This window comes from Haloplanus sp. GDY1, assembly GCF_023703775.1.
Lineage (GTDB): Archaea > Halobacteriota > Halobacteria > Halobacteriales > Haloferacaceae > Haloplanus > Haloplanus halophilus.
This window is the reverse complement of the sequence record NZ_CP098514.1, coordinates 1,758,698-1,867,226: the sequence shown is the minus strand read 5'-3', so window position 1 is coordinate 1,867,226 and position 108,529 is coordinate 1,758,698. Positions and strand designations below refer to the sequence as shown.

Annotated in this window: 120 protein-coding genes, 3 tRNA genes and 1 pseudogene (2 of these 124 cut by a window edge); 68 read left to right on the top strand and 56 right to left on the bottom strand. The window is 70.6% G+C overall.

The genetic code is table 11. The annotated features are described in order from the left end of the window. A protein-coding gene (locus NBT67_RS09980; protein WP_251341573.1) for a DUF8056 family protein crosses the window boundary here: on the top strand, positions 1-234 show its end. The gene continues 273 nt to the left of window position 1, outside the view; 234 of the gene's 507 nt are visible here — the last part of the coding sequence; the start codon falls outside the window, past its left edge; the stop codon is at positions 232-234. Here NBT67_RS09980 and NBT67_RS09975 read toward each other — a convergent pair. The 4 genes from NBT67_RS09975 to NBT67_RS09960 all read right to left on the bottom strand — a co-directional run bounded on the left by NBT67_RS09975 (position 231) and on the right by NBT67_RS09960 (position 2,947). Continuing rightward, complete coding sequence (locus NBT67_RS09975) at positions 231-881, bottom strand: TVP38/TMEM64 family protein (protein WP_343218033.1); 651 nt, start codon at positions 879-881, stop codon at positions 231-233. The genes NBT67_RS09980 and NBT67_RS09975 overlap by 4 nt on opposite strands. 26 nt (positions 882-907) lie before the next feature. Continuing rightward, on the bottom strand, positions 908-1,579 hold the full coding sequence (locus tag NBT67_RS09970) for a CehA/McbA family metallohydrolase (protein WP_251341571.1): 672 nt from the start codon (positions 1,577-1,579) through the stop codon (positions 908-910). Further along, complete coding sequence (locus tag NBT67_RS09965; protein ID WP_251341570.1) at positions 1,576-2,274, bottom strand: CDP-alcohol phosphatidyltransferase family protein; 699 nt, start codon at positions 2,272-2,274, stop codon at positions 1,576-1,578. The genes NBT67_RS09970 and NBT67_RS09965 overlap by 4 nt, the downstream gene beginning before the upstream one ends. Positions 2,275-2,374: 100 nt before the next feature. Next, positions 2,375-2,947, bottom strand: coding sequence for a GNAT family N-acetyltransferase (locus tag NBT67_RS09960; protein WP_251341569.1), 573 nt, complete (start codon positions 2,945-2,947; stop codon positions 2,375-2,377). Positions 2,948-3,028: 81 nt separating this feature from the next. Between NBT67_RS09960 and NBT67_RS09955 the strand changes: the two genes are divergently transcribed. Continuing rightward, the gene (locus tag NBT67_RS09955; protein WP_251341568.1) at positions 3,029-3,499 is read left to right on the top strand and encodes a DUF5812 family protein; all 471 of its coding nucleotides are present in this window, start codon (positions 3,029-3,031) and stop codon (positions 3,497-3,499) included. On the opposite strand, the gene NBT67_RS09950 is transcribed toward NBT67_RS09955, so the two are convergent. After that, positions 3,496-4,293 (bottom strand): alpha/beta fold hydrolase, encoded by a 798-nt coding sequence (locus NBT67_RS09950; protein ID WP_251341567.1) that lies wholly within the window; start codon positions 4,291-4,293, stop codon positions 3,496-3,498. The two genes, NBT67_RS09955 and NBT67_RS09950, sit on opposite strands and share 4 nt — an antisense overlap. Positions 4,294-4,335: 42 nt before the next feature. Beyond that, positions 4,336-5,037 (bottom strand): helix-turn-helix domain-containing protein, encoded by a 702-nt coding sequence (locus NBT67_RS09945; protein WP_251341566.1) that lies wholly within the window; start codon positions 5,035-5,037, stop codon positions 4,336-4,338. A gap of 114 nt (positions 5,038-5,151) precedes the next feature. Between NBT67_RS09945 and secF the strand changes: the two genes are divergently transcribed. Together secF and NBT67_RS09935 are read left to right on the top strand one after the other, a co-directional pair. Beyond that, the gene (gene secF, locus NBT67_RS09940; protein ID WP_251341565.1) at positions 5,152-6,027 is read left to right on the top strand and encodes a protein translocase subunit SecF; all 876 of its coding nucleotides are present in this window, start codon (positions 5,152-5,154) and stop codon (positions 6,025-6,027) included. Then, on the top strand, positions 6,027-7,589 hold the full coding sequence (locus tag NBT67_RS09935; RefSeq protein ID WP_251341564.1) for a preprotein translocase subunit SecD: 1,563 nt from the start codon (positions 6,027-6,029) through the stop codon (positions 7,587-7,589). The genes secF and NBT67_RS09935 overlap by 1 nt, the downstream gene beginning before the upstream one ends. A 17-nt stretch (positions 7,590-7,606) precedes the next feature. On the opposite strand, the gene rnhB is transcribed toward NBT67_RS09935, so the two are convergent. Next, positions 7,607-8,245, bottom strand: a complete 639-nt coding sequence (rnhB, locus tag NBT67_RS09930; RefSeq protein WP_251341563.1) for a ribonuclease HII — start codon at positions 8,243-8,245, stop codon at positions 7,607-7,609. 363 nt (positions 8,246-8,608) lie between these two features. Between rnhB and NBT67_RS09925 the strand changes: the two genes are divergently transcribed. Beyond that, positions 8,609-10,300, top strand: coding sequence for a Na+/H+ antiporter NhaC family protein (locus NBT67_RS09925; protein WP_343218032.1), 1,692 nt, complete (start codon positions 8,609-8,611; stop codon positions 10,298-10,300). 278 nt (positions 10,301-10,578) lie between these two features. Here NBT67_RS09925 and msrA read toward each other — a convergent pair whose 3' ends face one another. The 3 genes from msrA to NBT67_RS09910 are packed head-to-tail and all read right to left on the bottom strand — an operon-like array spanning position 10,579 to position 12,994. Further along, positions 10,579-11,115: a peptide-methionine (S)-S-oxide reductase MsrA gene (msrA, locus tag NBT67_RS09920; RefSeq protein ID WP_251341561.1), complete on the bottom strand. Its 537-nt coding sequence runs from the start codon at positions 11,113-11,115 to the stop codon at positions 10,579-10,581. Between the two features lie 38 nt (positions 11,116-11,153). After that, positions 11,154-12,434: a tRNA pseudouridine(54/55) synthase Pus10 gene (locus NBT67_RS09915; protein ID WP_251341560.1), complete on the bottom strand. Its 1,281-nt coding sequence runs from the start codon at positions 12,432-12,434 to the stop codon at positions 11,154-11,156. A gap of 38 nt (positions 12,435-12,472) precedes the next feature. Beyond that, complete coding sequence (locus NBT67_RS09910) at positions 12,473-12,994, bottom strand: DUF4112 domain-containing protein (protein ID WP_251341559.1); 522 nt, start codon at positions 12,992-12,994, stop codon at positions 12,473-12,475. An 83-nt stretch (positions 12,995-13,077) separates the two neighbouring features. Between NBT67_RS09910 and NBT67_RS09905 the strand changes: the two genes are divergently transcribed. The 3 genes from NBT67_RS09905 to purQ are packed head-to-tail and all read left to right on the top strand — an operon-like array spanning position 13,078 to position 15,086. Beyond that, positions 13,078-14,091 (top strand): phosphoribosylaminoimidazolesuccinocarboxamide synthase, encoded by a 1,014-nt coding sequence (locus tag NBT67_RS09905; RefSeq protein ID WP_251341558.1) that lies wholly within the window; start codon positions 13,078-13,080, stop codon positions 14,089-14,091. 54 nt (positions 14,092-14,145) lie between these two features. After that, complete coding sequence (purS, locus tag NBT67_RS09900) at positions 14,146-14,397, top strand: phosphoribosylformylglycinamidine synthase subunit PurS (RefSeq protein ID WP_251341557.1); 252 nt, start codon at positions 14,146-14,148, stop codon at positions 14,395-14,397. Continuing rightward, a complete protein-coding gene (purQ, locus tag NBT67_RS09895; protein ID WP_251341556.1) occupies positions 14,394-15,086 on the top strand; it encodes a phosphoribosylformylglycinamidine synthase I in 693 nt (230 codons plus the stop codon). The genes purS and purQ overlap by 4 nt, the downstream gene beginning before the upstream one ends. Before the next feature lie 6 nt (positions 15,087-15,092). On the opposite strand, the gene NBT67_RS09890 is transcribed toward purQ, so the two are convergent. After that, positions 15,093-15,239 (bottom strand): hypothetical protein, encoded by a 147-nt coding sequence (locus tag NBT67_RS09890; protein ID WP_251341555.1) that lies wholly within the window; start codon positions 15,237-15,239, stop codon positions 15,093-15,095. A 197-nt stretch (positions 15,240-15,436) separates the two neighbouring features. Here NBT67_RS09890 and NBT67_RS09885 point away from each other — a divergent pair, with 197 nt between their 5' ends. From NBT67_RS09885 to NBT67_RS09860, 6 genes are read left to right on the top strand one after another with little or no spacing between them, the layout of a single operon-like run. Beyond that, entirely contained in the window at positions 15,437-15,823 is a 387-nt protein-coding gene (locus NBT67_RS09885) for a DUF7971 family protein (protein WP_251341554.1), read from the top strand. A 58-nt stretch (positions 15,824-15,881) separates the two neighbouring features. After that, the gene (locus NBT67_RS09880) at positions 15,882-16,166 is read left to right on the top strand and encodes a ubiquitin-like small modifier protein 1 (protein ID WP_251341553.1); all 285 of its coding nucleotides are present in this window, start codon (positions 15,882-15,884) and stop codon (positions 16,164-16,166) included. Then, the gene (locus NBT67_RS09875) at positions 16,163-16,432 is read left to right on the top strand and encodes a MoaD-like domain-containing protein (RefSeq protein WP_251341552.1); all 270 of its coding nucleotides are present in this window, start codon (positions 16,163-16,165) and stop codon (positions 16,430-16,432) included. The genes NBT67_RS09880 and NBT67_RS09875 overlap by 4 nt, the downstream gene beginning before the upstream one ends. Next, on the top strand, positions 16,425-16,799 hold the full coding sequence (locus tag NBT67_RS09870) for a DUF8048 family protein (RefSeq protein ID WP_343218014.1): 375 nt from the start codon (positions 16,425-16,427) through the stop codon (positions 16,797-16,799). Before NBT67_RS09875 ends, NBT67_RS09870 begins: the two co-directional genes overlap by 8 nt. Positions 16,800-16,849: 50 nt before the next feature. Beyond that, positions 16,850-17,578, top strand: coding sequence for an AzlC family ABC transporter permease (locus NBT67_RS09865; RefSeq protein WP_251341551.1), 729 nt, complete (start codon positions 16,850-16,852; stop codon positions 17,576-17,578). Beyond that, positions 17,575-17,916, top strand: coding sequence for an AzlD domain-containing protein (locus tag NBT67_RS09860; protein ID WP_251341550.1), 342 nt, complete (start codon positions 17,575-17,577; stop codon positions 17,914-17,916). Before NBT67_RS09865 ends, NBT67_RS09860 begins: the two co-directional genes overlap by 4 nt. Positions 17,917-17,934: 18 nt before the next feature. Here NBT67_RS09860 and aceA read toward each other — a convergent pair whose 3' ends face one another. Both aceA and NBT67_RS09850 read right to left on the bottom strand, forming a co-directional pair. Beyond that, on the bottom strand, positions 17,935-19,002 hold the full coding sequence (gene aceA / locus NBT67_RS09855; RefSeq protein WP_251341549.1) for an isocitrate lyase: 1,068 nt from the start codon (positions 19,000-19,002) through the stop codon (positions 17,935-17,937). After that, the gene (locus NBT67_RS09850) at positions 18,999-19,232 is read right to left on the bottom strand and encodes a hypothetical protein (RefSeq protein WP_251341548.1); all 234 of its coding nucleotides are present in this window, start codon (positions 19,230-19,232) and stop codon (positions 18,999-19,001) included. Before NBT67_RS09850 ends, aceA begins: the two co-directional genes overlap by 4 nt. Positions 19,233-19,456: 224 nt before the next feature. On the opposite strand from NBT67_RS09850, the gene NBT67_RS09845 reads away from it, so the two are divergent. The 16 genes and pseudogenes from NBT67_RS09845 to NBT67_RS09770 all read left to right on the top strand — a co-directional run bounded on the left by NBT67_RS09845 (position 19,457) and on the right by NBT67_RS09770 (position 32,109). Further along, a complete protein-coding gene (locus NBT67_RS09845) occupies positions 19,457-20,407 on the top strand; it encodes an ABC transporter ATP-binding protein (RefSeq protein WP_251341547.1) in 951 nt (316 codons plus the stop codon). Beyond that, the gene (locus NBT67_RS09840) at positions 20,404-21,165 is read left to right on the top strand and encodes an ABC transporter permease (RefSeq protein ID WP_251341546.1); all 762 of its coding nucleotides are present in this window, start codon (positions 20,404-20,406) and stop codon (positions 21,163-21,165) included. The genes NBT67_RS09845 and NBT67_RS09840 overlap by 4 nt, the downstream gene beginning before the upstream one ends. Before the next feature lie 73 nt (positions 21,166-21,238). Further along, positions 21,239-22,138, top strand: coding sequence for a S49 family peptidase (locus NBT67_RS09835; protein ID WP_251341545.1), 900 nt, complete (start codon positions 21,239-21,241; stop codon positions 22,136-22,138). Then, a complete protein-coding gene (locus tag NBT67_RS09830) occupies positions 22,125-23,156 on the top strand; it encodes a DUF4350 domain-containing protein (RefSeq protein ID WP_251341544.1) in 1,032 nt (343 codons plus the stop codon). The genes NBT67_RS09835 and NBT67_RS09830 overlap by 14 nt, the downstream gene beginning before the upstream one ends. A 120-nt stretch (positions 23,157-23,276) precedes the next feature. Continuing rightward, on the top strand, positions 23,277-24,902 hold the full coding sequence (locus NBT67_RS09825; protein WP_251341543.1) for an ABC transporter substrate-binding protein: 1,626 nt from the start codon (positions 23,277-23,279) through the stop codon (positions 24,900-24,902). A gap of 11 nt (positions 24,903-24,913) precedes the next feature. Next, positions 24,914-25,861, top strand: coding sequence for an ABC transporter permease (locus NBT67_RS09820; RefSeq protein ID WP_251341542.1), 948 nt, complete (start codon positions 24,914-24,916; stop codon positions 25,859-25,861). Between the two features lie 97 nt (positions 25,862-25,958). Further along, complete coding sequence (locus tag NBT67_RS09815; RefSeq protein ID WP_251341541.1) at positions 25,959-26,966, top strand: ABC transporter permease; 1,008 nt, start codon at positions 25,959-25,961, stop codon at positions 26,964-26,966. Next, the gene (locus NBT67_RS09810) at positions 26,966-28,003 is read left to right on the top strand and encodes an ABC transporter ATP-binding protein (RefSeq protein ID WP_251341540.1); all 1,038 of its coding nucleotides are present in this window, start codon (positions 26,966-26,968) and stop codon (positions 28,001-28,003) included. The genes NBT67_RS09815 and NBT67_RS09810 overlap by 1 nt, the downstream gene beginning before the upstream one ends. After that, a pseudogene (locus tag NBT67_RS09805) lies at positions 27,994-28,917 on the top strand (ABC transporter ATP-binding protein); the annotation flags it as partial. The gene NBT67_RS09810 and the pseudogene NBT67_RS09805, both read left to right, overlap by 10 nt. A 77-nt stretch (positions 28,918-28,994) precedes the next feature. Continuing rightward, complete coding sequence (locus tag NBT67_RS09800) at positions 28,995-29,513, top strand: DUF7974 family protein (protein ID WP_251341538.1); 519 nt, start codon at positions 28,995-28,997, stop codon at positions 29,511-29,513. A gap of 34 nt (positions 29,514-29,547) precedes the next feature. Further along, complete coding sequence (gene trmY / locus NBT67_RS09795; RefSeq protein ID WP_251341537.1) at positions 29,548-30,141, top strand: tRNA (pseudouridine(54)-N(1))-methyltransferase TrmY; 594 nt, start codon at positions 29,548-29,550, stop codon at positions 30,139-30,141. Between the two features lie 52 nt (positions 30,142-30,193). Beyond that, a tRNA-Pro gene (locus NBT67_RS09790) sits at positions 30,194-30,266 on the top strand. Between the two features lie 64 nt (positions 30,267-30,330). After that, entirely contained in the window at positions 30,331-30,672 is a 342-nt protein-coding gene (locus tag NBT67_RS09785) for a hypothetical protein (RefSeq protein ID WP_251341536.1), read from the top strand. Continuing rightward, positions 30,669-31,211 carry a hypothetical protein gene (locus NBT67_RS09780; protein ID WP_251341535.1) on the top strand — a complete coding sequence of 181 codons (543 nt, stop codon included), beginning with the start codon at positions 30,669-30,671 and terminating at the stop codon, positions 31,209-31,211. The genes NBT67_RS09785 and NBT67_RS09780 overlap by 4 nt, the downstream gene beginning before the upstream one ends. Positions 31,212-31,465: 254 nt before the next feature. Further along, positions 31,466-31,708: a hypothetical protein gene (locus tag NBT67_RS09775; RefSeq protein ID WP_251341534.1), complete on the top strand. Its 243-nt coding sequence runs from the start codon at positions 31,466-31,468 to the stop codon at positions 31,706-31,708. Then, positions 31,705-32,109, top strand: a complete 405-nt coding sequence (locus NBT67_RS09770) for a PIN domain-containing protein (protein WP_251341533.1) — start codon at positions 31,705-31,707, stop codon at positions 32,107-32,109. Before NBT67_RS09775 ends, NBT67_RS09770 begins: the two co-directional genes overlap by 4 nt. Before the next feature lie 6 nt (positions 32,110-32,115). On the opposite strand, the gene NBT67_RS09765 is transcribed toward NBT67_RS09770, so the two are convergent. Continuing rightward, positions 32,116-32,733 (bottom strand): tyrosine-type recombinase/integrase, encoded by a 618-nt coding sequence (locus NBT67_RS09765; RefSeq protein WP_251341532.1) that lies wholly within the window; start codon positions 32,731-32,733, stop codon positions 32,116-32,118. 271 nt (positions 32,734-33,004) lie between these two features. On the opposite strand from NBT67_RS09765, the gene fer reads away from it, so the two are divergent. Then, positions 33,005-33,646, top strand: a complete 642-nt coding sequence (gene fer, locus NBT67_RS09760) for a ferredoxin Fer (protein ID WP_251341531.1) — start codon at positions 33,005-33,007, stop codon at positions 33,644-33,646. A gap of 78 nt (positions 33,647-33,724) precedes the next feature. Here the strand turns inward: fer and NBT67_RS09755 are convergent, their stop codons facing one another. Further along, the gene (locus NBT67_RS09755) at positions 33,725-34,603 is read right to left on the bottom strand and encodes a PGF-CTERM sorting domain-containing protein (protein ID WP_251341530.1); all 879 of its coding nucleotides are present in this window, start codon (positions 34,601-34,603) and stop codon (positions 33,725-33,727) included. 113 nt (positions 34,604-34,716) lie between these two features. Between NBT67_RS09755 and NBT67_RS09750 the strand changes: the two genes are divergently transcribed. Continuing rightward, positions 34,717-35,280 carry a zinc ribbon domain-containing protein gene (locus tag NBT67_RS09750; RefSeq protein ID WP_251341529.1) on the top strand — a complete coding sequence of 188 codons (564 nt, stop codon included), beginning with the start codon at positions 34,717-34,719 and terminating at the stop codon, positions 35,278-35,280. Here NBT67_RS09750 and NBT67_RS09745 read toward each other — a convergent pair. Next, the gene (locus tag NBT67_RS09745) at positions 35,256-36,290 is read right to left on the bottom strand and encodes a disk-shape morphogenesis protein volactin (protein ID WP_251341528.1); all 1,035 of its coding nucleotides are present in this window, start codon (positions 36,288-36,290) and stop codon (positions 35,256-35,258) included. The genes NBT67_RS09750 and NBT67_RS09745 overlap by 25 nt on opposite strands. Positions 36,291-36,406: 116 nt before the next feature. Next, a complete protein-coding gene (locus tag NBT67_RS09740) occupies positions 36,407-37,348 on the bottom strand; it encodes a cell division protein CdpA domain-containing protein (protein ID WP_251341527.1) in 942 nt (313 codons plus the stop codon). Between the two features lie 105 nt (positions 37,349-37,453). On the opposite strand from NBT67_RS09740, the gene NBT67_RS09735 reads away from it, so the two are divergent. Both NBT67_RS09735 and NBT67_RS09730 read left to right on the top strand, forming a co-directional pair. Further along, a complete protein-coding gene (locus NBT67_RS09735) occupies positions 37,454-38,719 on the top strand; it encodes an arylsulfotransferase family protein (RefSeq protein ID WP_251341526.1) in 1,266 nt (421 codons plus the stop codon). 42 nt (positions 38,720-38,761) lie between these two features. After that, positions 38,762-39,319 carry an NUDIX hydrolase gene (locus tag NBT67_RS09730; RefSeq protein WP_251341525.1) on the top strand — a complete coding sequence of 186 codons (558 nt, stop codon included), beginning with the start codon at positions 38,762-38,764 and terminating at the stop codon, positions 39,317-39,319. A gap of 48 nt (positions 39,320-39,367) precedes the next feature. Here the strand turns inward: NBT67_RS09730 and NBT67_RS09725 are convergent, their stop codons facing one another. Then, positions 39,368-41,302 carry an aldehyde ferredoxin oxidoreductase family protein gene (locus NBT67_RS09725; RefSeq protein WP_251341524.1) on the bottom strand — a complete coding sequence of 645 codons (1,935 nt, stop codon included), beginning with the start codon at positions 41,300-41,302 and terminating at the stop codon, positions 39,368-39,370. Between the two features lie 108 nt (positions 41,303-41,410). On the opposite strand from NBT67_RS09725, the gene NBT67_RS09720 reads away from it, so the two are divergent. The 3 genes from NBT67_RS09720 to NBT67_RS09710 all read left to right on the top strand — a co-directional run bounded on the left by NBT67_RS09720 (position 41,411) and on the right by NBT67_RS09710 (position 45,180). After that, a complete protein-coding gene (locus tag NBT67_RS09720; protein WP_251341523.1) occupies positions 41,411-41,770 on the top strand; it encodes a VanZ family protein in 360 nt (119 codons plus the stop codon). Positions 41,771-41,825: 55 nt separating this feature from the next. Then, a complete protein-coding gene (locus tag NBT67_RS09715; RefSeq protein WP_251341522.1) occupies positions 41,826-42,896 on the top strand; it encodes an archaeosine biosynthesis radical SAM protein RaSEA in 1,071 nt (356 codons plus the stop codon). 103 nt (positions 42,897-42,999) lie between these two features. Next, complete coding sequence (locus NBT67_RS09710; protein ID WP_251341521.1) at positions 43,000-45,180, top strand: hypothetical protein; 2,181 nt, start codon at positions 43,000-43,002, stop codon at positions 45,178-45,180. A 4-nt stretch (positions 45,181-45,184) separates the two neighbouring features. On the opposite strand, the gene NBT67_RS09705 is transcribed toward NBT67_RS09710, so the two are convergent. Genes NBT67_RS09705 through NBT67_RS09690 form a run of 4 tightly spaced genes read right to left on the bottom strand, consistent with a single transcriptional unit; the run spans position 45,185 to position 49,242 of the window. Next, positions 45,185-45,349 (bottom strand): hypothetical protein, encoded by a 165-nt coding sequence (locus NBT67_RS09705; protein ID WP_251341520.1) that lies wholly within the window; start codon positions 45,347-45,349, stop codon positions 45,185-45,187. Then, positions 45,346-47,178, bottom strand: a complete 1,833-nt coding sequence (locus NBT67_RS09700) for an aldehyde ferredoxin oxidoreductase family protein (RefSeq protein ID WP_251341519.1) — start codon at positions 47,176-47,178, stop codon at positions 45,346-45,348. The genes NBT67_RS09705 and NBT67_RS09700 overlap by 4 nt, the downstream gene beginning before the upstream one ends. A 25-nt stretch (positions 47,179-47,203) precedes the next feature. Continuing rightward, complete coding sequence (gene arcS / locus NBT67_RS09695; RefSeq protein WP_251341518.1) at positions 47,204-48,955, bottom strand: archaeosine synthase subunit alpha; 1,752 nt, start codon at positions 48,953-48,955, stop codon at positions 47,204-47,206. Positions 48,956-48,999: 44 nt separating this feature from the next. Then, positions 49,000-49,242, bottom strand: coding sequence for a hypothetical protein (locus tag NBT67_RS09690; RefSeq protein ID WP_251341517.1), 243 nt, complete (start codon positions 49,240-49,242; stop codon positions 49,000-49,002). A gap of 83 nt (positions 49,243-49,325) precedes the next feature. Between NBT67_RS09690 and NBT67_RS09685 the strand changes: the two genes are divergently transcribed. Then, positions 49,326-49,790: a pyridoxamine 5'-phosphate oxidase family protein gene (locus NBT67_RS09685; protein ID WP_251341516.1), complete on the top strand. Its 465-nt coding sequence runs from the start codon at positions 49,326-49,328 to the stop codon at positions 49,788-49,790. Next, positions 49,787-50,029 carry a hypothetical protein gene (locus tag NBT67_RS09680; protein WP_425498837.1) on the top strand — a complete coding sequence of 81 codons (243 nt, stop codon included), beginning with the start codon at positions 49,787-49,789 and terminating at the stop codon, positions 50,027-50,029. Before NBT67_RS09685 ends, NBT67_RS09680 begins: the two co-directional genes overlap by 4 nt. A 14-nt stretch (positions 50,030-50,043) precedes the next feature. Here NBT67_RS09680 and tgtA read toward each other — a convergent pair whose 3' ends face one another. The 3 genes from tgtA to NBT67_RS09665 all read right to left on the bottom strand — a co-directional run bounded on the left by tgtA (position 50,044) and on the right by NBT67_RS09665 (position 53,751). After that, positions 50,044-51,543: a tRNA guanosine(15) transglycosylase TgtA gene (tgtA, locus tag NBT67_RS09675; protein WP_251341515.1), complete on the bottom strand. Its 1,500-nt coding sequence runs from the start codon at positions 51,541-51,543 to the stop codon at positions 50,044-50,046. A gap of 54 nt (positions 51,544-51,597) precedes the next feature. Further along, complete coding sequence (locus tag NBT67_RS09670) at positions 51,598-52,410, bottom strand: CPBP family intramembrane glutamic endopeptidase (protein WP_251341514.1); 813 nt, start codon at positions 52,408-52,410, stop codon at positions 51,598-51,600. Positions 52,411-52,515: 105 nt separating this feature from the next. Then, positions 52,516-53,751, bottom strand: a complete 1,236-nt coding sequence (locus NBT67_RS09665) for a mandelate racemase/muconate lactonizing enzyme family protein (protein ID WP_251341513.1) — start codon at positions 53,749-53,751, stop codon at positions 52,516-52,518. An 87-nt stretch (positions 53,752-53,838) separates the two neighbouring features. Here NBT67_RS09665 and pepF point away from each other — a divergent pair, with 87 nt between their 5' ends. From pepF to NBT67_RS09640, 5 genes are all read left to right on the top strand, one after another. Then, positions 53,839-55,629 (top strand): oligoendopeptidase F, encoded by a 1,791-nt coding sequence (pepF, locus tag NBT67_RS09660; RefSeq protein ID WP_251341512.1) that lies wholly within the window; start codon positions 53,839-53,841, stop codon positions 55,627-55,629. A 105-nt stretch (positions 55,630-55,734) separates the two neighbouring features. Then, positions 55,735-55,941: a DUF1328 domain-containing protein gene (locus NBT67_RS09655; protein ID WP_251341511.1), complete on the top strand. Its 207-nt coding sequence runs from the start codon at positions 55,735-55,737 to the stop codon at positions 55,939-55,941. A 73-nt stretch (positions 55,942-56,014) separates the two neighbouring features. After that, positions 56,015-56,827, top strand: coding sequence for a YihY/virulence factor BrkB family protein (locus NBT67_RS09650; RefSeq protein ID WP_251341510.1), 813 nt, complete (start codon positions 56,015-56,017; stop codon positions 56,825-56,827). Between the two features lie 88 nt (positions 56,828-56,915). Further along, the gene (pan2, locus tag NBT67_RS09645; RefSeq protein ID WP_251341509.1) at positions 56,916-58,145 is read left to right on the top strand and encodes a proteasome-activating nucleotidase Pan2; all 1,230 of its coding nucleotides are present in this window, start codon (positions 56,916-56,918) and stop codon (positions 58,143-58,145) included. Between the two features lie 102 nt (positions 58,146-58,247). Next, positions 58,248-58,631 carry a DUF5811 family protein gene (locus tag NBT67_RS09640; protein WP_251341508.1) on the top strand — a complete coding sequence of 128 codons (384 nt, stop codon included), beginning with the start codon at positions 58,248-58,250 and terminating at the stop codon, positions 58,629-58,631. Here NBT67_RS09640 and NBT67_RS09635 read toward each other — a convergent pair. From NBT67_RS09635 to infB, 3 genes are all read right to left on the bottom strand, one after another. Next, entirely contained in the window at positions 58,612-58,848 is a 237-nt protein-coding gene (locus NBT67_RS09635; RefSeq protein WP_251341507.1) for a DUF8015 family protein, read from the bottom strand. The genes NBT67_RS09640 and NBT67_RS09635 overlap by 20 nt on opposite strands. Positions 58,849-58,973: 125 nt before the next feature. Then, complete coding sequence (locus tag NBT67_RS09630; protein WP_251341506.1) at positions 58,974-60,503, bottom strand: S1C family serine protease; 1,530 nt, start codon at positions 60,501-60,503, stop codon at positions 58,974-58,976. Between the two features lie 76 nt (positions 60,504-60,579). Further along, entirely contained in the window at positions 60,580-62,382 is a 1,803-nt protein-coding gene (infB, locus tag NBT67_RS09625) for a translation initiation factor IF-2 (RefSeq protein WP_251341505.1), read from the bottom strand. A gap of 144 nt (positions 62,383-62,526) precedes the next feature. Between infB and NBT67_RS09620 the strand changes: the two genes are divergently transcribed. Together NBT67_RS09620 and NBT67_RS09615 are read left to right on the top strand one after the other, a co-directional pair. Continuing rightward, complete coding sequence (locus NBT67_RS09620; RefSeq protein ID WP_251341504.1) at positions 62,527-62,772, top strand: PRC-barrel domain-containing protein; 246 nt, start codon at positions 62,527-62,529, stop codon at positions 62,770-62,772. After that, on the top strand, positions 62,773-63,231 hold the full coding sequence (locus NBT67_RS09615) for an NOB1 family endonuclease (protein ID WP_251341503.1): 459 nt from the start codon (positions 62,773-62,775) through the stop codon (positions 63,229-63,231). Here the strand turns inward: NBT67_RS09615 and NBT67_RS09610 are convergent. After that, entirely contained in the window at positions 63,228-64,199 is a 972-nt protein-coding gene (locus NBT67_RS09610; protein WP_251341502.1) for an LLM class flavin-dependent oxidoreductase, read from the bottom strand. The genes NBT67_RS09615 and NBT67_RS09610 overlap by 4 nt on opposite strands. A 79-nt stretch (positions 64,200-64,278) precedes the next feature. Between NBT67_RS09610 and NBT67_RS09605 the strand changes: the two genes are divergently transcribed. Continuing rightward, positions 64,279-66,012 (top strand): Rieske (2Fe-2S) protein, encoded by a 1,734-nt coding sequence (locus NBT67_RS09605; RefSeq protein WP_251341501.1) that lies wholly within the window; start codon positions 64,279-64,281, stop codon positions 66,010-66,012. 12 nt (positions 66,013-66,024) lie between these two features. Here NBT67_RS09605 and NBT67_RS09600 read toward each other — a convergent pair whose 3' ends face one another. Continuing rightward, complete coding sequence (locus NBT67_RS09600; protein ID WP_251341500.1) at positions 66,025-67,866, bottom strand: phosphatase PAP2 family protein; 1,842 nt, start codon at positions 67,864-67,866, stop codon at positions 66,025-66,027. Then, a complete protein-coding gene (locus NBT67_RS09595; RefSeq protein ID WP_251341499.1) occupies positions 67,863-68,624 on the bottom strand; it encodes a hypothetical protein in 762 nt (253 codons plus the stop codon). The genes NBT67_RS09600 and NBT67_RS09595 overlap by 4 nt, the downstream gene beginning before the upstream one ends. Before the next feature lie 144 nt (positions 68,625-68,768). On the opposite strand from NBT67_RS09595, the gene NBT67_RS09590 reads away from it, so the two are divergent. Continuing rightward, the gene (locus tag NBT67_RS09590; protein ID WP_251341498.1) at positions 68,769-69,293 is read left to right on the top strand and encodes an OsmC family protein; all 525 of its coding nucleotides are present in this window, start codon (positions 68,769-68,771) and stop codon (positions 69,291-69,293) included. Here the strand turns inward: NBT67_RS09590 and NBT67_RS09585 are convergent. Beyond that, positions 69,275-69,359: transfer RNA gene (locus tag NBT67_RS09585), tRNA-Ser, on the bottom strand. The genes NBT67_RS09590 and NBT67_RS09585 overlap by 19 nt on opposite strands. 151 nt (positions 69,360-69,510) lie before the next feature. Between NBT67_RS09585 and NBT67_RS09580 the strand changes: the two genes are divergently transcribed. Next, complete coding sequence (locus NBT67_RS09580; protein ID WP_251341497.1) at positions 69,511-69,954, top strand: CopD family protein; 444 nt, start codon at positions 69,511-69,513, stop codon at positions 69,952-69,954. Positions 69,955-70,478: 524 nt separating this feature from the next. On the opposite strand, the gene NBT67_RS09575 is transcribed toward NBT67_RS09580, so the two are convergent. After that, positions 70,479-70,769, bottom strand: coding sequence for a hypothetical protein (locus NBT67_RS09575; protein WP_251341496.1), 291 nt, complete (start codon positions 70,767-70,769; stop codon positions 70,479-70,481). 95 nt (positions 70,770-70,864) lie between these two features. Between NBT67_RS09575 and NBT67_RS09570 the strand changes: the two genes are divergently transcribed. The 9 genes from NBT67_RS09570 (at position 70,865) to NBT67_RS09530 (ending at position 80,753) form a co-directional block, all read left to right on the top strand. After that, positions 70,865-71,032, top strand: coding sequence for a hypothetical protein (locus NBT67_RS09570; RefSeq protein ID WP_251341495.1), 168 nt, complete (start codon positions 70,865-70,867; stop codon positions 71,030-71,032). Between the two features lie 187 nt (positions 71,033-71,219). After that, on the top strand, positions 71,220-74,474 hold the full coding sequence (locus tag NBT67_RS09565) for a molybdopterin-containing oxidoreductase family protein (RefSeq protein WP_251341494.1): 3,255 nt from the start codon (positions 71,220-71,222) through the stop codon (positions 74,472-74,474). Then, positions 74,474-75,655 carry a 4Fe-4S dicluster domain-containing protein gene (locus NBT67_RS09560; protein WP_251341493.1) on the top strand — a complete coding sequence of 394 codons (1,182 nt, stop codon included), beginning with the start codon at positions 74,474-74,476 and terminating at the stop codon, positions 75,653-75,655. The genes NBT67_RS09565 and NBT67_RS09560 overlap by 1 nt, the downstream gene beginning before the upstream one ends. An 8-nt stretch (positions 75,656-75,663) precedes the next feature. After that, a complete protein-coding gene (locus NBT67_RS09555) occupies positions 75,664-76,515 on the top strand; it encodes a TorD/DmsD family molecular chaperone (protein ID WP_251341492.1) in 852 nt (283 codons plus the stop codon). After that, positions 76,512-77,555, top strand: a complete 1,044-nt coding sequence (locus NBT67_RS09550) for an ethylbenzene dehydrogenase-related protein (protein ID WP_251341491.1) — start codon at positions 76,512-76,514, stop codon at positions 77,553-77,555. Before NBT67_RS09555 ends, NBT67_RS09550 begins: the two co-directional genes overlap by 4 nt. After that, a complete protein-coding gene (locus tag NBT67_RS09545; protein ID WP_251341490.1) occupies positions 77,552-78,406 on the top strand; it encodes a HEAT repeat domain-containing protein in 855 nt (284 codons plus the stop codon). The genes NBT67_RS09550 and NBT67_RS09545 overlap by 4 nt, the downstream gene beginning before the upstream one ends. Beyond that, positions 78,403-79,008 carry a hypothetical protein gene (locus NBT67_RS09540; protein ID WP_251341489.1) on the top strand — a complete coding sequence of 202 codons (606 nt, stop codon included), beginning with the start codon at positions 78,403-78,405 and terminating at the stop codon, positions 79,006-79,008. Before NBT67_RS09545 ends, NBT67_RS09540 begins: the two co-directional genes overlap by 4 nt. Before the next feature lies 1 nt (position 79,009). After that, positions 79,010-80,329 carry a P-loop NTPase gene (locus NBT67_RS09535; RefSeq protein ID WP_251341488.1) on the top strand — a complete coding sequence of 440 codons (1,320 nt, stop codon included), beginning with the start codon at positions 79,010-79,012 and terminating at the stop codon, positions 80,327-80,329. Continuing rightward, positions 80,316-80,753, top strand: a complete 438-nt coding sequence (locus NBT67_RS09530) for a molybdopterin-dependent oxidoreductase (RefSeq protein ID WP_251341487.1) — start codon at positions 80,316-80,318, stop codon at positions 80,751-80,753. The genes NBT67_RS09535 and NBT67_RS09530 overlap by 14 nt, the downstream gene beginning before the upstream one ends. Here the strand turns inward: NBT67_RS09530 and NBT67_RS09525 are convergent. Genes NBT67_RS09525 through NBT67_RS09510 form a run of 4 tightly spaced genes read right to left on the bottom strand, consistent with a single transcriptional unit; the run spans position 80,750 to position 83,065 of the window. After that, complete coding sequence (locus NBT67_RS09525; protein WP_251341486.1) at positions 80,750-80,941, bottom strand: DUF7987 family protein; 192 nt, start codon at positions 80,939-80,941, stop codon at positions 80,750-80,752. The two genes, NBT67_RS09530 and NBT67_RS09525, sit on opposite strands and share 4 nt — an antisense overlap. Before the next feature lie 30 nt (positions 80,942-80,971). Then, a complete protein-coding gene (locus tag NBT67_RS09520; RefSeq protein WP_251341485.1) occupies positions 80,972-81,271 on the bottom strand; it encodes a DUF8036 family membrane protein in 300 nt (99 codons plus the stop codon). 1 nt (position 81,272) lies between these two features. Continuing rightward, positions 81,273-81,545, bottom strand: coding sequence for an ArsR/SmtB family transcription factor (locus tag NBT67_RS09515; protein WP_251341484.1), 273 nt, complete (start codon positions 81,543-81,545; stop codon positions 81,273-81,275). 50 nt (positions 81,546-81,595) lie between these two features. Next, the gene (locus NBT67_RS09510; RefSeq protein WP_251341483.1) at positions 81,596-83,065 is read right to left on the bottom strand and encodes a molybdopterin-dependent oxidoreductase; all 1,470 of its coding nucleotides are present in this window, start codon (positions 83,063-83,065) and stop codon (positions 81,596-81,598) included. A gap of 189 nt (positions 83,066-83,254) precedes the next feature. Between NBT67_RS09510 and NBT67_RS09505 the strand changes: the two genes are divergently transcribed. Further along, complete coding sequence (locus NBT67_RS09505) at positions 83,255-84,436, top strand: MFS transporter (protein ID WP_251341482.1); 1,182 nt, start codon at positions 83,255-83,257, stop codon at positions 84,434-84,436. Here NBT67_RS09505 and NBT67_RS09500 read toward each other — a convergent pair. Then, positions 84,386-85,462 (bottom strand): NAD(P)/FAD-dependent oxidoreductase, encoded by a 1,077-nt coding sequence (locus tag NBT67_RS09500; RefSeq protein ID WP_251341481.1) that lies wholly within the window; start codon positions 85,460-85,462, stop codon positions 84,386-84,388. The genes NBT67_RS09505 and NBT67_RS09500 overlap by 51 nt on opposite strands. 72 nt (positions 85,463-85,534) lie before the next feature. Between NBT67_RS09500 and NBT67_RS09495 the strand changes: the two genes are divergently transcribed. Then, on the top strand, positions 85,535-86,212 hold the full coding sequence (locus NBT67_RS09495; protein ID WP_251341480.1) for a TenA family protein: 678 nt from the start codon (positions 85,535-85,537) through the stop codon (positions 86,210-86,212). Here NBT67_RS09495 and NBT67_RS09490 read toward each other — a convergent pair. Further along, entirely contained in the window at positions 86,209-87,630 is a 1,422-nt protein-coding gene (locus NBT67_RS09490) for an MATE family efflux transporter (protein ID WP_251341479.1), read from the bottom strand. The two genes, NBT67_RS09495 and NBT67_RS09490, sit on opposite strands and share 4 nt — an antisense overlap. Positions 87,631-87,712: 82 nt before the next feature. On the opposite strand from NBT67_RS09490, the gene NBT67_RS09485 reads away from it, so the two are divergent. Beyond that, entirely contained in the window at positions 87,713-87,856 is a 144-nt protein-coding gene (locus NBT67_RS09485) for a hypothetical protein (protein WP_251341478.1), read from the top strand. Between the two features lie 27 nt (positions 87,857-87,883). Here NBT67_RS09485 and ddh read toward each other — a convergent pair whose 3' ends face one another. Beyond that, positions 87,884-88,822: a D-2-hydroxyacid dehydrogenase gene (gene ddh / locus NBT67_RS09480; protein WP_251341477.1), complete on the bottom strand. Its 939-nt coding sequence runs from the start codon at positions 88,820-88,822 to the stop codon at positions 87,884-87,886. 167 nt (positions 88,823-88,989) lie between these two features. Between ddh and NBT67_RS09475 the strand changes: the two genes are divergently transcribed. From NBT67_RS09475 to NBT67_RS09465, 3 genes are all read left to right on the top strand, one after another. Next, positions 88,990-90,603 (top strand): thiamine pyrophosphate-requiring protein, encoded by a 1,614-nt coding sequence (locus NBT67_RS09475; RefSeq protein ID WP_251341476.1) that lies wholly within the window; start codon positions 88,990-88,992, stop codon positions 90,601-90,603. A 106-nt stretch (positions 90,604-90,709) separates the two neighbouring features. Continuing rightward, complete coding sequence (locus NBT67_RS09470) at positions 90,710-90,943, top strand: DUF2061 domain-containing protein (protein WP_251341475.1); 234 nt, start codon at positions 90,710-90,712, stop codon at positions 90,941-90,943. 43 nt (positions 90,944-90,986) lie between these two features. After that, positions 90,987-91,247 (top strand): hypothetical protein, encoded by a 261-nt coding sequence (locus NBT67_RS09465; RefSeq protein WP_251341474.1) that lies wholly within the window; start codon positions 90,987-90,989, stop codon positions 91,245-91,247. Between the two features lie 39 nt (positions 91,248-91,286). Here the strand turns inward: NBT67_RS09465 and NBT67_RS09460 are convergent, their stop codons facing one another. From NBT67_RS09460 to NBT67_RS09405, 12 genes are all read right to left on the bottom strand, one after another. Then, positions 91,287-92,129 carry an aldo/keto reductase gene (locus tag NBT67_RS09460; RefSeq protein WP_251341473.1) on the bottom strand — a complete coding sequence of 281 codons (843 nt, stop codon included), beginning with the start codon at positions 92,127-92,129 and terminating at the stop codon, positions 91,287-91,289. Positions 92,130-92,179: 50 nt separating this feature from the next. After that, on the bottom strand, positions 92,180-94,141 hold the full coding sequence (locus NBT67_RS09455) for an aconitate hydratase (protein ID WP_251341472.1): 1,962 nt from the start codon (positions 94,139-94,141) through the stop codon (positions 92,180-92,182). 86 nt (positions 94,142-94,227) lie between these two features. Continuing rightward, positions 94,228-95,358 (bottom strand): ABC transporter permease, encoded by a 1,131-nt coding sequence (locus tag NBT67_RS09450; RefSeq protein ID WP_251341471.1) that lies wholly within the window; start codon positions 95,356-95,358, stop codon positions 94,228-94,230. Next, complete coding sequence (locus NBT67_RS09445; RefSeq protein WP_251341470.1) at positions 95,355-96,056, bottom strand: ABC transporter ATP-binding protein; 702 nt, start codon at positions 96,054-96,056, stop codon at positions 95,355-95,357. The genes NBT67_RS09450 and NBT67_RS09445 overlap by 4 nt, the downstream gene beginning before the upstream one ends. Next, positions 96,053-97,576, bottom strand: a complete 1,524-nt coding sequence (locus tag NBT67_RS09440) for a COG1361 family protein (protein WP_251341469.1) — start codon at positions 97,574-97,576, stop codon at positions 96,053-96,055. The genes NBT67_RS09445 and NBT67_RS09440 overlap by 4 nt, the downstream gene beginning before the upstream one ends. Positions 97,577-97,728: 152 nt before the next feature. Continuing rightward, positions 97,729-98,589 carry a DUF502 domain-containing protein gene (locus NBT67_RS09435; protein ID WP_251341468.1) on the bottom strand — a complete coding sequence of 287 codons (861 nt, stop codon included), beginning with the start codon at positions 98,587-98,589 and terminating at the stop codon, positions 97,729-97,731. A 74-nt stretch (positions 98,590-98,663) separates the two neighbouring features. Continuing rightward, entirely contained in the window at positions 98,664-99,197 is a 534-nt protein-coding gene (locus NBT67_RS09430) for an NUDIX hydrolase (RefSeq protein ID WP_251341467.1), read from the bottom strand. Next, complete coding sequence (locus tag NBT67_RS09425; protein WP_251341466.1) at positions 99,194-99,571, bottom strand: hypothetical protein; 378 nt, start codon at positions 99,569-99,571, stop codon at positions 99,194-99,196. Before NBT67_RS09425 ends, NBT67_RS09430 begins: the two co-directional genes overlap by 4 nt. 46 nt (positions 99,572-99,617) lie before the next feature. Further along, entirely contained in the window at positions 99,618-100,031 is a 414-nt protein-coding gene (locus NBT67_RS09420) for a DUF5809 family protein (protein WP_251341465.1), read from the bottom strand. Positions 100,032-100,056: 25 nt separating this feature from the next. After that, positions 100,057-100,464: a DUF5810 domain-containing protein gene (locus tag NBT67_RS09415; protein WP_251341464.1), complete on the bottom strand. Its 408-nt coding sequence runs from the start codon at positions 100,462-100,464 to the stop codon at positions 100,057-100,059. Between the two features lie 38 nt (positions 100,465-100,502). Continuing rightward, a complete protein-coding gene (gene rimI / locus NBT67_RS09410) occupies positions 100,503-101,018 on the bottom strand; it encodes a ribosomal protein S18-alanine N-acetyltransferase (protein ID WP_251341463.1) in 516 nt (171 codons plus the stop codon). Between the two features lie 41 nt (positions 101,019-101,059). Beyond that, positions 101,060-102,220, bottom strand: a complete 1,161-nt coding sequence (locus NBT67_RS09405; RefSeq protein WP_251341462.1) for a sensor histidine kinase — start codon at positions 102,218-102,220, stop codon at positions 101,060-101,062. A gap of 127 nt (positions 102,221-102,347) precedes the next feature. Between NBT67_RS09405 and NBT67_RS09400 the strand changes: the two genes are divergently transcribed. Further along, entirely contained in the window at positions 102,348-102,947 is a 600-nt protein-coding gene (locus NBT67_RS09400) for a hypothetical protein (RefSeq protein ID WP_251341461.1), read from the top strand. Here NBT67_RS09400 and NBT67_RS09395 read toward each other — a convergent pair. Further along, positions 102,944-104,920, bottom strand: a complete 1,977-nt coding sequence (locus NBT67_RS09395) for an aconitate hydratase (protein WP_251341460.1) — start codon at positions 104,918-104,920, stop codon at positions 102,944-102,946. The genes NBT67_RS09400 and NBT67_RS09395 overlap by 4 nt on opposite strands. A 207-nt stretch (positions 104,921-105,127) precedes the next feature. On the opposite strand from NBT67_RS09395, the gene NBT67_RS09390 reads away from it, so the two are divergent. From NBT67_RS09390 to NBT67_RS09380, 3 genes are all read left to right on the top strand, one after another. Continuing rightward, positions 105,128-105,595 carry a deoxyuridine 5'-triphosphate nucleotidohydrolase gene (locus NBT67_RS09390; RefSeq protein WP_251341459.1) on the top strand — a complete coding sequence of 156 codons (468 nt, stop codon included), beginning with the start codon at positions 105,128-105,130 and terminating at the stop codon, positions 105,593-105,595. An 88-nt stretch (positions 105,596-105,683) separates the two neighbouring features. Next, positions 105,684-106,274: a hypothetical protein gene (locus NBT67_RS09385; RefSeq protein WP_251341458.1), complete on the top strand. Its 591-nt coding sequence runs from the start codon at positions 105,684-105,686 to the stop codon at positions 106,272-106,274. A gap of 132 nt (positions 106,275-106,406) precedes the next feature. Then, positions 106,407-106,802, top strand: a complete 396-nt coding sequence (locus tag NBT67_RS09380) for a hypothetical protein (protein WP_251341457.1) — start codon at positions 106,407-106,409, stop codon at positions 106,800-106,802. A 156-nt stretch (positions 106,803-106,958) separates the two neighbouring features. Here the strand turns inward: NBT67_RS09380 and NBT67_RS09375 are convergent. From NBT67_RS09375 to NBT67_RS09365, 3 genes are all read right to left on the bottom strand, one after another. Then, positions 106,959-107,032, bottom strand: a tRNA-Lys gene (locus NBT67_RS09375). A gap of 85 nt (positions 107,033-107,117) precedes the next feature. Continuing rightward, entirely contained in the window at positions 107,118-107,807 is a 690-nt protein-coding gene (locus tag NBT67_RS09370) for a DUF7119 family protein (protein ID WP_251341456.1), read from the bottom strand. 55 nt (positions 107,808-107,862) lie between these two features. Beyond that, positions 107,863-108,529, bottom strand: partial view of a DUF8155 domain-containing protein gene (locus NBT67_RS09365; RefSeq protein WP_251341455.1) — the 3' portion only. The gene runs 152 nt beyond the window's last position; only the last 667 of its 819 coding nucleotides appear in the window; the start codon falls outside the window, past its right edge; the stop codon is at positions 107,863-107,865.

Genomic DNA, 108,529 nt, shown 5'->3' with positions numbered 1-108,529 from the left:
GAAGGGGGCAGCGAGGGTCCCTACGACGCCGCCCTCGCGGCGACCGGCTACGTGTTCGTCCTGTCGCTGTACGTCGGCCTCGTCGCCTCGGTTCCCCCCGACCAGCAGACGACGCCGACCGGCGCGCTGGCGCCCCTGATCGCCGCGCTGTACGCCCTCCCGCAGGTCGCGGGCGTCGTCCCGCCGCTGGTCGCGGCGCTGTTCGTGCCGGTCTGCCACCGGCTGTTTCGCTAGGCGCTGGCGGTGCGGTAGGCACGGACGGCGTAGACGGCGGCGGTCAGCAGGGCGACGCCGCCGAGGGCCGTGAGGGCCGCGAGCGGTTCGGCGGCCGCGGCGCTGTCGCCCGCGTACGCGACGAGCGCGAAGGAGGGCGCCCGCCCCACCACGACGAGCGCGAGGAGCGTCCGGAGGCGCATCGTGGAGACGCCCGCGAGCGCACAGAGCAGGTCGTCGGGGAAGGTGGGGAGGAGAAAGAGCGCGAAGAGGGCGACCGGTCCGACGTCGTCGGCGACGGCGTCGAACCGGTCGACCGCGTCGGCGTCGAAGGTCCGCTCGACGAAGGGGCGGCCGTACCGCTCCGCGAGGACGAACGCGACGGCGCTTCCGACGGTGACGCCGACCATGCTGTAGACGAAACCGGGCCAGGTGCCGAACAGGTAGCCGCCGACGCCGCCGAGCGCCTGTCCCGGGATGGGCGCGGCGACGACCTGGAGCGCCTGCAGGCAGACGAACGCCAGGGGAGCGAGGGGGCCGAAGCGCTCGACGGTCCCGCGGATCCACGCCGGATCGGCGAGAAAGGGGGCGAACCGGCCGATCAGGACGGCACCGACGGCGAGCGCCGCGACGACGAGGAGTGCACGTCGGATCGCCCGCCGGCGCATCGCCGGGGACGCGAAGGGGTCGTCGATCACACCAGCAGGCTCGCGTTGACGAGGTACTTCCGGAGGAACTGTCCGGCCGTCGTCCGGCGTCCGCGGGCGGTGGTGCGCCCGGCGCGGACGGCGTCGAGGACGGCTCCGGCGGTGAGTGGGTCGGCGTCGTCGACGGTCAGTTCGGTGTACCCGCGACCGACCAGCGGCGCCTCGTGGGCGTCGCTCGCCCCGATGCCGGGGACGCCGTGTCGGCGGGCGAACGCGCGGGCCTGCCCGTTGCGGACGCCGAGGAGCGTGTGGGCGTTGTGCACCTCGACGGCGTCGGGGTCGGCGTCCTCGATGGCCGAGGCCGGGGCGCCGTGGCGCGAGCGCTGGAAGGGATGAGGGACGACGCTCACCCCGCCCAGCGAGCGGACGGCGTCGACGGTGACGGGGAGCGACCGGCCGGGGTCGGGCCGACTCTCGACGCCGAGGGCGAGGAGGTGGCCGTCGGCGGTCGACACCTCGACGCCGGGTACCGCCACGAGGCCGTAGTCGGGGGCGCGCTCGACCGCCCGGAGCGACGCCTCGATGGCGTCGTGGTCGGTGACGGCGAGGGCGTCCAGTCCGACGCTCGCCGCGCGGTCGAGCAGGCGGTCGACCGTCGCGTCGGCGTCGTAGGAGGCCGTCGAGTGGACGTGCGGGTCGAACCTGACCGCGTCGGTCATATCGCGCCGAACTCGATGGCGAGACAGAGGGCGACGGCGACGGCGCCGAACCCGGCCACCAGCCAGTGTCCCACGTCGGTCTTGTACGCGTGATACTGGGAGGTCATCAGCGGGCAGACGAGGAGGATCGAGAGGCCGGCGAGCCAGCCGTTCCACGGATCGACGAGCCTGATCAGGAAGTAGTTCGCCAGGACGACCACGTTGGTGTGGACGACGGTGGTGCCGACGTAGTAGCTCGTATCGTCCTCGGAGCCGAACCCCTCGGCCGTGTGGCGAACCAGCCGCAGGCCGCCGAACATCAGGAGGACGAAGCCGACGACCACGCTCGCGACCGGGTGTGGCGCCATCGTGTAGTGATAGAGCAACGCGCCGGAGACGAGGTAGACGAACACGTCGATGAAGGAGTCGATTCCCCGGCCGAACCGGGAGCTTTCGCCGGTCCACCGCGCGTAGAACCCGTCGAGTTTGTCGAAGCCGAACCCCGCGAGCGTCGCCAGGATCGCCCAGTTCGGCTCGCCGCGCAGGAACAGGACGCCGCCGACCCAGGCACAGAACAGCGCCCCGAGACTCAGCCAGTCGGCGCCGCCGAGCCGCGCGACCATGTTGCCGTCGCGCGAGGATTCGATCATCCGGGTCGCCCGCCCGTCGAGTCCGTCGATCACACCCCGTATCGTGGAGAGCCCCTTGTCCGTCATTGCGCCTCTACCCCCACGGTGTAGCGGCTACGGATTAAATTTTAGGGAACAAATGTATAATATAAAGTCAAATATATACTCACCTCCCGGTATATATCTCTCAGTTGCCGTCGGGAAGCGGGCGTCGTCGTCGCCGTTCTAGGCCCCACAGGCGGTCGTAGGCGTGGCGGGCCACCCGCCTGAAGCCCTGGGCCTCGAAGGTCCACTGCGAGGGGCGATTGTCGACGGCGACGAGCGCGGCGGCGTCGTCCGCCCCCCGGTCGGCGGCGTGGGCCTTCGCGGCGTCGACGAGGCCCGTGGCGATGCCACGGCGGCGGTGGTCCGGGTCGACGTAGAGCCGCCGGACGTAGCCGCCGTCGAACGCCAGTTCGGTTCCGAGTTCCGGCACCGGTACCGTCGCGTCGACGCTCACGAACAGGTAGCCGACGACGCCACCGTCGGCGGCGACGAGGGCCGTCTCGCCGTCGACGAGTTCGTCGGTCGGCACGGACTCGGGGACTGCGGCGGGGTCGGCCGGCCGTATCGAGGCGCCGTCGGGCGACGACGCCTCGTAGCCCGCGGGGACGGGCGCCCGGTACTCGTCGAGGCGACTCACCGTGACGCCCGCGTCGTCGAGGCGAGCGTGGAGCCGTTTGCCGAAGCGGTTGCGCGTCACCCGCCAGAGCGGAAGCATCGCGTCGCAGTCGACCCGCGACCGACATAGACCTCCCGCCGTGACGAAACGCCGAAACCCGTCGACCGCCTACCCCCGCACATGACCGACGAGAAGACGGGGACCTTCCTCGTGACGGCCGCCGACGGCGACGCGGCCGTCCTGACCGACGTCGACGACGGGCAGGTCCACACGCTGGCGACGAACCCGGACGTGACGGTCGGCGAGGCCATCGAGGGAACGGTCGTCCCGGAACCGCCGCTGGAGGTGGCGTGGCGGCTGGATGAGGTGACGGAGCGCTGGACGATCAGCGTCGAGGAGAGCGCGGAGGCGCCGACGACGCTCGCCCGCGAAATCGCCGGCGAGCAGGCGGTCGGCGAACTCACCCGACGCGAGCGCGCGGGGACGGGCGAACTCCACGTCCTCACGGTGTCCGAGGGGGAGACGGACGCCGCCGTCGCGGACGTCCTCGACGACGAGGAGGGCCTCCGGTCGCGTGCGGCCCGCCTCGGCGTCGCCCGGGTGGTCGTGCGGTCGGAACCGGGCGTGGTCTCTGTGCGCTATCTCCCCTAACCCGTCCGCGGCGGCGCCACCTCGGCCAGGAAGCGCCGCACGGTGGCGGCGACGCGCTCGGGGGATTCCGCCGGCCCGCCGTGACCGATGCCCTCGAACTCGACGAGACGGCCGCTCGGGAGGGCCTCGTTGACCGCACGGACGCTCTCACGGAGGTGTTCGGGTCCCTCGCTCCCGGTCAGGAGGAGCGTCGGCGCGCCGACGTCGAGCGAGTCGGGGAGCGGTTGCTCCTCGATGGCGCGGTTCATCCGAAGCGTGTTCTCGACGTGTTCCACCGGGGCGGGCCAGGGCGGCCACCCGTCGAGCCACGCGTCCAGGTCGTCGATCTCCCCGCCGTGGATCACCTCGCGGACGTGGAGTCGTGCCGCCTCGCGGGGCTCGCCGGCGTCGAGTCGCGCCGCCATCCGGGCCGCCAGGTCGGCCTCCTTCCGGTACTCGTCGACGAGGTAGGCGGGCTCGTAGGCCACGACCCCCGCCACGGGTTCGACGCGGGCGGCCTCGACGGCCATGCGGCCGCCGAAGGAGTGCCCGAACAGCACCGGCTCACCCTCGACCGCGTCGATCAGCGCCCGGACGTCCGCCACCTCGCGATCGATGCCGTACGCCTCGCGGTCGCCGCTCTCCCCGCGGCCGCGGCGGTCCGGCGTGAAGACCGCGTAGTCGTCCGCGAACTCGGGGACGACCGGGTCCCAGTACCGCCGAGTCAGCCCACCGTGGAGGAGGAGCAGCGGCCGTCCGTCGCCGTGTCGTTCGTACGCGATGCGCGTGCCGTCGGCCGACGTTACGGTTCGCATGACCGGCCGGAGGTGGGTGACCGCCCCCGGAAAGTCCCACTCTCAGTCGTGGCGTCCTTTATCCGGAAGGGGTGGCCACGTCGGCGCGACGGTCGTCTCGACGAGGTGAGTCTGGGCGCGCCGCAGCCGTTCCGAGAGCGCCGAGGCGGTGATCCCGAGTTCCGCCGCCACGTCGTCGAGCGAGGCGTCGCGCGGAATCTCGAAGTAGCCCATCCCGTAGGCGGCCCGGAGCGCCTCGCGCTGCGGGTCGGTCAACCCGTCGCCCGGCGCCTCGGGGTCGCCGTCACGCGTGAGCCGGCGCAGGCGGAACCCGTCGTTTCTGGTCCAGAAGCGCCGGAACTCGTCGAAAGCCGCCCGGTCGGCGAACCAGGTCGACTGGGTCCACCCCGTCGGCGTGACGCGGATGCGCTCGACGATGGCGTCCGCCCTCGCCAGCGCCCGGAGGTCGTCCAGGTCGTCGAGGTGGGCCCCGAGTTGTGCCTCCATCCCGACGGCCGGCCTGACCTTGTACCGGCACGTCTCGCCCGCCCGGCCGACGCGGACGTACCGGTCCACGAACGGCGAGGAGGCGAGGGCGCGCTCCACCGCGGACGGCGACTCGTGCGTCGCGTGGACGAGAAACGGGGGTCGGTCGCCGTGGTTGAACTGGATCTCCACCTCGAGCGTCGCGTTCGGGACGGCCGCGGCGACGTCGACGAGTGGCAACCCCTCGCAAGGGAGTTCGTATTCGGCGACGAGGCCCATGGGATGCCGGTCGACGGGGCCGATAATGGGCGTGTCGGTGCGGCGGCCCCGCGGAGCGAGCGCCCCCCGACGGACATAAGAAGGCTTAGTAGGCGTCGGGCTGGACCGGCGGGCATGGTAGCGTTCGAAGTACCGGAGGTGGACTACACCCGGTACACGAATCGCCAGCTCGCCGCCGTACCCCTCGCGATACTCGCCGTCGCCCTCCTGATCATCTCGGGGTGGTACGTCGCGACCGGCGCGCCTGTCGATCCAGGCCTCGATTTCACCGGCGGCGCGGAGATACGCGTCGCGGTCGACGCACCGGACGGCCAGGCACGCGAACGCATCCAGCAGGCGTTCGATCCGGATCCCGAATCGATCCGGAGCGTGCCCACCGACGACACGTACATCCTGACCTTCCAGACCGACGAGGCGGGGGTGTCGACGCTCGAGGAGCAGGCGCGGGCGGCGGGATTCGACGTGGAGTCGAGCTACACGGTCTCCGCGAACTTCGGGTCGCGCACCCAGCAGCTCGCGCTCGGCGGCGTCGCCTTCGCCTTCTTCGGGATGAGCGCCCTGGTCTTCCTGATGTTCCGGACGTTCGTCCCCTCCATCGCCGTGGTCGTCTCCGCCTTCTCCGACATCGTGATCCCGGTGGCGCTGATGAACGTCCTCGGCATCGAACTCACGCTCGGCACCGTCGCCGCCCTCCTGATGATCATCGGGTACAGCGTCGACTCCGACATCCTGCTCAACAACCACATCCTCAGACGGTCGGGCGGGTTCTACGAGTCGACCCACCGCGCCATGCGGACCGGCGTGACCATGACGCTCACGTCGCTTGCCGCGATGGCCGTCATGACCGTCGTGGCGACGCTGTTCGGAATCCAGCTGCTCGCCGCCATCGGGACGGTCCTCGTCTTCGGTCTCGCGACCGACCTGATGAACACCTACATGCTCAACCTCAGCCTGCTGCGCTGGTACAAGTACGAGGGGGTGGGTAACTGATGGGGGCGATCCGTGACAACTGGCGGGTCATCCTGCTCGTGGTCGTCCTCTGTGCGAGCCTCTTCGCGCTGTTCTCGCCGACGATGGCGGCGGACGACGGCACCGACGCGCCGGGGCTGGCGAGTAGCGGCGTGACCAACCTCCAGTACGGCCTCCAGCTCTCGGGTGGGACCCGCATCCGCGCTCCGCTGGTCGGCGTCACCGCCGAGGAGGTCGAGTTCGACGGCACCGACCCGCCCGAGGTCGAACGCAACGTGGCGACGCAACTGGAGAACGTGACCGTCGCCGACGTGACCGTTCGGCGGCAGACCCAGACCGCCGGGACGGTCGAGGTGACCGCCAGCGGCGTCACGTCCCAGGAACTCGGGAACGCCCTCGACGCCGCGGGCTACGCCTACGGGACGACCCGCGAGGGCGTCACCGAGGCGACGCGACAACAGACCATCGACATCCTCTCGAACAAGATCAACGAGGCGGGGCTCTCCGGCGGAACGGTCCAGCAGATCACCACCCCGACGGGCGAGTACTACATCCTCATCGAGGTGCCCGACGAGAGCCGCCAGGAGGTCGTGGACCTGGTGAACCAGCGCGGGAACGTCCGCGTCGACACCTACTACCCGACGGACAACGGCACCTACCAGCAGACGACCGTACTGGAACGGAACGACTTCCAGAGCATCGGGAACGCCCAGCAGGGCGGCGAGGGCCAGTTGCCCAACGTCCCGGTCGTGGTTCGGGAGAGCGTGGCCCCGCAGTTCCAGGAGCGGATGATCCAGACGGGACTCGCCCAGCGGGGCGGCACGCGGTGTAGCTACGCCACCTCGCCGAACGGCACCGACGCGTGCCTGCTCCTGATCGTCGACGGACAGGTCGTCAACTCCTTCGGCATGAGTCCGGGGCTGGCGAGCGACATGCGGTCCGGCGACTGGGCACAGGACCCCCGGTTCGTCCTCCAGACGCGGAACTTCAGCGAGGCCCGAGAGGTCGCGATCAACCTGCGCGCCGGCGCGCTCCCCGCTTCCCTCGACATCGGCCCGGACGGCGAGGGCACCTCGTCGTACATCGCGCCGAGTCAGGGGGCGGAGTTCCGCACGGACTCGCTGCTGACGGGGATCATCGCCGTCTTCGCCGTCGCGGGCGTCGTCTTCCTGCGCTACGGCGCCGCCGAGGTGGCGGTGCCGATGATCGTCACCGCGCTCTCTGAGGTGGTGATCCTGCTCGGCTTCGCGGCCGGCATCGGCTACCCGCTCGACCTCTCGGTGATCGCCGGGTTCATCGCCGTCATCGGGACGGGGGTGGACGACCTCATCATCATCGCCGACGAGGTGATGGCCGAGGGCGACGTGAACAGTCGCCGCGTCTTCCAGTCCCGGTTCAGGAAGGCGTTCTGGGTCATCGGCGCGGCCGCTGCGACGACCATCATCGCCATGAGTCCGCTCGCGGTGCTCTCGCTCGGCGACCTGCAGGGCTTCGCCATCTTCACCATCCTCGGCGTCGTCGTGGGCGTCCTCCTCACCCGGCCGGCCTACGGTGACATCCTGCGGGCGCTGCTGACGCGGTAGGCCGACCCGCCCTCCTCTCAGAAGTCCGCCAGCGACGACTGCTCGGCCGCCGCGAGCACGTCGTCGCACGTCGCCCACGACGCGCGGGCACACGCCGGCAGGTGGCCGTGTTCGTCGACGTAGTCGGCCAGAAACCGCCGCGTGCGGTCGTCGCTCGGGTAGCCGCTGCCGACGTCGCCGTACGCGTCGGTCAGCGCCTCGATCCGGGCGTCCCGCTCCACCTTGGCGACGACGCTCGCCGCCGCGACGTGGGCGTGGCGCTCGTCCGCGCGGTGTTCGGCGCGCATCCCCACGTCGGCGTCGAGGGCGTCCCGGACGCGCCGGCCGAAGCGGTCGGCGTCGACGTCGCCCGCGTCGACGACGACGGCGTCGTCGTCTCCGGCCACCGCCCCGACCGCCTCGGCCTGGGCGGCGACGGTCAGGCCGTTCATGTCCGTCTCGGGGTCGTCGATGCGGGCGGGCGTCACGACGCCGACGCCCACGGCCACGGCGTCGTCGGCACGGAGGGCGGCCGCCAGGTCGGCCCGCCGGTCGGCCGTCAGTCGCTTCGAGTCGTCCACCCCCGGTGGAATCGCGTCGGCCGGCGCCCGGACCGCCGCCGCGACCATCGGCCCGAGCACCGGTCCCTTCCCCGCCTCGTCGGCACCGATCACCATACCGGGGGGTGGACGGACGGCGTCAAAGCCGTTTGGGTCGGTCAGTCGTCCGCCGGCGGCGTCAGCGTCGGCGTCGCGGCCGCGTCCGCCTCGTCCTCGTCGGCCTCGCTCGTCCGGCGCTCCGCGAGCAGTTCGATCGGCGTGTGGTGGTGGCACATGCTGAATCCCCACGAATCGAACGGACCCGAACGGATAAGCGTTGGGCCGCGACCCGCTCGTCCCGGCGCGCTCGCCGGCCGTCGTCTCGACACGTGAGAACACACCCCAAACTTTATTTCAGAAACTGGACTATCTCGACGGCGCATGGCTACCACGTACGGAGCACTCGCGCTCGCGCCGCCGTTGCTGGCGATCGTGCTCGCGATGACCACGCGACAGGTGCTCGTGTCGCTGTTCGCCGGCGTGTGGGTCGGGGCACTGATCGTCGCCGGCTGGAACCCCATCGCGGCCACGGCGCTCACGATGGATTGGCTCGTGGAGGTGGTCCGGTCGCCGTTCGACACGAAGTTCATCCTCCTGATCATGTTCATGGGGGCGGGGGCCGCCTTCATCTACCGCTCGGGCGGGATCCTGGCGCTGGAGCGCTGGATCGGCGACCGGGTGGACAGCGCCCGCGAATCACAGATCCTCACCTGGCTCATCGGCGTGTTCATCTTCTTCGACTCCTACACCAGCACCGTCGTCACGGGGAACGCGACGCGGGAGCTCTCCCAGGAGAACCGCTCCTCGCGGGAGATGCACGCCTACGTCCTCGACTCGACGACGTCGCCGGTGACGACGTTCGGCCCCGTCTCGAACTGGATCGGCTACCAGGTGTCGATGGTGATCGCCGGCTTCGGTGCTCTCGATGTCACCCTCTCGGAACTCGGCACGACCGCCTTCGGCCTGTTCCTGCAGAGCATCCCGTGGAACATCTACTGCTTCATGGCCTTCTTCATGGTCGGGTTCATCGCGATCACCCAGCGGTTCTTCGGCCCGATGCTCGACGCGGAGTGGCGCGCCCGGAAGACGGGACGGACCATCCGCGAGGACGCGACGCCGCTCTCGGACGTGTCCCAGGACGTCGGCGAACCGAGCGAGAAGAACCCCACGCTCGTGAACTTCTTCGTGCCCATCCTCGTCCTGCTCGTCGTGGGCCTCGTCTCGATGTGGTGGCTCGGCGGCGGCTACCAGCCCGACGTCGATATCGCCACCGCGTTCCAGGAGACCGACGTGGCGCTCGGCCTGCTGTACGGGGCCTTCGCGTTCATGCTGACCGGCTTCGTCGGCGCGCTCGGGTTCCGGACGATGGACCTCGAAACGGCGAGCGAGACGATCATCGACGGCTTCAAGACGATGAACATCGCCATCGCGATCATCGTCCTCGCGTGGTCCATCGGCCTCGCGGCCGAGCGGGTGGGGACGGCGCAGTTCATCGTCGACACGATGGTCGGGAGCGGTCTCCCCGGGAGCTTCCTGCCGCTCATCGTCTTCGTCGCCGCCATGCTGATCGCGTTCACGACGGGTACCTCCTGGGGGACGATGGCCATTCTGACGCCGCTGGCCATCCCGCTGGGCTACGAACTGGTCGGCCCCTCCATCCTCCCGGTGCTGATCGGCGTGCTGTTCGGCGGCGCCATCTGGGGGGATCACAGTTCGCCGATCAGCGACACCACGGTCATGTCCTCCATCTTCGCCGGCTCGGACCACATCGACCACGTCAACACGCAGGTCCCGTTCGCGGGGACGGCCGCCGGGGTCACCGTCGTCGTCCTCCTCCTCTACGGGGTCGGCCTGCAGTCGCCCTACGTCGCCCTGCCCCTCGCCTTCGTCCTCACCGCCGTCGCGGTGGTCGTGCTCAACAAGGTGGACGCGAGACGCAAGGGCCTCCCGGAGGTGATGCCCTCGGCGGCGGCCATCGAGTCCGGAACCGTCGACGTCGAGGCGGTGGAGTCGGGAGAGGTCGACGGCAACAACGGCAGCCACGACTTCCTCTCGACCGTTCCGGTGGCGGCGGTGGTCGTCGTCGTCGGCTACCTCGCGCTCGTGTTCGCGTTCGCGACGCTCGGCGGCTGAACCGTCAGAGCCAACACGCCGTTCGGTACGGCCACGACGGCCGGCACCGCTCGCCGTCCCGACGCTGCGGGCTCACGAACCGAGCGACGGTAGCACGGGCGACCGGAAGCGGTGGCGGCGCAGGAGAGACCGCCACCACCGCCGGCGTCGTGAGGGGACGCTTGCGGGAGTCGATCCCGTCGTGTCAGAGGCACCTATCCCCCCGTTCCGACCGTGGCGCCATATAGTCAATAAATTAACGTTTTTGACGGGGATCACACCTCCACGCGGTCGGCGACCTACTCCGCCACGCGGTCGGCGAACCGCTCGCGGACCGTCCGGAGTTTGGGGCGGATCTGCACCTGGCAGTACGCCCGCTGGGGGTTGTTCGCGTAGTAGTCCTGGTGGTAGTCCTCGGCCGGGTAGAACGTCTCCAGGGGCTCGACTTCGGTGACGATGGGGTCGTCGTAGTCGTCGGCCAGGCGCTCGATGGTCGCCTCGGCGGTCGCTCGCTGCTCCTCGTCGTGGTAGAAGACGGCCGAGCGGTACTGCGAGCCGACGTCCGGCCCCTGGCGGTCCGTCGTCGTCGGGTCGTGGAGGGCGAAAAACACCTCCAGCAGGTCCGCGTAGCTCACCACGTCGGGGTCGTACTCGACCTGCACCGCCTCGGCGTGGCCGGTCGTCCCCGAACACACCTCCTCGTAGGTGGGGTCCGGGACGTCGCCGCCGCAGTAGCCGGAGGTGACGGCGTGGACGCCGGCGAGTTCCTCGAACGGCGCTTCGAGACACCAGAAACAGCCGCCCGCGAGCGTCGCGGTGGCGCGGTCGTCGGTCATGCCCTCCCGTAGGTGCCCGACGCCTATGTACGCAGCGCCTACAGGAAGTAGTCCTCGTCCTCGAAGGGTTCGGCCTCGCCCTCGACGGCCAGCACGTCGAGGTCGGTGACGCGGGCGCCGACACCCAGCAGTCCGGCCAGACTCGGCTCCGTCCGGTCGCCGTCGCCGGAGACGAGTTCCTTGATGTAGAGCCCGCCGGCGCCGTGAATCTCGACGGTGGCGTGCCGGGGGTCGTCGAGTTCGCCGGTCGCTTCGTACACCTCGCGGGTCCGGGTCAGGTTCGCCCGCCGGTGGTCGACCCGCTGGGGGGTGTACTGCTCGACCGTCGCCCCGTCGAGTTCGTCGAGGGCCGCGGCGAGGGCGTCGGCGTCGACCGGGCCGTCGAACTCGACGGCCGCGCGGTAGGTCTTGCTCGCGTCGAGTTCCTTCACCCGCTCGACCATCCCGTAGGTGGCCAGTCGGAGGCCGGTCACCTCGACGGCGCCGTCGGCGAAGGCGTTGACGTCCGCCTCCAGACGGTCGACGTCGACCCGGCGGCGACGCGGCTCCTTCACCTCGACGACGAAGGGTCGCCCGGTCCCGAGCATCCGGGCGTCGACGTCCTCGCGACCGGCGCCGTGAAACAGGGCGTCGACCCCGTCCATCACGTCCTCGACGACGGGGGCGATCAGCCCCTCGACGCTCCGGTCGTAGAGGTAGCCCGTCCCGTCGCAGTGCTCGCAGGGCTCGCGTCCCTGCCGGCCGCTCCCGTCGCACTCGCGGCAGGGCCACTCCGTCTGGGGGATGTCGCGTTCGAGTTTGCGGTACCGGCCGTAGACGAACGCGGAGTTGATCGTGGTCTCGACGCGGTCGCCCGCCACGTCGAGGACGAACTGCACGTGCGGTCGCTCGAAGTCCACCTCGGCGTCGGTGAGGCGGCCGATCCGCTTACCCACCTCGCGGTTGAACTCCATCTTGAACGGCTCGCCCGCCTCGGGGTCGGCCCCGACCTCCTCGCGGAGCAGGCGCTCGTTCTCTTCGATCAGCGGCGGCGTCCGGGTGCCGACCTGGTAGGTGTCGAACTCGACGGACTCGACGGCGTCGGCGGCGCGTTCCGCCCAGTCGTCGAACTCGTCACACCGGCCCTCGCACACCCAGCAGTCCGCCGTCTCGACGGGGTCGAAGTCGTCGTCGTCGTCGAGGGCGACGGCGACGCGCAGGGAGCGGCCGCGTTCGGCGTTGGTCAGCCCGAAGCTCCGGTCGGCGAAGACGCGCCCCAGACACGCGTCACACACCGGACCGGTCGACGCGAGTCGGCGCGCGTCGTCCAGGAGCGTCATATCCACGAAGGGAGCGGCGGGCGTAATTAAGTTACCATTCACACGGCGCCGACGAGCCACCAGCCCAGGGCGACGAGACCGCCGAGGGTCGCGGCGCCGAGCGCGGCGACCGCGACGCCGGTCCACCACAGGTACCGCCGGTCGGCCGCCGCCGAGGACGGATCCGCGATCCGGGCGTCGAGCAACCGCACGCTCCGCCTGTTGGCCTTCCAGTACGCGTCGAAGAGGTCGCCCAGAACCGGCACGGCGCCGACCGTCGCGTCGATCCAGAGGACGAGGGCGATCCGCGCCAGCGTCGCCCGGGGGACGCCGGTGCGGACGGCGACGCTCAGGACGTACGCCGAGAGGGCGGCGCCGACGGCGTCGCCGACGACGGGCAGGAGGCCGATCAGGGGTTCGACGCCGATCCGCCGGGTCGTCCCCGGGATCCGGATGGAGTCGTCGAGGAGGTGACTCAGGTCCCGGAGGCGCCGGAGGTCGGCCGCCACTCCGGGGTCGAGGTCGATGGGCTCCGCGTCCGACTCCTCGGGGACGGGCGCGGGCGACGGGGCGGTCGGCACGGCCGTCCGGAGGGCCGCGAGACCCAAAGCCTCCCGGGTCGGAACCGGAAAGGTTCTTGCCGGCGGCGCGCGCGACCCTCACCATGACGAGCGTCAAGGAGTTCCGCGTCGAGCGCGAGCCCACGGCGACGGCGACGGGTCGCGGGCGCTTCGCCTTCACCGACGACTACTCCGTCTTCGACTGGGGGCCGATGCCCGACACCATCCCGGAGAAGGGGCGGAGCCTCTGTACGATGGGCGCGTTCAACTTCGAACTGCTGGAGGAGGCTGGCGTCCCGACCCACTACCGCGGCGTCGGGCCGGACGCGTCCCCGCTGGCCGACGCCGACGAGGCGCCGCGCGAACTCGCCATCGAACTCGTGCAGGTGCCCGACCTGCCCTTCGCGGACGGCGCCTACGACTACGACGCCTTCCACGGGGCGGCGGGGGGGAACTACCTGATCCCGCTGGAGGTCGTCTTCCGGAACACGGTGCCCGTCGGGTCGAGCCTCCGGTCGCGGGGGGCGCCGCGCGACTACGGCCTCGACGCCGACGAGTGGCCCGACGACCCGGTCGACCTGCCCGACCCGGTCGTCGAGTTCTCGACGAAGTACGAGGAGCAGGATCGCTACCTCGACCGGGCGGAGGCCGAGCGGATCGCGGGCGCCGCCGACCTCGACGCGCTGGACGACCTGGCGCGGGCGGTGAACCGCGTCGTCACCGAGCGGGCGGCCGAGGCGGGGTTCGTCCACGAGGACGGCAAGATCGAGTGTTGCTACGTCGACGGCGAGATCCGGGTGGCGGACGTGGTCGGCACGTTCGACGAGAACCGCTTCGCCTACCGGGGCCAGGAGGTGTCCAAGGAGGTGGTGCGCCAGTACTACAAGCGCGCCCACCCGGAGTGGGTCGAGGCGGTGAGCGAGGCGAAGGCCGCGGCGGACCGACGGGGGGTCGCCGACTGGCGGACGCTCTGTGACGTGGATCCGGACCCGCTCCCGGCCGACGTGATCGCGGCGGTCGCCGACCTGTACGCGGCGGGCGCCAACGCCTACACCGGGACGGCGTGGTTCGACGCGCCGGACGTCGACGCGGCGGTCGACGCGGTTCGCGACCTGTAGCCCGCGGCGACGACTCCAAAACGGCTTTTGCGCCCGGCCACCGACGGTCGAGCGATGACGGCATACACCGCGACGGTCACGGTGCGACTCAAGCGGGGCGTCCTCGATCCCGAGGCCGAGACGACCCAGCGCGCGCTCGAACGACTCGGGTTCGAACTCGACGACCTCCGGTCTGCCGACCGGTTCGAGATCGACCTCGACGCGGCGTCGGCGGAGGAGGCCGCCGACCGCGCCGACGAGATGGCCGAGCGCCTGCTGGCGAACCCGACCATCCACGACTACGAGGTCGAGGTCGCGGACCGATGACGGTCGCGGTGATCCAGTTCGGCGGGAGCAACTGCGACCGCGACTCGGTGCGCGCGCTCTCCCACCTCGGCATCGACGCCGAGCGCGTCTGGTACGAGGACGGCCTGCCCGACGACGCCACGGGCGTGATGCTCCCCGGCGGCTTCTCGTACGGCGACTACCTCCGCGCGGGCGTCATGGCCGCGCGAACCCCCGTCGTGGCGGCGGTGCGGGAGGCGGCGAGCGAGGGGGTGCCCGTCCTCGGCGTCTGCAACGGCGCCCAGATCGGGTGCGAGGCCGGCCTCACGCCCGGTGCGTTCACGGTCAACCGGAGCGCCCGCTTCCAGTGTGAGCGCGTCCACGTCCGCGTCGAGAACGCCGACACCCCGTGGACCCGCGCGTACGACGAGGGCGACGTGCTGGAACTGCCCATCGCCCACGGCGAGGGCCGCTTCGAGGCCGACGACGAGACGTACGACCGCCTCGTCGACGAGGACCGGATCCTCCTGCGGTACTGCGACGCCGACGGGACCGTCACCGACGACGCCAACCCCAACGGCTCGCGGGGGTCGGTGGCCGGCGTCCTCGGCGACCGGGAGACGGTGGCGGTGATGATGCCCCACCCCGAGCGGGCGACGCTCCCCGACCTCGACGGGACCGACGGCGCGGGGCTGTTGCGCGGCTTCGAAGCGGCGCTGGCGGCGGTGTAGCGGCGCCTACCGTTCGACGTCCACCGGCCGGTCGGTGCAGAGCCAGCCCTCGTCGCTGTCGATTTCGCGGATCAGGAACCACCCGTTCGGGTGGCGGAACGCCTCGCAGTCGACGCCGGTGTCGTCGTCGGGCCGTGGATCGGTGTGTGTCATGGGAACCCTCGGGGGGCGCCGCCACCTACGTCAGGACGAACCATGGGTACACGTCCCGTACCGACCGGCTAACGGGAGCGTAGCCGGCGACAGGGTCGGCCTGTCGGGCGTGGCGGCGGGACCGTTCGTCTCGGGCGGTATCGCCCTCACCGGCCCGCTCCCGGGAGCCTTTTACACCTCGCGGGCCACCCGACGGTATGGACGAATTCGACCTTGGCGTTCCCCGGCAGATTCTCGACTCGCTCCCCGAGGACGACGACGCGGCCCGACAGGACATGCAGCGGGCGGTCGCGGGGCTCGAAGCCCGGCTCAACGAGGCCGTCGACTCCGCGGACGACGAGCGCGAGGCCGCACAGGGCGTCGTCAGCGCCCTCGAACGCCTGGAGGACCAGCTCGAACAGTACGACGACTTCGTCCCCGAACTCCGCGCGTGGGGGCAGTCGCCCATCTACGCCATCGCGTGGCGGAACCTCCAGGCCGACCTCATCATGCAGATTCAGGAGGTCGGCTGGGTGGCCGAGCGCATCGACCGCGAGCGCAACTACCGGACCGTCGAGGACGGCATCCGCCTGCGCGACCGGTAGGGCGACGGCGACGCACCGTGTCACGTGACTTTTTAGGCGCGCGCTCCCAACGCCTGACATGGATCTGGAACTGCGGTTTTTCGCAACGTTCCGCGAGGCGGTCGGCCAGAAGACCCTCGAACGCGAGTTCGAGGACGGCGCGACCGTCGGCGAAGTGCTCCTGACGCTGGAATCGGCGTACGACGGCCTCGAAGGCAAGCTGATCGACGACGAGGGCGACCTGCAGCCGAACCTCAACATTCTGAAAAACGGCCGGGAGGTGCTCCACATGGAGGGCACCGAGACGACCCTGGAGGACGGCGACACTCTGTCGGTGTTCCCGCCGGTCGCCGGGGGCGCATGACCGACGACTGGGTGCGCCGGGAGCGCTCCTTCCGCGGCATCTCCAAGCGACTGGCGATCCAGTACCTCGAAACCCTCGGCGGGGAGCAGGTGGCCGACGACCGGGTCGAGGGCGACGACTGGGCGGCCGACCTCTCCGAACAGACCGTCGGCGTCGGGCCGTCGGTGTCGTTGACGCAGATCGACTTCGTGTTCGAGGGCGATCCGGAGACGCTCGATCCGCTCATCGAGAAGTTCGCACAGAAGGCGATGCGCGCGGGTGGCTGACGTGTCCGGCGCGTCGAACTCCCCCATCGACGGGCAGGTGTTCATGCTCGCGTCCGCGAAGGCGAGCGTCGGCCCCGGCCGGCTCTCCGATCTGCTGGAGACCGTCCAGGCCGACCTCCGCGGGCGGCTGGACACCTACCGCCGCGAGTTCGAGCGGGTGGCCGACGGCGACGGCCGCGAGGTGTTTCTCGTCCCGACGGACCACTGGGAGGACGTCGGCGACCGGCTCGGCCTCGACCGCCGGGGGATCGACGCGGTGGCGCGGACCCACGCCGAACAGCTCCGGCGGATCGGCTCCGACACCGGCCGCCGCGAGGAGTTCGAGACGGCACTGGAGATCCGCGAGGCCGTCGTCATCGGTCGGTGACGCCGCCGGGAACCGAAAGGTCGTTGCGGGTGCCCGATCCACGGGGTGGTATGTTCGACGTTCCCGACGACCTCCGCGCCGGCGTCCGGGCGGCGGCGCCCCTCCTCCTCGGCGTGACGCCCTTCGGCCTCGTCGCCGGCGTCGCCGCCGTCGAGGCCGGCCTCTCGCCCGCCCAGGCCGTCGGCCTGTCCGTCGTCGTGTTCGCCGGCGCCTCGCAACTCGCCGCCATCGACCTCCTCGCCCGCGACGCCTCCCTCGCCGTGGTCGTCCTCACCGCGGTCGTCATCAACCTGCGGATGAGCATGTACTCGGCCTCCATCGCCCCCTACTTCGAGTCCTTCCGGCGGCGGTGGGAGATGGTGTGTGCCTACCTGCTGACTGACCTGTCCTACGCGCTGGCCATCGCGAAGTTCACGGAGGGCGAGGAGCGCGGGTCCTCGGAAGCCGGCGAGGGGCCGGGGGTCGACGGCGTGACCGACCGTCGGTGGTACTACCTCGGCGCCGCTGGGGCCATCTGGGCCGTCTGGCAGGCCGCGACCCTCGCCGGGGTCGTCCTCGGCGCGGGGGTCCCCGAGAGCTGGGGTGTCTCCTTCGCGGTGCCGCTGGTCTTTCTCTCCATGCTCGTCTCCGAACTGTCGGATCGGCCCCGTGCCGTCGCGGCGCTCGTCGGGGGGAGCGTCGCGGTCGTCGGATCGGGGTGGCCGCTGAACCTCGGACTGCTCGGCGGCGCGCTCGCGGGCGTCGTCGCGGGCGTCGCCGCCGACGGGAGGGTCGCATGACGACGACGTCCTACGGCCCGCTCTCGATCTGGGCGGTCGTCATCGTCGTCGGCCTCCTCACCTTCGTCATCCGGTACTCGTTCATCTACCTGCTCGGGTGGGTCGACGGGATGCCGCCGCGACTGGAGCGGGCGCTCCGGTTCGTGCCGGCGGCGGTGCTCGCGGCGCTGGTCGCGCCGTCGCTCGTCGATCCCGGACCCTCGGTGACCGCGACGCTCCTCGATCCCCGCCTCCTCGCGGGCGTCGTCGCCGGCGTCGTGGCGTGGACCACCGAGAACATGTTCGCGACGCTCGCCGCCGGGATGGTCACGTTCTGGGCGATCACCTTCCTGCTGTGAAGGCCGGGGGCGGTCCGCTCAGTCGTCGTTGGCGGGCGTCTCGGGCGTCTCCTCCCCCTCGTCGCTGGAGATGGGGTCGCTCTCGTCCTCGCTGAACCCCTCCGAGGCCTCCATCCGCTGGCGGGCCTCGGGGTCGAACTGAGCTTCGATGTCCTGGTACTTGCTCACGAACGAGAGTTCGTGGTGGCTCTCGGTGGGGTGTCCCAGGTAGCGCTCCTCGAGGTCGAACTGCGCCTCCTCGTCGTCCTGCGCGAGGCGCTGGAAGTCCTCGTAGACGGCGTGGGCGCCCGAGTGCAGGCCGAAGAGGGTGATGAAGATGTACTTGTACCCGAGGTCGCCGAGTTCGGCGAAGGTCAGCGGGTCCTCCTCCTCCGACCACGCGAAGGAGGAGGAGTAGTTGAAGGCGAGGTCGAGGTCGGGGTGGGTCTCGTGGATGGTCTCGGCGTACCGCTCGGCGTCCTCGCGGGACGGGTCGGGCATCTCCGGCCAGACGAGGTCGACGCCGGCGTCGGCGTAGATCCGCCCGCGTTCGAGGTGTTCCTCCCAGTCGCCGTTGGCGGAGCCGTAGGCGTCCGTTCGGGCGATGACGACGGTGTCCTCGCACTGCTTCGCGTCGACGGCCGCCCGGAAGCGGGCTTCGGCGTCCTCCCGGGAGACGATCCGTTTGCCCGCGATGTGGCCACAGCGCTTCGGCGTCGTCTGGTCCTCGATGTGGACGGCGGCGACGCCCGCCTTCTCGTACTCCCGCACCGCGCGGCGGACGTTGTGGATGCCCCCGTAGCCGGTGTCACAGTCGGCGATCACCGGGAGCGTGGTCGCCTCGCTGATCCGCTTTGCGTTCTCGACCATCTCCGTCATCGTCACCATCTCCAGGTCGGGAAATCCGAACTGGCCGAGGACGGTCGAGTAGCCGCTCATGTAGACGGCGTCGTGACCCGTCATCTCCGCGAGACGGGCGTCGAGGGCGTGGTAGATGCCCGGCGCGAACACGAACTGCTGGTCGTCCAGTCGCTCGCGGAACCGCTCGGCCGCCGGGTTGTCGATGTCGCGGGTGATCGTGTCCGTGTCGAGGTCCTCGGGCGTCATCGGCCGTCCCCCGCGGGTTCGGGCCGGCCGAGGTCCGGAACGAGCGGCGCCTCCTGTGCCTGCTCGTCGTCGTAGGTGCGCTGGGTCGGCGGGTCGGTCACGGGGACGCGGCGCGTCGGACGGCGGGAACCGCCGTCCGTCGCCGACCGCCGTCGACGGCCGAGGTCCGGAACGAGGGGCGCTTGCTGGGCTAGTTCGTCGTCGTCGGGTCGCTGGGTCGTGGGTTCCATGTCAGGTTGGTGTCGTTCGTCGGTCGTCCGCCGGTCCGTCTCGCGTCCGTGGGAGGGTCGCGTACGTGCATTGCACCCGATCGGATGGCGAGCAGGCCCATAAACTTAATGATCGATAATGATAATATTCGTTAATGAATTTTAAGCCTTAATTTGATCCGCGTTATCAACTCACACGGACACTCCACGGGGCTTAATTCCGTCCAGCGCCCGGGGTCTATCAGATGGTGGCCGCCATAGAGATCGACGACCTCCGGAAGCGATACGGCGACGTGACGGCGCTCGACGGCGTCTCGCTCTCGGTGCCCGAGGGGAGTTTCTTCGGCCTCCTCGGGCCGAACGGGGCGGGCAAGACGACGTTCATCAACGTCCTCGTCGGCCTCGTGCGAAAGAGCGGCGGCGAGGCCCGGGTGTTCGGGCACGACGTCGAGGCCGACTACCGGGAGGCCCGGGACCGCATCGGCCTCGCCCCACAGGAGTTCAACGTCGACCGGTTCTTCCCCATCCGCGAGGTGCTGGAGCACAAGGCGGGCTACCACGGCATCCCCGCGAGCGAGGCGCGGGAGCGGGCCGACGAGGTCCTGAAACAGGTCGGCATCTACGAGAAGCGGGATACGCGCTTCGACTGGCTCTCCGGGGGGATGAAGCGCCGCTTTCTCATCGCCCGGGCGCTGGTCACCGATCCCGACCTGCTGATCCTCGACGAACCGACCGCCGGCGTCGACGTACAGCTCCGTCACGACCTCTGGAACCTCATCACCGACCTCAACGAGGGCGGGACGACCATCCTGCTCACCACCCACTACATCGAGGAGGCCGAACGCCTCTGTGACGAGGTGGCCATCCTCGACGGCGGACGGGTCGTGACCGTGAGTTCGCCCGACGAACTCATGGATCGCGGCACCGACCGCATCACCGTCACCTTCCGGGAGCCGATGCAGTCCGCGCCGGACGTCGCCGCCGGCAACGGCCAGGTCGAGGCCGTCGACGTGGAGGACGGCCGCCTCGTCGTCTCCGCCTCGCGCGGCGGCCTCGTCGCCCCCGACCTCGTCCGCGAACTCGACGCCGCGGGCTACGAGATCGTCGACCTCGACGTGTCGCGCACGTCGCTAGAGGAGGTGTTCGTCGAGCTGACACGCCAGGACTCGGCGGTCGCCGACGGGGGGCGCCCATGAGTACCGTCGGTCTCAAGACGCTCACCCGGCGGGAGATCCTCCGCTTCCTCCGGCGCCCGAAGAACACGTTCGCGCCGCCGCTCATCACGAACGTCCTCTACTTCTCCGTGTTCGGCGTCATCCTCGGCCGCCGGATCGACGCGATCCAGGGGATCCCCTACATCCTCTTTATCCTCCCCGGCCTGGTCGTCCTCGGCGCCATCTCCAACGCCTTCGAGAACGCCGCCTTCTCCATCTTCCACGGCCGGTGGAACGAGTACATCCACGAACCCCTCACCTCGCCGCTCTCCTACACCGAGATGGCGACGGCGTACGTCCTCGCGGGCGCGGCCCGCGGAGCCATCGTGGGCGTCCTCATCGCCATCGTCGGCGCCGCGTTCACGTCCGTGGGCGTCACCCGGCCGCTCTATCTCGTCGGCTTCGGCGTCGTCATCACCGTCCTCTTTTCCGGGATCGGGGTGATCGGCGGGCTCTGGGCCGACGACTGGGACGACCTCACGATGATGAACCAGTTCATCCTCCGGCCGCTGGTCTTCTTCGGCGGCGTCTTCTACTCCATCGCGGAACTCCCGCCGCTGCTGGAGACGCTCTCGTATCTGAACCCCATGGTCTACATGGTCAACGGCATCCGGTACGGCTTCCTCGGCGCCGCCGAGGTCGATCCGAACGTCTCCTTGCTCGTCCTCGCCGTCCTCGCGGTGCTGGTCGTCGCCTTCGATATCGCGCTGTTCGAGCGCGGCTACGGCCTGACCGAGTGATCCCGTCACAAGGTACAATCGCCGTTTTCGTCAAGCCAGCTTATTACCGGACGTAGTGACGATGGGGGGACGCATGTCGGACAGTCCAGACGGCAGTTCGCTGACCAGGGCACAGTCCTACGCCCTGATCGCGGCCGCTGCCGTCCTGTTGAGCGCGGTCCTCGCCCCGGTGGCCTACGATCGGGCGACCCAGCCCGACGGCACCGTCGCCGTCATCTCCATCGAGGGGACCATCGCCTCCAGTACGGCGACCGCCGTCCAGGAGGACCTCCGCGAGGCCCGCGAGAACGAATCGATCGACGCGGTCGTCCTGAACGTCGACAGCCCCGGCGGCGGGGCGGCCGCGAGCGAACAACTGTATCTGTCGGTCCAGCGCACGGCCCAAGAGATGCCGGTGGTCGCGAGCGTCAAGGCCACCGGCGCCTCCGGCGCCTACTACGCGATGTTGCCCGCCAGCGACATCTACGTCACGCCCGCCTCCATCGTCGGCAGCGTCGGCGTCCGCGGCGCGTCGCCCGGCCCCGGCCTCCCCGGCCAGATCAAGAGCGGCCCGGACAAGGCGAGCGCGACCGCCGACCAGCGCCGCGCCCAGATCGAGACGCTCCAGCGCGCGTTCGTCGGCACGGTCATGAAACACCGGAGCGACGACCTCGAACTCTCGCGCACCGAGGTCGCCCACGCCAAGGTGTACACGGGCGCTCGCGCGGTCGAGAACGGGATGGCCGACGAGATCGGCTCGACACAGGACGCCATCCGCCAGGCCGCCACCGAGGCCGGCCTCGAGGACTACGACGTGTACCGCAAGGAGCCGCCGGCAGTCGGCGGTCTCATCCTGCTCAGCTCGCAGGACGGCGGCACGGTCGTCGTCGAGGAGAGCCCCGTCGGATACGACGCCGTCGACACCCCGACCTTCCTGATGGTGTACGGCGACGTGCAGACCGAAAGCGAGGTGATCGGCAATGTCAGCGCCTAAGTCCAGACTCGCCGCCGTGTTCGTTGTCATCGTGGTCGTGATCGTCGGCGGCGCGGCCGTCGCACCCTACGCCCTCGGCTCGGGCGACGGTGGCGGCGAGAGCGACCCCGTTACCGTCCAGAACCAGCAGTTCCAGCCCGACACGATCCTGCCCGACCAGACGCCCGAGCGAGGCGAGATCAGCATGGAGAGTTCGGCGAGCGGCAAGACCGTCCTCGTGGACATGGGACACCGGAACGGCGTCTCGAAGACCCAGCTCGAACCCCTGCTCTCGACGCTCGTCGAGAACGGCCACCAGATCCGGTTCTACCGCGGCCAGCGGCGGAGCCTCAACGAATCGCTCCGCTCCGCGGACGCCTTCCTGGTCGCGAGCCCCCAGCAGCGGTTCACGAGCGACGAACTCGCGGGCGTCGAGGCCTTCACCGACGCCGGCGGGCGCGTCCTCGTGATGGGTGGCCCGCCCTCCGTCCAGGCCTCCGGCGGCCTGTTGCTCGGCGTCGGCGGCCTCCAGCCCACCGCGCCCCGGACGGCGGGGCTGTCCTCGACGTACGGCATCGCGTACGGCTCGGGCTACCTCTACAACATGCAGGAGAACGACAACAACTACAAGAGCATCTACGCGCGGCCGGCGTCGAGCGCCGGCCTCGCGGACGGCGTCGAGCGGGTCGTGGTCCGCGACGCGGTGCCCGTCCGGACGAGCAGCGGCACGCGCGTCCTCGTCGGCACCGAGGGGACGACCCTGTCGACGACCCGCGACGACGGGCGGTACGCCGTCCTCGCGCGGAGTCAGGGCGGCAACGTCACCGCGGTCGGTGACACCAGCTTCGTCTCCCGCGAGAACGCCTACGACGCCGACAACGAGGTGCTGATCGGCAACCTCGCCGACTTCCTCGTGAACGGCGAGAAGACGCCCGGCGCGCCCAAGCCGCCGGGTGCCGACGCCCCGACCGGCGGACCCGGTGGCGCCCCGACCGACGGGGCCCCCACGCCGCCGCGGCCGACCCCCGCCCCGGCCTGATACGGGTTACTGTCCGGGGGGTTCGCCGGATCGTCTCGGCGACCCACCGGCGAACAGTTACGCGACTCCTTCTCATCCCCGACCGTAGCCTATTTCGGCGTCGGCCGCCGGTGGTAGGGTATGCCACCGGTCACCACATCGCGCCGCCGACTGCTTCGCCTGGTCGGGGCGGCGGGTGCCGCCGGTGTCGCCGGCTGTGCTGGCGGGGCGGGCGACTCGGGGGGGTCGGAACTCGTCGCGACGCTCGCCGCCGACGTGAAGAACTACGACCCGACGCGGGCGAACGACACCACCTCGCGCAAGGCCTTCGGCCTCGTGTACGAACCGCTCCTCTCGGTGGACTTCGAGGGACAGGCCCGTCCGACGCTCGCCACCGCGGTCGAGCAGCGTGACGACCTCACCTGGCGGCTCTCGCTCCGCGAGGGCGTCACCTTCCACGACGGCAGCGACTTCACCGCGAGCGACGTCGTCGCCACCTTCGAGCGCTACGAGGGGACGCCCCGCGAATCCGACGTGTACCTCTGGTACGACGACGCGACGATCGTCGACGACCACACCCTCGACGTGACGCTCGCGGACCGGTACGCGCCCTTCCGGAAGTCCCTCGGCGGCGTACCCATCGTCCCCGAGGCGGCCGCGTCAGGCGACCTCGACCTCTCGACGACGCCGATCGGGACCGGCCCGTACGAGTTCGACACCCACGAACCCGACCGGCTCTTCCGGCTCACCCGCGCCGACGACCACTGGTACGACGGGTCGGGCGAGGTGCCCGCGAGACCGCCCATCGAGACGCTCACCTTCCGCATCATCGTCGAGGGGCCGTCGCAGGTGGCCGCGCTCCGCGCGGGCGACGTCGACCTCGCGAACAACCCGCCGGCCGACTCGGTCGCCGACCTCCGGGAGAACGACGACGTCACCGTCTCGGACCACCTCGCCGGCGGCTTCGAGATGGTCGTCTTCCCCCTCGCCTCCGCCCCGTTCTCGAACCGCGAGGTGAGACGGGGCATCGCTCGGCTGGTTCCCCGCGAGGAGATCGTCTCCTCGGTGTACGGTGGGATCGGCCGCCCGGCGTACGCCCCCATCTCGCCGCTGCTCGACGACTACACCTCCGAGTCGTTCCAGGCGGAGATGCGCGAGGACCACCAGGGCTACGATCCGGAGCGCGCCCGCGAACTCCTCGACTCCGGCTTCGACGCCCTCGACATCTCGCCGCCCTACGAGACGAGCATCGTCACCAACGAGACGCCCGAGCGAGTGCGGTGGGCACAGCTCGTCCGCGACAGCCTGAACCGCACCGACTTCTTCGAGGTCACCATCGACCAGTTCGAGTGGAACACGTACGTCTCCCGGGTGCTCGCGGGGGACTCCCACCGCTCCGACTCGATGATGGCGCTCGGCTGGACCGGCGGCTGGGACCCCGACACCTTCCTCCGGAACCTCTTTTACAGCGGGCAGGCCACGCCCTCCTGCTGTAACGCCGCCCACTACGCGAACGACGAGGTCGATCGCCTGCTCGACGAGGCGCTGACGACGTACGACCCCGCGGAGCGACGCGCGCTCTACGAGGACGCCCAGCGCCGGATCGTCTCGGACGCGCCCGTCGCCTTCGTCCGGTTCAACAAGCGCCTCGAAGCGTTCCGGACGGCCGAGGTCGAGGGCTTTCACACCTACCCGCTCGACACCGGCGAGTTCACCGCCATCTACGCCCCCTGGGCCGACGCCTACACGACGACCGGGGGCGGGTGATCGCCGGCCCGATGTCGCTTCGACGGTACGTCCTCCGGCGAACCCTCCTGACGGTGCCCATCCTCCTCGGCGTCTCCGTGCTCACCTTCGGGCTGGTGAAACTCCTCCCCGGAACGCCCGTGGACTACGTCCTCCAGTTCCAGGAGTCGACGCCCGAACTCCGGGCGTCGCTTCGCGCCCAGTACCACCTCGACGAGCCCATCTACACCCAGTACGCGCTCTGGCTGTGGGACGTCCTCCACCTCGATTTCGGCGAGCGTGTCGTCTCGGATCGGAGCGTCCGCGCCGCCGTCGCCGCCCGCCTCCCGGAGACGCTCGTCCTCGGCGGCGGCGCCCTCCTCGTCGCTCTCCTCGTCGGCGTCCCCGCGGGCGTCCTCGCCGCCGTGAAGCGCGGCGGCCCGGTCGACGAGGCCAGTCGGATCGCCGCGCTCGCCGGCATCGCCACGCCGAACTTCTGGCTCGGCCTCCTGCTCATCCTCGTCTTCGGCGTCCACCTGAACCTCGTGCCGGTGATCCCGCCCGTCGCACCCCTCCTCTCCCTCGAATCGCTCGCCTTCCTCGCCCTGCCGGCGGTCACCCTCGGCACCGCCTCGGCCGCCCTCTTCACCCGGCTCACCCGGTCGGCCGTCACCGAGGAACTCCGCCGGGAGTACGTACGAACCGCCCGCGCGAAGGGCCTCCCCGAGCGGACGGTGATCGTCAAGCACGTCCTGCGCAACTCGCTCATCTCGGTCGTCACCGTCGCCGCGGTGCAGGTTGCGGTCCTCCTCGACGGCGCCGTCGTCATCGAACGCGTCTTCTCCTGGCCCGGCCTCGGCCGCCTGCTCGTCCGTGCCATCCTCCAGCGGGACTTCCCCGTCGTGCAGGCCGTGGTGTTGCTCGTCGCCACGGCCGTCGTCGTCGCCAACCTGCTCGCGGACGTCGTGTACGCGTGGCTCGACCCGCGGATTCGCTACTGACCATGATCGGAGACCCCTTCCCCCCGGATCGAGGGTGCGACCGACGCATCGCCCGCGCCCCGCCGCGTGCGTGGTCCAACTGGAGTCGCCCCCGACCATGACCGGCCCCCTCGACGACCGCGGCCGACTGCGCGTGCGGGGGTTCGACGGCGGGGACGCGGCCGTCGCCGACGAGGCCGACCGCTCCGAGGCGGTGCCGTCGGTCGACCGCCGGACGCGGGCCTGGCGGCGCTTCCGCCGCGACCGCACCGCCGTCGCCGGCCTCGCGATCATCACCCTCATGGCCCTGCTCGCGGTCTTCGCCCGCCCGGTCGAGGTGGGCGGCGTCGTCGTCCAGCCGTTCGCGCTGGCGCCGTACGACCCCGCCGCCTCCGGCGTCGCCGAGCCCTACCTCCCCCCCTCGCTCGCCCACCCCTTCGGCACCGACTGGGCCGGCCGCGACGTGTTCTCCCGCGTCCTCTACGGCGGCCGGTACAGCCTCTCCATCGGCGCCATCGCCGTCTCCCTCGCCGTCGCCGTCGGCGTCCCGCTCGGCGCGCTCGCCGGCTACGTCGGCGGGTGGGTCGACGAGACGATCATGCGGCTGGTCGACGTGCTCTATGCCTTCCCCTTCCTCGTCCTCGCCATCGCCTTCGTCGCCGCCTTCGGCCAGGGGTTCTGGAAGCTCGTCGCGGCGCTCGTCGCCGTCGGTTGGATCAGTTACGCCCGCCTGCTCAGGGGCGAGGTGCTGAGCGTCGTCGAGCGCGACTACGTGCTCGCGGCGAGGGCGCTCGGCGTGCCCGACCGCCGGATCCTCGCGCGCCACGTCGTCCCCAACGCCGTCGCGCCCGTCGTCGTCCAGGCGACGCTCAACGTCGGCACCGTCGTGCTCTCGGCGGCCGCGCTCGGCTTCCTCGGCCTCGGCCTCCCGCCCGGCACCGCCGAGTGGGGGAGCATGCTCTCGGCCGGCCGGGACACACTCGTCGGCGGGGAGTGGTGGGTCACCGTCTTCCCCGGCCTCGCCATCTTCCTGTTCGTGCTGTCGATCAACCTCGTCGGCGACGGCGTCCGTGACGCCCTCGACCCGGACGCCGACCCCGACGCCTACCGACGGGAGGCGCGCTGATGGCGCTGCTGGAGGTCGAGGACCTCGTCGTCCGCTTCTACACCGAGGAGGGCGTCGTGCGGGCTGTCGACGGCCTCTCGTACACCCTCGACCGCGGCGAGCGACTGGGCGTCGTCGGCGAGAGCGGGGCCGGCAAGACCGTCTCCGCGCTCGCCGTCCTCGGACTGCTCGACGACCCCGGCCGGATCGAGGGGGGCACGATCCGGTTCGACGGCACCGACCTCCGGGCTGCCTCCGAGGAGCGCCGCCGACGGCTCCGCGGCGGCGAGATCGGAATGGTGTTTCAGGACCCCGAGACGGCGCTCAACCCCGTCTACACCGTCGGCGAGCAGGTCGCGGAGGCCGTGCGTGCCCACTCCGACCGGGCGGGCGCGGACGCCGACGACCGGGCCGTCGAACTCCTCGACCGGGTCGGGATTCCCGATCCCGAAGCGCGCGCCGACCAGTACCCCCACGAGTTCTCGGGCGGGATGGCCCAGCGCGCCCTCGTGGCCGTGGCGCTCGCCGGCGATCCCGACCTGCTGATCGCCGACGAACCGACGACCGGCCTCGACGTGACCGTCCAGGCCCAGTTGCTGGACCTGCTCGACGACCTGGCGGCCGACGACCTCGCGGTGCAACTCGTCTCCCACGACCTCGGCGTCGTCGCCGAGTTCTGCGAGCGCGTGCTGGTGATGTACGCCGGGCAGGCCGTCGAGCGCGCCCCGGTCGAGGAGCTGTTTTACGACCCGAAACACCCCTACACCGCCGGGCTGTTGAGCGCGGTCCCCCGCATCGGCGACGGCCGCGACCGCCTCGCGACGATTCCGGGGGCGACGCCGGACCTCTCGGCGCCGCCGCCGGGGTGTCGCTTCCACCCCCGGTGTCCGTACGCCGAGGACGCCTGCACGAAGCGCGACCCGCCGCTCGTCGCGACCGGCGACGGGGACGGGGATCACGAGGCGGCCTGTCTGGCCTACACCGGCGACCTGGACGGCGAACTGACGTTCTCCGTCGAGGTCGACGACGGCGACGGCGACGGAGGTGGATCCCGGTGACCGACCCCCTGCTCCGCGCCGAGGGGCTGGTCAAGGAGTACCCCACCTCCGAGCGCTTCCTCGACCGCCTGCTCGGGCGCCGTCAGTGGGTGCAGGCGGTCCAGGGCGTCGACCTCGAGGTCCGGGCCGGCGAGACGGTGGCGCTGGTCGGCGAATCCGGCTGTGGCAAGAGCACGCTCGGGCGGACGCTCGTCCACTTAGAGGAACCGACCGCCGGCACCGTCTCCCACCGGGGCGACGACCTCGGCGCGCTCACGGCGTCGGAACTCCGGGAGCGACGCCGCGACCTGCAGTACGTCTTCCAGAACCCGACCGCCAGCCTCGACCCCCGACTCACCGTCGGCGACGCGGTCGGCGAGGCGCTCGACGCCCACGACGTCGCCTCGGGCGCCGAGCGCGACCGCCGGATCGCCGACCTGCTGGACACCGTCGGCCTTCGCCCCGCCCACGCCGCGCGCTACCCGCGGGAACTCTCCGGCGGCCAGCGTCAGCGGGTGGCCATCGCCCGCGCGCTCGCAGTCGACCCCGAGTTCGTCGTCTGTGACGAACCCGTAAGCGCCCTCGACGTCTCGGTGCAGGCGGGCATCCTCAACCTCCTGGCCGACCTGCAGGCGGAGCGCGACCTCGCCTACCTGCTCGTCGCCCACGACCTCTCGGTCGTCGATCACCTCGCCGACCGGGTGGCGGTGATGTACCTCGGCCACCTCGTCGAGACGGGGCCCGTCGAGGAGGTGTTCTCGCCGCCCTACCACCCCTACACGTACTCGCTCCTCTCCGCGATTCCGGAACCCGACCCCCGGTGGGACGGCGACCGGGTCGTCCTCGAGGGCACCGTCCCCTCCGCGACCGACCCGCCCGACGGCTGTGTCTTCCACACCCGCTGTCCCATCGCCCAGGACGACTGCGGGGAGTGGGACGCCCACCCCGACCTCGACCCCGTCGGCGACGACCACGAAATCGCCTGTCCGTACCACCACCTCCTGGAGGACGCGTGACCCGTCCACCGCGCCGCCCGCGCCGCGTCGAGCGAACCGACGCCGTTCGCCACGATGACCCGGGGGCGCCCGCCGCCCCCGGGACGACACGGTCGCTCGACGCCGCGAAGGCGAGTCACGCCCTCCTGCCCCGGTGGCTCCGCCGCCGCGCCCTCACCGTCGACTGTACGACCGACCGAGAGCGATGCGCCCCCGACGAGCCCGTCGGGGTCGAATTCGTCGTCCGCAACCGCCTGCCGGTACCCCTGCGGCTTCGGACGACCGCGCCCGTCCCGTGGACCTGGGCCGTCGACGGCGTGGACCGCGCCTCGACGGTCGAGTCGCTCCCCGCGGAGACCGGCGTCGTCGACTTCGCACGCCGCGAGCGCAAGACCTTCCACACGCGCTGGTACGGGCGGATCCGCGTCGCCGACGACGAGTGGGTCGCCGCCGACACCGGCGACCACACCCTGACCGCGCGCCTCCTCGTCGACGACCCGCGGCTCGTCGCGTCGACGACGGTCCGGGTCGAATGAGCAGAGCCAAGGCCGCTCGCCTCCCAGCCCCGCCATGCGCCAGTTCGTCGTCATCGGCCACGACGCACCCACGACCCCCGACTTCTCGCTCGACGACCTCGCCGGCGCGGCCGGCCGTCTCGACGTGCTCTGCCGGTGTGTCACCTCCGCCTTCTTCCTCTCGCACGCCATCCGGGAGGACGTCCGCGTCCACCTCGTCCTCGACGACTCTTTCACCCTGACCTTCGAGGGGAGCGACCTCCGACGGCTCAACCCCGACGAGCGGAGCACCGCCGCCCTGATACGCGGGGCCCTGGAGCGCCGCGAGGACGCCATCGGCCACCAGCCCGTCGAGTCGAGTCCGGGCGTCTCGATCCGTCGCCGCGGGTTCGAGCCGACCCTCGACGCCGTCGCCGACGGGACGCTCGTCCACCTCCACGAGGCGGGAACGCCGGCCGTCGACCACGCCCCGCCGGCCGACCCCGTCTTCGTCCTCTCGGACCACCACGACTTCACCGACCGGGAGGCAGACCTGCTGGCCGAACGCGCCGACGCCCGCGTCCGCCTCGGCCCCCGCGCGCTCCACGCCGACCACGCCATCACCGTCGCGCACAACTACCTCGACACCGAGGGGTTCCGGTCGTACTGATCGCCCGCCGAATCACAACTGTTAAACTCGCCGCTGGCGTTCGTTCGACCGCGGGCCGGTGGGGTAGCTTGGTATCCTTCGGCCTTCGGGTGGCCGTAACCACGATTCAAATTCGTGCCGGCCCATAGGGTATATACCCTTTTTCCCCACTTCTACGACACTTAGCGGCCGCTCTACGGGGTGGTCCGCGTGAGCGTCGAGGACCCGGTCGATGTCTCTGTCGACCTGGACGTCGACGACAACTCGCTCCGCGCGGTCGTCACGAAGCGCCACGAACTCGAGGTCGACGACCTGTTCGTCGACGGCGAACTCCGGTTGTGGGAGGACGGCGCGGGGTGGAGCGGCTACGTCCGCGAAGAGATCGACGACGCCACCGTCTACTACCGCGTGAACACGCGCTTCGACGAAGAGCGGTGGATCGACCGAGTCGTCGTCGGCGAGCAGGCCGTCCGCGAGTCGGTCCGGCAGCACATCCGGGACCCGCTCGCGGGTGGCGCCGGCACCTTTCGGCGGGGGTGCTCTCCACCATGAGCGCGCAGAAGTCCCTCGCCGACGACGTCGAGCGGATCGACGGGAACGTGAACGGACTCTTCGCGAAGGTCAGCGACCTCGCCGACCGCGTCGAAGAGCTCGAGGAGGAGAACGAACGACTCCGCGAAGAGCTCCAGGAGGCGAAGAACGACGCGGAACTCGCGGTCGCGGTAGCCGGCGAGACGAGCGACCGGGCCCGCGCCGACGGCGGTCCGACGAAGGTCAAGCGCGCGGAACTCCTGTCCCGGAACGAAGTCGTCAGGCAAGCGATCACGACCGCGGGGAAGGGCGGCGCCGTGACGGCCGGCGACGTCGTCGACATGGCCCGGCCGGAGACGAACCTGCATCATCGGACGGTTCACGACGCCTGGGACAAGCTCGTGAGCCGGTGGGGTTCGATCCGCGTCCAGGAGCGCGACGACGCCGCGAACCGCCTCGTCGTGGACCGTGACGACCTCGAGGACGAACTCGTGCGTCTCGTCGACGACGACCTCAGCGATACGCAACTCGCTGAGGAGCTTCACAGAGGGAGGACGTAGAACGGTGCCCGCAACCTACCACTCCAAGCCGCCACCAGGAAAGTAGGCTGTAGCCTACTCCAAGTGTAGTTTTGTAAGTATGTGTTCGTTAGAGTGTGGTAAATCGGCTGTAGCGGTGCGTAGCGGTGCGTTCTCGATGTTTCAGCGTCCCTCAGTACTCTCGGATCGGCTGTGAAGTCTCTCAGTACGTATAGGCAGGAACCGCCGCTTTTCTCGACGATAGGTTTTCGTGTCGACAGCGTCAACGAGCGGATATGGGTACGAAGCAGATTCGCGTGAGTGAGTCCTACCACGCATATCTCAAGAGCAAACAGCGTGAGGGCGAAACGCTCGGGGAGACGGCCGAGCGACTGGGACGGGACTTCAGTCTGTACGAGTGGGCGACCGAGGGATGGGACGACGTCGACGACGCCGACCGGGAGGAAGTGGCAGAGGTCCTCCGAGAGATCGACGACGAGGACGACTTTGCGGAACTGGACGACGAACTCCCGACGTGATCGTCGATACCAACTACCTCGGCGACCTCGTCGAACGGGATCCCGCAGCCCTCGAGGTCTCTCGACAAGCCGACGCATCAGCCGAACCGATCCGTCTACCAACTGCAGTGATCTGGGAGTTGTTTTACGGACTCGGGAAGATCGAGGATGCAGACTACGCCACGTCTCTGCGTCGGAAGTACTCTGCGATCATCCAAGGAACTGTTTCTGTTGAACTCGACGATCATATCGCCCGCCGAGCAGGAACTCTTCGGGGGAAACACAAGGCTTCTGACCGTCTCAAAGACTTGGATGGTGCCGATTCTGTCGTCGCCGCTCACGGGTTGATTCTCAACGAACCCGTTGTCTCTAACGATGGAGACTTTCAGGACATCGAAGGACTCGATGTCATCACATACTGATAGACGCTAGATCGTTTCGAAGTGGTCGTAGCGCCGTTCGGTCGTGAGAATGGTGGCGTGTCGAAGTCGATTTCGGACGTCGTACAGCGTGTTTCCGTCCTCCGCGCGGAGCATCCTCCACGCCACCGAGTGCCGGAGTGTGTGCGCGGTCACGTCGCCCGGATCACCGCGACCTGCAGAGGAGAAGGGACGCACGTCAGCCCTTTTTGCGAGCCGCTTCACGACGTCGTTCAATCCTTTACCCGTCATCCGGTCGGACTTCCGCGAAGGGAACAGCGCTGGGGACGTGTCCGTTCTTGAGGAGAGATAGGCTCGGAGGGTCCGGACAGTTCGGAGTTGACCGCTGGGGTCAAGGGCGAAAGTCGCAGCCTTCGGGGACCGGTTGGTTGGGTAGTCCTTCTGGATCGACGCCGGGATGCGCAGCTGCTCTTCGTCCAGGTCGAGCATGTCGCGGTTTACCTCAGAGAGCTCTCCACGTCGGAGGCCGGTGTCGTAAAGGATCGTCGCGACGGCATCGTCGCGAGGACCGTGTTGACCTTCGTGAGCGGCGTCGCGCATGGCCTCAACCTGCTCGGGCTTGAGCCAGTGAATGTTCGTTTCTGTATTGCCGGCGTCGTTCGGCATGGTAGATTTATAAAGAGGGGTAGGTGGAGAGGACTTGAATGTGCGATTCTATTCACAGAGTCGAACGTTCAGAAATCCACATCGTGCCGGCCCACTTCCCCACTTTCGAACCGGTAGCGGCGGCCCTCGGGTGTCGGTACCCGCTCCCGCGAGCGTCGCTCCACGGCCGACCGAACGCGGGTCGCCGTCACCCTCCTCCCCGCGTCGAGTCCGTCCTCCGTGGCGACCCGCGGTCCAAGGAGATTTATTCGTCCGCTCCCCTACGCCGGGTGTGGACGCTCCGTTCGACGTGTTGGGGATCGATCCGGACGCCGACGAGTCGGAGGTCGACCGGGCCTACCGCCGGCGGGTGATGGAGACCCATCCGGATCAGGGTGGCTCGGCGCGCGCGTTCCAGCGGGTCAAGGCCGCCTACGAGGCGATCGTGGAGGGGCGCGTCGACGCCGACGAGGACGACGGAGACGCCCGCGACGGGCCGGCCCGGCCGGAGGGCTCCCGGGTCGAGTATCTCGACTACGAGGTGATCGACGACCGGGGCTGGAGCCTCGACGACGACGACCTGTTCGAGAAGGCGGCCGCGGCCGACCTCGACCCCGCGGACTACGGCGAGTTCCTCGCCGAGCCCAGCGAGACGCTTTTGGAGGCGGCCGAGAACCGCGGCTTCGCGTGGCCCTACGCCTGTCGCGGCGGGGCGTGTGCGAACTGCGCGGTGGCGGTCGTCGAGGGCGAGATGACGACGCCCATCGATCACGTACTCCCGTCGGATCTGCTCGATCGGGGCATCCAGCTCTCCTGTATCGGCGCCCCGACGACGGCCGAACTGAAGGTCGTCTACAACGTCAAGGGGATGCCCGACCTCGACGACCTCATCCTCCCGCCGTATCGGTTCGAGCGGGCGCGGTCGGTCGACTGATACGGGGTATCGTCCGTCAGTACCGGGGTGAGTTCCGGCGACCCACCGGTAAACTGGTACGTGAACCGTCTGACCCCGTCAGCGCCGGCGGAGCAGCGCGACGGCGAGCAGCGCCGCCAGCGCGACGACGACGCCGAACCCGTCGCCGTCGCTCGCCGTCGTGGGCGTCGCGGTGGCGGTCGCCGTCGCGGTATCGGTCCCGGTCGCGGTCGCGGTGGCGGTCGGAGTCGCGGTCGCCGTCGCGGTGGCGGTCGGGGTCGCGGTCGGCGTGGCCGTCGGCGTCGGGCTCGCCGTGGCCGTCGCCGTCGCCGCCGTCTCGCCCCGCACGCGAACGGTCACGGTTCGGTTGCCCGCCTCGACGTTGCTCCCACGGACCGTGACCGCGTACCGCCCCGGCTGCGGGTCGTCGACGGTCACCGTGGTGGTGCCGGGGCTGGTCGTGATGCGTCCGGTCGCGACCTCGCTCCCCGACGGCCCGGTGACGGTGAGGTCGAGTCGGTCCGCGTCGACGAAGTTGTACCGGGCCGTGACCGACAGCCGCTGGAGGTACTGGGCGTCGACGGAGGCCCCGGTGACGTCCCGTTCCCTGGAGTCCCGGAGGAGCAGGCTGTACACCTGCGGCCGGACGATCAGGACGTCCGCCCGAACGTCCGAGTCGTCCGTGGCGTAGTACGCGCCGGGAGCGACGCCGTCGAAGTCGGCGCTCGTCGGGTCGACGGTGAACGTCGCGCCGCCGCCGACGGCGGTGAACGTCGTCTCCGCCTCGCCGACGGTGCCGCCGCCGGAGAGTCGAACCTCGGAGACGTCGAGCGTCTCGCTGGCGTAGATCCGGACCGGCGGGCGCGTGTCCGACGGGCTGTCCCGTGGCTCGCTCACGGCCGCGGCGGGGAGTGCGACGGCCGCGACGGCGATCGTGACCAGCGCGACTGCCGCGACCCGCTTCCAGTAAGGTGTCATCTCTGCAATCATAGTTCGGGCGTCTCATAAAACTGCGCCGCGGCGCGTCGGTGGGTGCAGTCCCGGTCCCCGGCGGGGGGAAGGCTAAATAGGTGGGGCGGAAATCCGGGGATATGGACTGTCCGCAGTGTGGTGGCGCGCTCGCCACGTACGCCCTGGAGGGCCGCGAGGCGTCCGTCTGTGAGGACTGCGGCTACGTCGGTATCTCCGCCGAGCACCGCGGCGACCCCCGTCGCGTCGAGTCGTGGAACGACGCGCTCCGGCGCTTCTACCGGGCTCACGACGCCGACGCGGAGCCGGGCGTCGAACTCCGTCCGCCGCTCTCCCGCCCCTCAGAAGGGTCGGGGGAGTCGTGGGACGAGGCGCTCCGGCGGTTCTACGAGCGACGGACGGACGAGGGGTCGGTGGACGAAGAATCGGCGGACGAGAGGTCGGCAGACGAGGGGTCGGTGGACGAGGAGTCGGCGGCCGAGGAGTCGGTGGACGAAGTATCGGCGGCCGAGGAGTCGATGGACGAAGAATCGGCGGCCGAAGAATCGGCGGCCGAGGAGTCGGCGGACCAAGACGCCGCGGCGTCGGCGCCGGAGACGTCGGCTGCGGGGACCGACGGGACGGACGAGTCGGCGGCCGAGGACGCGGCGACCCGGCCGTCTCAGTCCTCCGCGGGCGACTCCTGAGCCTGCCGGTTGCCGCTCTCCTCCTCTTCCTGTTCCTCGTCGGAGCGGGCGGCAACCAGCGCGCCGCGGGCGACGCTGTAGAGGGGTTCGTCGACGCTCTGGACCTCGCTGATCGAGAACGGAATCGAGGCGTCGCGCAGGTGGTCCTCGAACAGTTTCTCGAAGCCGCGGGGGCTGGAGGTGCCGCCGGTGACGACGACGGGGACGTCCAGGTCCTCCTCGACGTCCTCCTCGTCCACCTCGTGGGCGATGTTCTCGATGACGTAGTCGAGCAGGTTCTCGTAGTAGATGGCGAGTGCGCCCTCGACGCCGCCCACGTCGGTCCGGAAGTCGAGTTCGAAGTCGTCCTCCTTGATGGAGGTGACCTTGTCGACGGGCGTGCCCGTCGCCTGCGCGGCCTGCTCGTCGATCCAGTCGCCACCGCGGGCGATGGAGAACTTCATGACGGGCACGGCGTAGTACGACAGGCAGACGTTGGTCATGCCGGCGCCGAAGGAGACGCCGAGGCCGGTGAAGTTGTGGTTTGCGAGTTCGGAGTAGATGACCGCCATCCCCTCGTTGATTGGTTCGGGTTCGTAGCCCATGTCGCCGAGCATCGACTCCAGGGTCTTCTCGTGATAGAGGGTGGAGAGGTCGGAGTCGATGGGGTCGGCGGGCGAGGAGAAGTAGAGGCGCTCGCCGGGGTGGTTGGGCTGGCCCACCACCTGCTCGGTGATGAGCTTGATCATCGGAATCGCGGAGGACTCCTCGGAGGAGAGGATGCCGTGTTGCATCGGGCGGCGCGTCTCCTCGTTGAAGATGTTCGCGAAGTTGAGGGCGTCGTCGCCGACGACGTACACCTTGTCGTCCTTCCGGATGTGGAGGACGTCGCTCCGCGAGAGCATCTGCTCCGCCATGTCGGAGTACTCGATTTCGACGAAGGAGTTTCGCTGCTGGACGAATACCGTCTCAGCGCCCTCCTGCTGTGCCGAGATGAGGTTCATGGTGCCGACGTCTAGGCCTTTTGCCATACGCGTGTGATGCCCCGTCGCCATCATAAACGTTCGCCCAAGTGTCCGACCGCTTACCTAGGTCTGACGGGCGTCAGACGGTCGAATTCGGACGGTTTCGGGAACGACGGCCGATCCTACCGCGAGAACAGTCCCCTCGCACGGTCGACGAGGCTCTCGTCGTCCTCGGTCGCCATCTCCTCGGCCTCCTGCTGCTGGCGGAGTTCCGTCAGCGCCGCCGTCTGGTCGTCGACGCCCGTCGAGGAGTCGGTGTCGCGTTCCCGCCCCTGCAGTTTCCGCAGGTTCGAGAGGGCGTCGTCGACGCTGCTGTCCGACGACCGCACCGTCGTCGCCTCGGCGTTCTCGAACGCCTCGCGGTCGACCTCCACCTCCGCGTCGGTGTTGAGTTCGAGGCGTTTGGTGTTCTTCCGGTTGACGCCGCCCCACGACAGGTCGGCGTCGGCCATCGCCTCGTCGATGTCGCGGCGGACCTGTTCGTCGGAGACCGACTCGCCGCCCGCGCCGCCACCGCTGCCCCCGCCGCCGCCCGACTCGGCCGCCCCCGTCTCGGCGCGCACCTCGGCCGCACGTTCGCCAGGCGTGGCCCGTTCCACCTGGTGGCCGACCAGCGCCGCCCCCGTCGCCCCCACGACGGCGACGAGGCCGACGGCGTAGATGGCGACGCCCTGCGCGCTGTAGTCGGGCGACCACGCCACGTTCCAGTTCCGCGGGTAGGTGGCGACGAACAGGCCGACGGCCACGAGACACACCGCCAGCCCCCCGAGCGAGACGTAGGTCATCCGCCGGTCTCCGGGGAGGAGGACCACCATCCCGAGGAGGAGGAGGGGGAGGCCGACGCTCGCGGCCACCATCGACACCTCCCTGATCGCCCACGCCGGCGCTCCCGTCCCGCTCGAAAGCGCCGAGAGCAGGAACACGAGGATGCCGACGGCGCCGAGGGCGATGCCGCCGAAGAAGAGCGCGAATCCCAGATAGACGTCCGTCTCCGTCTCGGGGTCGCCGATGTACCGGCCGTACCACTCGAAGAGTACGTTGTCGGGGGTGTCGTCCGTGCTCATTGGTGAGCGTTACAGGCTCGACCCATTTGACTGTTGGCGACCGTCTGACGAGGGTCTGACGCTGTATCCGAAGGCTTATGCGCGAACTCGCCGACCCGGGAACTGATGCCCTCCCGGTTCGGTCTCGGCGAGACGCTCGTCGCGCTCGGCTGTCTGTGTCTCCTCTCGACTGCCGTCCTCGGCGCGGCGCTGGCGCCCGCCGGAACGACGAGCGCCGCCCCGGCGCCCGACAGCGAGCGCGTGACCCTCCTCGGCGTCCAGGGTGTCGGGAGCTACGTCGAGGGCGGCTCGGTCCGGCTGCTGGACGGCCACGACGAGCGCTGGCGGGAGTCCTCGGCCGACACCTACTTCGACGTGACGCGACTGGACAACGGGTCGGTACTCGCGGGGTACATGGCCGACGGCTACGAGGACTGTGGCCCCTACTCGCCGCCGTGTCACCGCACGGGCTACCGGATCATCGACCCCGAGCCGACCCCCAGCGTGGTCGCGGAGTGGTCGTTCCCGGTTCGCAACCGGGTCGCCAGCGAGGTACACGACGTGGAGCCCCTGCCCGGCGGCGGATTCGTCGTCGCCGACATGGAACACGAGCGGGTCGTGATCGTCGAGGACGGCGAGGTGACCTGGGAGTGGAAGGCGAGTTCCCGCTACGAGGCGCCCCCCGACCCCACCACGGTCGACTGGCTCCACATCAACGACGTGGACCGCATCGGGCAGGGGCGCTTTCTCGTCTCCGTCCGCAACGCGAACCAGTTGGTCGTCCTCGAACGCGGCGAGGGGGTCGTGCAGGTGATCAACGAGGACCGGGACGACGCCACCGACGACGACGGGCTCGTCGGGGACCCGGACGTCCTCTACCACCAGCACAACCCACAGTGGCTCGGCGACGGCGCCGTGCTGGTCGCGGACAGCGAGAACCACCGCGTCGTCGAACTCCACCGCACCGAGAGCGGCGAGTGGGAGCCCGCGTGGGTCCTCCGCGGCGCCGGCGGCCAGAAGTTCGACTGGCCGCGGGACGCCGACCGCCTCCCCAACGGCCACACGCTGATCACCGACACGCGCAACGCCCGCCTCGTCGAGGTCAACGAATCGGGTCGCGTGGTCTGGGAACACCGGCTCGACTACCGCGCCCTGCCCTACGAGGCCGACCGCCTGCCCGTCGGCGAGGCCGTCGGCGGACCCACATACGGCGACGCCGACACGGACGCCGCGGCCGGCGGGAGCGTTCCCCTGCTCACGCCCCTGCTCCGGCTGATCAGTGCCGGCGTCCGCCTGCCGCTGTGGGTGAGCGAGATTCACCTGCTCGCGACCCTCGTCTCGCTCGGCCTCGTCGGCGCCGGACTCGTCCTCCGGTGGCGCGACGGGGCGTAGCGCCCGCGCAGATTTTTGGGGCGGCCGCCCCGAGGAGCCCACATGGACGACCTGACCTGGGAGACGACCGACTCGGCCGTCGACTACACCTGTCCCGGCTTCGACGTGCGCCGCGACGAGGTCCGCCTGCCCGACGGCACCGAAACCGACTTTCATTACGTCGACGAACCCGCGGCCGTCGTGGTCCTGCCGTTCACCCCGGACGGCGACGTGGTGGTCATCGACGAGTGGCGACAGGCCGTCGGGCGGGTGAACCGCGGGCTGCCCGCGGGCTCCGTCGAGGGCGCCGACGTCGACCTGGCCGCCGCCGCCCGGCGCGAACTCCGCGAGGAGACGGGATACGAGGCCGACGCCGTCTCGCATCTGTTCTCCGCGGAGCCAACCAACGGCATCGCCAACTCCGTCCACCACTACTACGTCGCCCGGGACTGCGTCCCCACGGGCGAGCGAAACCTGGATTTCAACGAGAGCATCCGCGTCGCCACGACCGGATACGACGACCTGCTGGCGGCCGTCCTCGACGACGACCTGCGCGACGGCCGGACCGTCGCCGCGGTCACGGGGTACGAACTCCGGGACGGCGTGGGACGAGCGCCGTAGGGAGCCGTCGCTCGCCGCTCGGGAAAAAACGAAAGTTCGGGAGCGGCGTCAGTCGTCCGCCGGAGCCTGACCGCCGGAGCCGGAGACGCCCGTGCCGGGACCCGCGTCGATGTCGAGGCGTTCGAGCGTGTCGTCCGTGACGACGCCGTCGACCCAGCCGCGGTGGCTGTAGTACTCGTCTTTCATCTCGGCGAGTTCGCAGAGCTCACCCTCGGAGCCGCGCTGGCCGGGGATGGCCTCCTCGTCGCCCTCGACGAACCGACCCGGCAGCGAGTCGTCCGCGCCGTCGAAGCCGGCGAGGTTGTTGAAGTAGCGTTCGAGGTTGTAGACGCGCTCGCCAGCCGTCATGAGCTCGTCCTCGGACAGGTCACGGCCCGTCATGCCGTTGTACTGCTTGACGTACTCCTCGATGCCCTCCGCGAACGCGTTGAACTTGCAGATGTCGAACGAGTCCGAGATGGCGTGGAGGTCCTGGAAGGTGGCGCAGAGTTCGCCCTTGCCCTCCCACTCGTAGGGATCGACCTTCTCCGGGATGCCGAGGATCTCGGCGGCCGGCGTGTAGCCGCGCAGGTGGCAGGCACCGCGGTTCGAGGTGGCGTAGCCGATGCCCATGCCCTTCATGCAGCGCGGGTCGTAGGCCGCGATGGTCTGACCCTTGACGTCCAGCCGGCAGTCGTGGGCGTCCATCTCGTCGGCGATGCCCTCGGCGCCCTTGGCGAGCAGGTCACCCAGGTCGCTGCTCCGGTGACCGACCTCCTCGATGAGGTCGATCATGTGTTCCTCGTCGCCCCAGTCGACGCCGTCGTCGAGGTCGTCGAGCTTGCCCTTCTCGGTCATCTCCATCGACATGGCGAAGATGTTCCCCATGTCGATGGTGTCGACGCCCATGTCGTTACAGCGGTCGATCATGACCGCGATGGAGTCGCGGTCGTCGTTGGTGGAGTTGGTGCCGAGCGCCCACGCGCTCTCGTACTCGTAGGACTCCATCCGGACGTTCATGTCCTGGCCCTTGTGCTTGTAGTTGACCTCGACCTCCTTCTTGCAGGCGACGGGGCAGGAGTGACAGGTGGGCTCGTCCACGAGGATGTTCTCGCGGACGTTCTCGCCGCTGATCTTCTCGGCTTCGACGTCCGTGCCCTCTTCCTCGTTCATCGCGAAGGAGGACGTGTACTTCCCGTTCTTGGTGGGGTGACCGTCCATCTCCTCCGTGATGTTCATCAGGACGTTGGTGCCGTACATCGAGAGCGCGCCCTCGTTGGGCGCGGTGACGTCGGACTCCTGGATGACCTGCATGGCCTGCCGGGCGCCCTCGCCGAACGTGTCGGAGTCGGCGGGCTTGGGCATCTTCGTCCCGGATTTCACGACGACGGCCTTCAGGCCCTTGTTGCCCATCACACAACCGGTGCCGCCGCGGCCCGAGGCGCGGTCGTCCTCGTTGATGATACAGGAGTACCGAACCTCGTTCTCGCCGGCGGGGCCGATGGCCATGATGGAGAGGTTCTTGCCGTAGGACCCCTCGACCTCCTCCTCGACGAGGTCCCGTGTCTCGTGGACGCCCTTGCCCCACAGGTGGGAGGCGTCGCGGAGTTCGACCTCGCCGTCCTCCACGACGGCGTAGACGGGATCCTCGCTCTGCCCCTCGAAGACCAGTCCGTCGAAGCCCGACCACTTGAGTCGCGCCCCGGACCAGCCGCCGTGGTGGGAGTCCGTGACCGTCCCCGTGAGCGGGGACTTGGTACAGATCGCGATCCGACCGCTCATGACGGCCTGGGACCCCGTGAGGGGGCCGTTCATGAACACGAGTCGGTTGTCCGGGCCCAGCGGGTCGACCTCCGGACCGGCGTCGAAGACGTATTTCACGCCGAGCCCGCGGCCACCGATGTACTTTTTCGCGTCCTCGTCGTCGATGCCCTGGTAGGCGACATCTCCGGAGCCGAGGTCCACGTGCGCTACGTGATCTCTGAATCCGCCTAAGTCTGTCATGGTAACGTACGTTAGTTCATTACATCTCCAAGCTGTTAGTCGTTGCTTCGGTGATGTAATCGGATTCAATTACGCGGCCTCTATATGTCGCCGCCGTGTGCCGAAAACATGTCACGAACACGGCGGTCGTCCATCACAGTTGGCCTCGCGCTGGCGCTCCTCGTCGCCTCGGTGCTGAACCCCCGCTGGCTGGGCGCGTCCGGCCCCGGCTCGGCCGGGACGGCGTGGCTCCACCTCGTCGGCTACGCCGCCCTCGGCGCCGCCCTCGTCCGCCCGGGGTGGCGCGGTGCGGCCGTCGCGGTCGTCGTCGCCACCGGCTACGGCGCCGGCATCGAGCTTCTCCAGGCCGGCCTCGCTCACCGGACCGCCAGCCTGGCCGACGCCGCGATCAACGGGGCCGGGGCGACCCTCGGCGTCGCCGGACGGATCGCCCTCCGCCGGGGGCGTTCCCCGCCGACCGACGGGTGACCCGCACGCCGCCACCCCGAAGCCGCTTTACGCGTCGGCCGGCTACCGGGCGACGATGAGTCAGCCGAGCCCCGAAGTCTACGAGCGCGGGCGCGGGATGGACGCCCACAACCAGGTGATGCGGGAGATCCGCTCCCGGAAGGACGAGACCTACGACCCCCACGAACCCACCCGCGTGTGGATCGACGAGGACAACACGCCCGGCGGCGTCTACCAGTCGCTCACGATCATCCTGAACACCGGCGGCTGCCGCTGGGCACGGGCCGGTGGCTGTACCATGTGTGGCTACGTCGCCGAGTCCGTCGAGGGCGGATCGGTCCCCCACGACGCCCTGATGGACCAGATCGACGCCTGCCTCGACCACGAACGCGAGAACGCCGACGAGCGCTCCGGTCTGATCAAGATCTACACATCCGGCTCCTTCCTCGACGAACGCGAGGTCGGCGCGGAGACCCGCGACGCCATCGCGTCCGCGTTCGCCGACCGCGAGCGGATCGTCGTCGAATCCCTCCCCGACTTCGTGGACCGCGAGAAGCTCTCGGACTTCACCGACCGCGGCCTCGCGACCGACGTCGCGGTCGGCCTGGAGACGGCCACCGACCGCGTGCGCCACGACTGCGTGAACAAGTACTTCGACTTCGAGGACTTCGTCGCGGCGACGGCGGAGGCCGACGCCGCCGGCGCCGGCGTGAAGGCGTACCTCCTGATGAAGCCGCCCTTCCTCTCCGAGCGCGAGGCCCTGGAGGACATGGTCGAGTCGGTGCGTCGGTGTGCCGAACACTGCCACACCGTCTCGATGAACCCCTGCAACGTCCAGCGACACACGATGGTCGAGGACCTCCACTTCGAGGGAGGGTACCGGCCGCCGTGGCTCTGGTCGGTCGCCGCCGTCCTCGAACGCACCGCCGACGCCGACGCCATCGTCGTCTCCGACCCCGTGGGGGCGGGCAGCGACCGCGGCCCGCACAACTGCGGCGACTGTGACGACCGGGTCCAGCGGGCGATCAAGGACTTCGACCTCCGACAGGACCCCTCGGTGTTCGAGCAGGTGGCCTGCGACTGCGAGGCGACGTGGGAGACGGTGCTCGACGAGGAGACGAGTTTCGCGATGCCGCTGACGCGGTAGCGCCACAAGGCCTTTGCTCGGGGGTCCGCAGGTGGCGGTATGTTCGGCACAGCGCCGCCGCTCGCGGCGGTTCGTTCGACGACGACCACCCCGGGGGCAGCGGATGGACGACCCTGACCCCCCGGGACTCCGTCGGCGCACCCTCCTCTCGGCCCTCGCCGGCGCGGGCACCGCGTCGCTGGCGGGGTGTCCCGCGCCCGGCGGCGGTGACCCGTCGTCCGGCGGCGACGGGGACGGCGCCACCGACGCCCCGACCTCGACGCCGACGGACGGGGAGGCCCGACGCCTCGCCGAGCGGTTCGCGCCGACGCTCTCCTTCGACGCCGCGGAGCGGTGGCTGCCGACCGACCCGCGGCCCTACGCGACCGAGCGCGACGGCGAGACGGTCGTCGACGGCTTCGACGCGCTGAACGGCTACACCCGCGCGTCCCGGGAGTCGGAGACGCCACCGAACCCGACCGTGTTCTACCACGTCGTCGAGTACGAGTCGTCGCCGCTCGCCGTCGTCCAGTACTGGTACTACTCGGCGTTCGACCAGTTCACCACCAACTTCCACTGGCACGACTGGGAGGTGGTACACGCTTTCGTCGACGTCGACACCGGCGAGCCACAGCTGTTCGTCGCGAGTTCGCACTCCCCGCGGGTGCCGAACAACGAGTTCCTCGACCCCACGCGGCCGCCGCGCATCCTCTCGGAACTCGGCTCGCACTCCAGTGCCCTGTCGCTGAACGAGCGGCGGAACAGCTTCCAGCGACTCCCCCTCGGCGACCTGTCCGCCGACATCACGAACCGCGCGCTCGACGTCGTCGGGACGCTGGCGGAGCTACCGGCGGCCTACGGCCTCCCCCGCGACGAGGGGATGCGCCTCCCCTACGTGATCCCCGAACTCGACGGCGCGCCGCTCTACGAGCACGAGCGCCTCCCCGCGGTGGACCGGGAGACGCTCGTCCCGGCGTCGCTGACGGTGCGCTCCTTCGACGCGCTGTCCGCGCCCCCCTCGGACCTCCGGACGCGCGAACCGGGCCTCGTCGTCGACTTCGCCGGCCGCTCCGAGCCGGAGGGTGACGCGACCTACGACCTCGTCCCCACGAGCGAGGTGGCGCACATCGCCGAGTTCACCGGACCGCAACTGAGCTTCGAGTTCGCCGTCCCGAAGTTCGCCGAGGACGCCATCGCGGGCCACATCTCGACCGCTGGCACCCCGTGGGAGCAGGCCCGCTACGACGACCCGGCCGCCGACATCACCGACCCCGCTCACCGGGCGGCGCTCGCGGACCGCTACGACGCCATCGCCCCGCCGGGACCGCTGAACGACCTCGTGGCGACGGTCACGCGGACCGACCAGTCGCCGGACGCGCCGGCCGGACAGGGCGTGACGACGGCGGCCACGTCGGTCGAGGCCGTCGCGCTCCTCCGGAGCGACCCCGTCGCCGCCCCGACGTTCCGCGGCACGCTGCTGCTCCGCGGCGTCGAGTCGGGGACCCACCAGTTGACGGTCAACGGCCCGGGGCTCGCCCCCCACGCCGAACCCGTCGAAGTGGGGGACGACGGGGACGCCGACGGCACCGCCAGCGCGACGCCGACGCCCTCGGACGCCGGCGCGCGCGGGACGACCACGCTGGCCGGCGCTGGGGGTGAGATTCCGCTCGTCCCCCGGGAGAACGCCCTCAGACTCGAAGTCGACGCGGCGGGGACGGAGGCGGAGCTGACCGACCTCGCCGTCGACGACGACTTCGGCGGTCGGCTGTACGACGCGCCGCTGGACGGCCCGGACGCGGTGTACGTCGACCGGCGCGGCGCCTACACCGCGGAGGTGCGGGACGTCGACGACGCCATCGGCGCCTTCCGCGTCAATCCGCAGAACGCCGACCCGGTGCGCGTCGACCGTCCGCGCACTGGCAAGGCGTCGCTGGCGTCGTTCGTGGCCGCCGTGGCCGACGAGACGGCCGACCAGCTCGGCACCGTCGGGGACGGGTCGACCGTCGACCGGATCGCCGACGCCATCCCCGGCGGCGAGGGCGCGACCAACACCCTCGGCGGACTGCTGCGGGCGCTGGAGGCGGTCAGCGGCGCCGCGAACCGGGCCGCCGAGCGGGCGGCGGCGGGCGACCGGGCGGGCTCGGACCGCGCGCTCGACGCCCTCGCGGCGAACCTCCGGCGGACGGTCGAGCGGTTCGAGGGGCTCCGTGACACGCTCCCGGAGCCCGTGGCCGCGGCGGTCGACCGCCGGTTCCGACAGGCCCGGCGTCGGACCAACCAGGCCCTCGCGGCCGAGAAGCTCTGACCGGTCAGTCGAGGAAGTCACGGAGCGCCGCCGAACAGGACCGACAGAGCATGACGCGCAGGTCGCCGTCGGCGTCGAGGAGGTCGAGCGCCCCGTAGACGTCCCCCGGTTCGATGGTCTCGCCACACCGATGACAGTCGTGGGGGCGGGCGGGGTTCGACCCGGTCACCGTCGCCGTCCGCCGTCCCCGTGGTCGTCGGCCTCCACGCGAACCGTCGCGGGCGCGTCCCCGAGCGGCGTCCCGTCGTCGACGACCGGCGCCAGCCCGAGTCGCTCGACCGTCCCGGCGGTCGGGACGCCGTCGGCCGACCACCCCCGGGCGGCGTAGTAGGCGTCGAGCATGGCCTCGAACGCCTCGCGGTCGACGGTGCGGCCGGCGGCCGGGCCGTCGGGCAGGGGATCCTCGAACAGGTCGGGCAGGGAGTCCTCGGCCCGGCCGAAGCCCTCGCGGACGTTGAACAGGCGGACGAGCGTCCAGATTCGCTCGCCGACCGCCGCCAGTTCGTCGCGGTCGTAGTCGAGGCCGACCGCGGAGAGCCACTCGGCGCCGAGGTCCTCCCACATGGTCTCGCCGGCGAAGTCGTCGACGACGAGGCTCCAGAGCGTCGAGCGGACGTTCTGGGCGCCGACCACGGTGGCGACGCGGTCGGCCGTCGTCCACGCGTCGCGGGCGAACGCCTCGCGCTCGACGGGGCGGGCCCGGCGGTGACAGCCGCCGCGGTCGCTCGTGGCGTAGGCCAGCGCCATCCCCGCGGCCCCGCGGGGGTCGTAGGCGGGCAGTTCCATCGACTTCACCGTCGGCACCTCGCCCGCGCCGTAGCGCTCGCGGGCCGCCTCCACCCCGTCGGCGAGCGTGTCGCCGAGGTCCGTCGACCGGGTGGCGATGGCCGACAGCAGGCGCTCTGCCGCCCCGGCGTCGCCGAAGGCGAGGTCCGGATCCGGGTCGACGGCGCCCGCGTCCGCGGCGCGGACGGCCCACGCGACGGCGTTGCCCGCGCTGATGGCGTCCATCCCGAGGTGGTCGCAGGCGGCGCCGAGACGCGCCACCTCCTCGAAGTCGTCGATGCCGAGGCCGGCGCCGAGCGACATGAGCGCCCCGCCCCGCGGGACGGACTCGCCGTCCTCCGTGTCGACGCGGAAGCCGCCGGGCACCGCCTCGTCCGCGTTCTCGCGTCCCGTCGCCGCCTCGCGGACCGCCTCGACGCCGATGTCGCCGGCGTCCTCGAAGCGGCCGCCCTGCCAGCCCCGGGTGGAGAGGACGCCCACCTCGTTGGCGAAGTCGACGCTCTCGACCGTCTCGCCGGCGGCCTGCCAGCGGCCGGTGTCGTCGTCGCGGTAGGCGGCGCCGTAGCGCTCCCGGAGGTCCGACAGCGCGGCGGGCGGCTCCGGCGGGTCGCCGTGGACCGCGACGGCCTTCAGCCGCTTTGCACCCATCACCGCACCGGCGCCGCCCCGGCCGGCGTGGTGGTCGCCGCCGTCGCAGGCGATGGTCGCGTAGGCCACCCGCTGCTCGCCCGCCGGGCCGATACAGGCCACGGCGCCGTCGAGGGCGTCGTCGGCCTCGGCGGTGTCGGCCCCCCACAGGTCGGTCGCGTCGTCGAGGCGAACCTCGCCGTCGACGACGGTGAGCGTCGCCGGGCGGTCGGCCACGCCCTGGATCAGGAAGCCGAAGACGTCGGGCAGCGCGCCCGCGAGGGCGTCCGCGAACCGCCCGCCGCTGTAGGAGTCGAGGAAGGCCCCGGTCAGCGGCGACTTGGTGACCGCCGCGTACCGCGACTCGCCGGGCAGATACCCCGAGAGCGGGCCGATCAGGAGGGCGAGGCGGTTCTCCGGTCCCAGCGGATCGGCCCCCGCGTCGAGTTCGTCGTAGAGGTAGCGGGCGCCGAGTCCCTTGCCGCCCAGGAAGTCGCGTCGCCACGACTCCGGAACGCGCTCGCGGGTGACGGTGCCGGCGGAGAGGTCGACCCGTAACACGTCGCGCCGGGCGGGCGATGACATCGGCTCACGTAGTCGGGAAACGATGTTAAGCGTTGTCCTCGACGTGGCGCATCTCGACGGCGACGCCGCGGGAACTCGACCGCATCTCGGCGCCGTGCATCGACGCCCGGCCGACGCCGAAGGCCGACGGCCCCTCGACGACCACCTCGTCGCCGACGCGAATCGCGTCGTCGGCGTCGGTCACCCCGGGCGCGAGGACGCTCCCGTGGGGCACGAAGTCGTCGATGGTGACCCGCTTCGTCGGCGCGTCGCTCGCCGCCCAGTGACGGGCGCCCGCGAGGGTGAACGCGAGGACGCCGTACTGGGGCACCTGTGCCGCCAGTTGCGTGCCCGACCCGTCGCGAACCTGGAGTTTGGGGTGGCGACTCGTCGTCTGCAGGTCGGGAAACAGGTCGTCGCCCGCGCCGGCGCCGAACTGGTAGTCCGCGATGGCCCGGACCGTGTTGTGCTGGCGCTCCCGCTTCGAGTACCTGAGTTCGCCCGAGAGGGCGTCCGAGAGGTTCGATAGCGAGGCGTCGGTCGTGGGATGGTCCTCGACCGTGAACTCGAAGGGGACGTCCACCCGGTCGGCCACCCGCTCGCAGATGTCGCGGTAGCCCTCGCCGGGGACGTGCGCGACCACGCGAGGGTAGTCGTTGCGCTCCAGATACCGCTCCAGCACCGCGGCGACGAAGGCCGTCTCGCCCTCGGTCCAGTCGCCGGTCACCACCGCGTCGTAGTGCTGGGCGGGATACGTACACTCCAGTTCCTGTGGCACCACGCCGATTGGCGAGGTCATCGAGACGACGTGGCCGCGGTAGTCGACGGCGCGGTGGAACTGGGCGTGACTCTGGGAGTCGCTGTAGGGCTTCCGGGCCGAACACGGGAGGAGGACCAGCGGGTTCGAGAAGCGGTTGCGGTAGCGGGCGGTCACTCGGTCGGCGAAGCGCTGGATCTCCACCCGGTTCAGGGTGTCCTTGCTCGCCGCGCTGATCTCCGCCTCGCGGATCACGGGCGTCCGCCGCTCCAGATACCGGTACTGCCCGTCGAACTCCCGGAAGGCCGCGGTCAGCCAGTTCTCGTGACGGGCCTGCCCTTCGAGGTAGTCGCGGAGGCGCCCCCGCCGGATCCGGGTGCGGACGGTACGGAGTTCCGACTCCAGGGCCGCGACGTTGTGGGCGACGCAGTCCTCGCGGCTGAACGCCGCGAGCGGCGGGTCCGAGGGGAACGCCCCGGGAAGTTCGTCGAGTTCGTCGAGGTGGTACTCCCCCTCGGCGGTGAGATACACCCCCTGTCGGCCCTTGACGCGGGCGAGTTTCGCGTCCACGAGGTCGACCCCCGCGGCGACGAGCGTCGCGACGTTGCGGGGCGTGGCGACGCCGGCGAGGTAGAGCGCGGTGTCGGCCGGAATCGACTCCCGGACGGCGATCAGTTCGTCGCGGAATGTGGCGCCGTGGCCGACGACGCCCGGCGCGTTCGAGAGGACGTAGGCGTCACAGCCGTGGTCGGCGGCCGTCTCGGCGGTGACGACGCCCGCGCTCGGGTACTCGACGTCGGGGTAGTCGACGGCGAAGGAGTCCTGCACGGTCGGGTCGGTGCCGGCCGGGAAGGCGCGGTGGGGGAGGACCGTGAGTTCGGCCTCGCTCCCCTCGGGCAGGTCCCGACCTGCCCCCCACAGGCTCCCGCCGTCGACGACGAACTCGTCGGCGACGGCGGGCGTCGTCACGGGGTCTCGCAGGCGGAGTTCGCCCAGTCGGGCGGCCCCGTCCCGCGCGTGGACTTCGAAGTACTCGGTCATGGAGGGTCGTGGCGGGGGGCGCGGAACTACGTTTCGTTCCCCGGCTACGCCCGCCGACCCGACCCCACCTCGTCCCGGACGACGTAGTAGAGGATCCAGACCACGAGGCTGCCGAAGAAGGCGCCGACGGCCCACGCGAGCGCGTGACCGCTGTTCCGCCCCTTCGCGTCACGGTAGATCAGCACGGAGACGACGAGGGGGACCACGAACGAGAGAAACAGCATCACCAGGAGGATCAGTACCTCGGCACCGCCGGGGACACCGAACTGCAACACGGGGAGGGTCATGGACTGGCCTTCATCCGGGGATCACAAAAGCGTTCCCCGACCGACGGCCGCGGCTTTTACCTGACCGCGCCCCAACGCGGGGCATGACCGAGTACACCGGCGAGTGGGACCGCGCGGGGGTCGCGGCGTTCCTGGCCGACGCGCGGATCCCGATCCGGGTGGCCTGTCGGACGCCCGCGGGCGGCCTGTGGATGCTCTCGCTGTGGTACGACTTCGACGCCGACGCCGGCGCGTTCGTCTGTGCCACCTCCGCGGCGGCGGACGTCGTCGAGTACCTCCGCGCGGACGACGGCGTCGCCGTCGAGGTGTCGACCAACGAGCCACCGTACCGTGGCGTTCGCGGCTGTGGGTCGGCGACGGTCGCCCCCGACGACGACAAGGCGACCCTGCGTGCCCTGCTGGAGCGATATCTCGGCGGCACCGACTCGTCGCTCGCCAGACGGCTCCTCGACCCGGCGCGGGACGAGGTGCGGATCCGGATCGACCCCGTCCGGCTCTACTCGTGGGACTTCACCGACCGGATGCGCGACGTGAGCGCGGCGGAGTGACCGTCAGCGTGACGTGGCTCCAGCCCCGTTGCGGTCACATGCGCGTCGCCCTCCGACGGGCCGCTGTCGGGGCCTACGTCCTGTGGCTGCTGGCCGTGGTCCTCCTGATCGCCGGGAACTACACCCCGATTCCGCTCCTGCCGGGCGTCCACGCTGGCGTCGTCGCCGGCGCGGCCGTCTTCACGCTGCTCGGCGTCGGACAGCTCGCCAGATGGGGGTATCGACGGCTCGCGTCCTGAGTCGCGTCCGGCCGTCAGGCGCCGTCCCCGTCGCGGTCCGGCCGCCCCCCGAGGGGTTCGACCGTCACCGACGCGGGGAGCAGGTCGAGCGCCGAGTCCGACCAGCCGTCGTGGGCGACCGTCACCGCCGTGTCGGGGTTGGCGTCGACCAGGCGGGCGACCCCGCGGGCGGCGGCCTCCCGGGCGGCCGGATCGACCCGCTCCGGAAGTTCGGCCGTGAAGGGATAGGTCTCCGAGAGCGCTCGCGGCACCGGGCCGAAGGGCGGCAGGAGGCGCCAGGCGGCGTCGAAGCGGTCGCCGGAGGGAGCGTTCCCCTCGGTGAGGAGCAGGGTCTCGGGCGCGTCGAGGCGGGCGATCCGGTCGTGGTGGCGGACCACCTCGGGTCGGCGGGCGCTCTCGGTCGAGCAGTAGAAGAAGACGCCCTTGGCGGCGGGGTCGTGACGCTCTAGCTGTTCGGCGTGATCCAGCAGCGCCCGGTAGCCGTCGAGCATCGCGGGGTGTGCCCGGGCGCGCGTCTCGACGAGTTCGAGGAGGTTCCCCTCGCGGATGGCGTCCTTGATCCGCCGGATTTCGCCGAGGGAGACGTGCAGGTTGTGCTCGGCGAGCAGACGCTCGCGCTCGTCGTCGGGGGCGTCCCGGAGCGCCGCGGGCGAGCGCGAGGTACAGACGGGACACTCGCAGGGGAAGTAGCTCAGGTCGTCGAGGTGGCGCGTCCCGCGGACGGTGAGATAGCGGTCGTCGCGGGCGTAGATGGCGTAGGCGGCGGAGTCGAAGAGGTCACACCCCATCGCGGCCGCGAGCGCGAACATCATGGGATGGCCGGCGCCGAAGAGGTGGACGGGCCGGTCGGCGCCGAGGCCCCGCTTGGCGGCCGCGACCACGTCCACCACGTCCGCGTACCGGTAGTCGTTCATCAGCGGGACGACGGCGCCCACGGGGAACACGTCCAGGGCCGTGCCGTCGGCGTGGCGGGCGGCGGCCTCCCGGAGGTCGAGGTGGGTCGACCCCTGGATCGGCGCGTTGACCAGCATCTCGCCGGTGTCGACCGCTTCGGCGTCCGCGAGGGCCCGCTCGGTGGTCTCCAGGTCCGCCGCGGCCGTCTCGCGGGCGGCGTCGGGCGGCGTCGGCACGTCGACCGGCGTCGCCACGTCCGAACCGATCTCGCGCTGGAACGCCAGAATCTCGCGGGTCGTCACGTCGATGTCGCCGTACTCGGCCAACTGGAAGGAGCCGGAGTCCGTGACGATGGCGCCGGAGAAGTCGAGCATGTCGTGGAGCCCCTCCGCCAGCGCTCGCTCGCGGAGGTCCTCGGTCCCGCGGATGATGTAGGCGTTGGTGATGAGGGCGTCGACGCCGAACTCGGCTTCGAGACGGGCCGGCGACACCGTCCGGATGTTCGGGTTGATGACGGGCAGCAGGGCCGGCGTCTCGACGGCCGTGCCGGCGCGGGGGACGGTCAACTCCCCGATCCGACCCAGGGCGTCGCCGTGGCGGGTCTCGAAGCAGTCGCGCATACCGCCACTGTTCGGGCCGCCGCGGTAAGGGTTCCGTTCCGCGTCAGTGGCCCCTCACGCCGGAAGCGCGGCCACGGCTTCGACGAGGACGGCCGCCCCGTTCCTCCCCGGTTCCTCGAGCGATCCCGATTCGGAGAGGCGGAACGCCAGATACGCGAAGGCGAACAGCGTCGCGTTGTACGCGCCGTGGACGAGCGTGGGCACGACGAGGTTGTCGGTGAGTTCGTAGACGGCGCCGAAGACCAGCGCGGGGAAAAAGAGGACCGTCACGGTGACGAGGCGGCCGCCGGCGCCGCCGGTCAGGGCCGCGAAGTGGATGGCGGCAAAGAGCGCGCTCGCGAGGACGACCCCCGGAACCGGCTCGAACGTCTCGCGGAGGCGCCCCTGCACGATGCCGCGAAAGAGCAGTTCCTCGCCCGGACCGATGAGGAGGAAGGAGGCGGGGATCAGCCACAGGAGGACGGTCGGGTCGGCGCTGGCGAACTCGCCGACCTGGTTCTCGCCGGCGGGGACGCCCGTCACGCTGATGAGGACCGCGCCGGCGAGGGCGGCCGCGAGCGCCGCCACGTACCCCCCGACGACGAAGAGGAGGTCGCGGAGCGAGGGCATCCGGACGCCGAGGTCGGCGAGCGACCACCCGCGGACGAGGAGATAACTGACGGCCACGCTGCCGAAGGCGATCCCCTGGATCGACACGAGCGAGACGACGAGGAGGACGAGCGGCGACGGTTCCGCCCCCAGACCGACCAAGAGGAGGGAGAGGGCGAGCACGAGGACGACGCCGGCGCCGAGGCCGATACCGGACACCAGCAGGGCGACGACGACCGCCTGCAGACGGGCGACCGTGTGATCGTCGAGCGAGGGCATACGAACCCGTGGGCGCGGGAGCCTCGAAAAGCTTCCCTCCGAGGGCCGGGAAGGGGCTACGCTTCGTCGAACGACGCAAATCGGAGATTCGCTGGCCCGACGAAGCTACGCTTCGTCGAACAACTCCTCGCCCTCGACCATGTGTTCCTCGACGGCGTCCAGGTCGAGCGTCACCCCGAGTCCGGGCTCCTCGGGGACCGCCATGCGACCGTTTTCGACGAGGCCGTCCTCCTCGATCAGGTCCTCCCACCAGCCGAGCTGGTAGGAGTGAAACTCCAGCGCGAGGGCGTTGGGGATGGCGGCGGCGACGTGGGCCGAGGCCATCGTTCCGACCGGCGAGGCGACGTTGTGCATCGCGACCGGGACGTAGTACATGTCGGCCAGATCGGCGATCTTCCGGGTCTCGCGCATCCCGCCCACGCGCGGCAGGTCGGGGGCGACGACGTCGACCGCCTGTGGCTCCAGCAGGGTGCGCTGGCCGAACTTGCGGTAGACGTTCTCGCCGACGGCGATGGGCGTCGTCGTGGACTTCGTCACCACCTCCTGCACCTCGTGGTTCTCCGGCGGGACGGGGTCCTCGAGCCACCAGACGTCGTACTCCTCGATGGCGCTCGCGAGCCGCTTCGCCGAACTCGCCGTGAACGACCAGTGACAGTCGAAGGCGACGTCGGCGCGGTCCCCGACCGTCTCGCAGACTTCCCGCACGATGTCGACCTTGTGGTCGATCTCCGGGCCGCGGAGGTGGCGGTTCGCGCGGTCCTTCTCGTGGCCCGAGGGCACGTCGAGGTCGAACTTGATCGCGTCGTACCCCAGGTCCGAGACGACGCGCTCGGCCTCCGCGGCGTTCGACGCGGGTTCGGACTCGTCGCCGGCGTGACAGTCGCAGTAGACCCGCACCTCGTCGCGGTACTTGCCGCCGACCAGCTGGTAGGCCGGCACGCCCAGGATCTTGCCGGCCGCGTCGTGGAGGGCGATCTCGATCCCCGAGATGGCCGAGACGACCTTCCCGGAGATGGAGCCCTCGCCGCTCATCTTCTGGACGAGGTGTTCGTAGAGGCGGTCGACGTCGAGCGGGTTCTCGCCGACGAGGAAGGGCGTCATCCGCTCGACGATGGCGGTGTCGCCGCCGCCCCAGTAGGACTCGCCGGTGCCCACGACCCCCGCGTCCGTGTAGACGCGGACGAGGATCCACGGGTAGTTGCCGTCCACCATCGTCGTCTGGACGTCGGTGATCTCGACGTCCCTGTCGCCCCGGCTCGCGGTGAGCCCCATCGTCTCCGCCGACAGATCGCGCATCGTGTACTCCGCGTTGGGGTCGCGGAGGCTGGCGTACTCCACCATCGTGTGGCGTCTCGGCGGGTCGCGAGGTAAACGTTTGGAGCGCCCCGAGTACGAACCCTTACGGCGGCCCCACTCCAACGCCCGCCGATGAGTTCGGTTCCCGAACGCAGCGAAATCGACGCCGAGGACAAGTGGGATCTGGAGAGCATCTTCGCCACCGACGAGGAGTGGGAGGCGGCCGTCGCGGACGTGCGCGACCGGGTGGACGACCTGGCCGACTACGAGGGCCGGGTCACCGAGAGCCCGGAGACGCTCCGCGAACTGCTGGACCTCCGCGAGGACGTCCTCCGGGACGTGTCGAAGGTGTCGACCTACGCCAACCTGCGGAGCAGCGAGGACACGAGAGAGAGCGAGTACCAGGCCATGTCGGCCCGGGCGGAGTCGCTCGCGGCCGACGCCCGGAGCGCCGTCAGCTTCCTCGAACCCGAACTGCAGGAGCTCGACCGGTCGGAGCTGGACGCCTTCGTCGAGGCCGACCCCGCGCTGGCCGAGTACGAACACTACTTCGACGACGTGTTCCGGAGCAAGCCCCACACCCGCTCGAAGGAGGTGGAGGAACTGCTCGCGGACCTCTCGGACGTGACCGACGCGGCCAGCGAGGTGTACTCGATGCTCTCGAACGCGGACATGGAGTTCCCGACGGTCGAGGACTCCGAGGGCGAGTCGGTCGAGATCTCGCTCGGTAACTTCACGAAACTCCAGAAGCGGCCGAACCGCGCGTTCCGGCGCGAGGTCCACGAGGCCTTCTACGACCGCTGGGAGGAGGTGCGAAACGGCGTGGGGACGGCGCTGACGAAGAGCGTGACCACGGACGTGAAACTCGCCCGCGCCCGCAACTACGACACCGCCCGCGAGGCGGCGCTCGACGGCCCGAACGTCCCGGTCGAGGTGTACGACACCCTCGTCGAGACGGTGCGGGAGAACCTCGACTACCTCCACCGACACGCCGACCTGAAGGCCGAGGCGCTCGGCGTCGAGGACCTGCAGATGTGGGACCTCTACGCCCCGATGGCGGCCGGCGATCCCCCGGAGATCCCCTACGAGCGGGCGGTGGAACACGTCGTCGACGCCGTGGAACCGCTCGGCGCGGCGTATCAGGAGCGGATGGCCGAGGGACTGGACTCCCGGTGGGTCGACGTCTACGAGAACCGGGGCAAGCGCTCTGGCGCGTTCTCGGCGGGCACCTACGACACCCAGCCGTTCATCCTGCTGAACTACCAGGACGACGTGGCCTCGATGTTCACGCTGGCTCACGAACTCGGCCACTCGATGCACTCGGAGCTGACGAACGAGGCCCAGCCGTGGCAGTACAGCAGTTACGACATCTTCGTCGCCGAGGTGGCGAGTACGGTCAACGAGACGCTGCTGACCCACCACCTGCTGGAGACGGTGGACGACGAGGCGTTCCGCCGGCACGTCCTCGACGAGTACCTCGAACGCTTCCGGTCGACGCTGTACCGCCAGACCATGTTCGCGGAGTTCGAACTCCGCATCCACGAGGTGATCGAGGAGGACGGCGCGCTCACCCCGGACCGCTTCGACGAGCTCTACCGCGAGCTGAAGGCGGAGTTCTACGAGCCGGCGGTGATCGACGACCGGATCGCCCGCGAGTGGATGCGGATCCCCCACTTCTACTACGGCTACTACGTCTACCAGTACAGCACGGGGATCAGCGCGGCGACGGCCATCGTCGAGCGCATCCGCGAGGAGGGGGAGCCGGCGGCGGCGGACTACCGCGAGGCCCTGCGACTCGGCGGGAGCGCCTACCCGCTGGAGGTGCTGGAGACGGCGGGTGTCGACATGCGAACGTCGGCTCCCATCGAGGACGCCCTCGACGTGTACGGCACGTATCTCGACGAGATGGCGACGCTGATCTGAGGCCGACACGCGCGTTTCCGGTGGCTCGTCCGGATCCGGCAGTTCGCGGCCGAGGCGTGGATTAACGGCCGCATAACTATCGTGTTGGGGGACGCGGTGCTAGCTGTGATCGACCCAATCCACGCCGCCTCGCTCGCCCAGCCGCTGCAGTTGTTCTCCGGGGAGTTCCTCCAGTACGCAATCGTCTTCTTCGTTCTCGCGCTCATCGCGACGGTCGTGGGGGCTCGCGGCGTCGCCGGTATCAGCATGGAAATCGCCCGCATCTTCGTGTTTCTCTTTCTCGTCCTGGCGATCGTCTCCATCGTCCTGTGATGCCGGCGGCGCTCGTCCGGGAGGCCCGCCGAGGCGCCCCGCCGGTGTGGCGACGACCGCGCGAGTCGGGTCCATGAGTCCGGTGGACCGCGGGCGCGAACTGACCGAGACGGTGATCGCGGTGGCCCGGCAGCGCCAGTTGACGGTGCTGGCCGCCGGACTCGCGTATCACGCGTTCAACTCGCTGATCCCGGCGGTGTTGCTGGTGTTTCTCGGCGCCTCCGTCTCGCAGCGGTTCGAAACGCTCGCCTTCGCGGTCGCCGCGGTGACGGGCATCGACGCGGCCCGTCTCACCGCCGTCCTCGAAACGCTCACCGAGGACCCCACGGGCCAGTTGCGGGCGGCGGCCATCGCGGCGGTCGTGTTCGTCTGGAGCGCGGGGCAGTTACTGCGGGCGATGCGCCGGGCGTTCGTCGCGCTGTACGGGGACGACGCCCGCCGGTCGGGATCGACGGTCGACACGCTCGCCGCCGTCGGCCTCGCGTTCGGGACCATCGCGCTGGCGATCCTCCTGGTGGGCGTCCTGGGTGTGTCGCTGGCGTACGTGTTCACGGGGTGGACGTGGGCCGTCGTCAGCACGGTCCTGCTGTTCGTCTCCCTGATCGGAGTGTTCGTCCCCATCTACGCCATCCTCCCCCGCGCCGACGTCGGCGTCCGAGAGGCGCTCCCGGGGACGGTCCTCGCCGCGGCGTCGTGGACGCTGTCGGGCGTGCTGTTTCGCCTGTACGCGGCCACCGCCGAGAGCGTCCGTCTCTACGGGTTCGTCGGGGGCGTCCTCCTCTTTCTCACGTGGCTGTACGCGGCCGCCCTGTTCCTGTTGCTCGGCGTCACGCTGAACGCGGTGGTGGCCGACCGCGTGACCACCGTGGATCGACCCGGGGGGTGACCACCGCGCCCGCGACTCGCCGACCGTCGGCGAGGCCGGCCCGCGACCCAAAGGCACATTTACGCCCGCTTCTTAGCGGGGACAACCAATGTCACGGAGTCCGTCGCTCCCGGATCGGCCGCGACTCGACCTCGATCCGGAGATGTCAGACGCGGAGCGTCTCGACGCCATCCGCCAGCATTACGAACGCATGGTCCGCGTCAACGAGGAACTCTCGGAGCGCCTCGACGAAACCGACGAACGGCGAGAGGAACTCATGGAGGAGGTCGACCACCTCAAGCGCCGCAACGAGGTGTTGAAGACCTCGTCGCTGTACGTCGCCACCGTCGAGGAGGTGGCCGACGAGGGGACGATCATCAAACAGCACGGCAACAACCAGGAGGTGCTGACGGAGCCGTCGCCGCGCATCCGCAAGGAACTCGCGGCGGGCGACCGCGTGGCGGTCAACGACTCCTTCAGCGTCCAGACCGTCCTCGACGACGAGACCGACTCCCGCGCACAGGCGATGGAGGTCGAGGAGTCGCCGTCGGTCACCTACGACGACATCGGCGGCATCGACGACCAGGTTCGGGAGGTCCGCGAGGCCGTCGAGGACCCGCTTCTCACCCCGGAACTGTTCGAGGAGGTCGGCGTCGACCCGCCCTCGGGGGTCCTCCTGCACGGTCCGCCGGGGACCGGCAAGACGATGCTCGCGAAGGCCGTCGCCAACGAGACGGACGCCACCTTCATCAAGATGGCCGGCTCCGAACTCGTCCGGAAGTTCATCGGCGAGGGCTCGCGGCTGGTGCGCGACCTGTTCGAACTCGCCGCGGAACGGCAGCCGGCGGTCATCTTCATCGACGAGATCGACGCCGTGGCGGCCAAGCGGACGGACTCGAAGACCTCCGGCGACGCCGAGGTCCAGCGGACGATGATGCAGTTGCTCTCCGAGATGGACGGCTTCGACGACCGGGGCGAGGTGCGCATCATGGCCGCCACCAACCGCTTCGACATGCTGGACGAGGCCATCCTCCGGCCGGGCCGGTTCGACCGCCTCATCGAGGTGCCGAAACCCGGCGCCGAGGGTCGGGCACAGATCCTCCGCATCCACACCCGCGACATGAACGTCGCCGACGACGTCGCGTTCGCGGACCTGGCCGAGGACCTCGACGACTACAGCGGCGCCGACATCGCCTCGCTCGCCACGGAGGCGGGGATGTTCGCCATCCGCGACGACCGCACCGAGGTCCGGATGGCGGACTTCCTCGACGCCAAGGCGAAAATCGAGGACAACGAGGACTCCGGCCCCGTGATGGCCTTCACCGACTACCAGTACTGAGCGACCGACGACGGCCGCGCTCCCGCCCGTCCGTCTCCGTGTGGGTGCGTCACACGCTCCGACGGCTTTTTATTCGGCCTCCGCGTATCGCCGCCGACTCGGATGAATGGAAACACGCCGTACGGAGGTGCGCCCGGGGTCGTCGACGCCGGAAAGGTATCGACGGACGTCGAACTCACGCGGGATCAACGACAGTCCCTCCAGCGTGCCGTGGCGGGAATCGTCTCGCGGACGCGGTCCTACCTGCCCGACAGTTACACCGTCGGCTCGGAACTGTCCTACGGGTCGGAGGGGCCGACGGCGACCGTCGCCGTCCGACCCCCCGCGGGACACCCGGTCAGCGCCGGGTTCACGCCGGATCTCGACGACCTCGAAGCGGGAATCGGGTCCGACGAACGCGACGAGGTGGCGCGCGGACTGGCCGCGAGCGCCGCCCTGCAGGTGATGGACGCCGTCGGCGACGGCATCACGCCGACCGCTCGCTGAGGGCGGGACTGGTCGGCGCCGCGGCGGTTATCGCGTAGACGAACAGGAGCACCGAGGGGAGGCTGGCGGCACCCATCGCCGTCACCTCGGGCATCGGCGTCAACACCGACGCGAACGCCCCGCAGAGCAACGGTATCGGGAGAAGGGCGAGCAACAGGTCGTACCGGGACATCGTCGGCAGGCCGATACTGTCGCTACGGGTCGTTCGGACACTCATCGACGGTCACCTCGTTTCGAAGTCGTGTTTTTTTGGACTAAAAAGTTTCTCAGCACGTACCTAACCTGTTGTCCGAACCTCCAAGCAAGCGACCCGAATAATATGTACCGGTTACAGGAGTCCGATCAGGCGTTCCCGGTCGCTCGTCTGCAGGCGTTGATGTACTCCCCGGCGTACGGATGACCGGGATAGAGCACCAACGCGTCTTCCAGCCGAGCAGTCGCCGTCCGGCAGTCGCCCCGCCAGTAGGCGTCGAGGCCCTCCTCGTACGCCCGGTCCATCTCGCCCGAGGAGTTCTCCACGTTGAGTTCCCGCAGGTACTCGGTTGCGAGGTTGATCGGCATGGCGAACTTGATGGCCTCGATACCGACTTCGGGGCCGGCGCCGAACGTCGCCAGGCCGATGACCTCGCCGTCCATGTTGTAGACGGGGCCGCCGCTGTTGCCGTGGTTGATGGCGGCGTCGGTCTGGATGGCCTCGATTCCCGTTCGCAAGGTCCGCTTCGCGCTCACCACGCCCTGCGTGACGGTGGGTTCGAGCGTCTCGTCGGCGTTGAAGAACTGTTCGAGCTGGAACCCCGGATAGCCGATGATGAACACTTCTTCCCCGACTTCGACGGTGTCCGAGTCCCCGAGCGTGACCGTCGGCAGGTTGTCCCGTTCGACCTTGAGGACGGCAACGTCCCGGCCCCAGGTGACCGCGCCACCCACCGTCTGGTAGACCGTTCCCTCCTTCTTTTTCACCGCGGGCCACGCCCTGACCTGCAGGTTCTCGCCCGGCGCGGCGACGCCGTTCAGGACGAAGTGGTCCGTCGAGACGTCCGTGATCTGTCCGTTCTGCTGGAAGTACGTCAGCAGTTTCGTAAAGAGGATCCGTATCACCTGTTCGCGTTCGGCCTGCGGAATCTCGTAGTACGCCGACACCTCCTCGACGAGTTCTTGCTGGAGGGAACCAGCCAGGCTCTGGAGGAGCATCTGCTGGGGGTCCTGTCCCGTGAAGACGACGTGGGCGTTCGTCACGATGTAGCCGTCGGGCGTGACGATGAATCCCGATCCGCTCGCGCCGGTCTGGACCGCCTGGCGCTCGATACGGCCCGTACCGCCCGTTTCACGGGTGATTTCGAGGGTCGCGACCCGCGAGAGAAGGTCGCCGCCGGTTCCGGACTCGGCACCGAGACGCTGATACTGGAACGACGACCCGTCGGGGCCCGTAACCTGGAGCGTGTTCCCCGACATGGCGTACCGGTACTGCACCGTCGTCTGGACGGGCGAGGTGTACTGCAGGAGGAGTACGTCGCCCTGGACGGAGTACAGGCCTTGGAATCCGCCGCCGCCGGCGAATGTCCCGCTGAACTGGCCGTTCTCGGCGAAGGTGACAGTCTCGCCCGGCGTCTGCCAGGTGCCGACGAGGGAGCCACCGCCGCCGGTACCGGCCTCGGCGAGCGTGTACGACGGCCAGACCGCCGTCCCGCGGACGACCGACTGGATGTGTACGACCGCCGCCTTGTCCAACTGAGTGATCCGCGAGACGGTTCCGGGCTGGTCGACGTCGATCCGCCCGCCGCCGCCGACACTACCCGTACAGCCGGCGAGTCCGGCCGCGACCAGCGGCACGGTGCGGAGCAGCGTTCTGCGTGAAACGGTAGCTGACGACACGGGGAGTATACGACTCACGTCAGCATAAATATATAGTATAAATGAAACGAATGTGGCAAGCGGTCGGCGTCGTACCCTACTTCCCCCAGAACGGGTCCCGGCGCCGGTGGTTGTCCAGAAAGCCCTGCAGCGCCTCCAGTTCGTCGGCGGGAATCTCGTCGGAGAGTTCCTGTTCGAGGATCTTGGCGTGTTTCTCGGGCAGGTCGACCCAGAGTTCGTCGCCCTCGTCGATCTGTCGGCCGACGGTCGGGCCGTCGATGGCGACGCTGACGCGTTCGCCGGCGCGGGCCTCGGAGACGTCCTCGCCGTTCTTCTGGATGCCGCTCAGTTGTCCGAGACGCTCGAACTCGTTGCCGTCGAACCGGCCGACGTGGGTGTTGTTCTTCAGCGTGCCCGAGAGCACCTCGACGCCGACGACGGCGGGGTTGTTCTGGCGGAAGACGTGATCCGGGAGGAGCTGGAAGCGCGCGGGGCGGACGATCTTGTCGAGGACCGTCTCCTGCTGGGCGCGCTGGCGCTCCTCGACGAACGCCTCGTAATCCTCGACCAGCTGATAGATCACGTCGTCCCGGAACAGGCGCACGTCGCTCTCCTCTAGCTCCCGCTCGGCGTTCCTGAGTACGTCGACGTTGAACCCGAGGATCACCTGGTGTTCCGCCTCGCCGGCGGTGCTGGCGACGGCCACGTCGCGGGGGGCGACGTCGCCCACCTCGGCGCGGAGGATGGGCACCTCGGCCTCCCGGAGGGCGTTGGCCATCGCCTCCAGGCTCCCGAGGGTGTCGGCCTTCACGACGACGCCCTCCTCCTCGGTGTCGACCTGGATCTCGGCGAGTTCGGACTCCACGTCGGCGATCGCGGCCTCTCGCTCGCGGTCGCGGATCACCCGCACGGGCGCGCCGGCCATCGCGTCCTCCAGGTCGGGGGCGGCGATCTTCACGCCGGCCGCCGCGGCGACCGACTCCACCCGGTCGAACCGCTTTTCCGTCCTGATCTCCGCGAGCGGTTTGGGCTGGAGGAGCGCGCGCACCTCGGTGACGATCGGTTCCCCCATCCCGCCGACGACGATCTCGTCGCCTTCGCGGATCGTCCCGTCGTACACCACCACGTCGAGGGTGGTGCCGAAGCCCTTCTCCTCCTTGACTTCGAGGACGGTCCCGGCACCCGGCCCCTCCACGTCGACCGCCATCTGATCCTTCATGTACCGCTGGGAGAGCCCCATGAGCACCGTCAGGAGGTCGGGGACGCCCTCCCCGGTGACCGCGGAGACGGGGACGACGCCGACGTTGCCCTGGAAGTCCTGCACGCGCCAGTAGAGGTCGGCGGAGAACCCCGAGTCCGACAGCTGGCCGATGATCTCGTAGAGGTTCTCGTCGAGGCGGGAGCGGGCGCGGTCGCTCTGGGCCTCGTAGGTGGCCTGGATCGGCTCCCCCTCCTGGGGGTTCCAACCGGGCGTCGTGTCGATCTTGTTGGCCGCGACGACGAAGGGCGTGCCCGTCCGCTTGAGGATGTCGATGGCCTCCTCGGTCTGGGGCTGGAAGCCGTCGTTCACGTCGACGACGAGGACGGCGATGTCGGCCAGCGCGCCGCCCCGCGAGCGGAGCGTCGAGAACGAGTGGTGCCCGGGCGTGTCGATAAAGAGCAGGCCGGGCAGGTCGAAGTCGTCGGGGTCGACGAGGCTGCCGGCGATGCCCGAGATGGTGTCGAGGGGGACGGCGGTCGCCCCGATGTGCTGGGTGATGGCGCCGGCCTCGCCCTCGCTGACGGCCGACCCGCGGATCTTGTCGAGCAGGCTGGTCTTCCCGTGGTCGACGTGCCCGAGCACGGCGACGATGGGGGTGCGAAGCGCATCCGGTCGGTCGCGTGTGTCCGAATCTGACATGATATCCCCCGGCAGAAGTTTCCTTGTCGGTGAACAGCCGTGGACCGAAGTTAAGTCTTTCAACATACCGGCGGCGCCGCGCGCGTCGGACGGCCGACGGACGACCCCGTGGCGTTTAAGGTCATCCCCGCGAATAGCCCAGTCATGTCCGACGTACTCGCCGAAAACCTCTCGGGGAAGTCCGTGATGGGCTCCGACGGGACCGAACTCGGCATGCTGTACAACATCACGATGAACCTGAAGACGGGGGCCCTGAACGACCTCCTCGTCTCGCCGAACGACGAGTTCCCGGCGGCCGACTCCCGCTTCGAGCAGGACGAGCAGGGGCGGCTTCACGTCCCAGTCTCCCGCGTGCAGGCCGTGAAAGATTACATCGTCATCGACCGGTAGATGCACGTCCTCGACTCTTCTGCGTTCATTCACGAGTATCACACCTCCGAGGGGATGGCCTCGATTCCCGCGGTCGAGGAGGAACTCGAAGACGAGAGCGCCTACCGCTACGACGCGATGGAGGGCGCGGGGATGCACATCCACATCCCGGCGGACAACACCGTCGAGACCATCGAGCGCGCGGCGACGGAGACGGGCGACGCCGAGGAACTCTCGGGGACCGACGTGCGCCTGATCGCCGCCGCCTTCGAACTCGACGGCACCCTCGTCACCGACGACTACGCCATGCAGAACGTCGCTGAACACCTCGGCGTCGCCGTCGAGGTGATCGCCCGCGAGGGCATCTCCGAACAGCGCGACTGGCGCTTCCAGTGTCAGGGCTGTGGCCGCGAGTTCGACGACCACCGCGACCGCTGTCCCATCTGCGGGAGCGACCTCTCGCGGAAGAACCCGGCCTAAGGGGCAAGCGCCGCGACCGTCCGCTCGGCCGTCGCGTCGTCGGCGTCGGCCGGCACGACCACGATGGGGTGGTCGATCACGTCCCGACCGGCCAGCGCCCGGAACCGCTCGCGGGCCTCCTCCGGAGTCCCCGCCACCCCCAGCGCGTCGACCATCTCCGCGGTGACCGCGCCGCGGGCGGCGTCCCGGTCGCCCGCCCGCCACGCCTCGGCCACCCGCTCGGCCGCCTCGGGGAAGGCCGAGGCGACCGCCCGGCGGTAGCCGTCGCCGCTCCCGACGTAGTAGGCGACGTGGCTGCGGATCGCCGCGCGGGCCGCCTCGCCGTCCTCGTCGACCGCCGAGGGGACGTAGGGAGCGACCGTGATGGCGTCGGGGTCCCGGCCGGCCTCGCGGGCCGTCCCCGCGACCGTCTCGAAGGCCTCGTCGAGTTCGGGGAAGGGGACGTTGTGGGGGAGCCAGCCGTCGGCGACGCGGCCGGTGGCCCGCCGGGCGGCCGGGCCGAGCGCCGCGGTGTAGACGGGCACGTCGGCCTCCAGTGCCGGGAAGTCGGCCACCGAGACGGTCTCGCCCTCGTACGCGACGCGCCCCTCGCCGCCGGTGAAGGCGGCGACGAGTTCCGCCGTCTCGTGGAGGCGCCGCACCGGGCGGTCGTACTCGCGGCCGTGGAGGTCCTCGGTCGCCTTGGCCGTGCTCGGACCGATCCCGAGGCGGACGCCGGCCGGCGCCACCTCGTCGAGCGACGCCGCCGCGGCCGCGAGCGTCGCCGGGGAGCGGGAGAAGACGTTGACGATGGCGGTGCCGAGGGTGAGGTCGTCGACGGCGTCGGCGATGGCGGTCAGCGCCACGAAGGCGTCCCACCCCCAGAGTTCGCCCGTCCAGCAGGCGTCGTACCCGAGGTCCTCACACCGGACGGCGAACTCCCGGGCGTCGATTACCCCGCTCCGCGGCATCACGACTCCACGTGTCATACCGCCGCGTGGGGGCGGCGACGAGTTATATCCCGGGTCCGAGCGGGAGTTTATGCCCGTCGGCGTGGTACCCTCTCCCATGACCGGCTTCGAGCGCGTCGCCTCCGTCGCGGAGGCCCGCGAGGCGAGTCCGCAGGTCGTCACCGTCGGCGGGCGAACGCTCGGCCTCTTTCACCACGAGGGGTCGTTCCACGCGGTCGATAACAGGTGCCCGCATATGGGTTTCCCACTCAGCGAGGGATCGGTCGACGACGGGATCCTCACCTGTCCGTGGCACCACGCCCGCTTCGAACTCTCCGGCGGCGACACGTTCGATCCCTTCGCCGACGACGTGCGCACCTTCCCCGTCGAGGTGCGCGACGGCGACGTCTACGTCGACCCGGACCCCGACCCGGAGACGCCGCCGGCCGACCACTGGGAGGAGCGCCTCGAACACGGCCTCCGGGAGGCGCTCGACCTCGTCGTCGCCAAGGCCGTGATCGGCCTCGACGACGCGGGCGTCCCCCCGACCGTCCCGCTGACGGTGGGGACGACCTTCGGGACGCGGTACCGACAGGGGGGCTGGGGGAGCGGCCTGACGACGATGAGCGCGATGGCGAACCTCCTCGACGACGTCCGCCCCACGGACCGTCGGCGCGCCCTCTACGTCGGCCTCGGCGCCGTCGCCGACGACTGCGCCGGCGAACCCCCCTTCTTCGTGCAGGACCCGCTGGCGACCGAGGGCGTGGACGCCGACCGCCTCAGCGAGTGGTTTCGCGATACCATCGACGTTCGGGACGCGGACGGGGCAGAGCGGGTGCTCCGGGCGGCGATTCGAGCCGACCTCGACGAGGCGGCGCTCGTGGGCATGTTCGTCGCCGCCGCCACCGACCACCGCTATCTCGACTCCGGCCACCGACTCGACTTCGTGAACAAGGCCGTCGAACTGCTGGATCGGATCGGCTGGGACCACGCCGACGGCGTCCTCCCGAGCCTCGTCCCCGCGCTCGCCGACGCCGACCGGGCCGAGGAGCGGTCGTCGTGGCGCCAGCCAGTCGACGTGGCCGAACTGGTCGCGGACGCGAGCGACGACCTGCCGGCCCTGATCGACGCGGGCGCAGAGGCGACGTGGTCCGCCCCCGACGACTTCGTTGATCGCCTGCTGGGCGACGACCCACACGCCATCGTGGACGCGCTAACCGACGCCATCGAAGCGGGGGCGACGGGCGAACAGTTGGCGAGCGCCGTCGCCGACGCCGCCGCCCGACGGGTCGCGCAGTTCGGCACCGCCAACGAGTTCGGCGACTGGAACACGGTGCATCACACCTACACGTACGCCAACGCGGTGTGTGGGCTGGCCGGACGAACCGACGCCCCAGAGCTCTACCGCGCCGTCTTCGACGGGGCGGTGAACGTCTACCTCGACCGCTTTCTCAACACGCCGCCGATTCCGTTACCCGACCCCAGCGGCGACCGGACCCCCGATACCGTCCTCGACGATCTGCTGGAGACGTTCGAGGTGGAGGCCGACGAGACGGTCAGCGAGGCCGGCCGACACACCGCCGCGTACCTCGAAAGCGGCGGCGACCCCGCGCGCCTGAAGCGGGCGGTCGGCGAAGCCCTCCTGCGCGAGGACGCGGGGTTTCACCCGCGACAGAACGTCGAAGCCGCGTTCGCCCGGTACGATGCGGCCGACGACGAGGAGCGGGGGCGACTCCACCTCGTCGCCACCTCGCGCTATCTCGCCGCGCACACGCCGACGCGCCGCGAGGCGGAACAGACCTTCCGGATCGCCGAGCGCCTCAACCGGGGCGAGGCGATCCACGAGGCATGAGTCGCCGCACGATCACCTGCTCCGGTCGGCGACGGTGATCGAACTCGCCTCCCCCTCGGGCGTCCCGATCCGATCCGGCGCGATCAGGATCGCGTCCCGGTCCAGGTTGGGGACGGCGCCGTCGAGCGTGCCCGGATAGGCGTCGAAGAAGGGTTCGAGCCGGTAGCCCTCGAAGGGGAGGTCCGTCGACCGGAGGTGGTCCTGGAGGTAGCGGACGGCGACCTGTTCGCCGAGGAGGAACCCCTCGGCCCCGTCGGAGCGGTAGTGGATGCCGGCCCAGTCCCGGCCGAAGGCGACGTTCGTCGCGAGCTTGTCGAGTTCGTCGTTCACCGTCGCCGTCCCGGCCCGGGCCTCGGCGACGGCGTCTGCCGTGGCGCCGACGGTTCCCCCCGAGACGTTCGCGACCGGTTCCAGCCGCGTCGTCAACACCGCCGTCGTCCCGCCGCCGGCCAGTCGCCCCTCGGCCCGCCCGTCGGCGACGGGGACGACCGTCTCCTCGACCGGGAACGGGTGCCGGCCGTCGAACATCGCCTTCAGGACGGTCACCGTCGCGCCGGCGACGCCGCCGTGGCCCGCGGGGTAGGCGGGGTGCGTGGGCGACCCCTCCGTGTACGCCTGGGGCAGGAGCGGCGTGCCGAACGCCGACTCGATCCGGTCGCGGGCCGCCGAGTCGCGGACGTTGGCCGGGAGGGAAAACGGGCCGTGTCCCCGCCGCTCGGCCGCCAGCCGCCCCGCGTACGCCTCCGGGCGGAGGCGGCGGTGGACGCCCCACTTCCGATGCCAGCAGGCGCTCTGGGCGGGGCCGAAGACGCTCACGACCGACTCCAGCACGTCGTGCGCGCCGAAGTTGACCACCGGGTCGGCGGTCCGGATCCCCGTCTCGCTCGCCCCGCCCTGTCGGTAGGGGATCCGCGGATCGAAGGGGACGCCCATCCCCAGCAAGATCTCGGCGGCGTCGCGGACGGCGAGGTAGGGCACCTGCCGGCGGACCTTGTTGGCCAGGTCGCGGCCGGTGACGACGTGTCGCGTGACCGCCGCGTCGGGGTCGCCGCCCGGGTCGACCAGGTTCGGCGGCGGGTTCGTCCGGGCGACGGGGACCCCACGCTGGACCCGGAGCCACGTCGCCCAGTCGGCGAGGTAGTCCGGACCGGGACCGACCACGTCGGCGTCGCCGGTGCCGGTCGCCGCCTCGCCCGCGAGGACGCGGATCCGCCCGCTCTGCGGGACGGCACCCCGCGGGACGTCCTTCCAGAGGAACTGCGAGACGCGGGGGCCGACTCCCGCGCCGGGTAGGAGTCCCCGGAAGGCCCCGCGGGGCGAGGGGGACCGAGTCCGCGGGTCGGCGTCGCTCCCGGGACCGGCGTAGCCGGCCGTCCCGGCCAGTTCCGAGACGGCCGCCGCGACGGTCCCGTCGTCGTCGAACGCGCCGAAGGGTACGTCCCGACAGAGCGCGCGCCAGTAGAGTTCGACCAGTTCCGCGCCCGTGGTCGGGGAATCGAACGAGGGGGGTGGGGCGAGGGCTACCTGGTGGGGGTCCGCGCCCATCCCCTCGAAGCCGTGGGCGCCGTGGGGTTCCGCGAGGGGGCGCGCCTCGGGCGACGCGTCCAGGTCGACGGCGTTGTAGGCCGCGACCGTTCCGGTCGCTAGCGCCTCGACGAGGCTCCGGTAGCCCGCCGCCGTCGGCACCCCGTCCTCGCGGTGGGTCAGCCCCTTGCCGTAGTTGGTCACCGGACCGTCGTCGCCGGCCGCGTCGGACGGGGGACCCCGAACCGGCGCGTCGAGCAACTGGTGGCGCGCGGCCCGGTTCCGGCGGAGGAAGGCCTCCTGGCGTCGGCGCGTGCGGTCGTCGGTCATCGCCGCTCCTCCCCGTACAGGCCGAACGTGCAGGCGAACCCGTCGCTCGCGACGCCGGCGCCGACCCACGTCGGGACGGTCCAGTCGAGGCGCAGGTAGCGCGTCTCGCCGGCGGGGTACGCTCCCCGCGCCGCGTCGGCGACGAGGAGGTCGGCCGCGCTCGCCGTCTCGCCGCCGTCGAGGGGGACCCCGTCGCCGAGGCCGCCGAGGCCGACGAGCGACGCGAGCGACGCGGTCCAGACGGGCGTCGTCGTCCCCGTCGCCGCGGGGTCGGTCGGGTCGTCGGGGTCGAGGTACGACACCCGGACGGTCGTCAACTCGTCGAGTTCGCCCTCGCGGTGCGCGGGGATCGACTCCCGGAGGGCGCCGGTTTCGGGCTCCGATTGGCCGTTCTCCGCGTCGGTTCGCTCCCGGCCCAGCAGGGAGAGGTAGCCGGAGTCCCCGCCGATCCGCAGGGCGAGCGTGAGTCGGCCACCGTCGCCCGGGGTCAGCCCCGAGAGGTCACAGACCGGGGCGGCGGCGTCCGAACGGAGCGTCGGCCACCCCTCGCTCGTCCGCACGCGGGTCGTCGCCGACTCCACGACCGCGTGCCACGCGACTTCGAGGTCGAATTCCCCGGCCGCGATCCGGGTCCCGTCGAAGGATTCGTCGTCGGCGAGGAACGCGTCGGTGCCGACGCTCACGCCGACCGACGCGGCGCCGGCGGCGACGGCGCCCAGCGCCCGTCGTCGCGTCACCGCGAGTCCGTCGTCGTCCATCTCACCACAGCGACGACTCGAAGGCACTTCGTTAATCGGGGCATTGACGGCGTCAATCGGCCATTAACCGCCCTCGGCGGTCCACGCTGCGGTCGCCGGCGCGCCTACGGGACCCTTTTTACTCCCCGTGCCCCACGTGAGCGCATGACGGACGGCGACCTCCGCGAGACGCAGGCACCGCTGAAGGAACGATACGAGGACGACCCCGAGGCGGCCCGGATCACGCTCTCGGCCACGGGCGACGAGGCGGCGGACGCGACGAGCTGTAGCGTCGAAGTCGGCGAGGCCGTCTACGAGGCACAGCTCCACGAGGGGGCCGGGGGATCCGGGACCGCGGCGTGTTCCGGCGACCTGTTGCTCGGGGCGCTCGCGGCCTGCTCGCAGTTGACCGCCCAGGCCGTGATCGAGAACTTCGGCGTCGACGCGGACGTGTCGGTCGCCGTCGAGGGCGACCTGGACCTCCGGGGCACGATGGGCGTCGCGGACGTGCCGGTCGGCTTTCAGGACATCCGCCTCGACGTGACGCTGACCGGCGAGCTGGACCCCGAGACGGCGGCGTCGATCCGGGACGCGACCGAGCGGTACTGCGTGGTGTACCGGACGCTCGTGGCGTCGCCGGGCGTGGCTACCGAGTGGACCTTCGAGGAAAGCGCCGAGGGTGAGATTTGAACTCACGAGTCCTGACGGACAGTTGCTCTCGAAGCAACCGCCTTGGCCGGGCTAGGCTACCTCGGCTCACCCGAACGTGGGGGAGCGGGCGTTTAATCGGTTTCGGTTCGGTGCCGGGCGGCGGTTCGACGCCCGGCGGTTCGACGCCCCGGTCTCCGCGCTCGTCGCTCGCGAGCGTCCCGGCGGATTCAAGTCGCCCGCGTCCCCAGCGGCGGACATGGCGACCATCGACACGGCGGTAAACGCGATCCACCTGTTGTTCGCCGGACTGTGGGCCGGAAGCGTGCTCTTCGTCGCGAGGGGGCTGGTGCCCGAGGCCCGCGACGGGAACCTCGACGCGACGCCGCTCCGGTCCCTCGTCGGTCGGTTCCGGACGTGGTCGCGCGTCTCGTCGCTGGCGCTCTTTCTGACCGGCGGCCACCTCGCCGGAACGCGCTACACCGCCGAGACCCTGCTCGGATCGACCCGGGGATACCTCGTCGTCGCGATGGTGGTGCTCTGGGTCGTCCTGACCGGCCTGGTCGAGGTGGGTTCGGGGCGACTGATCGACGGCCTCGACGAGCGGAAGGTCCGCGACCCCGCCCGGCGGGCGGCGCCGTTTCTCACCGCGGCGGCCGTCGCGGCCGTCGGATTGCTCGTCCTCGGCGGGGTCCTGCTCTGACGCGGGGGACGATTCCCGTGGAACGGCCGGTTCACGCTCGGCCCGAAGACCGGTAAGTACCGATTAACTAACCCCCAGCGGCCGGATCCGCCGATGGGGACACCGTCACACGCTCCCCTCCCCCCATGTCACAGTGTCCGAACTGCGGGACGAGCATTCCGGGCTGGCGGATCGTCGCTCCCGAGGACGGTCGACCGCCCTACGCGGAGTGTCCCGACTGTTGGGAAGTGCATCCGGTGTCGCCGGCGTAGCGACACCGGGTGTGGCGGGCACGTCGTCACGGGAGCCCGTGACCCGGTGGCTCACGGGTGACCCCGACGGCGACGGCCGCCGAGGGTGACCGATCGCCCCGTCAGCCACCCGTCGCCCGCGAGTCGCCGTACACGATTCGCTCGACGATCTCGTCGAGGTCCGGTGGCGTACGGTCGCGTCTCGGTTCGTCCGCTGGGACGTGTGGTACGAGGGTCATCTGCCGTCACCCCGCGCGTACGTGACGGCAGCCTGACTCAAAAACGTCCCGCCGGTCACCGGTAGGTCCCCCTGATGAGGTCGCCCACGGCGACGACGGCGACGCTCACCGTCGCCGCGGCGCCGCCGCCGACGGCGACGGCCGTCTTCACGAGCGTCCGAACCGCCGGACACGAGAGTTCCAGGCTCTCCGCGCCGGAGGCGCCGACGACCATCGTCCCCGCCGGTCCCCCGGAACAGGAGACCAGAAAGCCGACGGCCGCGCCGGTGATCAGATACAGGAAGATCGGTGCGAACATCGTGACGGCGAGGACGGTCGCCACCCACCCGAGCACGTCGCGGTACATGTCGAGCGCATCCATTCCCGAACCTAAATGCGCCGCGGTCGACGCGACGCCGCGAACCGCACCCTTTTTATTTTAGGTTTCCCTAAACACGGTCGATGCCCACTGGAACCCAGTCGGGGACGGACGACGAGGGGGAGCCGGAGCTGCCCGAGCGGCCGACGGTGTCGGTCTGTGAGAGCTGTCCCGGCCGCACCGTCTTCATGGAATCCGGCAACACCGACGGCTGGATCGCGAGCGACCTGACGGTCGAGCCGACGCAGTAACGCGTCTCCTCTCTTTCCGCCGCGTCCGACCTCCCGCCTCCGGACTCCGTATAAACCCCGCCACGAAGCGGTTCGCGTGGCTTCCCAGCCGCTGACATCGCGCGTCCGGGTTTTCCGTCCGTCGTGGGTGAGGCTCACGCATGTCACGCGAGCACCGCGGACGGCAGGTACGGGGAGGTGACCGGTCGTGAGTCTCGGACGGCGGGACTTCATCAAGGCCGCCGGCGCGGGATCCCTGGGTGCGCTGCTCACGAGCGGGTGGGGGGCGACCCAGTCCGTCGACCCCGTGACGTCGGTCGACAACCCGCTGAAGTCCTACCCCAACCGCGACTGGGAGCAGGTGTACCACGACATCTACGCGTACGACCGGGTGGACTGGACGGTCTGTCACCCGAACTGCACCCAGTCGTGTGCGCTCAACTTCTACATGAAAAACGGGGTGCCGATCCGGGCCGAACAGATCTACCACGAGGAGGAGGGGAGTCCCGGGCCGGGCAGCCCCGGCGGGTACGAGGAGGCGGGCGTCAGCCGCCACTGGAACCCGCGGGGCTGCATGAAGGGGCTGACCCTGCATCGCCGCACCTTCGAGCCCTCGCGGATCAAGTACCCGATGGTCCGGAAGGGCTGGGACCCCGAGGACCCCAGCCCCGAAGGGAGGGGTGAAGACGAGTTCGAGCGGGTCTCGTGGGACGAGGCCATCGACCTCATCGCCGAGAAGATGGCGAATCTGGAGGACGAAAAACGGTTCCACGTCTTCAACGCCATCAAGGCCGACGGCCTGATCACGCGTCACGGCGCCGGCCGGCGGCTGGCCTCGATCTTCGGCGGTTGCGAGTGGACGGAGTACGACTGGTACGCCGACCTGCCGCCGGGGCACGTCATCACCACGGGCTACCAGACCAGCGACGCCGACGCCTCGGCGTGGCGCGCCGCCGACTACACCATCATGCAGGGGAAGAACCTGATCCACAACAAGCTCGCGGACAACCACTGGCTCCAGGAGACCCGCGAGCGCGGCGGCGAGATGGTCGGCGTCTACCCCGACTACTCGCCGACCGTCCAGAAGTGTGACCGGTGGCTCCCCATCCGCCCGGGGAGCGACCCCGCCTTCGCGCTCGGCGTCGCCCACGTCATCATCCGGGAGGAGCTGTACGATCCGGAGTTCATGCGGCAGTTCACCAGCTTGCCCCTCCTGATCCGGCAGGACACCGGGAAGTACCTCCGCGCTCACGAGGTGTTCCCGGAGCACGAACCGCCCGAGGGCGGCACGGAGGGCGAGGCGGGGCTGGCCCACCACGGCGGCGGCGACGACTGGGGCGACTTCGTCGCCGTCGACGGCGACGGGGAACTCGTCCCCGTCACCCGCGAGGAGGTGGGGTCGGAGACGCCGGCCGACGCGCAACTGGAGGTCGACCGCGAGGTGAGCCTCGCGGACGGCACGAGCGTCGCCGTCCACACCGACTTCGCCCGACAGAAGGCGAACATCGTGGAGCGCTACGACCCGGAGACGGTCGAGGACATCACGACCATCCCGGCGGAGAAGCTCCGTGAGACCGCCCGCGAGTTCGCCGCCGCGGAGAAGGGCCAGTGGTTCACCGGCGAGGGGATCAACCACTGGTTCCACTCCAACGACTCGCTCCAGCGCACCATCTTCTTCGTCCAGTCGATGCTCGGCAACGTCGGCAAGCGCGGCGCGGGCTACTACAACTACTCCGGCCAGTACAAGATCGAACTCCTGGACGGTTACCCGACGTACGTCAACCCCGACGGCCACAGCGCCCACGGGATGTACCCCGGCTACGCCTTCGCCTTCTTCGGCGGCGAGCAACTCGACCCCCACTCGATCCGCGGGGACTTCGACGGCGACCTGGATCTGGTGCCCCAGGGCGACGCCGCCGAGCCGGTGCTGCCGGAGAACGCCGACTCCTACACCATGTCGCGGCCGGCGATCCTGTGGACGATGAACTGCAACCTCCTGAACCAGACCAAACACCAGGAGCACGTCGTCGAGAACTTCGTCAAACACCCCGACACGGGCAACGAACTGCTTATCGTGTCGGACATGCACATGACCTACTCGGCCCGACACGCCGACATCGTCCTCCCGGTTCCCTCGTGGCTCGAGTGTGAGTACCCCGACATCACGGTCGGCCCGGAGAACCCCTTCCTCCAGATGGACAGCGGGGTGATGGATCCCATCTACGACACCAAGCAGGACGGCGAAATCTGTGCGCTCGTCGCCGAGAAACTCGACGAGAAGATCCCGCCCGAGGAGCGCACCGTCGACTCCTATCGCTCCTACTTCGCGGAGTTCCTCGACGACGACGGCGACGTGCGCAACTACATCCAGGAGACGCTCGACGCGGGCATGACCACCCGCGACATCGACGTCCCGGATCTGGAGGACGGGCCGGTCCGCTTACAACTCAAGACCTACCCCCGGATCCCCTTCTACTCGCAGATCCACGAGGATCGGCCGTTCTACACCAAGACCGGCCGGATGGAGTTCCACAAGGAGGAGGACCGGTTCCTCGAACTCGGCCGCGACGACCTGGACCACATCGAGAGTCCGGAGGGGACGCCCTACGGGGTGAACGAGAAGTGGGACGAGGCCAAAGACGAGGAGAACCCGCTGTATCACGACCAGGGCTACCAGTTCTACTACAACACCCCGCATCCGAAGTACCGCACCCACTCCTCGTGGGGGATGACGGACTGGAACCTGATCTGGTCGGCGCGGGACTTCGGCTCCACCTCGGCGGACCCGGACGGCACCGACCGCCTCGTCGAGGACTTCTCGTTCCCGACGGGCGAGGGCGAGACCAACGACGCCCCGCCGCTGGGCGAGGCGTTCGTCGAGATGCACCCCGAGGACGCCGCCGACATCGACGTCGAGAACGGCGACTACGTCCGCATCACCGGCAAGCGCGGCGACCTCGTGGTGCGGGTGATGGTCAGCGACCGCCAGCGCCCCCGCTCGGCCGGCGACATGGGCCAGTTGACCATCTGGCACGGCTGGTGGCCCCAACATTTCGCCGACGACGAGGAGAACGAGGACGGCATCAAGGGGTACAACGTGACGACGAACATCTGGCTCGACCCCGCACAGGAGACCGACGACCTGGTTCACAAGGGGGTGTTCGGCGACCCCAACATCTCCGAGGAGATCGAGGAGGAGATCGCCTGGCACGGCGCGACCCTCGAAGCGGGCTACGAGGAGACGGTGTGGGCGCCGACGGGGACGAACCGCGACGACCTCGTGGAGGTCGAGAAGTACGCGGAGGCGGACTGGTGGCCCGGCGACGCCCGGAAGGACGACCTGTTCCAGGGGTACGTGAACGGGTCGCTGCAGTCCGACGGGTCGAGCGATGGCGGCGACGACACGGCCACGAACGGGACGACGAGCAGCCGGTACAACCCCCTGCGCGGAGGTGACGACTGATGCCACAGGTCTACAACCCACAGCTCGGCCGCGAGCACGACTACCCCTACGAACACCGCGAGGAGGAGCGGGACTGGCACTGGGGGATGATCGTCAACGTGAACCGGTGTATCAACTGCAACACCTGCTCGTTTGCCTGCAAGTCCACCTGGACCAGCGGGAAGGGCGAGGAGTACATGTGGTGGATGAACGTCGAGACGGAGCCGTACGGCGGCTACCCGATGGGGTGGGACATGCGCCTGCTCGACGACCTGGACGGCGAGCAGACGGTGTTCGAGGCCGCGGAGCAGGGCGAACGCGTCCACGGCTACGTCGCCCGCGAGGAGGAGTGGGAGTACCCCGCGCTCGGCGACGACATGGCCCACGGCGAGTACCCCGCGGGCGACGTGGTCGAGTCGGACCTCGAGGAGGGCGAGTACCACGACATGTGGCAGTTCTACCTGCCCCGGCTCTGCAACCACTGCAAGAACGCGGCCTGCCTCGCCGCCTGCCCGCGTCAGGCCATCTACAAGCGCGAGGAGGACGGCATCGTCCTCCTCGATCAGGAGCGGTGTCGCGGCTACCGCAAGTGCGTGAAGGCCTGTCCGTACCACAAGCCGATGTACAACCCCGAGACGGGGGTGACCGAGAAGCCGGTCGGCTGTTACCCCCGGATCGAGGAGGGGAACGTCCCGCGGTGTGTCTCCTCCTGCATCGGGAAGACGCGGCTGCACGGCAACATCAACCGCGGGCCGGACGCCGGCCCACCGGGCGGGTCGAACTCGGCGCCGGGCGGCCGGTCGCCGATCAACTACCTCGTCCACTCCGACGAGAAGGTGGCGCTGCCGCTGTACCCCCAGTTCGGCACCCGGCCGCAGGTGTTCTACATGCCTCCCTACCACGTCCCGCCCGACTTCCTGACGCAGATGTTCACCCCGAACACGGCGCAAAAGCGCAACGACTGGCCCGGAGGGAGTTACCGCGAGAGCATCGAGATCGTACAGGATCGGGTGCGAAACCCGAGCCACCACGTCCTCGGCATCCTCCAGTTGTTCGGCGCGACCACCCGGCTCATCGAGACGTACACGGTCAAGGAGACCCGGGTGAAGGGGTACGACCGCCGCGGGAAGAAGGTGGTCGACGTGCCCTTCCAGGAGGAGATGGAGGTGCGCGAGGGCGAACTGTGGACCAACCAGCCATGAGCAGACCCATGTCAGACCACCACGACGCGGACGAGGCAGCGGGCGGCGAGGAGCGACGGTCCTCGGGAACGGACGGCGAGGAGCGACGGTCCTCGGGAACGGACGGCGAGGAGCGACGGTCCTCGGGAACGGACGGCGACCCGACCCGCCACGCGGCCCGAGCGGCGGTGTACGCCGCCCTCGCGGGCGCGCTCGGCTACCCCGACGACGTCGCCGTCGCCGAACTGACGGCCGACGAGACGGCGGACGGCCTGCGGGGGGCGGCCGAGACGCTCGACGGCCTCGACGACGAGGTCGAGGGGTTCGTCGACGCGTTCGCGGCCGTCGACGCCGAGGGGCTCAGGCGGGTGTACGACGACCTGTTCGGCGTGCCCGACGGCGACGGCTACCCGGTCGTCCCCTACGAGGCCGAGTACACCGTCGGCGACGAGGTGAGCCACAAGCAGCGGCGCGTGGCGACCGTCTCCGGCCTGCTCGACGCCTTCGGCCTCGACCTGTCCGACGGGTTCGACGAGCGCCACGACCACGTGGCGCTCGAACTCGAACTGATGCAGGTGTTGGCGGGGCGGCGGGCGGTCGCCGCCGACGCCGACCTGGACGACGAGGCGTCGACGCTCCGGGAGGCGGAGGCGACGCTCCTCTCTCAGCACCTCCGGAGCTTCGTGCCGGCCTTCGCCGCGGAGGTGCGGGCGGCGCTGGCCGACCGCCACGGGGGCGGCGCGGACGACGACGCCCTCGGCCCCGCGGCGACCGCCTACCGCGCGACGGTCGACCTCGCGGAGGCGCTGGTCGAGACGGACGTCGAGGCCCACCCGCCGGGGCTGGCGGTCCCGGACGACGAGGGGGGTGAGGCGCCGTGATCGCTCTCGACCGGCGGGCGGCGGCCCGTGCGACGGTCGTCGCCCTCGTCGTCGCCCTCGGCGTCTCGACGGCGCAGGTGGGCGTCGCGGCCGTGGCGACGAGCGGCCAGCAGCCGATGGCGGTGGCCGACACGGTGCCCCGGCAGGCGACGGCGCCGGCGTGGTCCGAGGCGCCGAGCCGGACGGTCCAGCTCAGCAGACAGCGGATGGCGCTCCCCTTCGGCGGCGGGAGCGTCGACGAACTGACGGTTCGGGCGATGGGCAACGAGAGCCACGTCGCCATCAAGCTCTCGTGGACCGACCCGACGAACGACACGAGCATCGCGGCGCCGCGGTCCTACGCCGACGCCGCCGCCGTCATGCTCCGCACCGGCTCGCAACCCCCCATCACGATGGGCGCCGCCGGCACGCCCGTCGACATCTGGTACTGGCGGGCGAGCTGGGAGTACGGGCCCCGCGACGGCACCGCCGACTGGACCGGCGACATGTACGCCTACCCCCACCCGAACGAGACGACGAAACCCGGTGCCGCCGCGGGCAATCCCCTCTCGAAGCGGGAGTACGACCGCCTCGCACAGAACTACTACGCCAAGGGGTACGGCTCCCTGAGCCACGCCCCCGCCCAGAACGTCCGGGCGGACGCCACGCGCACGGCCGACGGCTGGGAGGTGGTGTTCGTCCGCGAGCGCTCGACGGACGGCCAGTACGACGCGAGCCTGAACGGCGAGCAGGTGTATCTCGCCTTCGCGGTCTGGAACGGGAGCGCGGACGAGGTGAACGGTCAGAAGTCCATCACGCTCCAGTTCAGCACGCTCGATCCGTCGTCCGGCGAACTCGCGGCCGCGGGCGGCGGCTCCGGCGGTGGCGGCGGTGCGAGCGGTGGCGGTGGCGCCACCGCCGCCTCGACGGGCGGCGACGCGGCCACCTCGGGAGACGCGCCCTTCATCTCCGAACAGTTCCGCGACGGCCTGCTGGCGGTCCTCGTCGCCACCGTCGTCGCGTGGGCCTTCGCCTACCGGAGCATCAGGAGGGACGGATGACCGACGACCCACACGCCAACTGGAGCGCGCGGGGGCGGGCGCCGGCGGCCGACGAGGCGGCGCTGCGTGACCGCCTCGACGCCGACGACGCGGCGGCGCGGCGCGAGGCGGCGCTGGGTCTCGTCGACGCCGCGACGGACGGCCTCGACGCCGCGACGGTCGACGCCCTCGCCGCCCGCGTCGGGGACGACCCCGACGCCGACGTGCGGCAGTTCGCGGTCGAGGCGCTCGGCAACGCCGGCGCCGCGCCGGAACGGCTCCGGGCGGCGACCGGCGACGACGACGAGTGGGTGCGCGCGGAGGCGGTCGTCGCGCTCTCGCGGGCCGAGGGCGAGGCGGCGACCGACCCGCTCCGGAACCGCCTCGACGACCCGAGCGGGTTCGTCCGGCGGAACGCGCTGGTCGCGCTCGGCAAGCTCGGGGCGGCCGACGCGGACCTGCTCCGCGAGTGCCTGAAGACCGACGGCCACGCCTCGGTCCGGGAGTACGCCGCGGAGTTCCTGGGTCACACCCCCGGGACCGTCGCGGAGACGGTGACGGTGCTCGCGGCGGTGCTGGCGCGGGACCCCGAGGCGCTGGTGCGGGCGAACGCGGCGACGAGCCTCGGCCGCCTCGGCACCGACCGCGCCGTCGAGGCGCTGGAGACCCAGGGAATCGACGACCGATCCAGCGACGTCCAGCGGGCGGCGAAGCGGGCCATCGCCGACGCACGGGGTCGCGACCCCGACGCGGTGGACGTGGAGGTTCCGTCGCCGGCGCCGCCCGGCGGGGGCGACGGCGAGGGCCCGCAGTTCGAGACGGGGAGCACGCCCCGTGCGGTCGACCGATCACCGCGGAGTGACAGACCATGACCGAGGAGTACGAACTCGACGCGACCGGCGGATCGGGCGGCGAGAACGGCGGCGACGCGGACGGCGACGGCGCGCGGGAGTCCCTCGGCGTCGCCGTCCCCGACGACCACGTCGCGGCGTTCGTCGCCGAGGCGTTCGAGGACGCGGAGCGGGACACCGACTGGGCCGAGGTGGTCGAGAGCGTCGTCGCGGACGACGCCCGCGAGGCGTGGGCGGCGCTCTCGGCCCGCGAGCAGGCGGCCGAACTGCTGGAGATGGCGGCCGAGTACGACGAGCGCGCGGTCGAGCGACTGGCGGCCGTCCCGCTGGACCGGGCGGACCTGTCGGGCGAGGCCCGCGAGCGGTTCGCGGACGCGAAGCGGTGCCGGCGCAACGCCGACCGCATCCGCGACGGGGTCGCCGACGGGTTCGCGGCCGGCCGCCTCGACGAGTCGGACCTGGTCGGTGCGCTCGAAGCCGTCGGCTTCGACACCGACACCATCGCCGAGCGCGAGGACGCCCTCGAGGCCGTCGACGGGGCCTACGACGTCGACTTCCGGCCCTACGGCGGGACCCTGGTGGACGAGGACGACGGCGGCGTCCCCGAGGGGGAGGTGTGGTGAGATGCGCGAGGAGTGTGGCTGTGGCGGGCACGGGGACGGCGACGACCCCTCGCTCCGCGACCGGATCGAGGCGGCGCTCTCGGACGTCGAGGATCCGGACCTCGGCGCCGGGGTGCTGGAGTCGGGGCTCGTGACCGGCCTGTCGTGTCGCGACGGCGAGGTTCGGGTCGCCGTCGAGTTCGCGGGACTCCCCGCGCCGGCGGCCGAGGAGGTCGAGGCGTCCGTCCGGGAGGCGGTCCTCTCGGTGCCGGGCGTCGAGGGCGTCCGCGTTGACGACGGGGAGCGCCCCGCGAGCGGCCGGCCGCAGGGTCACGACGCGGGACGGGGCGACGGGACGGTCCCGCTCCCGGACGTCGACCGCGTCGTCGCCGTCGCCAGCGCGAAGGGCGGCGTCGGGAAGACCACGGTGGCCGTCGCGCTGGCCCGGGCGCTCGACGCCGCGGGCGAGTCGGTGGGGCTGTTCGACGCCGACCTCCACGGGCCGAACGTGCCGGCGCGCCTCGGCGTCTCCGGCCCCGTGACGACGACGGAGGCCGGGGACGCGGCGCCCGTCGACGCCGACGGAATCGCGACCATGAGCGTCGGGTTGCTCGCTGGCGACGACCCGGTGGCGTGGCGGGGGGCGATGGCCCACGAGGCGCTGACGGACCTCTGTGCCGAGACGGCGTGGGGCGACCTCGACACGCTGGTGGTCGACCTCCCGCCGGGGACGGGCGACGTGGTGCTGACGAGCCTGTCGGCGCTCCCGCTCACCGGGGCCGTCCTCGTGACGACGCCCGATCCCTCGGCCGTCGGCGACACCGTCCGCAGCGAACGCCTGTTCCGCGAGGAGGGCGTCCCCGTCCTCGGCGTCGTCCCCAACATGACCGCGGCGACGTGTCCGGACTGCGGGACCGAACACGCCGTCTTCCCGACGAGCGACGTCGGCGAGGCGTTCTCGGCGCCGGTCCTCGACTCCTTCCCGGTCGACCCGGCGCTCGCGGACCCGGAGACGGCCGGCGACCGGGCGGCGGAACTGGCGCGGGCCGTCCGCGAGGCGACGGCGACCGACCCCGTCCCGCCGGAGGCGCTCGACCTCCGGGGCGTGCCCGCGCGGGCGGCCCGGGAGCAACTCGGCGCCGAGCGGGCGGCGCTCGACCCCGGCGAGTCGCTGCGGTTCGTCACCGCGACGGCGCCGGCGGCGGTCCGCGAGGCGCTCCCGGACGGGGACGACCCCCGGGTGATCGACCGCCTCGGCCCCGAGCGGTGGCTGCTCGAACTGCCCGCCGAGAGCGACGCCGGTGCCGGTGCCGGGGAGGTGACCGCCCGTGGCGGGGAGTGAGGCCGCCGCCGACCGGCGCGTGACGCTCGACGGCGTCGGTCCCGTCGACCTCGGGGCGGCGCCGCGGACGGCCGTGAGCGCCTCCTTCCGGTGTGCGAGCGGCGACCGGTGGACCGGCGAGTGGCGGGGCGTCCCGGTCGGGTGGGTGCTCGACCGACTGCCGGAGGGGTGTCCGGCCACCCACCTCCGGATCCACGGCCCCGACGAGCACGTCGCCTGCGTCGCCCTCGCGGACGCCGTCGGCGGGGTCCTCGCCGAGGCGCGGGTCGACGGCCCGGCGCGGGCGGGCGACGGCGGGTGGCCGCGGTTCGTCGCACCCCGGATCGTCGGCGCGCGGACGGTCAAGCGAGTGCGCCGGCTCGAACCCGTGGCGCTGGCGGCGGGCGAACGCATCGAGGAGTACGAACGGCTCGAAACGGGTTAGTCCGCCGAGCGTCGCCGCCGCCACTCGTTGACGAGCGTGGGGGCGAGGACGCCGATACCGATCAGCGCGACGAAATCGAGGACGGAGTTCGTCGTGACCTGCTGGACCAGGTACCAGGCGGTGAGCCCGAGAACCATGAACAGGACGATCACCTTCGTCTCGGTCGTGAGGAGGGCGTCACGAGCCATACCGGGAGACGGGGGCCGAGCCACTTCACCTCACCGCATCGTCACGTAGGTGAGGAAGGCGAGCGCGACGAACTGGAGGGCGCGCATCGCGAGGACGGCCGTCTGGGCGCCCGGATCGGCGGCGTAGAGCATCCCGGAGCTGAAGAAAAAGCCGATGGCCACGACGTTCTCGACGGCGAGGACGAGGGCGAAGGCGACGAGGCCGAGCGTGAGCGGTGTGCCGAACTGCCGGTAGTTGCGCCACCAGACGGAAAGCAGGGCGGCGAGCAGCGCGATGTTCAGCGCCGAGAGGGCGCTCGCGATGGTCAGGGTGGGGGTCATGGGTGCCATGTCAGACGTGCTCCGTGATCTCCTCGAACCGGTCGCGATGGCTGTCGAACCGGTCGGTGAGGAAGTAGAGTCGGCCGTACTCTTGGTCGCCGCTCTCGATCACGCCGTGGTCTTCGAGCATGTCGAGGTGGTGGCGGACCGAGTTGTAATCGAGGCCGAGTTCCTCGTGCAACTGGTTGGCGTTGCGCGGCCGCTCGTCGAGGAGGCGGATGATGCGCGCGCGGTTCTTCCCGCCGCGCGTCCCGGCGAGCAGATACCAGAGTGCCTTCTCCATCGGCGGCCGTGGTGTGGTGGTGGTGGCGCGGGCAAAACTGTTCGCCCGGCTCACAGCGCGTCGGGGTCGACCGACCGGCTGACCCACCCGCTCGGCCCGCTGGGGAAGGCCCGCCGCTCGTCTTCGGGCTGGAGGGTGCCGGTGCCGTCGATAGCACGGACGACCACCTCGTGGGGGCCAGTGGCCTCGTAGCGATACACCCACTGGCGCCACACGTCCTCGCCGGGGAGCGGGGTGGAGAGGTCGGCCTCGGTCCAGGTGTCGCCGCCGTCGGTCGACACCTCGACCGACTCGATCCCCCGGGTGCCGGCGTAGGCCGGCCCGGCCACTTCGATCCGGCCGTCGTCGAGGCGGTTCGTCGCCCACAGCTTCGCGACGGTGTTCACGGGGCCGGTGCCGTGCCAGCCGCGCTCCTCCCAGTAGCCCGTCGCCGGTTCGTCCAGAATCTCGATCTCGGTGAGCCACTTGACGTTGATCTCGCCCCAGTGGCCCGGGATGAGCGCCCGGGCGGGCGCGCCGTGGGCGCGGGGGAGCGGTTGTCCGTTCATCCCCACCGCGAGGAAGCCGGTTTCGAGCGCCGCGACCGGGAACTCCTCGTAGTAGCCGTCGGCCGCCCGGAGCATCACGTACTCCCCCTGGAGGTCGGCCGGCTCCAGCAGGCCCATCAGCGGGACGCCCGTCCAGACGGCGGTGTCGAGTTTGCGCCCGTTGAGCGACTCGCCGACGCAGCGAAGCGTCTCGAACCGGTGTTCGTGTTCCATCGCCTCGACGTCCGCGAAGGTGTAGGTCGTCTCCTCGCCGACGGCGCCGTGGATCCGCAGCGACCAGTCCTCGCGGGCGGGATCGGGGTCGACGTTGGCGATGTCCACCCGGTAGAAGTGATCGCTGACGAGGGGTTCCAGCCCCTCGACTGCGAGCGACTTCCCCTCCGCCTCCGCGAGGAGGGCCGCCACGTCGTCGGGGACCGGCGTCGTCGGGGTCGGGTCCGAGGGTGCGAACGCCCGTCGGCCGCCGACCCCGAGGGCGGCGACGGCGAGGGCGGCCGCCCCCGAGAGGAGCGCGCGCCGACCGTCGTCGGTCGGGGTGCCCGCGTCGCCCCCGAGGTCCGCGACGGTCGCGACGAGCGCCGCGCCGACCGCCGCGCCGACCGCCGAGTCGAGCGCGCCGGCGAGGACGCCGGCGACGGCGCCGACGGCGAGGGCGACGGCCGCGGGCGCGAGCAGCGGGCGGTCGATCCGGGCCGCGGCCAGGCGGCCGGCCGCGACGACGACGCCGAGGAGGGCCGCGGTGACCGCAAGCCCCGACGCGTACGCCAGTTTGCTCCCCAGGTCGCCGAGGACGGTGATGGCGAACGTGACGAGGACGCCGGGCGCGAGCGTGACGGTCAGGTTCGCTATCGGCGCCGCGACGAAGGCGGGGGCGTCGCCGACGACGGCGTACGATCCGGCGACGGCGGCGACGCCGCCCGCGAGGGCGACGGCGGCGGCGAGGAGGCGTCGCCGCCACGCCGCCGGGGTCACGGCGTCCCCTCCGGCCGCGGGTCACTGGCGCGTCGTCCCGGGTCGTGTGTGGGGTCCATACTGCCCCGGACGCGAGCGACGGAGTAAGCGATTTTCCAAGGTTCGCCCGAACTCCGTCTAGAATTCGTCGCAACTTCGAGCCCGAAAGACAGTAGGGGGTGGATCACGGCCTTCCGACGACGGAGAGTCGTGTCCCGAACTCGCAGTCGCGTCGCGCTCGCCGGCGTCGTGTACGCCACCCTGCTGGCACAGGTCCTCCTCTACCCCGGGATCGACGCGCTCGTCGGCGCGCTCGGCGCCGAGACCGACCTCGACGCGAGCATGTGGTTCCTGGCCGCCGAGTTCGCGGCCTTCGTCGTCTTCGCCGTCCCCTGGGGGATGGCGAGCGACGCCGCCGGCCGGCGGATCCCCTTCGTCGCCGCGGGCGCCCTCCTCGGCGCCGTCGGCTACCTGCTGCTGGCGACTCTGCCGGTCAGTTTCGACCTCCCCTTCGCCGCCGTGCTGGCGCTCCGGGCGTTCCAGGGCGCGGCGACCGTCGGCGCCTTCTCGCTGGCCATGACGATGCTCATGGATCTGGAGGGGACACACGGCCGCAACATGGGAGCGACGGGCATCGCCATCGGCCTCGGGACGGCCACCGGCGCGCCACTCGGCGGCGTCCTCTACGGCTTCGGACCGTTCGTCCCGCTGTACGCCGCGAGCGGGGTCTTCCTCCTCGTCGCCCTCTGCGTGCCCTTCGTCGTCGACCGGGCGCCGTCGGCCACCGACCGGGAGTCGCCGTTCGCCGGCCTCCGGCGGACGCCCCGGCTCGCGCTCCCCTACGCCTTCGGCTTCGTCGACCGACTCACCGCCGGCTTCTTCTCCCTGGTCGGGACGCTCTACTTCCGCACCGTCTTCGGGTTGAGCCCCGCCGCGACGGGCGCGACGCTCGCGCTGTTTTTCGCCCCCTTCGCCCTCCTGCAGTACCCCTTCGGCGTCGTCTCGGATCGGATCGGGCGCACCGTCCCCATCGTCGCGGGGTCGGCGCTGTACGGCGGCGCGGTGATCCTCGTCGGCGTCGTGCCCTCCCTCCGGGCCGCGCAGGCGGGGATGGTGCTGGTGGGCGTCCTCGGGGCGCTCATGGTGCCGGCGACGCTCGCGCTGGTGACGGACCTCGCGGACCCGACGGAGCGCGGCGTCGCCATGGCCGGGTTCAACATCGCCGGGAGCGTCGGCTTCCTCGTCGGCATCGTCGCCGGCGGCCTGGTCGCCGACGCCTACGGCTATCGGACGGCGTTCCTGGCGGTCGGCGGCCTCGAACTCGCGCTGGCGGCGGCGACGCTACCGGCGTTCCTGCGGGTCGAGCGCGGGCCGACGGCCGAGAGCGGTTAGAGCGTCCGCGACCCGCTCGCCGGTGTCGAGGCCGCTCCGGAGCGCGGCGTGCAGGCGCGCCTCGCCCGCCACCCAGTCGCCGACGACGTAACACCCGGCGTCCTCGGCCGCGCCCCGGGCGCCGCGCCGGAGCCCCGACTCGGGGAGCGCGTACCGCCAGTCCTGGTGGTCGGTCCAAGCGGGGTCCGAGAGCCGCTCGTCGTCGAGCAGTGCGGCCGCGTGGTCGGCCAGAGCGGCGACGTTCTCGCTCGGGTCGGCGTCCGAGCGCTCGACCGACCACTCGTGGTTCGCCTGCACGACGAGCACCGACTCGCCGTCGGGGACGTGGCCGGGCTTGCACGACTCGCGGGCGACCCACCCCACCGCGTGTTCCTTGTCGGCGTTCACGAGCGCGTAGTACGGCCGGTCGAGGTCGAACCCGTAGCCCAGCACGGCGGTCCAGACGGCGCGGTAGTCGACGTCCCGGGCGGCCGCCAGCAGGTCGGTCCGGGCCTCCTGCTCCCAGTCCGCGGCTTCGAGCAGCGCCGCGGTCCCTGGCGCCGGCGGGTTGAGGAGGACGACGTCGAAGGGGCCCCACCGCTCGCCCGCGTCGTCGGCGAGCGTCCACGCGTCCCCGGTTCTCGTGAGCCCCTCGACCCGCGTTCGGCGGTGGACCGTCGCGTCGGTGGCGCCGAAGAGGTGTTTCGCGAGGCGCGTCAGCCCGGTGCGGTAGGTCCACTTGCGCCCGTCGGTATCGCGGCCCTCGCTCACGGTCCCGGTGCGGTCGAAGGCGTAGACGTCGCCCACGACGTCGACGAGGCCGTCGTCGAACGTCGTGACGAGGTCGACCACCTGATCGTCGTCGTCCCTGAGGTAGTTGGCGCCGTAGTCGTAGGTGACGTCGCCGCGGCGGCGCGTCGCCGCGCGGCCACACAGCCCGCCCGACTTCTCCAGGACGGTGACGGAGGCGTCGGGAACCGCGCCGTCGAGGACGTACGTCGCCGCGGCGGCGGCCGCCCCCGCGCCCACGATGCCGATGTCGGTCATATCCTCACTACGGCCGGAGGGACAAAACGCCACGGACCAAACTCTTTGTCGGTCGCCGCCGGAGCGTCGCGTATGGCTCCGCCGGACACGTTCGACGCGTACGCCGAGGGGACGGAAAGCGCCCGGCCGACCGACTGGCTCCGCGAGCGCTCGGAACCGGACTGGACCGCGGCCGTCGACGGCCGGTTCGTCCGCGAACTCGCCGCCGGCGACCTCTCCGACGACGCCTTCCGCCGGTATCTGGAGCAGGATTTCGCCTTCGTGGAGACGCTGGTGGGCACCTTCGGCCACGCCGTCGGCGAGGCGCCGTCGATGGCCGCGAAGGCGCGCCTCGTCGGCTTCCTCGGGACGCTCACCGACGAGGAGAACGACTACTTCGAGCGGTCGCTGGACGCCCTCGACGGGGACCGAAACGCCGACCCGACGGCGACCACGCGGGCCTTCGTCGACCTGCTGGAACGCGCCGGCCGCGAGGGCGGGTACGCCGAGACGCTCGCGGTGCTGGTGCCCGCCGAGTGGGTGTACGCGACGTGGGCCGGGGCGGTCGAATCGCCGCCGGCGCGGTTCTACCTGTCGGAGTGGGTCGACCTGCACGCCACCCCCGAGTTCGTCGACTTCGTGGGGTGGCTCCGCGAGGAACTGGACCGGGAGACGGCGGCCGCCTCGCCGCGCCGCCAGCGCCGCATCGACGCGCTGTTCCGGCGGACGGTCGAACTGGAGCGGGACTTCTTCGAGGCGGCCTACGACTAGTCGTCGGCGCCGGCCGCCGCGTGCGTCCGCCCGACCGCCTTCCAGCGGTTCGAGCGAACGCGGGCGACGTTGCACGCGGCGGGGACGGCCGCCTCGACGACCATCGCGGCCAGCAGCGCCGCCGCGCCGAGCGGCGTGACGAGGCCGAGCGCCGCGACGGGGAGCGCACAGCCGTACCGGCCGAGGAGGGAGGCCAGGAAGGGGTAGCGGGTGTCGCCCGCGCCGCGGAGCGTCCCGGTCGCGGAGCCGTCGACGCCGAGGAAGACGACGCTGGCGGCCGCGGTGGCGACGAAGGGGTCGGCGACGGCGAGGACTGCCGCGTCGTCGACGAACAGGCCGGCGACGTGCCCCGAGAGCGCGAGGACGACGGCCGCGGCGACGACGTACACCGTCGCGGAGAGGCGGACGATGGCCCGGGCGTAGGCCTCCGCCTCCGCCTCGTCGCCGGCGCCGAGACGCTGGCCGACGAGCGTGCTCGCGGCGATGGAGAAGCCCCACGAGAAACTGTCGATCAGGGTGCGGACGCGGCGGGCCACCTCGTAGGCGGCGACGACGGCCGGGCCGAAGGTCGCCGCGATGGCCACGAGGGGGAAGGCGACGAGCGTCTCCGCGAGGCGTCGGGCCATCAGGGGCGCCGAGACGCCGAGCAGCCGACGGCTGAGGTGGCCGATCCCGTCGAACCGGAGCGTCTCACGGGTGACGGCGACGGGGCAGGCCCCGCGGCCGAGGTACGAGCGGCCGGACAGCCCCCACGCGAAGACGAGGGCGACGACGCCCGTCGAAACCGACGTCCCGAGGGCGGCGCCGGCGACGCCGAGGCCGTAGCCGAAGATCAGGGTCGCCGAGAGGGCGACGTTCGCGAGCGCACCCCCGGCGCGGACGGCCATCGGCGTCAGCGTGTCGCCGACGCCGGCGTAGGTGCGACTGGCGATCAGGTTCGGGAACTCGAAGAGCAGGGCGGGCGCGACGAGGGCGAGGTAGGTGGCGGCGTGGCCGAGCGGGGCCGGTTCGGAGCCGAGGACGGCCACCAGGTCGGGCGCGAAGGCGGCGTACGTGGCGGCGATGGGCGCCGCGAGGACGAGCGCGGCGACGAGGGAGACGCCGACGGCGGCGCTCGCCCGGGCGGCGTCCTCGGCGCCGTAGGCCTGCGAGACGAGCGTGACCGTCCCGCCCGCGAGGCCGATGCCGAGGAACTTCCCCACCTGCCAGTAGGCGTTGGCGAACGCGAGGCCGGCGACGGCCGCGGCGCCCACGTCCCACCCGACCATCGCCAGGTCCACGGTGGACTTGGACATGATGGCGAGGCCGGTGACGATCCGGGGCCACGCCAGGTCGACCGTCTCGCGGAGGCGACGGGGGTCGATGACGCCGGCCCGGTCGAGGGCGCGGGCGAGCGCATCGAGGGGAGAGCCGGCCATCGAGCGCCGTTACCGCGGCGGCGTCTTGGAGGTTTCCACTCGCCCCAAGACCTATCTCCCTGCCGGCGGAACCCGGGCGTGTATGCTCCAGGCGGAACTCGAAGTGTGTCGCGACTGTGGCAACGTTCACATGGAAGGTGGGGCCGGCCCGGACGACGTCGACGAGTGTGCGGTCTGTGGGGAGCGCGTCGACGAGGTCGAGTTCGACGACCTGATCAGCTTCTGAGGCGGCCGCCGTCCCCGTGTCTCGCCGTCAGGCGACCCGGTTCCGGAGGTCCTCGCCGGCCTGGTACTGGTCGAAGATCTCCATCACGAGGTCGGCGATGTCGAGGTGGTAGCGGTTGGTCGCGGAGCCGCGGTGCGGGGAGATGATGACCTCCTCGAAGTCCCAGAGCGGGTTGTCCTCGGGGAGGGGTTCGGTCGTGAAGACGTCGAGGCCGGCGCCCGCAATCGCCCCGGCGTCGAGGGCGTCGATCAGCGCGTCCTCGTCGACGATGGGGCCGCGGGCGACGTTGATCAGGTAGGCGTCGTCGCGCATCCGCTCGAACTCCGGGGCCGAGAACATCCCCTCGGTCTCGGGGGTGTGGGGGACGGCGATGGCGACGAAGCGCGCGTCGGCGATGGCCTCGTGGAGGTCGTCGGGGTGGTAGATCTCCGAGACGCCGGGGACGGACTCGTCGGAGCGGCGGACCCCGACCACGTCCATGCCGAGGGCGTCGGCGCGGGTGGCGATGCCCCGGCCGAGGGTGCCGAGGCCGACGACACAGAGCCGCTCGTTCTCGACGGTGAACGGGCGCTCGTACTCGGGTTCGAACCAGTGGTTCTCGTTCTGGTGGTCGCGGTAGATGTGGAGCATCCGCGCCAGCGACACCATGTAGCCGACGGCGATCTCGCCGACGGTCGTGTCGTGGATCCCCGTGCTGTTGGTGAGGGGGACGCCCGCCGCCTCGTAGGCCTCGGTGTCGAACTCGTCGTAGCCGGCGCGGATGCAGTGCACCCACCCGGCGTCGAGGAAGGCGTCGCGGGGGCGGAACGACGCGACCGCGTCCGTGCGGTCGAACGCCTCGTCGTCGCCCACGATCTCGACCGGCACGTCGAGGTCGGCGAACGCCTCGGCGAACCCCTCGGCCGGAATCTTGGTCGACACCGACTCGTGTACGCAGAGCCGTTCGAGTTGCTGCCGTTCGGACATATGTCCGAAAACCGGACTCTCGCTATTCAACGTTTCGACAGATGACGACCGATGATTAGCCGTCTGTCCTCCGAATCTTCGACAAATGACGACTTCCGTTTAGGTAACTGTCCTTATCTTTAATAAAAATTAACTTTACAATCCCGGAGTTCGTCGGTAGCCGTAGGATGAACGTAACCGATGCAATCGCGGAAATCCTGGCCGAGGAAGGTGTCGAACACCTGATCGGTTTCCCGAGCAACCCCCTCTTCGACGAGAACGCGGCGGAGGAGGCGGGCATCCGATCCATCGTCGTCCGGCAGGAGCGAACCGGTGCCCACATGCTCGACGGCATCGCGCGCATCACCTCCGGCGATCAGGTCGAGGCGTTCGCCTGTCAGCACGGCCCCGGAACCGAGAACTCGGTCGGCGGGATCGCACAGGCCTACGCGGAGTCGGCGCCCATCGTCGCGCTCCCGGCGGGCTACTCGCGTGCCAAGACCAACACCGACCCCAAGTTCAGCTCGCTGATCAACTACCAGGCGGTCACGAAGACCACAGAGCAGTTGACCGACCCCGACGCGACCGAGGAGACGATCCGGCGGGCCTTCCAGGCGGCGCGCAACGGGCGTCAGCGCCCCGGTCTCGTCGAGATTCCGAAGGACGTGTTCGGCATGGATGCCGGCGACGTCGACTACGAGCCCACCTCGTCGACGCGGACGGCGCCCGACCCCGCGGCCGTCGACGACGCGGTCGACGCCCTCCTCGACGCCGACCTGCCGGTCATCAACGCCGGGCAGGGCGTCCACTACGCGAAGGCGTGGGAGCCCCTGCAGGAACTCGCCGAACTGCTGGAGGCGCCCGTCGCGACCACGCTCAACGGCAAGAGCGCCTTCCCCGAGGACCACCCGCTCTCGCTCGGCGCCGGGTCGAAGAGCGAGCCCCGACAGCTCAACCACTTCGTCACCGAGGCCGACGTCCTCTTCGGCATCGGCTGTAGCTTCACCAAGACCGCCTACGGCATCACGCCGCCGACCGAGGACAACACCCTCATCCACTCCACGAACGACCCCGGCGACGTGGACAAGGACGTGAAATCGGACCTCGCGGTGATCGGCGACGCGAAACTCGTCCTCGAAGCCGTCGTCGACGAGATCCGGGACCGGATCGACGACGAGAACTTCGGCCGGTACGACGACGTGACCGACGAGATAGCGACCATCGAGGCGGCGTGGCTCGACGACTGGCGCCACGCCCTCGAATCCGACGAGACGCCGATCAACCCCTACCGCGTCGTCCACGAACTCGACCGGACCCTCGACAAATCGGAGGTCGTCGCCACCGCCGACGCCGGCAACGCCCGCGACTTCATGGCCCCCTTCTTCAACGTGACCGAGCCCCTCTCCTATCTCGGCTGGGGCAAGACGACGCAGTTGGGCTACGGACTCGGCCTCATGATGGGCGCGAAACTCGCCAAGCCCGAGAAGACCTGCGTCCACGTCATGGGCGACGGCGCCATCGGCATGGTCGGCATGGACTTCGAGACGGCCGTCCGCGAGGACATCCCCGTCCTCGAGATCGTCCTCAACAACTTCGAGATGGCGAGCTACGACACGCCGTTCTCGGGTCACTACGCCGACTTCGCCGAGTCCATGGGCGGCTACGGCGAACGCGTCGAGGATCCGAGCGACGTCGCCGCCGCCATCGAGCGCGGCGTCGAGAAGACCAAAGAGGGGACCCCGGTCCTGCTGGAGTTCCTGACCGCCAAGTACACGGAACTCTCGCGGCCCGACCTCGACTAGCGGGAGCCGCTGTTTCGGCCGGGAGATAACCGTTCGAGGTTACTTCGAGGAAGATATGTTATTGCTAGTGGTTACATTTAGGTATCGGACGTCCGTACTGTGAGACATGTCATCGAGCGTTGCGGTCCGACGGCCGAGACAGGCGCGGCGCCGGGCGCTCGTCAAGACTCTCTGCTATCGGGCCCTGATGGTCGCCGTCACGGTGGTCGTCGCGTGGGTCGTCGTCGGCGACGTCGGCGACGCGGTGAGCGTCGGCCTCGTCGCCAACCTCGTCAAGACGGGGACCTACTACGCGTACGAACGGCTGTGGGACCGGATCGCGTGGGGACTCGGCCCGTGAGCCGTGGGAAAGCCTAACGAACGTCCAGCACGTAGGTGGACCGATGGCCTTCGAACTCGGCTTCCTCGTCGGGTCGCTCGCGATCCTCGGGGTGGTCCTCTACGTCACGCGGATTCGAGGACCGAGCCTTCCCCACGAGACGGCGCCGTCGGAGGGCGAACCGGGGCCGACGGAGGACGACGGCGTCCGCCCCCCACCGACCAGGGCGGTCGAGCAGTGCGAACTCTGTGGCGAGAACCCGGCGACGCGATCCGTCAACGACATGCAGGTCTGCATCGAGTGCGACGAGGACCTCCTGGCGTAGCCCGTCCCGCGCCGCGCGCCCGGTCCGCGAGCGACGGCCTCACTCCGCGATGCCGTAGACGTCGTCGGTCCAGTCCCGCGTCGGCGTGTCGTAGACGGGGTGGTTCCGATCCCGGTCGTCGAGTCGAGCCAGGTCGTCCTCGTCGAGTTCCCAGTCGAGGACGTCGGCGTTCGCGCGGATGTGGGCCGGCGTCGACGACTTCGGCACCACCGTGACGCCGCGCTGGAGCGCCCACCGCAACACGACCGCGGCCGGGGATCGGTCGTACGTCGCCGCCAGGTCCTGCACGACCTCGTCGTCGAAGATTTCCGTCCTGGCGAGCGGGGCGGCCGCCTCGACGGCCACGTCCGTCTCGCGGCAGTAGTCGACGAGGGCCGGCCGCTGGAACCAGGGGTGGAACTCGATCTGATTGACCGCGATGGGCACGTCCGTGACCCGCTGGGCACAGCCGAGCTGGTACGCGCTGAAGTTCGAGACGCCGACGTTCCGGACCAGCCCCCGGTCGTGGAGCGTCGCCATCGCGTCGAGCGACTCCCGCAGCGAGACGGCCGGGTTGGGCCAGTGGATCAGGTACAGGTCGAGATACTCCACCCCGAGTCGGTCCAGCGAGGCCTCGCAGGCCTCGATCAGCGACTCGTAGCCGAGGTTGCTTGGCAGCACCTTCGAGGTGAGAAACAGGTCGTCGCGGTCGGCGTCCGCCAGCCCCGCGCCGACGGCGGCCTCGTTGCCGTACCCCTCGGCGGTGTCGACGTGGGTGTAGCCGGCGTCGAGGGCCGTCCGCACCGCCTCCTCGGCGGTCTCGCCGTGCAGGTCCCACGTGCCGAACCCGAGGCGTGGCAGTTCGTCGCCGCTCGGCAGCGTCCGCGTCGGAACGGAGGTCATACCCGGGCCACCGTGCGGCGGGCAATTGAAACTACGGGTCCTCGCGCGGATCAGGCCCCTTCGCTCCCCGAGGCCCCGCCCGCGAACTGCTGGCGGGTGTGGGGGAGCTTCCCGCCCGCGGCGAGCAGTTCGCGTTCGCGCTCGTTGGCGTCGAGGCCGACCGTCGCCTCCCAGTCGTCGTTGACGCGGATGGTGAACTCCTCCGCGCCGGACCGGACGGCCGCGACGGCGTCGTCGACGATCTCGACGTCGTCGCCCTGCTCGATCCGCTCGTAGGTCGCCTCGTCGATGGTCAGCGGCAGGAGCCCGAAGTTGATCAGGTTGGACCTGTGGATGCGGGCGAACGACCGCGCGAGGACGGCGTGGATGCCCAGATACATGGGACAGAGCGCGGCGTGTTCGCGGGAGGAGCCCTGTCCGTAGTTCTCGCCCGCCACGAGGAAGCCGCCGTCCGCGTCCATGGCCCGCTCGGCGAACGTCTCGTCGACGCGCGCGAGCGTGAACTCCGAGAGCTTCGGCACGTTCGAGCGGTAGACCGACACCTCCTGCGTCGCCGGAATCACGTGGTCGGTCGTGATGTTGTCGGGCATCTTCAGCAGCGCCGCCCCCGTCAGATCGCTCCCCAGCGGCTCCTTCAGCGGCACCTCGTCGATGTTCGGCCCCTTGACGAGTTCGTCGTCGACGGCCTCGTCGGGCATGATGAGATCGGACTCGCTGGTGCCGATGTACGACTCGGGCATCTCGAAGCCCGGCGCCTCGACGCCGTCCAGGTCGCGGGGGTCCGTGATCTCGCCCGTGAGCGCCGTCGCCGCCGCTACCTCCGGAGAGCAGAGGTAGACGGCGTCGTCTTCCATCCCCGAGCGCCCCTCGAAGTTGCGGTTGAATGTGCGGACGCTCACCGAGTCCGAGGCGGGGACGTGACCGGCACCGATGCAGGCGCCACACGTCGCCTCGGAGACGTTGACGCCCGCGGCCATCAGTTCGGCCGTGAACCCGTTGCGCGCGAGCATCTCGGCGGCCTGCTTCGATCCGGGAGCGACGATGGTCTCGACCCGCTTGGCCACCTCGCGGTCGTCGAGCATCTTCGCCACCGGGAGGACGTCCTCGTAGGCGCCGTTGGTGCAGGAGCCGACGAGCACCTGATCGGCGTCGGTGCCCGCCACCTCGCGAACCGGCACGACGTTGTCCGGCATCGACGGACAGGCGATCAGCGGCTCGATCTCGGCGAGGTCGACGACGATCCGGTCGTCGTACTCCGCGTCCGCGTCGGGTCGCACCTCGACGTAGTCCTCGGGGCGCCCCAGTCGCTCGAAGAACTCCTTCGTCCGCTCGTCGGTCGGGAAGATGGAGGTGGTCGCGCCGAGTTCCGTCCCCATGTTCGTGATGACGGTGCGCTCGTGTGCCGAGAGGCTCTCGACGCCCGGGCCGGTGTACTCGAACACCTTGCCGACGCCGTACTTGACCGAGAACCGCCGGAGGAGTTCGAGGATGACGTCCTTCGCGGTCGACCACTCGGACAGTTCGCCCTCCAGGCGGACCTCGACGACCTCGGGCACGTCGAGGTAGAACGGCGCGCCGCCCATCGCGGTGGCCACGTCGAGGCCGCCGGTGCCGATGCCGAGACAGCCGAGGCCGCCCGCCGTCGGCGTGTGCGAGTCGGCGCCGAGCAGCGTCTTGCCCGGCGCGGTGAAGTTCTCCTTGTGAACCTGGTGCAGGATGCCGGTGCCCGGCCGCGCGAAGTACGCGCCGTAGGTGCCCGCCGCCGACCGGAGGAAGCGGTGGTCGTCGGAGACCTTGAAGTCGGGTTGGTAGGTCTGGTGGTCGCAGTGCTGGCCCGCCACCTCGACTTGCACCTCGTCGAGCCCCAGCGCCTCGAACTGGAGCCACGCCATCGTCCCCGTCAGGTCGTGGGCGATGGTCTGGTCGACCTCGATGCCGACCTCCGCCCCGGTCTCGACCTCGCCGTCGACGAGGTGGTCCGCCAGGATCTTCTCCGTGAGTGTGTGTCCCATGGTCGATCTACCCGGGCCTTGCGTACTGCGTAACATAACCGTTTCCACCCGTGGAGGGCGCGAGCGGCGCGCTCGGAGGGACCGGCCTATCCCCGCAGCACCTCGACCGGGTTGGCCGTCGACGCCTTCCAGGCGGGATAGAGGCCGCTGAGCGTGCTCGCGGCCACCGCGAAGCCGAAGCCGAGCGCGAGGAACTCGAGGTTGCGGGGCTGGAAGACGAGCATCGGCTGGCCGGTGAGCTGTCCGGTGACGATGTAGCCGATCAGCGTCGACAGGGCGACGCCGACGGCGCCGCCGACGACGCCGAGCAGGGCGGCCTCGGCGACGATCATCCGCATCACCTCCCGGCGCCGGATGCCGACGGCGCGGAACACGCCGATTTCGGCCTGGCGCTCGATCACGCTCATCAACATGACGTTCAGGATGCTGACGCCGGCGACGAGCAGGGAGATGGAGCCGACGCCGAGCAGGGCGGCGTTGAGCGTGGCGAAGAAGCCGCTGACGCTCTCCTGGATGTCCGCGGGCGTGAAGGTACCGACCACCTCCTCGCGCTGGTTCACCTCCGCCGGAATCTCCTCGGCGAGTCGCTGGGCGTCCTCGCCGTCCGCCGCGACCACGGTCACCTGATCGTAGCCGACCATGTCGACGTCGTCGAGCGGGACGACCACGGAGACGCCCTGTCCGAACCCGCCCTGTTCGTCGAGGATGGCGATGACGCGGTAGGAGCGGCCGCCGATGGAGACGGTCTGGCCGAGTTCCACCCCGAGTTCCGCCGCGATTTCGGCGTTGAGGAGGGCGCCGCTCCGCATCGGCGAGGGGATGGTCCCCTCGGCGGCGTCGTAGAGCGCCGCGGGCCGGGAGACGGCCTGGACGTTCACCTGCCGGCGCTCCGAGCGGGAGGCCACCTCCATCGTCTCGGTGCGCTGCGGGGCGACCACGGCGCCGGTCGCCACCCGCTCTATCGAGTCGACCTGTGCGTCGGTGATGACCCCTTCCTCGTTCTCCTCGCCCGGGAACACCGTGACGGTGTTCGAGAGCCCGCCGAGTTCCTGCGTGGCGCCGTACTGGAGCGCCGTCCCCGTGATGCCGATGGCCGCGATGGCGATGACGCCGATGACGATGCCCAGGGTCGCCAGCCCGGTCCGGAGCTTGTTCCGCCAGAGGTTGAGCCACGCCAGCCGGAGCGCCGGGAAGTCCAGCGGATCGATCACGGTCACTGGATCACCCCGTCGACCAGTTCGACCGTGCGGTCGGTGAACTCCGTCACCAGTTCGTCGTGTGTGACCGCCACCACGCCGACCTCCTCCTCCGTGCTGATGCGCTCGAACTCCTCCAGGATGCGCCGGCCGGTGTCCCGGTCCAGGTTCCCGGTCGGTTCGTCCGCGAGCACGAGTCGCGGCTCGTTCACCAGCGCCCGGGCGATGGCGACGCGCTGGCGCTGTCCGCCCGAGAGCTGGTCGGGTCGGTGGTCGAGGCGGTCGCCGAGCCCCATCCGCTCCAGCAGCGTCCGCGCCCGCGGGGTCCGGTCCCCGTCGACGAACATCGTGGGCACGAGCACGTTCTCGGTGGCCGTCAGCATGGGCACGAGGTGGAACGACTGGAAGACGAAGCCGATGGTCCGGCGGCGGGCCATCGTGCGCGCCTCGTCGTCGTAGTCGGTCACGTCGTCGCCGTCGAGGCGCACCGTCCCCGAGGTGGGCACGTCGAGGAGGCCGAGCACGTTGAGCAGCGTGCTCTTGCCGGAGCCGCTGGGGCCGATGACGGCGACCATCTCGCCGGGCTCGACGCCGAAGTCGACGTGGGAGAGGGCGGCGATCGTCTCGCCGCCGCTCCGGTACTCCTTGGTCACGTCGTCGAGTTCGGCGACGCGACCGGGGGCGGCGTCCGCGTCGGCGCCGTCCGTGCGCTCGGTCATTCCTCGTCGTCGCCGCGGCGTTGCCACCAGTAGATCAGCCCGCCGCCCACGGCGACGACGGCGGCGAGGCGAACCAGGAGTCCGAACACGTCGATCCGGCCGAAGCCGAGGAAGCCGCCACCGCCGGGCGGCCCGTCGGGCTGGGCATCCGCGGGCGGGCCGGCGGGGGCGCCGCCGACGTCGGTGATCGTCAGTTCGACCACCCGCGAGTGTTGCTCGCCGTCGGCGATGTAACTGATGCGGACGGGCACCGTGTCGGTCCGGTTGCCCGCCAGCCGCGCCGTCAGTTCGAACGACGTGAACTCGCCCGCGGGGACGTTGCCGACGAAGTAGCTCTTCGCGGGCGACACCGGCGTCACTCGCTCCGTCCCGACGACGCTCACGACGGCGCCGGTCACGGCCGTCTCCCCGGTGTTCGAGGCGCTGCCGGCCAGCCTGATCGACCCGCCGGTCGGGATCACCTCGATGCCGGTCAGCGTGATGTTGCCGTCGGTCGTCGGCGTGAAGTCGACGGCCGTCGCCGTCTCGTGGCGCTGGCCGTTGGCCTCGTAGACCGCCCGGAGCGTCACGGGACCGGCCGGCAGGCTGGACTCGCTGATCGACACCTCTCGCGTGGACTCGGTGGTCACGTCGGCGACGAGTTTCCGGGCGACCGTCTCGCCGTCCGCCTCGGCGCGCAGCCGGACGTCCTCCAGCGGGACGTTGCCGAAGTTGGTGAGCGAGGCGTCGATGCGGGCCGTCCCGTTCTCGCGGACCACCTCCGCGTCGAGTTCGGCGTCGACCCGGGGCGGATCGACGTCGAACGTCCGGGAGGCGGTGACCGTCTGCCGATCACCGTCGGGGTCGCGGTACTCAAGCGTCGCCGTCAGCGGGTGTCGACCGGGTCCGTCGAAGGTGACGTCGTACTCGACGATCCGCTCGCGGCCGCTGGGCAGCGAGGCGTTCACGCGGCTGTCGTCGTCGACGGTGGCGTTCGGTCCCGAGAGCGTCAACTGGAGGTTGGAGATGTTCGAGGGTGCGCCGTTGGCGACGGTGACGTTCACCCGGCTCTCGGTCGAGGGTTCGCTCGGCGTCTCCAGGGACAACTGCACGTCGCTGTCGCGCTCGTTCACCGACACCGACACCGGATACTGGACGTTGAACACGCTGCCGCTCTCGCTCTGGCCGTAGACGTAGAGGGTGAGGCTCTTTCGTCCCGGCGTGTCGAAGTCGGTCGTGAGCGGGAGCTCGAGCGTGCCGCCGGGACCGAGCGACCCCAGGTCCTTCGCCGTGGTGAGGGTCCGCGTTCCGGAGCGGAGCGACACCTGGTTGATTCGGGCCGCGTCTTCGCTGCTCTCGAAGTTCGTTATCGTCGCGGTGATCGTCACGTCCTCGCCGACGCGGGGCGACGACGGGTCGACGGTGGCCGACTGGACGACGAGCTGGCTGTCCGCCGACGCGACGCCCGCGCCGAGCGTGACCGCGCTGGTCGTCAGGGCGACGACCAGCGCGAGGACGGCGAGCGGCGGCCGGTCAGACATGGCGACACCGCTGCGAACCGAATCGCTCGACGACGGTGACTGTTCCGACGTTTCGAGACACTACCTCGGGAACCATTACCGGTCCCTCGGCTCCACCGGGACTTATGTTGTTGGATGGGAGGAATCGAGATTTTCGTTACGCCGGCCGACGGTCACTTCCCCTCCCCCGTCGACTCCCCGTCCTCGCCCTCGTCGGTTCGGATCGCGTCGCCGAGGCCCTGGAGGTCGGTGACCTTCCTGAGGTCGTCCATGGTGAGCTGTGTCGGCTCCTGGGCGCCCTCGCCGGTGGCGACGCCGCTCGTCAGGATGCTCCGGACCCCCTCCTCGACCGTCATGTCGATGTCGTAGACCTGGCTTTCGGGGACGTAGGTGAGCAGGCCGCCGGTGACCGGGTTGGGCGCCAGCGGGAGGAACATCGACACCATGTCGTCGTGGCCGGTCGAGTTCTCGATCGTCTTCGGGGAGTCGCTCGTCTTGAACCCGAGGACGTAGATGTCCTCCTCGAAACACTGGATGAGCTTGATCTCCTGGAAGTTCTCGCCCCCCTCGTCGAGCATCACGTCGCCCATCCGCCGGAAGCTCTTGTACACCGTTCCCACGCCGGGAACCGACGTGATGGCGAGGTCGACGTAGTCGATGACCCGCTCGCCGTAGTGGTGGCGGCCGACCGTCCCGACGGCCGCGACGAGCAGAAAGAGGACGATCAGCGCGACGAGTTCGGTGAAGAAGTCGACGACGAAGCCGTAGATCCCGAGTTCGATCAGGAGGCTGATGAAGCGAACCCGCTCGAACTCCTCGATGATCCCGAACCACTGCAACACGGTGATGAAGGGGTCGAGCGCACTGGAGACGAAGTTGAGGGCGATGGTGAGGATGTACAGCGTGACGACCAGCGGAATCGTGATGGCGACGCCCGTCAGCAAGGTCTGCCGCGCCCGGTCGTAGAACGATCCGCCAGTCTCCTTCGCGGCGGAGGCGAGCCGTTCCGACCGACCGGGGGGACCGGAGGACATACCGTTCCCTGTGCGCCGCGGTTACAAAAATATGGCATACGCGGGGGCGCGGCGGAGCGGCGGTGACGGGGGGCCTACAGCAGGCCCTCCTCGCGAGCCAGCAACAGCCCCTCGATGGTGGCGTCGTTGGCGGGTTGTCGGCGCGCCACGTCGAGGGCGTCCGCGACCGGGACCGGGCGTGGCGTGAGGAACTCGTTGCCGTCCAGGTCGCGGTCCGCCGGCGTCAACCCCTCGGCGAAGACGACGCCGCGGCGGTGGCGGAGGACGCCGGTACACGTCCAGAACTCCTGCAGGAGCGCGGTCGAGTCGGGCTCGAAGCCCGTCTCCTCGCGGAGTTCGCGCGCCCCGGCCGTCGAGAACGACTCGCCGGACTCGACGATGCCCGCGGGGAGTTCGAGGTGGGTCTCGCGGATCGCCGGCCGGAACTGCTCGACGAGGAGGACCTCCCCGTCGACGACCGCGACGATCACCACGGCCGGCGGGAGTTCCGCCCAGTAGTACCGCTTGGTCGACCCGTCCGGCTGTTCCACGAGGTCGTAGCCGCCGGTGTACCAGCCGGTCTCGTACTCGGTCACCGACTCGATCACCGACCACTCGCCGTCGGTCACGCCCGCGTCACCTCCACCAGATACCGGTCGCCGCCGTCGACGACGACCACGCCGCCGTTCGCCCGTGCGTCGGGGTTCCGGGCGACCAACCCCTGGCGCTCGTCGAACGGCGAGTGCGAGAACGCCTCCTTCAGGCCGACCGGCCCCCGGCGGTAGGGAGCCGACCGCCCCGAGGCCAGCGCCTCGGTGAGATAGGGGTAGCGACGCTCCGAGAGACCCGTGACGTTGACCGCCGGCCCGTCGGCGTCCGTCGGCGTCGCGGTCAGGTAGTACGGCTCGCCCGACCCCAGCAACGAGGGGAGGGCGCCGAGTGCGAGCAACGCGAGGACGACGACGGCGAACCCGAGGACCGCACGGCGCGTGATCTGTCGCACGGAATCGGCTTGGAGCGGTGCGGGTAAACGGGTTTCGCCCGCCCGGCTACAGCCGGTCGCGGTAGAGCCGTCCGAACGCCTGCCGACGGAGGGTGGCGACCGCCGCGTCCCGCTCCGCCTGGAACGTCGCGGCGACGGCGCCGTCCGCGAACGGTGCGACGTGCCAGACAACCCGCTCGACGTCCGGGCTACCCAGCACCGTCACCTCGACGGCGGCGTCCTCGCGCCAGGACTCGAACTCGTCGCGGTCGCCGACCCGGACGACGAGCAGCGAGGCGAAGATGGCGTCCCGGGCCGTCTCCACCACGTCGCTCGTCACGCGGTCCTCGTACTCCTCGCGGTCGAAGTCCATCGCCGTCGCCGTCTCGCGGACGGCCGTCTGGGCCGCCGGACCGACCGATTCGTAGGCCTCGCGGGCCGCCGCGAGCGTCTCGGGATCGAAGACTCCCTCCCTCTCCATACCTGTCCCCTCCCGGCGGTCGGGTTTACGCCTTTCCGTCGTCGTCGGTCGCCCCGTCGTCGTCCGCCTCGCCCAGCATCGCCCGCGTCATCTCGCGGGCCTCCGCGAGGGTGCGCCGGGCGTCGTCGTCCAGGTCGCCCCCGTCGAACGACGGCGCGGCGTCGGTGCCGGTCGGGACGCCGTGGTCGTGGTCGTGGTCACGTCGCCCCTCCGGGAGCGACTCCTCGAACACCTCGTCGTAGTCGGCCGACTCGGCGTGGTCGGCGACCACGGGCGCCAGTTCCGCGGCGCCCTCGCTCTCCCACCCGGGGACCGTCTCGTCCAGCCACCGCTCGTGGGCGTCGCCGTGGAGCATGGCGGTGAAGGCGAGGTGGTTGGCGAGATGTTCGGCGTCGCGCTGAGGCGTCTCGCACACCGGACAGGCGAGTCCCATGGGACGCCGTAGGCGCTCCGGCGTGAAACGTTCGGCGGCTACCGCTCGGCCTGCCACTCGGGCACGTCGAGCACCATCACGAGGGCGTCCTCGCCGTCGCGGTAGTAGCGATCCACCCGTCGCGCCGTCTCGAACCCCACGTCGCGGTAGAGCGACTGCGCGGCGGCGTTGCTCTCCCGTACCTCCAACTTCACCAGCTTTGCCCCCTCGATTGCGAGGGAGACGAGCGCCCGCACGAGCAGCGAGCGGCCGATTCCCCGCCCGCGGGCCGACTCCGCGACGGCCAGATCCTTCACGTGGCCGACGTCGCGGCCGAAGGAGGGGGTCACGTCGCCGACGACGTAGCCGACGACGTCGCCGTCGCGTCCCGGGCCGTCCGCCCCATCGCGGTCGCGGATGGCGACCAGGAACGCGGGTTCGTCGAGGAAGCGCTCGAAGGCGGTGTAGGGCCACGGCTGGCCGAACGCGGCCCGTTCGATCCGTACGACCGACCCCAGATCCGACTCCTCGACGCCGCGAACGGTCACGTCGGCGGGTTCGGTGGGAACGGCCACGCGTCCGGCTACGGGCGACGGGAGCAAAAGCCCTCGGGGCGTCACGGCGCAGCCGGCACCGCCCCGTCCGCCGTCTCGTCCCCCCGACGCTCGGGCGCCCGTGCCGCCTCGAGGCACAGTGCGAACGTCGTCCCGTCCGGTCCCGTCTCCTCGAGTTCCAGGTGACCGCCGTACAGTTCGACGAGATGCCGGCTCAGGAAGAGGCCGTAGCCGTGGTCCCCGGACTCGGGCGGTTCGAACAGCGTCGCGCGCACGGCCTCGGGGATGCCCGACCCGTCGTCGCTCACCCGGGCGGTGACGGTGTCGCCCTCGTCGCGGACGACGATCCGAACCGTCGGCCCGGAACAGTGCTCGACGGCGTTCTCGACGAGGTTGACGAACACCCGGTCGAGCAGGTCGCCCGCGGCGGCGTACACCGGCCCCGGTGCGTCGACGACGACGTCCGTGTCGTCGTCGGTCGTTCCCACCCGGTCGGCCGTCGTCTCGGCGACGGCGGTCACGTCGGTCGGCCGCACCTCGAGGCTCTCGCGGTCGTCGTTCACGATGGTGCGGATCGATCCGATGAACGTCCCCACCTCGTCGCTCGACCGCTCGATGACCTCGACCCACTCGCGGACGTCGTCGTCGTCCAGGCGGGACGCCACCAGCCCCGCGTAGCCGTTGATCTTGTTCACCTCGTTCAACACCTCGTGGCGGAGGTACTGGTTCAGATACTCCAGGCGCCGCTGCTCGTGTTTCCGCCGCCGGGCCTCGACGGCCGCCCGCTCCCGGGCGCGTCCGTAGTGGATGGACCGGGTCTCGACGATGCCGGTGACCGTCCCCATCGACGCCCCGAACCCCGTCGACATCAACAGCATGAGCAGGTGTTCCCCCCGGTCGTACTGCGGGTCGAGGACGAACAGGGCGGTCGACACCGCCACCAGGAACAGGACCGACACGCCCACGGTCCAGGCGACGACCCGGTGGTGGAGCGACCGGTCCACGTCGGACTCGGACATCCAGACGGTGGCGCCGAACAGGACGACCAGCGGCACCCCGAGGAGGATCACTTCGAGGTAGCCGTCGAGTTCCGCGTCGGCGATTTCGCGGGCTCCGTTGTAGCGATAGAAAAAGAGCACGTAGGCGCCCAGAAACACCGACCACAGCGACCACATTCCGACACGCCCCGGATCGCGTCGCAGCCATCGGCCGACGGAACTCATCGTGTTCGGACGGATCCGGCACGTCGCAAAGAAGCCTCGTATGAGGCCTATATAGTGCTCCTGTGCCGGTCTCCCGGCTGATAATCGGAGGCCGACGCTTTAGTCACACGGCGTGAACCCCAACCCGATGTCCGAGGATCCAGCGGAACGAGCGGTGGGGACCGACGTCGGCTATCGGCGGGGCGACCCCCTCCAGGTCGTCGCCATCGGCGTCGCGAGCGGCCTCCTGTTCGCCGTCGGCCTCCTCGTCACGGAGGCGCCGGGGGAACTCGCGCTGGACGTGGACCTGAAGCCTTTCTTCGTCCCGTACCTGCTCGTCGCCGCGTTCCGGTACGGCATGCCGACGCTCTCGGCCGGACTGGGGGCCGCCGTCGGCGAGGGGGTACTGGACCTCACCGAGGGGTACGAACTCGACGACCCCCTCGGCTTCATCGGGTACGTCGTCGGGTTCACGCTGTTCGGGTGGTATCTCCACCGGGTCGCCGCCGACCCGGGGCGCACGCGGGCACAACTGATCGCGGCGGTCCTCGGGGCGTTCGGGCAGGCGGCCTTCGAGGGCGTGGCCTTCCTCCTGTTCGCGTCCGGGTCGTCCCCGGGTGCGGCGCTGGTGAGCGTCGTCGGCAACACCGTCTCTCACGGCGTCCTCCTCGGCTGGGTGCCGCTCGCGTTGCTGTACCGGCCGGTCGCGGACCACCTGCATAACGACGGGGGCGCGGAGGCCGACTAGTCGTCGGCGGGCGTCGCGCCGCTACCGTCCTCTTCGTACTGCTGTTTCGTCAGGGTGAGCTTGCCGCCGGCCGCGAGGATCTCTCGCTCGCGCTCGGAGGCGTCGAACTCGGCGGTGGCCTCCCAGTCGTCGTTGACGCGGATGGTGAACTCTTCCGCGCCGGACTGGACGGCCGCGGCGACGTCGTCGACGACTTCGACGTAGTCGCCTTGCTCGATCCGGTCGTACGTCTCCTGGTCGATGGTCAGCGGCAGGAGGCCGAAGTTGTACAGGTTCGCCTTGTGGATGCGGGCGAACGACTGCGCGAGGACGGCCTCGACGCCGAGATACATCGGACACATCGCGGCGTGTTCGCGGGAGGAGCCCTGCCCGTAGTTCTCGCCGGCGACGAGGACGCCGTGGTCCGTCTCCTTGGCGCGTTCCGCGAACGTCTCGTCGACACGGGAGAGGGTGAACTCCGAGAGCCGCTCGATGTTCGAGCGGAACTTCAGGATGTCCGACGTGGCCGGGATGATGTGGTCGGTCGTGATGTTGTCCGGCATCTTCAGCAGCGTCTCGCCGCCGATGTCGGCGCCCAGCGGGTCCTTCAGCGGCACGTCGCCGATGTTCGGGCCCTTGATGAGTTCGTCGTCGACGGCCTCGTCGGGGGTGATGATGTCGGCCTTCGAGCCGTCGTACTTCTCGGGGAGTTCGACGCCCGGGGGCTCCAGGTCGCCGAGTTCCTCGGCCAGGTCGCGCGGGTCGACGATCTCGCCCTTGATGGCGGCCGCGGCGGCCACCTGCGGCGAGCAGAGGTAGACGGAGTCGTCCTCGATGCCCGAGCGACCCTCGAAGTTGCGGTTGAACGTCCGCAGCGAGACGGAGTCGGAGGCGGGGACGTGGCCGATGCCGATGCAGGGGCCACACGTCGCCTCGGAGACGTTGACGCCGGCGGCCATCATCTCGGCGGTCCACCCCTCGCGCGCGAGGAGTTCGCCGGCCTGCTTCGATCCGGGCGCGACGATCATCTCGAGGTCCTTCTGGATCTCGCGGCCCTTGAGCATCTTCGCCGCGGGGAGGATGTCCTCGTAGCCGCCGTTGGTGCAGGAGCCGATGATGACCTGCTCGACGTCGGTGCCCGCCACCTCGCGGACCGGCACGACGTTGTCCGGCATCGAGGGTTGGGAGATGAGCGGTTCGAGTTCCGAGAGGTCGACGACGATTTCGTCGGCGTACTCCGCGTCCTCGTCGGGCGAGAGGTCGACGAACTCCTCGCCGCGATCCTGGCGTTCGAGGTACTCCTTCGTCCGCTCGTCGGTCGGGAAGATGGAGGTGGTCGCGCCGAGTTCCGTCCCCATGTTCGTGATCGTGGTGCGCTCGGGGACCGAGAGGCTCTCGACGCCCGGGCCGGTGTACTCGAACACCTTGCCGACGCCGCCCTTGACCGAGAGGCGACGCAGCATCTCGAGGATGAGGTCCTTCGCGCTCGCCCAGTCGGGCAGTTCGCCCTCCAGACGGACGTTCACGACCTCCGGCATCTCGACGAAGTACGGCCCGCCGCCCATCGCGACGGCGACGTCGAGGCCGCCGGCGCCGATGGCGAGTTCGCCCAGGCCGCCGGGCGTCGGCGTGTGGGAGTCCGATCCGAGCATCGTCTTGCCGGGGGCGGCGAAGTTCTCCTTGTGGACGTTGTGACAGATGCCGTTGCCCGGCCGGGAGAAGTACGCCCCGTACGTGCCGGCCGCGGAGCGGAGGAAGCGGTGGTCGTCGGTGTTCTTGAAGTCGAACTGGTAGGTCTGGTGGTCACAGTACTGCGCGGCGAGTTCGGTCTGGACCTCGTCGAGGTCGAGCGCCTCGAACTGGAGCCAGACCATCGTGCCGGTCGTGTCCTGTGTGAGCACCTGATCGATCTCGATCCCGATCTCCTCGCCGGGTTCGAGATCCCCCTCGACGAGGTGGTCGTCGAGGATCTTCTCTGTGAGCGTCTGTCCCATAACGTCCGGCCATCGCGCGCCGACGGATATAAATCCCGCGCCTTTCGAACCCCGAAATCCGGCCACGGGGGGCTTCTACCACAAGTTTTAGACCATCTCGGGGAGTACGTCCGTGTCGCAACTCGCCGCGTCGCGTCCGCGCCGCGCGACGGCCCCGGCCGCCCGACGGATCGGCACGGTTTTGCCACCCCCAGCCGACACGCCGGTATGTTCCGCGCCGGATCGTTCGTCGCCGAACACGTGAGCCCCGTCGCCCCCGAACAGGTCCAGCCGAACGGCGTCGACCTGACCGCCGACGCCGTCTTCGAGACGGCCGGCGGCCGGATCGGGCGCGACGGCAAGCGAATCGGGGATCGCGAGCCCGTCGACCCCGACGCGGACGCCGGGGCGTGGAGCCTCCCCCCGGGTGGGTACGTCCTCCGCTACGGCGAGCGGGTGCGGATCCCCGAGGGACACGTCGGCTTCGTCTACCCCCGGTCGTCGCTCATGCGCAACGCCGCCATGCTCCACACGGCCGTCTGGGACGCCGGTTACGAGGGCCGGGGCGAGGGACTGCTGGCCGTCCACGCGGGGATCGAGATCGAGCCCGACGCCCGGGTGGCCCAGCTCGTCCTCGCGGAGGCGACCCACGACGGGACCTACGACGGGAGCTACCAGGGCGAGAACGTCGAGTGATCGGTCGTCCCCTCGCGGCCGCCGTAATCGCCCCTTACCGACACACAGGCAGCGGTTACTGACGGGGATGGGCGTCGACCGACCGTCCGTGACGCCCTCGGACGGCCGGTCGCCGCGAGCGACCCTCGAAGCCCTCGTCGACTCGCCGCCGCCCTCCCTCCGGGATCGGGCGCTCGACGGCGCGGGGAGCCCGCCGGCGATCCGCCGCCCGTCGCCGCGACCCGCCACCGTCGACGTGACCTGCTGGACGCCGCTCGGCGACGTCGCTGCGGCGGACGCCCCCGAGACGGGCGGTGACCCCGCCCCGGAGCCGATGGCGACGCTCCTGGCTGACCCGGCGATTCCGGGCGACCTCGACGTCGCCGTCGACCACACGCTCGTGCTGGACGTCGAGGGTCCGGTGCGGACCGTCCGGGTCGACTACGGATCGCTCGACGCGGCGGCGACGTCGGACCACGCCGTCCGGGTGCGAACCGACGACGGGCGGCGGGTCGACGGCGTCTCGTGGCGCGTCGCCGACGACGGCGCGTTCGTCGTGCGCTTCGACGACCCGCCGACCGACGGTGCCCTGTTCGTGGAGTACGGCGTCACCCGGAACCCGGCCGGCGGCCGTCACACGGTCGACGTGGTGGTAAACGGCGAACGGCTGACGGCGGCGCGGCTGGTCGTGCTGGGCTGAGTGGGCCGACCCCCGATCCGGCCGAATAGAATCTCAGGAACGTTTGGATATTTTAGGAATTACTAAGCGATGATAACACTACTACGTGTATCTACGCCACACTTTTCAGTTATATCCCGGATAGGACCCGACGTGAACGAACACATCGGCATTCGAACCGGAAGCGTCGTGGTCGCAGTGGTGGTACTGGCCGTACTGGCCGGCGGGTCGGGCGTGACGCTGGCCGAGAACCCGCCGGTCGCGGACGCTACCGATCCGGGCGGAGTCGAACTGTACGAACACCGGACGGTCTCCGGAGCGGAGATTCACACGATAGTCGTGCCGCCGACGGCGGTCGGCGGGATGACCGACGGAAGCGTGCTCGGCGTCGTCGTGATTCCGGAACAGGACCGTGTCTGTCAGGCCGTCGCGGGCAAGAGCTACGAGGCCGCCAACGCCGGCTGTATGCGGAGCGAGTCGCGGGTCGACGCGTATCTCGACGCCGCTGCGGTCGAGCGAACCTCGGGCGGCGACTACACGGTGGCGTAGGCGACGCCGCCCGCCGACCTCTCGGGGTCGAGAGGAGCCGGCTCGGGTCGGGAGGGAGTTGAACCACGGTCGGACGTGCTCGCTTCGCTGCGCGCGACCTCCCTGGTTCAACTCCTCCGTAACCGCTTCGCTCCTCACGTTCGTTCGGAGCAGAAGCGGGCCGGGAGGGAGTTGAACCCCCGACCGTCTGGTTAAAAGCCAGACGCTCTGCCTGACTGAGCTACCGGCCCTCGTGGGACCGTATCCGACGCTACGGTATAAGCGTTTTCAGCCACCGGCGGCCGATCACAGGTGGCAAGGAGGAAGCCCACGGCTTTAGCCGTGGGAGGAATCCGACACGTCCAGATACGCCGACAGGGCTTCGGCCACCAGGTCGTCGGGGTCGCGGTTCTCGACCGACGCCCGCCGCCGGAGTTCGATGTACTGATCCGGCGGCAGGGTCAGGTCGATCCGGCCGAAGGTGAGGCCGCGGTCGTCGAGGGCCGCCTCGACGGTCCGCCCGTCGCTCACCTCGCTCGCGAGGCGACGGATCTCCCGGACGGTGAGGTCGTGTTCGAGCGTCGCCCACGCCAGCGCGTAGCGGTCGTCGCCCGAGACGCGGGCGATGTGTTTCGCCGCCGTCGGTGCGATGGTGCCGCGGGCGACGTGCCGACGGATCGCCTGTGGCAGGTCGTGGACCCGCGCCCACTTCCGGATGAAGGCGACGGACACGTCGCCGCCGGCGCGCTCCGCGGCGGTCTTGTACGACCCGACGCCGCGAACCAGCGCGGCACACGCCGCCGCCCCGCGGAGCATGTAGACGTGATCCTCGGAGCCGACCGTGTTCTCCGAGAAGGAGCGCACCACGTCCGCGGCGAGTCGCACGCTCTCGGGGTCGTCCGGGTCGAAGCCGACGGCCTCCTCGGCCCGCTCCCCCGTCACCGACGGATCGGCTCGGACGACCGGTTCGCCCACCGGTGACTCCCGGTCGGCCGGCCGGTCGGGCGCATCGGGGTCGTCGCTCATCGTACGGCCCGTTCGGCGAGGAGGCTGAAAAGTCTCCCGTGCCCGTGCGCCGGGGCTACCGCGTCGCCGACACGCGGATCCGGTCGCCGGGGGCGAAGTCGTGGCCCGGACAGACGAGCTTCGCGCCGACGTCGGCGTCCCGCGCGACGAACAGCGAGAGCCCGGTGATCGGCCGGCCGTTCGCCCGGAGGGTCACGTCGTCCCACGTCACCGCGCGGCCGTCGGCGACGCCGACGCGGGTTCCCGCCACCTCGACGGGCACGGCATCGCCGAGCGCGGGCAGGACCCCGCCCCCCTCGTAGTGGGGACAGCCGCCGTCGAGGACGACCCCCGGGGCGACGGCGAGCCCCGCCCACGACCCCGGGTCGGGATGCCTCGGCCGGTCGAGGACGACGTACGTCTCGGCCGCCTCGCGGACGACGCCGCCGCCGTCCCAGTCGAGCGCCCGGACCGACACGTCCACCTCGACTGGCAGCGAGCCGGCGGCGCGGTAGGGGTTCGCGTCCGGGTCGCGAAAGCCGAGATGGACGTGGTTGTCGACCCACGGGCCGAAGAAGCCGGAGCGAACCATCCCACCCAGGTCGTCGCCGACGGCGATCCGGTCGCCGGCCGCGACGTCCGGGTCGACGTGCAGGATCCGGGCGACGTGATCCCCGGTGTCGATCAGGATCAGGTGGTCCTCGGCGACGGCGTAGGGGCGCTCGGGGGCGCGCACGGTTCGG

Coding starts and splice junctions, on each gene's coding strand:
- NBT67_RS09715 (WP_251341522.1), top strand. CDS start 41,826: ATGAGTCAGCCGAGCCCCGAAGTCTACGAGCGCGGGCGCGGGATGGAC.
- arcS (WP_251341518.1), bottom strand. CDS start 48,955: ATGACCGAGTACTTCGAAGTCCACGCGCGGGACGGGGCCGCCCGACTG.
- trmY (WP_251341537.1), top strand. CDS start 29,548: ATGCGCCAGTTCGTCGTCATCGGCCACGACGCACCCACGACCCCCGAC.
- NBT67_RS09860 (WP_251341550.1), top strand. CDS start 17,575: ATGACGACGACGTCCTACGGCCCGCTCTCGATCTGGGCGGTCGTCATC.
- NBT67_RS09965 (WP_251341570.1), bottom strand. CDS start 2,274: ATGACGGACAAGGGGCTCTCCACGATACGGGGTGTGATCGACGGACTC.
- tgtA (WP_251341515.1), bottom strand. CDS start 51,543: ATGCGCGACTGCTTCGAGACCCGCCACGGCGACGCCCTGGGTCGGATC.
- NBT67_RS09405 (WP_251341462.1), bottom strand. CDS start 102,220: ATGAGTTCCGTCGGCCGATGGCTGCGACGCGATCCGGGGCGTGTCGGA.
- NBT67_RS09970 (WP_251341571.1), bottom strand. CDS start 1,579: ATGACCGACGCGGTCAGGTTCGACCCGCACGTCCACTCGACGGCCTCC.
- NBT67_RS09720 (WP_251341523.1), top strand. CDS start 41,411: ATGTCACGAACACGGCGGTCGTCCATCACAGTTGGCCTCGCGCTGGCG.
- purS (WP_251341557.1), top strand. CDS start 14,146: ATGACGGCATACACCGCGACGGTCACGGTGCGACTCAAGCGGGGCGTC.
- NBT67_RS09490 (WP_251341479.1), bottom strand. CDS start 87,630: ATGGCCGGCTCTCCCCTCGATGCGCTCGCCCGCGCCCTCGACCGGGCC.
- NBT67_RS09865 (WP_251341551.1), top strand. CDS start 16,850: ATGTTCGACGTTCCCGACGACCTCCGCGCCGGCGTCCGGGCGGCGGCG.
- NBT67_RS09845 (WP_251341547.1), top strand. CDS start 19,457: ATGGTGGCCGCCATAGAGATCGACGACCTCCGGAAGCGATACGGCGAC.
- NBT67_RS09945 (WP_251341566.1), bottom strand. CDS start 5,037: ATGGGCCTCGTCGCCGAATACGAACTCCCTTGCGAGGGGTTGCCACTC.
- NBT67_RS09435 (WP_251341468.1), bottom strand. CDS start 98,589: ATGTCCTCCGGTCCCCCCGGTCGGTCGGAACGGCTCGCCTCCGCCGCG.
- NBT67_RS09975 (WP_343218033.1), bottom strand. CDS start 881: ATGCGCCGGCGGGCGATCCGACGTGCACTCCTCGTCGTCGCGGCGCTC.
- NBT67_RS09400 (WP_251341461.1), top strand. CDS start 102,348: ATGTCCGAGGATCCAGCGGAACGAGCGGTGGGGACCGACGTCGGCTAT.
- NBT67_RS09690 (WP_251341517.1), bottom strand. CDS start 49,242: ATGACCCTCCCCGTGTTGCAGTTCGGTGTCCCCGGCGGTGCCGAGGTA.
- NBT67_RS09620 (WP_251341504.1), top strand. CDS start 62,527: ATGTCCGACGTACTCGCCGAAAACCTCTCGGGGAAGTCCGTGATGGGC.
- NBT67_RS09840 (WP_251341546.1), top strand. CDS start 20,404: ATGAGTACCGTCGGTCTCAAGACGCTCACCCGGCGGGAGATCCTCCGC.
- NBT67_RS09485 (WP_251341478.1), top strand. CDS start 87,713: ATGCTCCAGGCGGAACTCGAAGTGTGTCGCGACTGTGGCAACGTTCAC.
- NBT67_RS09535 (WP_251341488.1), top strand. CDS start 79,010: ATGCGCGAGGAGTGTGGCTGTGGCGGGCACGGGGACGGCGACGACCCC.
- NBT67_RS09670 (WP_251341514.1), bottom strand. CDS start 52,410: ATGCCCTCGCTCGACGATCACACGGTCGCCCGTCTGCAGGCGGTCGTC.
- NBT67_RS09525 (WP_251341486.1), bottom strand. CDS start 80,941: ATGGCTCGTGACGCCCTCCTCACGACCGAGACGAAGGTGATCGTCCTG.
- NBT67_RS09540 (WP_251341489.1), top strand. CDS start 78,403: ATGACCGAGGAGTACGAACTCGACGCGACCGGCGGATCGGGCGGCGAG.
- NBT67_RS09440 (WP_251341469.1), bottom strand. CDS start 97,576: ATGTCTGACCGGCCGCCGCTCGCCGTCCTCGCGCTGGTCGTCGCCCTG.
- NBT67_RS09745 (WP_251341528.1), bottom strand. CDS start 36,290: ATGGCAAAAGGCCTAGACGTCGGCACCATGAACCTCATCTCGGCACAG.
- NBT67_RS09730 (WP_251341525.1), top strand. CDS start 38,762: ATGGACGACCTGACCTGGGAGACGACCGACTCGGCCGTCGACTACACC.
- NBT67_RS09635 (WP_251341507.1), bottom strand. CDS start 58,848: ATGAGTGTCCGAACGACCCGTAGCGACAGTATCGGCCTGCCGACGATG.
- NBT67_RS09700 (WP_251341519.1), bottom strand. CDS start 47,178: ATGTCATCGCCCGCCCGGCGCGACGTGTTACGGGTCGACCTCTCCGCC.
- NBT67_RS09665 (WP_251341513.1), bottom strand. CDS start 53,751: ATGGTGGAGTACGCCAGCCTCCGCGACCCCAACGCGGAGTACACGATG.
- NBT67_RS09925 (WP_343218032.1), top strand. CDS start 8,609: ATGACCACGCGACAGGTGCTCGTGTCGCTGTTCGCCGGCGTGTGGGTC.
- NBT67_RS09615 (WP_251341503.1), top strand. CDS start 62,773: ATGCACGTCCTCGACTCTTCTGCGTTCATTCACGAGTATCACACCTCC.
- NBT67_RS09885 (WP_251341554.1), top strand. CDS start 15,437: ATGGACGAATTCGACCTTGGCGTTCCCCGGCAGATTCTCGACTCGCTC.
- NBT67_RS09765 (WP_251341532.1), bottom strand. CDS start 32,733: ATGCCGAACGACGCCGGCAATACAGAAACGAACATTCACTGGCTCAAG.
- NBT67_RS09960 (WP_251341569.1), bottom strand. CDS start 2,947: ATGCTTCCGCTCTGGCGGGTGACGCGCAACCGCTTCGGCAAACGGCTC.
- NBT67_RS09815 (WP_251341541.1), top strand. CDS start 25,959: ATGACCGGCCCCCTCGACGACCGCGGCCGACTGCGCGTGCGGGGGTTC.
- pan2 (WP_251341509.1), top strand. CDS start 56,916: ATGTCACGGAGTCCGTCGCTCCCGGATCGGCCGCGACTCGACCTCGAT.
- NBT67_RS09465 (WP_251341474.1), top strand. CDS start 90,987: ATGGCCTTCGAACTCGGCTTCCTCGTCGGGTCGCTCGCGATCCTCGGG.
- NBT67_RS09555 (WP_251341492.1), top strand. CDS start 75,664: ATGTCAGACCACCACGACGCGGACGAGGCAGCGGGCGGCGAGGAGCGA.
- NBT67_RS09830 (WP_251341544.1), top strand. CDS start 22,125: ATGTCAGCGCCTAAGTCCAGACTCGCCGCCGTGTTCGTTGTCATCGTG.
- NBT67_RS09420 (WP_251341465.1), bottom strand. CDS start 100,031: ATGGAGAGGGAGGGAGTCTTCGATCCCGAGACGCTCGCGGCGGCCCGC.
- NBT67_RS09750 (WP_251341529.1), top strand. CDS start 34,717: ATGGACTGTCCGCAGTGTGGTGGCGCGCTCGCCACGTACGCCCTGGAG.
- NBT67_RS09575 (WP_251341496.1), bottom strand. CDS start 70,769: ATGTACCGCGACGTGCTCGGGTGGGTGGCGACCGTCCTCGCCGTCACG.
- NBT67_RS09395 (WP_251341460.1), bottom strand. CDS start 104,920: ATGGGACAGACGCTCACAGAGAAGATCCTCGACGACCACCTCGTCGAG.
- NBT67_RS09650 (WP_251341510.1), top strand. CDS start 56,015: ATGAGTCCGGTGGACCGCGGGCGCGAACTGACCGAGACGGTGATCGCG.
- NBT67_RS09610 (WP_251341502.1), bottom strand. CDS start 64,199: ATGACACGTGGAGTCGTGATGCCGCGGAGCGGGGTAATCGACGCCCGG.
- NBT67_RS09890 (WP_251341555.1), bottom strand. CDS start 15,239: ATGACACACACCGATCCACGGCCCGACGACGACACCGGCGTCGACTGC.
- NBT67_RS09905 (WP_251341558.1), top strand. CDS start 13,078: ATGACGAGCGTCAAGGAGTTCCGCGTCGAGCGCGAGCCCACGGCGACG.
- infB (WP_251341505.1), bottom strand. CDS start 62,382: ATGTCAGATTCGGACACACGCGACCGACCGGATGCGCTTCGCACCCCC.
- NBT67_RS09740 (WP_251341527.1), bottom strand. CDS start 37,348: ATGAGCACGGACGACACCCCCGACAACGTACTCTTCGAGTGGTACGGC.
- NBT67_RS09710 (WP_251341521.1), top strand. CDS start 43,000: ATGGACGACCCTGACCCCCCGGGACTCCGTCGGCGCACCCTCCTCTCG.
- NBT67_RS09735 (WP_251341526.1), top strand. CDS start 37,454: ATGCCCTCCCGGTTCGGTCTCGGCGAGACGCTCGTCGCGCTCGGCTGT.
- NBT67_RS09560 (WP_251341493.1), top strand. CDS start 74,474: ATGCCACAGGTCTACAACCCACAGCTCGGCCGCGAGCACGACTACCCC.
- NBT67_RS09820 (WP_251341542.1), top strand. CDS start 24,914: ATGTCGCTTCGACGGTACGTCCTCCGGCGAACCCTCCTGACGGTGCCC.
- NBT67_RS09640 (WP_251341508.1), top strand. CDS start 58,248: ATGAATGGAAACACGCCGTACGGAGGTGCGCCCGGGGTCGTCGACGCC.
- NBT67_RS09915 (WP_251341560.1), bottom strand. CDS start 12,434: ATGACGCTCCTGGACGACGCGCGCCGACTCGCGTCGACCGGTCCGGTG.
- secF (WP_251341565.1), top strand. CDS start 5,152: ATGGTAGCGTTCGAAGTACCGGAGGTGGACTACACCCGGTACACGAAT.
- rnhB (WP_251341563.1), bottom strand. CDS start 8,245: ATGGTGATCGGTGCCGACGAGGCGGGGAAGGGACCGGTGCTCGGGCCG.
- NBT67_RS09725 (WP_251341524.1), bottom strand. CDS start 41,302: ATGACAGACTTAGGCGGATTCAGAGATCACGTAGCGCACGTGGACCTC.
- NBT67_RS09880 (WP_251341553.1), top strand. CDS start 15,882: ATGGATCTGGAACTGCGGTTTTTCGCAACGTTCCGCGAGGCGGTCGGC.
- NBT67_RS09875 (WP_251341552.1), top strand. CDS start 16,163: ATGACCGACGACTGGGTGCGCCGGGAGCGCTCCTTCCGCGGCATCTCC.
- ddh (WP_251341477.1), bottom strand. CDS start 88,822: ATGTCCGAACGGCAGCAACTCGAACGGCTCTGCGTACACGAGTCGGTG.
- NBT67_RS09520 (WP_251341485.1), bottom strand. CDS start 81,271: ATGGCACCCATGACCCCCACCCTGACCATCGCGAGCGCCCTCTCGGCG.
- NBT67_RS09605 (WP_251341501.1), top strand. CDS start 64,279: ATGACCGGCTTCGAGCGCGTCGCCTCCGTCGCGGAGGCCCGCGAGGCG.
- NBT67_RS09370 (WP_251341456.1), bottom strand. CDS start 107,807: ATGAGCGACGACCCCGATGCGCCCGACCGGCCGGCCGACCGGGAGTCA.
- NBT67_RS09495 (WP_251341480.1), top strand. CDS start 85,535: ATGGCTCCGCCGGACACGTTCGACGCGTACGCCGAGGGGACGGAAAGC.
- NBT67_RS09955 (WP_251341568.1), top strand. CDS start 3,029: ATGACCGACGAGAAGACGGGGACCTTCCTCGTGACGGCCGCCGACGGC.
- NBT67_RS09415 (WP_251341464.1), bottom strand. CDS start 100,464: ATGGGACTCGCCTGTCCGGTGTGCGAGACGCCTCAGCGCGACGCCGAA.
- NBT67_RS09775 (WP_251341534.1), top strand. CDS start 31,466: ATGGGTACGAAGCAGATTCGCGTGAGTGAGTCCTACCACGCATATCTC.
- NBT67_RS09455 (WP_251341472.1), bottom strand. CDS start 94,141: ATGGGACACACACTCACGGAGAAGATCCTGGCGGACCACCTCGTCGAC.
- NBT67_RS09515 (WP_251341484.1), bottom strand. CDS start 81,545: ATGGAGAAGGCACTCTGGTATCTGCTCGCCGGGACGCGCGGCGGGAAG.
- NBT67_RS09570 (WP_251341495.1), top strand. CDS start 70,865: ATGCCCACTGGAACCCAGTCGGGGACGGACGACGAGGGGGAGCCGGAG.
- NBT67_RS09850 (WP_251341548.1), bottom strand. CDS start 19,232: ATGGAACCCACGACCCAGCGACCCGACGACGACGAACTAGCCCAGCAA.
- NBT67_RS09390 (WP_251341459.1), top strand. CDS start 105,128: ATGTTCCGCGCCGGATCGTTCGTCGCCGAACACGTGAGCCCCGTCGCC.
- NBT67_RS09460 (WP_251341473.1), bottom strand. CDS start 92,129: ATGACCTCCGTTCCGACGCGGACGCTGCCGAGCGGCGACGAACTGCCA.
- NBT67_RS09810 (WP_251341540.1), top strand. CDS start 26,966: ATGGCGCTGCTGGAGGTCGAGGACCTCGTCGTCCGCTTCTACACCGAG.
- NBT67_RS09595 (WP_251341499.1), bottom strand. CDS start 68,624: ATGGACGACGACGGACTCGCGGTGACGCGACGACGGGCGCTGGGCGCC.
- pepF (WP_251341512.1), top strand. CDS start 53,839: ATGAGTTCGGTTCCCGAACGCAGCGAAATCGACGCCGAGGACAAGTGG.
- aceA (WP_251341549.1), bottom strand. CDS start 19,002: ATGACGCCCGAGGACCTCGACACGGACACGATCACCCGCGACATCGAC.
- NBT67_RS09470 (WP_251341475.1), top strand. CDS start 90,710: ATGTCATCGAGCGTTGCGGTCCGACGGCCGAGACAGGCGCGGCGCCGG.
- NBT67_RS09475 (WP_251341476.1), top strand. CDS start 88,990: ATGAACGTAACCGATGCAATCGCGGAAATCCTGGCCGAGGAAGGTGTC.
- NBT67_RS09780 (WP_251341535.1), top strand. CDS start 30,669: ATGAGCGCGCAGAAGTCCCTCGCCGACGACGTCGAGCGGATCGACGGG.
- NBT67_RS09545 (WP_251341490.1), top strand. CDS start 77,552: ATGACCGACGACCCACACGCCAACTGGAGCGCGCGGGGGCGGGCGCCG.
- NBT67_RS09580 (WP_251341497.1), top strand. CDS start 69,511: ATGGCGACCATCGACACGGCGGTAAACGCGATCCACCTGTTGTTCGCC.
- NBT67_RS09755 (WP_251341530.1), bottom strand. CDS start 34,603: ATGACACCTTACTGGAAGCGGGTCGCGGCAGTCGCGCTGGTCACGATC.
- NBT67_RS09600 (WP_251341500.1), bottom strand. CDS start 67,866: ATGACCGACGACCGCACGCGCCGACGCCAGGAGGCCTTCCTCCGCCGG.
- NBT67_RS09825 (WP_251341543.1), top strand. CDS start 23,277: ATGCCACCGGTCACCACATCGCGCCGCCGACTGCTTCGCCTGGTCGGG.
- NBT67_RS09950 (WP_251341567.1), bottom strand. CDS start 4,293: ATGCGAACCGTAACGTCGGCCGACGGCACGCGCATCGCGTACGAACGA.
- NBT67_RS09935 (WP_251341564.1), top strand. CDS start 6,027: ATGGGGGCGATCCGTGACAACTGGCGGGTCATCCTGCTCGTGGTCGTC.
- NBT67_RS09685 (WP_251341516.1), top strand. CDS start 49,326: ATGACCGAGTACACCGGCGAGTGGGACCGCGCGGGGGTCGCGGCGTTC.
- NBT67_RS09500 (WP_251341481.1), bottom strand. CDS start 85,462: ATGACCGACATCGGCATCGTGGGCGCGGGGGCGGCCGCCGCCGCGGCG.
- NBT67_RS09590 (WP_251341498.1), top strand. CDS start 68,769: ATGACGGACGGCGACCTCCGCGAGACGCAGGCACCGCTGAAGGAACGA.
- NBT67_RS09445 (WP_251341470.1), bottom strand. CDS start 96,056: ATGACCGAGCGCACGGACGGCGCCGACGCGGACGCCGCCCCCGGTCGC.
- purQ (WP_251341556.1), top strand. CDS start 14,394: ATGACGGTCGCGGTGATCCAGTTCGGCGGGAGCAACTGCGACCGCGAC.
- NBT67_RS09835 (WP_251341545.1), top strand. CDS start 21,239: ATGTCGGACAGTCCAGACGGCAGTTCGCTGACCAGGGCACAGTCCTAC.
- msrA (WP_251341561.1), bottom strand. CDS start 11,115: ATGACCGACGACCGCGCCACCGCGACGCTCGCGGGCGGCTGTTTCTGG.